Below are 113,992 nucleotides of genomic sequence, written 5' to 3' on the forward strand. Positions count from 1 at the left end.
AGCAGCCGATGTTGCCGTCGAGCGAGATGTAAGCGAGGTCGAATTTCGACGCTTCGACTTCAGCTGGATCTTCTTCGTCCAGATCGCGGTAAGCGACGATTTCTGGTTGACGGAACAGTGCGTTGGCGTCGAAGTTGAACTTGGCGTCCAGGGCGATAACTTTGCCCGAACCGGTCAGGATCAGCGGGTTGATTTCGGCCAGCGACGAGTCGGTTTCCCAGTAGGCTTTGTACAGGCCTTGCAGGTTGGTGACGGCGTCAGGGATCGAGGCTTCTGGTACGCCGATTTTGGCAGCGATGCCGGCAGCTTCAGCGTCGGTCAGGCCAACCGATGGATCGATGGCGATCGAGTGCAGCAGTTCAGGGTGCGATTCAGCGACTTCTTCGATGTCCATGCCGCCTTCCGACGAGGCCATCAGAACAACGCGCTGCGATACGCGGTCGGTGACCAGCGATACGTACAGTTCCTTGTTGATGTCTGCGCCTTCTTCGATCAGCAGGCGACGTACTTTTTGGCCTTCTGGACCGGTCTGGTGCGTGACCAGTTGCATGCCCAGGATTTGCTCGGAGAATTCTTTAACTTGTTCCAGCGATTTTGCGACTTTCACGCCGCCGCCTTTACCACGGCCACCGGCGTGGATTTGTGCTTTTACAACCCAGACCGGGCCGCCCAAGGTTTCAGCAGCTTTTACTGCCTCTTCGACGGACAGGCACGGAATACCGCGTGGTACCGTCACTCCGTATTTCCGGAGGATTTCTTTGCCTTGATACTCATGGATCTTCATGCTGGCTTCCCTTCTGATGCTGATGTGTAAAAATCGATTAAGACTGCGGAATAGTGTGATGCTCGGGTAAAACTATGGCCCGGTCGCTGATCGTACTGGCGGCAAGGCAAATCGGGGGGTGCATGAGGAGGGTGTAACCGGCATCGATACCATGCGGTCCGCCATGGCGTGTACACGCTGAGGCGGCGATCGCGCGCGTGCGGGACGCACGACGAGGAACAGGAATCGACAATGACATAAGATGAATACCGCTCGCGCGGCATGATTAGTTAGCAGCCCTGTACATTTCTCTTATAAAAAATATACGTTGCCGTAGCTTCTACGGACAACCACCGCACCCACGGTGCTGCAAAAACCGTAAAAGTGTAGCACACCCCAGACCGAGTTGATACGTGTCATATGACATCTGGCGATAAACCGTTGGCGCTGGCAGGGGTATTTGCAGGCATTCACAATGGAAATATCGGCAATCACTGGTCGAAATCGGCCGTACCCTTCATGGCGGTGCGAATGGCGCGCTGGGAGAAACCGCGTTGCAGCAGGAAGCGCATTTGCTTGTTGCGTCCTTCGGGGTCGGTGGCGACTTCGCCGAACTTGCGCTCCCAGATCTCGCAGCAGCGCGCGGTCTCGGTGTCGGCCAGGCCGGCCTTGAGATCTTGCAGCGCTTCGCCCTGCACGCCGTGGATTTGCAGCTCGGCCATGATGCGGGCATTGCCGAAACGGGCAGAACGGCGGTGGATCAGCGATTCGGAAAAACGTTCTTGCGACAGCCAGTTGTTTTTTTCGAGCAGGTCGAGCAAGGCGTCGACGTCGTCGGTGTCTTCGGCATAGCGTGCGAGCTTGCGCGACAGTTCGAGACGGCTGTGCTCGCGTTGGGACAGGTAGCGCAGGGCGCGGCCTTTGAGGCTGAGGGGGGGACGGGGCATGATGGAACCTCTGAGAATGCCGGGCGCTGATGGCCCGGCACTCCTTAAAACATACGCAACGTCAACTTACGCCGCGTCGGCTTCGCCTTTGGAAGGCTTGAGCTTGACGACGGTATCAGGCTTTTCAGCGGCCACTGGCGCCAGTGGCGGCAGCGAACGTACGCCCAGCGATTCGCGCACGCGGTTTTCGATTTCCCACGCCAGTTGCGGGCGCTCTTGCAGGAAGATACGGGCGTTGTCCTTGCCCTGGCCGACGCGTTCGCCGTTGTAGCTGTACCACGAACCCGATTTCTCGACGATCTTCGCTTCCACGCCCAGGTCCAGGATTTCGCCTTCGCGCGACGTGCCGGCGCCGTACAGGATGTCGAAGTGCGCTTCCTTGAACGGTGGCGCGATCTTGTTCTTGACGACCTTGACCTTGGTTTCGTTACCGATGACTTCGTCGCCGGACTTGATCGAACCGGTACGGCGGATGTCCAGGCGCACGGAGGCGTAGAACTTCAGCGCGTTACCGCCGGTGGTGGTTTCCGGGCTGCCGAACATGACGCCGATTTTCATGCGGATCTGGTTGATGAAGATGACCAGGGTGTTGGTGCGGTTGATCGAGCCGGTGAGCTTGCGCAGTGCTTGCGACATCAAACGTGCTTGCAAACCTGGCAGCGAATCGCCCATGTCGCCTTCGATCTCGGCGCGTGGGGTCAGCGCGGCGACGGAGTCGATCACGACCATGTCAACGGAACCGGAACGCACCAGGGCGTCGCAAATTTCCAGCGCTTGTTCGCCGGTGTCCGGTTGCGAGATCAGCAGGTCGCTCAGGTTGACGCCCAGCTTTTGGGCGTAGGTGACGTCCAGTGCGTGCTCGGCATCAATGAACGCGCAGGTGCCGCCCAGTTTTTGCATTTCCGCGATGGTTTGCAGGGTGAGCGTGGTTTTGCCCGAGGATTCAGGACCGTAGATTTCCACCACGCGGCCGCGCGGCAGGCCGCCGACGCCCAGCGCCACGTCCAGGCCCAGCGAACCGGTGGAGACCACTTGTACTTCTTCGATAGGCGCACTGGCATCCATGCGCATGACGGAACCTTTGCCGAACTGCTTCTCAATCTGAGCCAGCGCGGCGGCCAGCGCCTTGGCTTTCTCGGATGCGGGTACTACAGCTTTTTTATCGTCCATAATGTGCTTTCAACCAGTTGGTGGTGACAATTTGTCGGTACAGGTAGTACTGTATAAAAAAACAGTGATGAGCGCAAGCGCGATTTGATTGAAATGTCGATTAATTTTGGCGACGCCCGGGCGCCGTGCAAAAATTCGCCAGCAAGCAAAAAATCCAACACAATACCGGCTTGAGTCTTTGCCCCAGTGCACCCGGAGTATCCACATGCGTATATTACTTGCCGAAGATGACGGCGTTCTCGCCGACGGGCTTACCCGCTCGCTGCGCCAGTCCGGCTACGCCATCGATTGCGTGCGCAACGGCCAGGAGGCCGATACCGCCCTCTCCACCCAGGAATTCGACCTGCTGATCCTCGACCTGGGCCTGCCCAAGCTGTCGGGCCTGGAAGTGCTGCGCCGCTTGCGCTCGCGCGGTTCGCTGCTGCCGGTATTGATCCTCACTGCAGCCGACTCGATCGAGCAGCGCGTCAACGGCCTCGACCTGGGCGCCGACGACTACATGGCCAAGCCGTTTGCGCTATCGGAACTCGAAGCGCGGGTGCGCGCCCTCACCCGCCGTGGCGCCGGTGGTGGCGCCACCGTGATCAAGCACGGTCCGCTGTCGTACGACCAGGTGGGCCGCAGCGCCTATATCAACGAGCAGATGCTGGACCTGTCGGCGCGCGAGCTGGGCTTGCTGGAAATCCTGCTGGCCCGCACCGGCCGCCTGGTCTCCAAGGAGCAACTGGTCGATCACCTGTGCGAATGGGGAGAAGAGGTGAGCAACAACGCCATCGAGGTATATGTGCACCGGCTGCGCAAGAAGATCGAGGTGGGCGGCGTGCGCATCGTCACCGTGCGCGGTCTCGGCTATTGCCTGGAAAAATATTCTGAAGCGAAGGCTGCCGCCGTCGAAGCCGGAGACGCGGTCAAGTGAGCCACCAGGCGGCCGACGCGGGAGACGACGCCCCCGAGTACCAGCCGCCTGTCGTCGAGCCCGACGAGAGCATGCAACGCTCGCTGTTCGGCGAGATCCTCGACTGGATGCTGGCGCCGCTGCTGCTGCTGTGGCCGATGAGCATCGCGATTACGTACCTGGTGGCCAAGTCGATCGCCAATCAGCCGTTCGACCATGCGCTGGAAGACAGCGTGACCGTGCTGGCGCAGCAGGTGCGCTCGGTCGATGGCAAGCTGATCCGGGGCTTGTCCGGCGCCGCGCGCGACATCCTGCGCGCCGACGATGTCGATAACATCTATTTCCAGATCCTCGGGCCGCACGGCGACGCCATCGACGGCGACCGCGACCTGCCCCACCCCGGCAGCGATCCCGACGAAGACCAGGCCCGCGCCGGCAGCGTGCGCTTCCGCAACGACACCATGCATGGCACGCCGGTGCGCGTTGCCTACATCCATATCCGCGTGGAACCCAGCGACAGCGCCCCCTCGCCCCATCCGCCGCTGGCGCTGGTGCAAGTGGCCGAAACACTGGAAAAGCGCGCCCAGCTCGCCAACGAGATCATCAAGGGCGTGATCCTGCCGCAGTTCATCATCCTGCCCATCGTGCTGGCCCTGGTGTGGTTTGCGCTGTCGCGCGGGCTCTCTCCGTTGGCGCAGTTGCAGGAACGGATACGCGCACGCGGGTCGGACGACCTCAGCCCCATCGCCTCGAACCTGGTGCCGGAGGAAATTTCGCCGCTGGTCGGTTCGCTCAACGAAATGCTCGAACGGCTCGGCCACACCATCGAGATGCAAAAACGGTTTATTGCCGACGCCGCGCACCAGATGCGCACGCCGCTGGCCGGCATGCGCATGCAGTCCGAGCTGGCGCTGCGCCAGACCGACAGCGGCGAAATCCACCGCTCGCTCGAGCAACTGGCCAAGAGCTCGGAATCGGCCACGCGGCTGGTCAACCAGCTGCTGGCCCTGGCCCGCGCGGAAAACCAGCCGCAGGCCGGCTCCAGCATGGTGCAACTGGAACTGTCGGCGCTGGCGCGCAGCACCGTGCACGACTGGGTGCAGGCCTCGTTCGTGCAGCAGATCGACCTCGGCTACGAAGAGCCGCCAGCACCGGTGCACATCGCCGGCGACCCGACCATGCTGCGCGAGCTGCTGTCCAACCTGATCGACAACGCGCTGCGCTACACGCCGGCCGGCGGCAGCGTTACCGTGCGGGTGCGCGTCGATATCGAAGACCATGCGCTGCTGGAAGTGGAAGACACGGGCCCCGGCATTCCACCGGCCGAGCGCACCCGCGTGTTCGAGCGGTTTTACCGCATACTCGGCAACACTGCCGAAGGCAGCGGCCTGGGCTTGGCCATCGTGCGCGAAATCGCCCAGCAGCACGGCGCCGAGGTGGATGTGTTCAACAATCCGCGCGTACAACTGGCCAAGTTGCCGGGCAGCCTGTTCCGCCTGACCTTCCCGCTGCCAGCCGATCCGCCAGATGCGCCCGATGAGCCGCCCCACTTTGGATAGCCAAGGATAAAGCATGGATAAAACCATTCGCCGCCACCACTGGCAACAGACCCGCCGCATGACCGGCTGGTTACTGCTGCTGTGGCTGATCACCACGTTTTGCGCGGCGTTTTTTGCGCGCGAACTGAACAACCTGTCGATCTTCGGCTGGCCGCTGTCGTTTTACCTGGCCGCGCAAGGCGCGTCGCTGGTGTACCTGGCCATCATCGGCTTCTATGCCTGGCGCATGCGCCGGCTCGACCGCCAGGCCCGCGCCGCTGCAAAGGTTAAACCATGACAGAGCGCAGCTTCGTCAGCAAACTGCGGCGCTACTACCTGCTGTTTACCGCCGGCTTCGGCGGCTTTTTGCTTTCCCTCACGCTGCTGGAACAGGAAGGCATGCCGCGCATCTGGATCGGCTACCTGTTCATGTTTGCCACTATCGTGCTGTACGCGATTTTGGGGGTGCTGAGCCGCACGTCCAACGTGCTTGAATACTACGTGGCGGGGCGCAAGGTGCCGGCCATGTTCAACGGCATGGCCACTGCTGCCGACTGGATTTCGGCAGCGAGCTTCATCAGCCTGGCCGGCGGCCTGTACCTGCACGGCTTCGATGGCCTCGCTTACATCATGGGCTGGACCGGGGGCTACGTGCTGGTCGCCTTGCTGATCGCGCCATACCTGCGCAAGTTTTGCCAGTACACGATTCCCGATTTTCTTGCCATGCGCTTCGGCGGCGTCGGTGGAGCGAATGGCGAAGACAACCCGGCCGGGCGCGTGGTGCGCATCATGGCGGTCATGGCCACCATCATCGTTTCGTTTACGTACGTGGTGGCGCAGATTTACGCGGTGGGACTGATCACGTCGCGCTTTACCGGCGTCGATTTTTCCGTGGGGATTTTCCTGGGGCTGGCGTCGATCCTGGTCTGTTCGTTCCTGGGCGGCATGCGGGCGATTACCTGGACCCAGGTGGCGCAATACATCATCATCCTGGTCGCCTTTTTGTTGCCGGCGATCTGGATGTCGATCAAGCTCAGCGACAATCCGATCCCGCAAGTAGCCTACGGCAAGCTGCTACCCAAGCTCAGCGCGCGCGAGGCGGTGTTGCAGGCCGATCCGAAAGAGGCCGAGGTGCGCGCCATCTTCCAGCAGCGCGCCGACGATTACCAGCAGCGGCTCGACAACTTGCCCGCCTCGTGGGAAGCGGGCCGGCGCGACGCCCAGCGCCGGCTCGACCAGGTGAAAACCCGCAACGCCTCGCTGCTCGACATCCGCAGCGCCGAACGGGCGCTGATCGCCTACCCGAAGAATCCGGAAATCGCCGCCAGCGAATGGGCCGAAGCCCATGCCTACAACCTGGCCCGGGCCCGTCCGATCAACCCGCACGCGGAACCGTACGCGGGCGACGCCGAGACCTCCGCCATCAAGCGCAACAATTTCGTCGCGCTGGTGTTCTGCCTGATGCTGGGCACGGTGGCGCTGCCGCACATCCTGATGCGCGCGTACACCACGCCGTCGGTGCACGAGACGCGGCAGTCGATGGTGTATGCGCTGTTTTTCATCCTGCTCATTTACCTCACCATTCCGGCGATGGCGGTCCTGGTGAAATACGATATTTATACGGCGCTGGTCGGCAGCGACTTCAACCACCTGCCCGGCTGGGTGTCGTACTGGGCCAATGTCGATAAACTGACGCCGCTGTTCAGCATCACCGATGTCAACCGCGACGGCGTGGTGCAACTGGCCGAAATCACCATCGACGCCGACGTGCTGGTGCTCGCCGCGCCCGAAATCGCCGGGTTGCCGTACGTGGTTTCGGGCCTGGTGGCCGCTGGCGGCCTGGCTGCCGCGCTGTCCACTGCCGACGGCCTGCTGCTGGCGATTTCCAATGCGCTGTCGCACGACATCTATTACAAGATCGTCGACCGCCACGCGTCCACCCAGAAGCGCGTGACGATTTCCAAGCTGCTGCTGCTCGGCGTGGCCTTTATTGCCGCCTACGCCGCCTCGCAGCGGCCCGGCGACATCATCTCGCTGGTGGGCGCGGCATTCTCGCTGGCCGGCTCGACCCTGTTCCCGGCGCTGGTGCTCGGCGTGTTCTGGAAGCGCGCCAACCACCAGGGCGCCGTGGCCGGCATGATCGCCGGCTTTGCCGTATGCCTGTACTACATGTTGCACGCCAACCCGGTGCTGGGCGGCAGTGTCACTGGCCAATGGTTCCATATCGCCCCCACGTCGGCCGGGATTTTCGGCGTGCCGGCGGGCCTCCTGGTGATGGTGGTGGTGAGCCTGCTGACGCCGCCACAAGACTCACAGACGAGTGCGCTAGTGGACTATATTCGTGCGCCTGAGAAATAATTTCATGGCTTTTATGATAACTGAATGGTATTGTTGAGAGCTTAACAATTTCTCTCTATCACTATGCGCTCCACCCGAGTTTTCGCACGCTGCGCCCGCTACACAGTACTGGCCGCTGTTGTGGCCAGCGCCCCACTTGCCACGCTGGCGCACGCCGCCGAGCCGGCGCCAGCCACGGTCGCCCAGCGACCGCCGATCACCGACTTCTTTGAAAACCCCGAGTTCAGCGGCGCCCTGCTCTCGCCCACCGGCAAATACCTGGCGGTGCGCATCGGCAGCAAGGACCAGCGCGACCGCCTGGCGGTGGTCACGCTGGCCGACACCAGCGTCAAGGTGGTGGCCACCTTTGGCGATGCCGACATCGGCAGTTTCCAGTGGGTCAATGACGAGCGGCTGGTGTTTACCGCCACCGACCGCACCGTGGGTCAGGGCGATGCGCGCTACGGTCCGGGCCTGTACGCGATCAACCGCGACGCCAGCAAGTTCATCCAGCTGGCCAGCCGCAGCGGCAAGTCGCTGTTTACCGGCGGCAGCATGATACGCAACCGCGACATGTTGCCGGCCAATACCTATCTGCTGGGCCAGAAGGCCGCGCAGGACAGCGAGTTCGTGTACGTGGTGCGGCCCGAGATGTCGGGGGCCAGCCAGGTGCACGAGACGGGCCTGTTGCGTCTTAATACCCTGACCGGGCGGGCGACGCCGGTGACCGGCGCCCCCGATGACAGCAAGCGGTGGCTGCTCGACGACAAGGGTGAGCCGCGCATCGTCACCACGTCCAAAAAAGGCATCAGCACGATCCAGTACCGCGATCCGGCCACCAGCACCTGGCGCGAACTGGCCTCGTACAACACCTATACCGGCGGCAAGGACGGATTCTCGCCACGCGCCTTCGGCCCGGACGGCACGCTGTACGTGGTCACCCACGCCGGCAAGGACACCACGTCGCTGCATAAATACGACCTGGCCACCAACCAGGTGGCGCCGCAGCCGCTGGTACAGATCGACGGCTACGACTTTAGCGGCAGCCTGGTCACCGCCAACGGCAAGCTGCTCGGCGTGCGCTACCTGGCCGATGCCAGCGGCACCACCTGGTTCGATGCCGGCATGCAGGCGATGCAGGAAAAGATCGACGCCATGCTGCCCAACACCGTCAACCTGCTGAGCGTGCCCACCCGGTCCGAAACGCCGTGGGTGCTGGTGATTGCCTATGCCGACCAGTTCCCGTCGCGCACCCTGCTCTACAACAGCGAGACCGGCAGTTTGACCACGGTGGGCGGCAGCCATCCGAAGATCAAGCCCGAACAAATGGCGCGCCAGACCCTGGTGCACTACAAGGCGCGCGATGGCCTGACCATTCCGGCCTGGCTCACCGTGCCCAAGGGCGACGGCAAGAACTTGCCGCTGGTGGTGCTGGTGCACGGCGGCCCGCATGTGCGCGGCAATAGCTGGGGCTGGAACGCGGACAGCCAGTTCCTGGCCTCGCGCGGCTACGCGGTGCTGGAACCCGAGTATCGCGGCAGCACCGGCTTCGGCAACAAGCATTTCCGCGCCGGCTGGAAACAATGGGGCCTGAAAATGCAGGACGATATCGCCGACGGCGCGCGCTGGGCGATTGCCCAGGGCACGGCCGATCCCAGGCGCATCTGCATTGCCGGCGCCAGCTACGGCGGCTATGCCACGCTGATGGGCCTGATCAACGACAAGGACTTGTACCAGTGCGGCATCAACTGGGTGGGCGTGACCGACATCAACATGATGTACGACGGCCACTGGAACTTCACGTCCGACCTCTCCGAAACCTGGAAGCAGTACGGCATGCCGCAACTGGTCGGCGACCAGGTCAAGGATGCCGACCAGTTCAAGGCAACGTCGCCGCTGCTGCGCGCAGCCGAGATCAAGCAACCGCTGCTGCTGGCCTACGGCGGCGCCGACCGCCGCGTGCCGCTGCCCCATGGCACCAAGTTCTACAAGGCCGTCAGGCAGACCAATCCGAACGTGGAATGGGTCGAGTACGAAGAGGAAGGCCACGGCTGGGCGCTGCCAAAGAACCGCATCGACTTCTGGGGCCGGGTGGAAAAATTCCTCGACAAGCAGATCGGCGCGGGGCGCTAGGACGGGTATAGTCAGGTTTCTTGATAATGGAGGAGACACCATGACGTCAGGCAAAATCCTGGTAGCGCAAGGGGGCGGGCCCACCGCCGTGATCAACCAGTCGCTGGCCGGCGTGGTGCTCGAAGCGCGGCGCTTTCGCGACTGCACCCGCGTGTACGGCGCCATGCACGGCGTGCGCGGCATCATCGACGAGAACCTGGTGGACTTGACGCGCGAAACCAGCCAGAACCTGGAAATGGTAGCCGCCACGCCGTCATCGGCGCTAGGTTCCACCCGCGACAAGCCCGATATGGCCTACTGCGCCGAAATCTTCAAGGTGCTGCGCGCCCACGAGATCGAGCAGTTTTACTATATCGGCGGCAACGATTCGTCCGACACCGTGCGCATCGTCAGCGAGCAGGCGCAACAGGCCAACTACGCGCTGCGCTGCATCCACATCCCCAAGACCATCGACAACGACCTGGTCGGCAACGATCACACGCCGGGCTTTCCGTCCGCTGCGCGCTTCGTCGCGCAAGCGTTTGCCGGCGCCAACCTCGACAATGCCGCGCTGCCCGGCGTCTATGTCGGCGTGGTGATGGGCCGCCATGCCGGTTTCCTCACTGCCGCTGCCGCCCTTGGCAAAAAATTCCCGGACGACGGCCCGCACCTGATCTACCTGCCCGAACGGGTGTTTTCTCTCGACCAGTTTTTGCGCGACGTCAAAGATGTGTATGCGCGCTACGGACGCTGCGTGGTGGCAGTATCGGAGGGCATCCACGACGCCTCGGGCGCGGCAATCGCCACCCTGCTGTCGCAGGAAGTCGAGCGCGACGCCCACGGCAATGTGCAACTGTCGGGCACCGGTGCGCTGGCCGATTTGCTGTGCGACGAGATCAAGGCCAAGCTTGGCATCAAGCGCGTGCGCGGCGATACCTTCGGCTACTTGCAGCGCTCGTTCATCGGCTGCGTCTCGGACGTCGATCAGCGCGAGGCGCGCGAAGTGGGAGAAAAAGCGGTGCAGTTCGCCATGTGGGGCGACCGCGACGGCTCGGTCGCCATCAAGCGCACCGGCTTCTACTCGGTCGATTACGAATTGCAGGCCTTGCAGGACGTGGCCGGCAAGACGCGGGTGATGGAGGACGAATTCATTAGCGCCAGCGGCACCGATGTGACCGATGCGTTCCGCATGTATCTGCGCCCGCTGCTGGGGTCGGGCATGCCCGATGCGTTCCGGCTGCGGCCGGCGCCGGTTACGCGCATTCTGAGAGCATAGTGTTGTAGCATGCCTAAAATCACATAATGTTTCCAAATTAAAATAATAATGTTGCATTTTAGAACTGATATGCTATAGTCAGTTCACTAACATTATGGTGAGATGCCAGCGCGAGGCGCGGCTGTCGTCTTGCCCCTGATCGAATGTCCAAGCGCCCTCAGTCTCTCGAAACCACGCTCGTCACCATTGAGTTGCTCCGTCGGATTCCGCGAAAGCGGCGCATCACCGCTGTGCAGTTGCATCAACAGTTGCTGAACGCGGGAGTGGAGCGTGATCTCCGCACCATCCAACGCCAGTTGGATATGCTGACCGAGCATTTTGACATCGAACGCGACGAACGCAGCAAGCCCTATGGCTATCGCTGGAAAGAGCACGCCAGTGGACTGTCGCTGCCTGTGCTCAGCGAGCAGGAATCACTGCTGCTCCTGCTCGCTGAGCAACAACTGCGCAATTTGCTCCCAAGCCGGTTGATGAAGTCTATGGAAGGCTTTTTCCAACAAGCGCGTTCCAATTTTGAGACGACTAGCCCCGAAAAGCCAGCACAGCGTTGGCTCAGGAAGGTGTGCGTTGTCAGTGCCACGCAACCGCTGCTGCCACCAAAAATCGACCCCGACATCTTCGAGAGTGTCAGCAATGCGCTGTATGCCGATGTCTGGCTGGACATCGAATACCGCAATGCCGCCGGCCAGCACAAGTGTGCCAGCGTGATGCCGCTAGGCTTAGCTCAGCAAGGTGTTCGGCTGTATCTGGTGTGTCGCTATGCAGGCTACGACAATGAGCGAACACTGGCACTGCATCGGATTGCCTCAGCCCGCATGACGGACCGGACGTTCGAGCGTCCGTCTGATTTCGACCTCGAGCAATACGATGCAGAAGGGAACATGGGCATGGGTAATGGCCAGCATATCTGCCTGAGCTTTTGTATCGACAGCGATGCCGGACGCCATTTGCGAGAGTCACCGCTGTCGCATGACCAGCAGATTGTCGAACATGATGGCTGCATGGACGTCAGTGCAACGCTGGTCGATACCGAACAATTGCAATGGTGGTTAAACGGTTTTGGCAACAAGATCCGCAATATCCGGCGTGAGCCTGCCTACCCGACATTGCTGCGACACAAGTTGTCGTCGCCATGAAAGACAATGTTTTCATGTCCACTTCCCCCACTGATTTCCACCAGGCGAAAATATGAGTATTCCTGAAGCCACGCGTCATTCAAGCACCGAAACAGTACAGCAGCAAGCGCGGGAAGGCGAACGCCGCGCCGGTGCGATACGCGCTGGCGTGGCGCTGTCGGCACGCGAAACCGTGGAACGTTTCGGTAATGCCAGTGCCGAATTTATCAAGGGCTACCAAGGTGTCGATTACCAGACAGGTCAGACATTTTCCCGAAGTCTGGCCGGCATCGCGCAATATCAGGTCTGCACCGATTCGGAAAAAGCGGCGCTCGACAACATCAAGCAGCAAGCGGGCTTCTCCGCCGAAATTGCTGCCACCAGCCGCGACAATGCCGAGGCCATCATCAAGCGCTCCCCGGTGCGCAGCTCGCGCAGCGATGACCTGTCACAGTACGGCAGGAACCACAATGTCGTTGATCGTGTCCAGCTCATCGACGGCAAGATCATCGAGGGCACCCAGGCCCAGATGAAATTTGTCGGTCATCCCGACCAGTTGCTCAAGGCAATTGCGCGTCCTGACGGCAAGTTTGCCCGCTACCGCGGCGTGTTGCTCGAATTACCGTCAGAGCAGTACACGGAAGCGAAGGCGATTTGCCAGCAACAAGCGGAAGCGTTGCGGGAGCGTGCGGCGGCAGTGGAACAACACGGCAAGGCGGACGTGGCGGCCAAACTCCGCGCTGAAGCGGCCAACTACGATGAACTGGCCGGCAATATCCGCGACAGCGGCCTGACGACGGAACAGGCGATTTTTTACCGCAAACACCCCGAGCTGGCAACCTTGCGCGACATGGCCCGTACCAGCCATCGGGCAGGTGTGGAAGGCGCAAAATTCGGTGCACTGATCGGTGGCTGCATTTCCCTGCTCAAAAATTCCTTCGCGGTCGTGCAGGGCGAAACGACCCTGCGCCAGGCCGGCGTGGAAGTGGGACAGGATGCGTTGAAAGCGGGGGCGTTCGGCTATGGAACAGCCGCTGCCGGCGCCTTCATCAAGGCCGGCATGCAACAGTCGTCCCACCAGGCCCTGCGCGGTCTGGCCAACACCAGCGCCCCCACGATGGTGGTTGCGGTCTGTGTCTCGTTGGGCTGCACCATCAAGCGGTATGTCGAAGGCGACATCGACGAAACGGAACTGTTAATGGAGGTCGGCGAAAAAGGCGCGGGCCTGCTATCGAGTGGCATGATGGCGGCGCTCGGCCAGATCGCCATTCCCATTCCGTTTGTCGGTGCGGCCATCGGCGGCATGGTGGGTTATACGCTCTCATCCCTGTTCTACCAAAGTGCGGTCGATGCAGCGAAAGGGGCCCGTGCTTCCGGTGAGAACCTGGCGCGCGTGCGTGCCATCGAAACCAGTGCACGGGCCCGCATCGCGGAGGAGCAGGCTGCGCTCGACGCGTTCATCGCACGCGAATTCGCCCAATTGCATCACGACACGCGCTCGCTGTTCGCCGCAGTCGAAGCAACAGCTAATGGCAACACCGACGCGCTGGCGGCCGCCATCAATCATTACGCCACGCTGCTGGGCAAGCACCTGCAGTTCGAGACCCTGGCGGGGTTCGACGACTTCATGCTGTCGGACCAGCCGCTGTGCCTGTAATCCATACGATTCTTTTCACACATCCATTTGCTGGAGTTATTCATGCTACTGAAGCAGTTATCGCCGGAAGACAAACGCATCTTTCTGAGCATCGCGGAATTGTTGACCCTGGCCGACAAGCCGGTCTCGCGCAACGACACGGAAACGACCCGGGGCGGTGGCGCCCATCCGTCGTTTTCGACCACGCTGTTCATCCACCGCGAACAGCGCGACCTGGATGCCATCAATGAACTGGTGTGGCAGTGCGACCTGAGCAGCAATGGAAAAATGTTCGCATTGTTCACCGGCGCCCGCAACGCAAACCACATCGAAAACGCAATGCTCAAGCGGCTGGACAAGCTTCCCGTAGGCACGCTGGAAGATGCCGCAGCCCGCGCCACCGCCGCATTCGATGTCCTGCGCGATATCGTCAAGGGCCAGCAGGCCGCGACGCCAGCGGTGCCCAAGGTGATGCTGTTTGAACTGATGCTGCTGGCCCTTGCGCAAGGCACCATTTCAGCGATCACCTGGCAGTTGCTGGACGAAGTCAAATATCACTACCAGCTGGAAAACCATGTCTTCACCGATTTGCTGGAGCGCGCCCAATGCACGCACCGCGAAGCACAGAAGACCCTCGCCATCATTCTCGAATAAGGAGCAACATCATGCCTATCCCAATCATTCTTGGCGGTATCGCCATCGGCTCCGCACTGTACGGCGCTTACAAAGGCGTGAGTGGCGCCATTGACCACAACAAGGCCGGCGACATCAATGACAGCGCCCGGTCGATCGCCAATGCCGCCAGCGAAAAAGTCGAGACGCAACGCAAGGCAACCAACGCGGTGCTGGAAGACTATGGCACCCGCAAGTTGCGCGCTTTCAACGGCATCATCGCCGACTTTATTGCCAGCTTTGGCCGCCTCAAGCATGTCGAGGAAATTCATACCCCTGAACTCGACAAATTAAATCTCGGGGATTTTTCTTCGGTGTCGCTGCAGGAATTGCGCGATGACTACGCCTTGCTGAAAAGCTCGGGCCTGGGGCTGGGCTCCGGCCTCGGTGGCGGCGCCGCGCTGGCGTTTGGCGCCTACAACGGCACCATGCTGCTGGCGACCGCCAGCACCGGCACCGCGATCTCCACGCTGACCGGCGCGGCAGCGACCAATGCCACCCTGGCCTGGCTCGGCGGCGGCTCCCTGGCGGCCGGCGGCGGCGGTATGGCATTGGGCAGCATGGTGCTGGGCGGCATCGTAATGGGACCGGCCCTGGCCATCTTCGGCCACATTGTCGGCAACAAGGGGGAGGAAGCACTGAACAATGCGCGCAGCAACATGGAGCAGGCAAGAACCGTGCGCGACGAAGCCGAGTTGATGTCCAAAAAACTTGCCACCATTGAGCACGTATCGGCGCTGGCAAATGTCACGTTCTCGAAAATCAGCAGCCATCTGCGGCGCGCCGTCAGCGATCTCGACGGCGCCATTGGCAACCATGGCGAGGACTTCCGGCGCTTCCCGGTTGAAGCGCGCGAGGCGGTGATGCGCTCGGTGAAATTTGCCCAGTTGCTGAAAGCAATGATCGACACGCCGATCCTGGACCAGGACGGCAACCTGTTGTTGGCGACCGAGAAACGCGTCAACGAAATCTCCGGCCTGGCCGCCTGAAAGCTGGCGTACCGGTGACCACGTTTTCAACCGGAGAGGAGCGGCCCGCCATGCGGCAGCCGTTCCCCTGTTCGCAATGCGGCCTATGCTGCCAAAAAGTCGATATGGCGGAAGCAACCCGCTTTCTCGATCGCGGCGATGGCACATGCCGGCATTACGACACTACCTCGAAAGGCTGCACGATCTATGCGCAGCGTCCAGATATTTGCCGGGTGGAGCTCCATTACGACACCCACTATGCCAAAGTGTATAGCTGGAGCGAGTTTATCGAACTCAATAGCCAGGTGTGCCAAACGCTTGCCGACATGGAAATAAAACAGGCGGCCGATCCGCACCATCGACAACCGTCGTAAAAAAAGCCGTTCAGCAGCTGAACGGCTTTTTTTCGACACGACCAATACCGTGTTACACCACGATAGTCTGGTGCTCGTCACCCACGCGCGCGCGGATCTTGCCGATGGTGTACACGGTTTCGCCAGCTGCTTCCAGCTGGGCAATCGCTGCTGCCGCGTTCTCTTGCGAGACGATCACGGTCATGCCGATACCGCAGTTGAACACGCGGTGCATTTCAGCGTCGGCCACGCCGCCGTGCTGTTGCAGCCAGGTGAACAGCGGTGGCATGGTCCACGATTTGCCGTCCAGCTCGGCTACCAGGCCAGGCTGCAGCACGCGTGGGATGTTTTCGACCAGGCCGCCACCGGTGATGTGGACCATGCCTTTGACTTCCAGCGACGCCATCAGCGCCAGCAGCGGCTTGACGTAGATGCGGGTAGGCTGCATCAGCACGTCGGCCAGCTTGCGGCCGTGGAAGTCGCCTTCCAGGTCCGGTTTCGCGACTTCGATGATCTTGCGCACCAGCGAGTAACCGTTGGAGTGCACGCCCGACGAGGCCAGGCCCAGGATGATGTCGCCCGGGGCAATCTTGGTGCCGTCGATGATTTGCGATTTTTCCACCGCACCGACCGCGAAACCGGCCAGGTCGTATTCGCCGGCCGGGTACATGCTTGGCATTTCAGCGGTTTCGCCGCCGATCAGCGCGCAACCGGCTTGTTCGCAACCTTGGGCGATGCCCTTGATGACGTCGGTGGCGATGGCCACGTCGAGCTTGCCGCAGGCGAAATAGTCGAGGAAGAACAGCGGCTCGGCGCCCTGCACCAGGATGTCATTGACGCTCATGGCCACCAGGTCGATGCCGACCGTGTCGTGACGGTTCAGCTCAAACGCCAGCTTGAGCTTGGTGCCCACGCCGTCGGTGCCCGAGACCAGGACCGGCTCCTTGAACTTCTTGCTGATCTCGAACATGGCGCCGAAACCACCGAGGCCGCCCAACACGCCTTCGCGCAGGGTGCGCTTGGCAAATGGCTTGATCGCTTCGACTAAGGCGTCACCAGCATCGATATCGACGCCGGCGTCACGGTAGGACAGGGAAACATTTGAAGGTTGGCTCATGGTGTATTTCGCAGCGGAGGCGGTAAAATAGAAGGCGGAGACCGTTTTTATGGCCCGGTCAATCCGCTATTTTATCAAACTGCCCCGTCAAAATCCCTTTTTATGCCATTTGCCGCCATTTTTCTGCTCGTGGAAGCGAAAACAAACAGCGTTTCGGCCAGTTGTGGGGGCGGCACCTTCTATAATGCATAACGTTAACAAGAAAAATGACAAGCACGACGTTATGCAGATGAACACAACAGGACGAACACCATGAAGCAGCTGGTGCTCGATTTGGGCGCGGACCAGCCGCACAGCCTCGACGCCTTCGAGGTTGGCCAAAATGCCGAGGCAATGGCGCTGCTGGCCCAGTTCGCCTCGCGCACGGCGCGCGAGCACTTCGCCTATCTGTGGGGTAACGCGGGCGTGGGCAAGACCCACCTGTTGAAAGCCCTGGCCTCGGCCGGCGGCGAGGCCGAGCAATTGCGTGCGCGCTACATCTCGCCGTTCTCGATCGAAACCGAATTCGTCTATTCCCCCGACGTTGACCTGTACCTGCTCGACGACTGCGAAAAGCTGTCGCCGGTCGCGCAGATCGACGCCTTTGCCCTGTTTAACGAAATCCGCGCCAACAATGCCTTCATGGTGTGCAGCGGCGCGGTGGCCCCGGCGGTGTTGCCGGTGCGCGAAGATTTGCGCACCCGCATGGGTTGGGGCCTGATCTACCAGGTGCATGGCTTGACCGACGATGAAAAGGTCGCCGCCCTGGGTGCGGCCGCCACCGCGCGCGGCTTGACGCTGTCGCCGGGCGTGATACCCTACCTCTTATCTCATTTCCAGCGAGACATGAGTTCCCTTTCGACCATGCTCGATTCGCTGGATCAATATTCACTGGAAACCCAACGCCCGATCACGCTGCCGCTGTTGCGCGAGTGGTTGCAGGCGGAAGCAAAAGAATGAAAAAACTCGCCTTATTTGACCTCGACCACACCCTGCTGCCCATCGACTCCGACCACGAGTGGGGCGAGTTCCTGGTCCGCCTCGGCGCTGTCGATGCCGTCGAGTTCGCCCGCCGCAACGATGCCTTCTACGCCCAGTACCAGGCCGGCACCATCGACCCGGTGGAATATCTCGAATTCGCGCTCGGTACGCTGGCCCGGTTCCCACGCGCCAAACTGGACGAGATGCGTGCGCAATTCATGACCGAGGTGATCGTGCCCAACATCCGCCCCGCCGCGCTGGCGCTGCTCAAGCAGCACCAGGATGCCGGAGATTTGGTCGCCATCGTCACGGCCACCAACCATTTCGTCACCGAGCCGATCGCCCGCGCGCTGGGCGTGGAGCACCTGATCGCCGCCATGCCCGAGTTGGACGCGGACGGCAATGTCACCGGCCGGCTGCTGGGCACGCCCACCCAGGGCAAGGGCAAGATCACCCATACCGAAGCGTGGCTGGACAAGATGGGCAAGACTTTCGCGGATTTCGACACGGTCCACTTCTACAGCGACTCGCACAACGACCTGCCCCTGATGTCGCTGGTGAGCCACCCGGTGGCCACCAATGCCAACGCCACCCTGAAAACGCACGCCACCGCCCAAGGCTGGCAACTGATTGAACTGTTCAATGATTAAGAAACTGATCCGCAAAATCCTGGGCACCAAGACCAAGGTGCGCGACACCAATACCCCCGTGGTGCTGGGTCCGGACGCGCATGGCATCGATCCGAAACTGCTGTCGAACAACGCGGTACGCGTCACCAGCACCTTGCAGGAAGCCGGCTTCGAAGCGTTCGTGGTGGGCGGCGCAGTGCGCGACCTGCTGCTGGGCGTCAAACCCAAGGACTTCGACATCGCCACCAACGCCACGCCGGAGCAGGTACGAAAACTGTTCCGCCGCGCGTTCATCATCGGCAAGCGGTTCCAGATCGTGCACGTGATGTTCGGCCAGGACTTGCTGGAGGTGACCACCTTCCGTGGCACCACGTCGGACAACGCGCCCAAGGACGAACATGGCCGCGTCCTGCGCGACAACACCTTCGGCTCGCAGGCGGAGGACGCGGTGCGGCGCGACTTCACCATCAACGCCATGTACTACAACCCGGCGAACCAGCAGGTACTCGACTACCACGGCGGCATCGAAGACATCCGCGCGAAAACCCTGCGCATCATCGGCCAGCCCGAGGCGCGCTACCGCGAAGACCCGGTGCGCATGCTGCGCGTGGTGCGCTTTGCGGCCAAGCTAAAATTCACGATCGAGCCCACCACTGCCGCGCCAATCGCGCTGATGGCGCCGCTGATCGACAACGTGCCGGCCGCGCGCGTGTTCGACGAGATGCTCAAGCTGCTCATGAGCGGCCATGCACTGGCCTGCCTGCAGCAGCTGCGCAAGGAAGGCTTGCACCACGGCCTGCTGCCGCTGCTCGACGTGGTGCTGGAGCAGCCGATGGGCTTCAAGTTCGTCACGCTGGCGCTGGACTCGACCGACGCCCGCATCGCCGTCGGCAAGACCGTCTCGCCCGGCTTCCTGTTTGCGTCGCTGCTGTGGCACCAGGTGCTGGAAAAATGGACCGCGTACCGCGCAGCCGGCGAGCAGACGATTCCCGCGCTGCACCTGGCCGCCGACGACGTGCTCGATTCGCAAACTGAAAAACTGGCGCTGCAACGCAAGATCGGCACCGACATGCGCGACATCTGGTCGATGCAGCCACGCTTCGAGCGCCGCACCGGCAAGGCCCCGCACAAGCTGCTCGAACACCTGCGCTTCCGCGCCGGCTACGACTTCCTGCTGCTGCGCTGCGCGTCGGGCGAAATCGATGCCGAACTGGGCGAATGGTGGACCGCGTTCTACGAATCCGATGAAGCCGGCCGCGAGGCGTTGATCGCCAGCGCCAGCCGGGCGCCGCGTCCTCCGCGTGCTGCTGGTGCTGGTGCTGGTGGCGCCGGTGCTGCCGGTGTTTCGCGTGCAGGTGCTTCGCGTGCAGGTGGCGCTGGCGGTTTCGGTGCATCCGGTGCCCCGGATGCTACCGGCGCAGCCGGTGACGATGATTACGCCGATGCGCCGGCCCGCACCGGCGAAGCGCCCAAGCGCAAGCGTGCACCACGCCGCAGCCGCGCCCGTGGTCATGCGGCGGCTGCCGAAAGCGGCACGCCCGGTGCCGGCAATGGTGGCAACGGCGGCAATGGCGGTGCCGGCGGCGCGGGTTCCGATCACGACTGAGTGCAGTCATGAGCATCATCGCCAAACCGGATGAAGGCAGCTTCGCCTTCACCATCGCCTACATCGGCATCGGCGCCAACCTTGGCGACGCCCGCGCCAACGTGGCCGACGCCTTCGAGCGCCTGCAAAAGCTCGCGGGCTGCACGCTGATGGCCACCTCCAGCCTGTACCGCACGGCCCCCATCGACTCCAGCGGCGACGACTACATCAACGCGGTGGCGCGCATCGCCACCACGCTCGATGCCGAGGCCCTGCTGCGCGACCTGCACGCTATCGAGCAGGCGCACGGGCGCGAACGTCCCTACCGCAACGCCCCGCGCACGCTGGACCTGGACCTGCTGCTGTATGGCGACACCGTGATCGACACCCCGGCCTTGAGCGTGCCGCATCCACGCATCACCGAGCGCGCCTTCGTGCTGGTACCGCTGCTCGAACTGGCCCCGGCCATCCATATTCCCGGTCACGGCGCGGCGCAGGATTTTCTTGCGGCAGTCGCAGACCAGGGTATCTCCGCCCTCTGACCGCATCAACTTTCGACCTCCGGGCAGACGCCAGCGGTTACCGCTACACTAGCGCCGTCTGCCCCCATTTTTAAAGGATTACCATGTCTGGTTATTTGCAAGGAAACGAACTGGCCGCGAGCCAAAAGCCCGCCGCCAACGTGCCAGCACCTGCACCGGCCAAGTCGGCCGCCACCAAGGCAGTGACCATCCACACGCTGGCCGAGCTGCGTGCACGCGGTGAAAAAATCGCCATGCTCACCTGCTACGACGCCAGCTTCGCCTCGCTGATGGACCGCTGCGGCGTCGAGATCCTGCTCATTGGCGACTCGCTGGGCATGGTCTGCAATGGCCACCCGTCGACGCTGCCGGTCACGGTGGCCGAACTGGCCTATCACACGGCGGCCGTTGCGCGCGGCAGCAAGTCGGCAATGGTCATGGCCGACCTGTCGTTCGGTTCGTACGGCACGCCCGAAACCGCGTACCACAACGCCGTGCTGCTGATGCAGGCCGGCGCCCACATGATCAAGATCGAAGGCGGCGCCTGGCTGGCCGACACCGTGCGCTTCCTGACCGAGCGCGGCGTGCCGATCTGCGCCCACCTGGGCCTGACGCCACAATCGGTGCACCAGCTGGGTGGCTACAAGGTACAAGGCAAAACCGCCGACAGCGCCGAACTGCTCAAGCGCGACGCCATGGCCCTGCAAGCGGCCGGCGCCGCAGTGGTGCTGCTCGAAGCCATCCCCGCCGCGTTGGGCAAGGAAGTGACCGACCTGCTGACCGTACCCACCATCGGCATCGGCGCGGGCCCCGACTGCTCGGGCCAGGTGCTGGTGATGCACGACCTGCTCGGCGTCTTCCCCGGCCGCAAGGCGCGCTTCGTGAAAAACTTCATGGACGGCCAGACCAGCATCGACGGCGCCATCACCGCGTACGTGGGCGCGGTGAAGGACGGCAGCTTCCCGGCGCTCGAGCACTGCTTCTAAAGCAGGGCTGCCAGGCAATCGTCGAATGCCTGTAGCAAGCGCTGCAAATCCTCTTCGCTGGTGGCCGGACACACCAGCAGCATGTTGTGGAATGGCGTGATCAGTACGCCGCGATTGAGCAGAGTCAGGTGGATGGCCTGCTCCAACTCCTCGTCCATCAGTGCCATTGCCGCGCTGCCGTCAGGCGGTGGTACGGGGCCGAACTGGAATTCGGTGCGAGCGCCCACTTGCGTCACGCACCATGGCAAACCGTGCTTCGCGATGCTGGCACGCAGGCCGTCGGCCAGTTGCTGCGCCAAGGCGAACATCTGTGTATAGGCCGCCGCCGTCATCACCTGCTCCAGGTTGGCGCGCATGACGGCCATGGCGAACATGTTGGCCGACAGCGTGGTGCCGATGCCCGAGTGGCCGGCCGGGGCGCTGCGCTTGGCGTGTTCCACCCGGCGCGCCAGTTCCTCAGTCATGCCGTACGCCGCGCAAGGCAGGCCCCCGGCCAGCGGCTTGCCGATCACCACGGCGTCGGGCCGCATGCCGTGTGCTTGCGCATAGCCACCGGGGCCGCTGCTGATGGTGTGGGTTTCGTCGATCACCAGCAGCGTGCCGTGGCGCGCGATGATGTCCGCTGCCGCCTGCCAGTAACCGGGCTGCGGCAGCACCATGCCGACGTTGGTCATCACCGGTTCGGCCAGCACGCAGGCGACATCGCCAGCGCTTAGTGCAGCGTCCAGCGCAGCCAGGTCGTTGAACTCCACGACCACCGTGTGTGCGGTCAGGTCGTGCACCTGGCCCAGCAGGCTGGCGCGCTGCACCAGTACGCCATTCTTCAGGTCCACAAACACATCGTCCACGGTGCCGTGGTAGCAGCCGTTGAATACCAGGATCTTGCTGCGGCCCGTGGCTGCGCGCAGCCAGCGCAGCATGAAGCGGTTGGCGTCCGAAGCGGATAATGCGAACTGCCAGTACGGCAGGCCGAAGCGGCGCGCCAGTTCTGCTGCCACCGGTGCGGCATCGTTTGAAGGCAGCATCGCCGTGTAGCCACGCGCGGCCTGGCGCGCGATGGCGGCAGCCACGGGAGCCGGGGCGTGGCCGAACATGGCGCCGGTGTCGCCGAAGCAGAAGTCGGCATATTGCATGCCGTCGGCGTCGATAAAGTGTGCGCCCGAGGCTTCGGCCACCGTCAACGGGAACGGCGTGGACCAGTCGTTCATCCAGTGCATCGGCACGCCGAACAGCAGGTGCTGCGCCGCTTGTGCAGCCAGGACTTGGGATGCCGGATGGCGGGCGATATAGTCGCCGCGTTCGCGCGCGGCCAGCGCTTGCACGCGGGGCCAGTTCAATCCGTCGCGGGTAGCCATGCGCCCTCCTACACCAGCAGCATCAGGTGCTCGCGCTCCCAGGAGCTGATCACGCGGCTGTAGGTGGCAAATTCAAGCTCCTTCACTTCGCAGAATGCTGCCACGAACAGGTCGCCCAGGATATCGCGCAGCGGCGCGCATTCGCGCAGGCGGTTTATCGCGTCCTCCAGGTTGCGCGGCAGGTGGTCGTGCACCTGCTCGGCGCTGCCGGCCATCGGCGGCGAGGCGGTCAGCCCTTGCGTCATGCCCAGGTAGCCGCAGGCCAGCGTGGCGGCCATGGCCAGGTATGGGTTGACGTCCACGCCCGGCACGCGGTTTTCCACGCGCCGGTTGGCCGGCGTGGAGTTGGGGATGCGCAGCCCGCAGGTGCGGTTGTCGTAACCCCAGTGCACATTGGTCGGCGCCGACATGAAGCGCGACAGGCGCCGGTACGAATTGACGTGCGGCGCAAACAGCAAGGTGGCCGCCGGCGCGAATTGTTCGAGACCGGCGATATAGCTGAAAAACAGGCCGCTGGCGCTGCCGTCAGCATTGCTGAAGATATTGGCGCCGGTGGCTGCAGCGAGCACGCTCTGGTGGATGTGCATGGCGCTGCCCGGCTCCGCTTCCATCGGCTTGGCCATGAAGGTGGCGAAGATGCCGTGCCGTAGCGCCGTCTCGCGCACGGCGCGCTTGAACAGGAACACGCGGTCGGCCAGCTCCAGCGCCTCGCCGTGGGTAAAATTGATTTCCATCTGGCCGGCGCCCGCTTCGTGGATCAGCGTTTCCACGCCCAACTGGTGCTGCTTGCAGAAGGTGGACAGCTCGAGGAAGAACGGATCGAAATCGTTGACGGCGTCGATCGAATACGATTGCCGGCCCGATTCCACCTTGCCGCTGCGCCCCAGCGGCGGCGTAAGCGGCTCGTGCGGATTGCTGCTGCGCGCCACCAGGTAGAACTCCAGCTCCGGCGCCACCACCGGCTGCCAGCCTTGCCCGGCGTACAGCTTGAGCACCTGGCGCAGCACCGCGCGCGGCGACAGGCCCACCGGCGTGCCGTCGAAATTCTGGCAGTCGTGGATGACCAGCGCGACGTTTTCCGCCGCCCACGGCACTTGCCGCAGGGTGGCCGGATCGGGCACGCAGATCATGTCCGGGTCGGTCACGCCCACGTAGGGCCGGTTGTTGGGCTGCTCACCGTTGACGGTATTCAGTAGCACGCTCTTGGGCAGGCGCATTTCGCCCTCGCCCAAGAACAGGTCCTTGGGCAGGATTTTGCCGCGCGCGATACCGGTCATGTCGGCGATCACGCATTCGACTTCGTGGATGTTACGCTCGCGCAGAAAATCCTTCATCGCCTGCGTCATGACCGCTCTCCCGGTGGTTTAGCCGATCTGGATCCAGGTGGTTTTCAGCTCGGTGTACTTGTCGAACGCGTGCAGCGACTTGTCGCGGCCATTGCCCGACTGCTTGTAGCCGCCGAACGGCACGGTGATGTCGTCGTTGTCGTACTGGTTCACGTGCACGGTGCCGGCCCGCAGCGCACGCGAGGTCTGCACCGCTTTCGTCAAATCCGACGTCCATACCGCTGCGTGCAGACCGTACACGGTGCCATTGGCCTGCCTGATTGCGTCGCTCAAGTCGGTAAAGCTCAGTACCGACAGCACCGGTCCGAAAATCTCTTCGCGCGCGATGGTCATGCCGCTCTCCACCTGGTCGAACAGGGTGGGCTCCACAAAAAATCCGCCGGTACCGTCTCGCACGCGAGCGCCACCAGCGAGCAGGCGCGCACCACCGGCCTTGCCGGCTTCGATATAACCCATCACGGTATTGAGCTGGGTGGCATCGACGATGGCGCCCATCACCGTGTTCTCGTCGAGCGGATCGCCCGGTGCGAACGACGGCATCATGGCCAGCGCCTTTTCCAGGAAGCGCTCCCGGATCGACTCTTCCACGAACAGCCGTGACGGCGCGTTGCAGCTCTGGCCCTGGTTGAAATAGATCGAGCCGATGGCAGCAGCCACCGCCGCATCGAGGTCCGGGCAATCGGCGCAGACGATGTTGGCCGACTTGCCGCCCAATTCCATCCAGGCGCGCTTGAGGTTCGATTGCCCTGCCATCTGCATGATCTGCTTGCCCACGGGGGTGGAGCCGGTGAACGCAATGCAATCGACATCCATGTGCAATGCCAGCGCGGATCCTGCCTCGTTGCCGTAGCCGGGCACCACGTTGAACACGCCGGCAGGAATGCCCGCCTGCAGCGCCAGGTCGCCCAGGCGCAGCGCGGTCAATGGCGATTTTTCTGAAGGTTTCAATATCACGCTGTTGCCGGCAGCAAGCGCAGGCGCGATCTTCCACGCGGCCATCAGCATCGGGTAATTCCACGGCACGATGGCGCCGACTACGCCCACCGGCTCGCGCGTGATCAAGGCCAGGCTGCTGTCGGCCGTGGGCGCGATTTCGTCGTAGATCTTGTCGATCGCCTCGCCGTACCAGCGGATGCAGTTGGCGGCGCCGCCGACGTCCACGCTCTGGCTGTACTTGATCGGCTTGCCCATGTCGAGCGTCTCGAGCAGCGCCAGCTCCGCGCCGTGCTGCTGGATCAAATCGGCAAACTTGATCAAGACGCGCTTGCGCTGCGCCGGCGCCTTGCCGGCCCACGCGCGCGCCTCGAACGCGGCGCGGGCGCTGGCCACTGCCGCTTCGATATCCTGGCCATCGCAGCGCGCCACCATGCCCAGCGAGCGGCCGTCGATGGGCGAACGGTTGTCGAACTGCTGGCCGCCCTGCGCCCACACGCGCTGGCCGCCGATCAGGGCGCGGCCGTCCGGTGTGACGGCGGCGGCGCGGTCATGCCACGAGGCTGCGGTCATGTCATTCTCCCTGTAGCCAGCCGCGCTGTTTTACGTCGGCATAGGTGAGATCGAGGCAATGCCGGATCAGGGTAATCATCTCGTCGATCTGCTCGCGCGTCATCACCAGCGGCGGCGCGATGATCATGCGGTCGCCCACGGCGCGCATGATCATGCCGTTGCCGAACATATGGCCGCGACACACCATGCCCACGCCAAGCTCGCTGTCGAACGGCACATTGTCATGCGGCTTGTCGGCCTTGGTGCGCACGAGGTTCAGGCCCGCGACAAAGCCGCAGCTGTCGGCGTAACCGACCAGCGGATGATCGGCCAGTTCGGCAAAGCGCTGCTTGAGGTACGGGCCGGTATCGTCGGCCACGCGTTCGATCAGCTTTTCCTCTTCCAGGATGCGGATGTTTTCCAGCGCAGCCGCGCACGCGACCGGGTGGCCGGAATAGGTGAAGCCGTGATTGAACTCGCCGCCCTGCCCGATCAATACTTCGGCCACGCGGTCGCCCACCAGCACGCCGCCGAGCGGGATATAGCCGGACGTGACGCCCTTCGCGAACGTGATCAGGTCGGGCCGGATGTCGAACAGTTCGGACGAGAACCAGCGCCCCAGCCGCCCGAAGCCGCAGATCACTTCATCGGCGATGAGCAGGATGCCGTACTTGTCGCAGATGCGCTGGATCTCGGGCCAGTACGTGGCCGGCGGGATGATCACGCCGCCCGCACCCTGCACCGGCTCACCGATAAAGGCAGCGACTTTGTCAGCCCCCACTTCGAGGATTTTCTGCTCCAGCCACGATGCCGCCTCGATGCCGAATGCGTCCTCGGTCATGCCGCGCCCCGACTCCAGGTAATTGGGCTGGCCGATGTGGACGATGCCCGGAATCGGCAGGCCGCCCTGGGTGTGCATGTCGGTCATGCCGCCGAGCGAGGCGCCGGCCACCGTGCTCCCGTGATACGAATTGTGCCGGCTGATGATGGTGTGGCGTTCCTTGTAGCCCAATACGTCCCAATAGCGGCGCACCATGCGCAGGTTGGTGTCGTTGGCCTCGGACCCGGAGCCGGTGAAGTACACGTGGTTGAACTGCGCCGGTGAAATCGCCGACAGTTTATTGGCCAGCAGTACCGCCGGCACATTGGTGGTGTTGAAGAAGCTGTTATAGAACGGCAGCGTCTCCATCTGGCGGTACACGGCGTCCGAAATGCTCTTGCGGCCGTACCCGACATTCACGCACCACAGCCCCGACATGCCATCGAGGATCTTGTTGCCTTCCGAGTCCCACAGGTAGATGCCCTCGCCGCGCACCATCACGCGCGCACCTTTTGCGCCAAGCGCCTTGTGGTCGGTGAACGGGTGCATATAGTGCGCCGTGTCGAGCTTCTGGATGGCAGCGGTGTCGTACAGTTCTTTGAGCTGGATGGTCATGTTCTGGTCTCCGTGTATCTGTTACTGGGTCAGACGTGCAGCAGCAGGTGCTCGCGCTCCCATGGGCTGATGACGGTCATGAATTCCTGGTGTTCGAGATCCTTGATGGCGGCATAGACGTCGATGAAGCGCTCACCGAGCACGGTGCGCAGCCGGTCTTCGCGGCGCAGCAGTTGCAGCGCCTCGGGCAGTCCCTGCGGCAGTTCCACGTCAAGGTCGTAGGCGCTGTCGGTGGTCATGGCCGTGGGCTCGATCTGATCGATCATGCCCAGGTAGCCGCAGGCCAGCGTGACGGCCAGCGCCAAATAGGGGTTGGCGTCGGCGCCGATGATGCGGTTTTCCACGCGGCGGTCGTTCACGCCCGATTCCGGCACGCGGAAGCCGACGGTGCGGTTGTCCATGCCCCACTGGATGTTGATCGGTGCGGCCGTGTGGCGCACGATGCGGCGGTACGAATTGACGTACGGCGCCACGATCGCCATCGCCGACGGCATGTAGCGCTGCAGGCCGCCGATGTAGTGTTTGAAAATCGGCGCGGCCGAGCCGTCGTCGGCGCTGAAGATGTTCTTGCCGGTCTTGATATCGACCACGCTCTGGTGCACGTGCATCGCCGATCCGGGTTCGCCGGCCATCGGTTTGGCCATGAAGGTGGCGTACATATCGTGCTTGAGCGCCGCCTCGCGCAAGGTGCGTTTGAAGAAGAATACCTTGTCGGCCAGGCCCAATGGATCGCCGTGCAGGAAGTTGATCTCCATCTGGCCTGCGCCGATTTCGTGGATCAACGTATCGACGTCGAGGTTCATCGTTTCGCAGTAATCGTAGATGTCCTCGAACAGCGGATCGAACTCGTTGACGGCGTCGATGCTGTACACCTGGCGGCTGGTTTCGGCGCGGCCGCTGCGGCCGATCGGTGGACGCAATGGCAGATCGGGATCGGTGTTCTTGGCGGTGAGGTAAAACTCCAGTTCGGGCGCCACCACCGGCTTCCAGCCCCGGTCCGCGTACAGCTTGAGCACGCGGCGCAACACCGAGCGCGGGGCGAAGTCCACCAGGCGGCCGTCGGCAAAATAGCAGTCGTGGATCACCTGCGCGGTAGGGTCGCTGGCCCACGGCACCATGGTAATGGTGGTGGGGTCAGCCTTGAGGATCATGTCGCGGTCGGTGCTGGAAATGGCGCGGTCGTAGGCCGCATCATCGACTGGGTAATTGCCGGTGACGGTCATGCCGAGCACCGCTTCCGGGATGCGCATGCCGCGCTCCTGGGTGAATTTACCGCGCGGGAGTATCTTCCCGCGCGCCACGCCGGTCAGGTCGGGCACCAGGCATTCGATTTCGGTGACGTGCTTTTCGTTGAGCCACACGTCCATGTCGGTGTAGGTGAAGTTTTCGCGTATCGCCATCAAATCTCTCCGGTGATGTTACGTTGTTCTGGTGTTTTTATAGTGGCGGCAGGCGTCACCGAACGCCTGCAGCAGTCTCAGGGAATCAGGGTTGTCCATCAGCTTCCATTCTGGATGCCACTGTACCGCGAGCGTGAATCCGGTGGCGTCCCGCACGCGGTAGGCTTCGACCAGGCCGTCGTCGGCGCGGGCCTCGATCGCCAGCCCAGGCGCCAGCCGATCGAGGCCCTGGCCGTGCAGCGAATTGACCATGATCTGGTCCGCGCCAGCGAGTGTGCGCGCCAGTACGCCGCCCGGTTCCAACAGCACGCGGTGGATCGGCGCGTACTGCTTTTCCATCGTATGCCCCTTGTGTTCGCGGTGATCGCTCATGCCGGCCACGCTGTGCACCGACTGGTGCAGCGTGCCGCCCAGCGCCACGTTCACCTCCTGGAAGCCGCGGCAGATCGCCAGCAGCGGGATGCCGCGCGCGATGGCGGCGCGGATCAGCGGCAAGGTGGTGGCGTCGCGCGCGGCGTCGAGCGGCAGCGCCGGATCGAGCACCGCCTGGCCGTACAGGCCGGCGTGGACATTCGATGGAGAGCCGGTGAGCAGGATGCCGTCGGCCAGATCGAGCAGCGCGTCGAAATCGGTGGCCGCGCCCAGCGCGGGAATGATCAGCGGCGCGCAGCGGGCGCCATCGGCAACGGCAGCCACGTACTTGAACTGCGCGGTATGGGCCGCATGGGCGCCAACCGGATTGACACAGGCGGGGACGAGGACGATGGGGCTGCGCATATTGGTCTGTGAAATATGAAGCAGATTTGATCATAAGCCTATTTTGGTATGATTGCTAATACTGCTACTTGACCCAGGTTAAAACCTGCCGCGCATGATCTTCTTCACCCCATGAAAAACCTGCCGTGGCGCGACTTCATCGCGCTGGTTGCCAGCATCGGCGTGGTCGGGCTGGGACTCGGTGCAACCATCCCGCTGACCGCCCTGCGGCTCGACCAGCGCGGCATCGGCACCGACATCATCGGCATGATCACGGCAGTGAGCGCGCTGGGCATCCTGGCCGTCACGCCGTTCGTCTCGCGCTGGGTGGCACGGTATGGCGCGCGCGCCTGCATGATCGCGGCGATTGTCATCGGCGGCCTGTCCACCGCGCTGATGGAGGCCACTGACAATCTGCTGGTTTGGGGCTTGCTGCGCTTTATCTTCGGCGCCTGCATGGGCGTGCTGTTCACCGTGGGCGAAGCCTGGGTCAACCACCTGGCACCGGGCAATGCGCGCGGGCGCGTGGTGGCCATGTACACCACGGCGTTCACACTGTTTCAGCTGGTCGGCCCCGCACTGGTGGCAGCAGTGGAAGATCAGATCAGCTGGGCGTTTGCCGCTGCCGGTGCGCTATTTTTGCTCGCCCTGCCCGGCATGGCGCTGATACGCGGCGGTGCGCAAAGCGCTGATGATGAAGCACAGGCGCCGTGGCGCCTGGTGCTGCCGCAAATGCCGATGATCGCCATGGGCGCGGCATTCTTCGCGCTGTTCGATACGCTGGCTTTGAGCCTGTTGCCGCTCTACGCGATCCGCCAGGGCATTGCCACCGAACTGGCGCTGCTGTCGGCCACGGTGGTGCTGGTCGGCGACACGCTGCTGCAATTTCCGTTCGGCTGGCTGGCCGACCGGTTCGGACGCCGCCGCGTGCACACCGGCTGCGGCATCGCCGTGTGCGTGCTGTTGCCGGTGCTGCCATTTGCAGCGGGCACGCCGTGGTTGTGGTGGACGGTGCTCCTGATGCTGGGCGCGGCGGCCGGTGCGATCTACATGCTGTCGATCGTGGCCTGCGGCCAGCGTTTTACGGGCGCACGGCTGGTGGCGGCCAGCGCCATCCTCAACGCCAGCTGGGGCATCACCAGCAGCGGCGGGCCGCTATTGACGGGAGTGCTGATGCACTCGGTGGGGATCAACGCGCTGCCGGCAGTGATGTGGTGCGGCGCGGCGGCGTTCGTCGCCTGCGCCTGGTGGGAGTATCGCCGGCTCCCCTGACTTTTTAAGAGCGCCTGCCGAGGCAGTTGCTGTTAATCCTTGCCGGCGGAGGAAATTTGCTTTTGCCGCAGCCGTTCTGCGCGGGCGATGTACAGGCTCGAGGCGATCACGCCGATGGTCACGACCAGGATGGTGAGCGCCGCCACCGCATTGACGCGGGGATCGAGCCCCAGACGTGCGCGCGAGAAGATCACGATCGGCATGGTCGATGAACCGGGACCGGACAGGAAGGCCGACAGCACCACGTCGTCGAGCGACAGCGTGAACGTCAGCAGCCACGCCGAACCCAGCGCCTGCTTGATGTTGGGCAGCGTGACCAGGAAGAACACCTGGTACGGCCGGCAGCCGAGGTCCATCGCCGCTTCTTCCAGCGACTTGCTCATCTCCTGCAAGCGCGATTGCACCACCACGGCCGCGTAGGCCATGCCCAGCAAGGTGTGGCCGATCCAGATCGTGGTCAGGCCGCGCTCGGGAAAGCCAAACGCCTTTTGCACCGACACCAGCATCAGCAGCAGCGACAGGCCGATGATCACCTCGGGCATCACCAGCGGCGCGCTGACCATGCCGGCGAAGATCGTGCGGCCGGTAAAGCGCCGGTAGCGATCGAGCACGAATGCGGCAAAGGTGCCCAGCACCACCGAGGCAAACGCCGTCATCACGGCGATGCGCAAGGACAGTCCCAGGCCGTTGATGATTTCCGTGTCCTGCATCAGCGCCGCGTACCACTGCAGCGAAAAGCCGCTCCACACCATGTCCTGGCGCGAGCTGTTAAACGAAAACACCACCAGCACCACGATGGGCAGATACAGGAACAGGTATCCCATCGACAGCCAGCCACGCCCGAACCAGCGCTGCATGAAACTCGTATTGGTTTTCATCGGCCGTCCTCCTGTTCCGACTTGTACTTGTTGAAGATCGCCATCGGCACGAGGATCAGCATGATCACCACCACCGTCACGGCGGAGGCCAGCGGCCAGTCGTTATTGGTGAAGAATTCGTCCCACAGCTGGCGGCCGATCATCAGCGTGTCCGGGCCGCCCAGCAGCTCGGGTATCACGTACTCGCCCACCGACGGTATGAACACCAGCATCGAGCCGGCGATGATGCCGGATTTCGATAGCGGCACCGTCACGCGCCAGAAGGCCTGGAATGGCGTGGCGCCCAGGTCGGCGGCCGCTTCCAGGAAGCGTACGTCCATCTTGACCAGGTTGGCGTACAGCGGCAGGATCATGAACGGCAGATACGCGTACGTCATGCCGATGATCAGCGAGAACTGGGTGTTCATCAGTTGCAGCGGCTCGGTAATCGCCCCGATCCCGAGCAGGAAGTTATTCAGGATGCCGTTGTTGGCCAGGATGCCCTTCCACGCGTAGATACGCAGCAGGAACGAGGTCCAGAACGGCATCATCACCAGCATCAGCAGCACCGGGCGGATCGACGGTTTTGCGCGCGCCATGAAGTAGGCGAACGGGTAGCCGATGAACAGGCACAGCGCGGTCGTAATCGCCGCGAACTTGAGCGAGCTGAGATAGGTCAGCACGTACAGGTCGTCCTGCAGGATGAACAGGTAGTTCGAGATCTTGACCTTGAGCGTCAGCACGCCGTCGGCCACCGTGACCAGGGTGCCGAACGGATCGCCGACGTCGGCTTCCGCAAAGCTGATGCGCAGCACGATCAGGAACGGCACCAGGAAGGCGAACGTGAGCCACAGCGACGGCACGGCGATGACGAAGCGACGCCCCGTGAAAAAGTTCTTGAAAAAATTCATGGCCGCGCCCTAGCTGGTGAGCACCACGACATCGGCGCCGTCCCACCATGCATACACGCGCTGGTCGCGCTTGAGCGCGGCGGCGTCGTGGCGGGCGGCGTTGGTGCGCGAGACCTTGATGCTCATGCCGGTGTCGAGCTGCACGTGGTACAGCGTCTCGTTGCCGAAGTAGGCCAGCGCGGTAATCGTGCCCTGCACGCAGTTGTAGCCATGCTCGCTGGCGTTGGCGCGCTGCTCGAGGGTCGGTGCCTCGGCCTGCACCGCGATTTTTTCGGGGCGCACGGCCACCGCCACCGGCATGCCCAGCGTGCCGGTGATGCCGTGGGTGATGTAGTGGCGCCCTTCCGGCGAGTCGATGATCACGTGATCGGGTTCGTCCTCGGTCACGCTGCCATTGAACAGGTTGACGCTGCCGATGAAATCCGCGACAAAACGGCAATTGGGCGTTTCGTAGATTTCGTCGGGGGCGCCCACTTGCAGGATGCGGCCCTGGCTCATGACGGCGATGCGGGTGGCCATGCTCATGGCTTCGTCCTGGTCGTGGGTGACCATCACGCAGGTTACGCCCACTTCCTCGATGATGGACACGAGTTCCATCTGGGTGCGCTCGCGCAGCTTTTTATCGAGCGCGCCGAGCGGCTCGTCGAGCAGCAGCAACTGCGGCCGCTTGGCCAGGCTGCGCGCCAGCGCCACGCGCTGCTGCTGGCCGCCCGACAGCTGATGCGGCTTGCGGTTGCCATACTCGGACAGCTGCACCAGCGCCAGCATTTTCTCAACGCGGGCGGCGATTTCGTCTTTCGGCAAACCGTCGCGGCGCAGGCCGAAGGCGATGTTGTCCCATACCGACAGGTGCGGGAACAGCGCGTACGACTGGAACATCATGTTGATGGGCCGCTGGTACGGCGGCACGCCGACGATGTCCTGGCCGGCCAGGATGATCTCGCCGGCGGTGGGCGTTTCGAAACCGGCCAGCATGCGCAGCAGCGTCGATTTGCCGCAGCCGGAGCTGCCGAGCAGCGCGAAGATCTCGCCCTTGTTGATCGCCACGGAGACATCATTGACGGCGCGTACACCATCGAAGTCCTTGACCAGGTTGCGGATCAGGAGAAAAGGTTCAGCAGCTCGCTCTGGGGTCATATTGTGTAAAAATTAATGATATGGAGTGGTGCAAAAAACAACCGTCGTCCGCCGCGCCGTACGCATGCGGTCTTTTTCGAACCCGTGATTATAAATGCAGCGCTTCAAACATGTAGCAACAAGTGTTCCCGCTCCCACGGGCTGATCACGGTCATGAACTCCTGGTGCTCGAGTTCCTTGATCGCCGTGTACACGTCGATGAAGCGTTCGCCCAGGATGTCGCGCAGCCGGTCTTCGCGGCGCAGCCCCTCGAGCGCCTGCGGCAGGCCTTGCGGCAGTTCGTGGTCGTGGTCGTAGGCGCTGCCCGTGATCATCGGCGACGGGTCGATCTGGTCCACCATGCCCAGGTAGCCGCAAGCCAGCGTGACGGCCATGGCCAGGTACGGGTTGGCGTCGGCGCCGATGATGCGGTTTTCCACGCGCCGCTGGCCGGTGCCGGAAATCGGAATGCGGAAGCCCACGGTGCGGTTGTCGATGCCCCACTGAACGTTGATCGGTGCGGCCGTGTGGCGCACCATGCGCCGATACGAGTTGACATACGGCGCCAGAATCGCCATCGCCGCCGGCGTATAGCGCTGCAGGCCGCCGATGTAGTGGCGGAAGTGCTGCGACGACGCGCCGTCGGCATCGGTGAAGATGTTGCGGCCGGTGGCCAGGTCGTTCACGCTCTGGTGCACATGCATCGCCGATCCGGGCTCGCCGGCCATCGGCTTGGCCATGAAGGTGGCGTACATGGAGTGCTTGAGCGCCGCCTCGCGCAAGGTGCGCTTGAAGTAGAACAGGTTGTCGGCCAGGGCCAGCGCATCGCCGTGCTGGAAGTTGATGCCCATCTGGCCGGCGCCCGTCTCGTGAATCAGCGTATCGACATCGAGGTTCATCAGCGCGCAGTAATCGTAGATATCCTCGAACAGCGGGTCGAACTCGTTGACGGCGTCGATGCTGTAGACCTGGCGACTGGTTTCGGCGCGGCCGCTGCGGCCCACCGGCGCACGCAGCGGCAGGTCGGGGTCGATATTTTTCTCGGTGAGGTAAAACTCGAGCTCCGGCCCCACCACGGCCTGCCAACCCCGGTCCGCGTACAGCTTGAGCACGCGGCGCAGCACCGAGCGCGGCGCGTAATCGACCAGGGTGCCGTCGGAAAAATAGCAGTCGTGGATCACCTGCGCGGTGGGGTCCTGCGCCCACGGCACGGTGGTGATGCTGCCGGGGTCCGCGCGCAGGATCATGTCGCGGTCGGTGGCGGAGATGGCGCGGTCGTAGGCGGCGTTGGCGGTGGGGTAGTTGCCGGTGACGGTCATGCCCAGCACTGCTTCCGGGATGCGCATGCCGCGGTCTTGCGTAAATTTCGCGCGCGGCAGGATTTTGCCACGCGCCACACCAGTCAAATCAGGTACCAGGCATTCGATTTCAGTGACGCGGTTCTCGTTGAGCCACGCGTCCATATCGGCATCGGAGAAGTTTTCACGGATTGACATGTTCGCTCTCTGGTGGTGATCAAGCGATCGGTGATCTAATTTACCATAAAAGCAACTACCACTCAGCAAGATGCATCTGCTACTTAAAACTCAAAATGGAGTAGTCCTACCGCAATTCCGCACTTGGAGGCTACCGTTAGCACCCAGACAAGCCAGACTCGAAACCCTTTAATGCCTCAATTTATTGCTCATTTAAGCACTTTATACAAGCACTGAAAAAAAGCACTTGCAAGCACTCAACAACTCCGGCACAATTCGTTAACGGCTGGAGAAACCATGGCAAAAATTATTGATTACCCAAGAACTTCATTACGCTCCGCATTACAGCTCGCAGATGCAGTTGATGGATTTGCTGGTTCATGCAGTGCGGAACTTGCTGCAGAAAAATTAGGAAAAAAAATCAGCGGAGCCTTCGCCGCGCAAATTGGCTCAGCTGTAAAATTCGGCTTGATTGAAAATAAAAAATCCAAGTTATCTGTAACGCCAATGTACCGTAATTATAAGCTGGCTTACACCCCCGCAGAAGAAGCAAGTGTTCTACGTGAAGCGTTCTTGCTTCCCCCTTTGTTCTCATCTATTTATAACAGATTTAAGGGGCAAAAACTTCCCATCGAGCATTTTGAAAAAATGCTCATGAAAGAATTCCATGTGCCCGATGATATTTCATCTAGGGTTGCTAGTTATTTTCTCGATGGAGCTAAACTATCAGGGCTACTTGGAACAGACAATACTTGGCTTGAGGGAAAAGATGACGTTCAGAGTGCAGAGTTTGAAGAGACTAACGTAATCGAAGTGGATGATGATGTGTCACCACCGATCAACAGAAATAATGGACCGACCAGAGACTTCCACTCAAATCAGACAGACTCCTCTGGGAAATCAGCAGCATATCAATTGGAGATTCGAGGCCCAGGGATAAATTTTTCGATAACTATCGGCGAAGAGGATGACTTAGAGATCGTACAGATTATGTTGAAGAAGATTTCTAAAGCACTCAAGCTGGAAGGGATTTAGATTATAGAGGTAGTCGGAACGATTTTGGAAGGCACTAAATTACGTAAAGACTCTACTAAAAACTAGAAAAACGTGTAAGAAGTTGGCGCTTCTTACACGTTTAGGGAAAAGAATGCCAAATGGTCTCTGGCGCTCTCTTGTACTACTTGCTATGGGAATAGCCTTAACAGTTTAGTTCTTAAACTACGGCAAAGCAAGCTCAAGTTCCTGATCGAGACCGCTAACCTGATCACAGGAGAAGATATGCTGCTTTGCCGCTATCCGAAATCCGTACGTGTTAGCGCATACACTCGCATCCGCTTCGGCAGAACCGAGTACGTGCGTCAACACTGTCGCAGTACGCCGAAATAGTGTTCGATTCCTGAAAGGGCCTTCACCGGCTCTTTCTTCTTATGATGAAGTATTCAATTCCCTCCCCTCGTATTGCACTTCCGTAAGGATCTTCTTGATCTCGGGGACGCACGAACCGCAGTTGCCCCCCGCCTTCAGGCACGCCGTCACCTGCGCCACTGTCTCCAGGTTCTGCTCGACAATGGCGTTGCAGATGGTATTGCGGCCCACGCCAAAGCACGAGCACACGGTCGGACCGGTGTCGGCGCCCTTCTCCACCGGCATGCCCACCAACAGGCCCACGCGGTCGATCTCGCTCAGTTGATCCTTGGCGAACAGGCTGGCCAGCCATGCGCGCGACGGCATGTCCTGGCGTGGCGAAAGGAAGATGCACTGCTCGATGCGGTCGTCCACCACGTGCACGGCGCGATAGACGCCGGCGGTCTTGTCTTCGTATTCGAGCCAGTCGGCATCGAGGTCCGCCACGCCCAGCAGCGCGCGCGCCCAGGCGCCGAAGTCGCCGATGTTGTTGCGGCCCGCCAGCTCGTAGCGCGCAAACGCCTTGCCCTGGATGCGGGTCCAGTGTGCCACGCTGTCGAGGTTCACTTCGGTGCGGCTCAGAATAAAACTGTGCCAGTTGACCCGGAACTGGTCGATGCGCACCGGCGTATGCTTGAACTCCGGCTCGCCCGACACCGGATCGACCACCGGGTTGACCAGGGCGCCCACACGCGCGTCCGACGAGGTCTGGCCGTTCCAGTGGATCGGGATGAACACGCTGCCACGGGCGATGCCGCCGCCGTGCTGCACGCGCGCCACCATGGCGCCCCAGGCGGAGCTGATGCGCGCCAGTTCACCCTCGCGCACGCCGTGCAGCAGCGCGTCCTGCGGGTGGATATCGACAAACGATTCCGAGATGTGGTCGGCCAGCGTGTGCGACTTGCCGGTGCGCGTCATGGTGTGCCACTGGTCGCGCACGCGGCCCGTGTTGAGCGTGAGCGGATAGTCTTCGCACACGGCGTTGGCCGGCGCCCGGGTGGCAGTGGCGATGAAGCGCGCCTTGCCGTCGCCGTGGGCGAAGCGGCGGTCGGCAAACAGCCGCGCTTCGCTCTGGATCACGCCGGCGGCATCGCGCCGCGCCGGCCACTGCACCGGTTCCAGTTCCTGGTACGCGTCGCCCGACAGGCCGGCAAGACCGGACATGTCGAACGCGCGCGGGATATCTTCGGCGTGGTTGCGGAAACCGCTCAGGCGCGCATGCTCGTCGAACACGGCAGCGGCATCAGGAAAGTCGAAGCCCGCGTAACCCATGCGCTGCGCGAACAGCGAGATGATCTTCCAGTCGCCCAGCGCCTCGCCCGGCGCCGGCAAAAAGGCGCGCTGGCGCGAGATGCGGCGCTCGGAGTTGGTCACCGTGCCATCCTTCTCGCCCCAGCCAAGCGCCGGCAGCAGCACGTGGGCGTACGCATTGGTGTCGGTGTTCTGCATGATGTCGGACGCCACCACCAGCTCGCACTTGGCCAGGGCGCGGCGGGCCTGGTCGGCGTCGGGCAGACTGACGATCGGATTGGTCGCCATCACCCACACTGCCTTGACCTTGCCGTCTTCGATGGCCTGGAACAAATCGACGGCTTTCAGGCCGCCCTTGTCGGCCATGGCCGGCGAGTCCCAGAACGTCTGCACCACGTCGCGGTGGTCGGCGCGCTCGAGGTCCATGTGCGCGGCCAGCATATTGGCCAGGCCACCGACTTCACGCCCGCCCATGGCGTTGGGCTGGCCCGTAATCGAGAACGGCCCCATGCCCGGCTGGCCGATCCGGCCGCCGATCAGATGGCAGTTGATGATGGCGTTGACCTTGTCGGTACCGGCGGACGACTGGTTGACGCCCATCGAATACGCGGTGATGGTCTTGGCAGTCGCCGCAAACGCTTCGTAGAATTCGAGGAGCAAAGCCGGATCGATGCGGCATACCTTGGCGACAGCTGCCGGATCGGCACAATCGATGTTGGCGGCGGCCAGCGCGGCATCGAAGCCGTTGGTGTGCTCAAGAACGAAATCGGGAGCGACCGCGCCGATGCGCGACAGGTAGCTCAACAAGCCGTTGAACAGCCAGACGTCGGTGCCGGACTTGATCGGCAGGTGCAGGTCCGCCAGCTCGCAGGTGGCGGTGCGGCGCGGGTCGATCACGACCAGCTTCATGTCCGGACGCGCTTCCTTGGCTTTCAAAATGCGCTGGAACAGGATCGGGTGGCACCACGCGGTGTTCGACCCCACCAGCACCACCATGTCGGCCAGTTCCAGGTCGTCGTAGCACAGCGGCACCAGGTCTTCGCCAAACGCGCGCTTGTAGCCGGCCACCGCCGACGACATGCACAGGCGCGAGTTGGTGTCGATGTTGGCGCTGCCCACGTACCCCTTCATCAACTTGTTGGCGACATAGTAGTCTTCGGTCAGCAGTTGGCCCGAAACGTACAGCGCCACCGCATCCGGCCCATGCTCGTCGATGACGGCGCGCCACTTGGCGGCCATCTGGTCCAGCGCCGCGTCCCAAGACACACGGCGCAGGCCATCGGCCTCGCGCACCTGCGGATACAGCAGGCGACCGTCGAGGCTCACTGTCTCGCCCAGGGCTGAGCCCTTGACGCACAGGCGCCCCAGGTTGGCGGGATGGAGCTTGTCGCCGGCAATGGCGACCGTGCCGTCGGCCTGCGGCGTGGCGCTCACGCCGCAGCCCACGCCGCAGTAGGCGCAGGTGGTACGGACGGTGCCCACCGGCGAGATCGGGCGGATGGCAAGATGGTCTTGGGACAGGTTCAAGGTTGGCTCGCTATCTGGAAAAGTTTTGCTACGCGGCCCTGGCGCTGAGCGCCTCGCCGAACAACAGGTTTTGGCGGATGGCGCTGATATCGGTGCGGTTCTGGATCAGGCCGAAATACCACGGACCGTCTTTCACATCGCCATACAGCACGGCGCCGGTCACGCGATTGTCCTTCAATACCAGCCGCTTGTACACGCCACGGCGGGCGTCGCGCAGCACCAGGTCTTCGCTGCCCTCGCCGCCGATGAAGTCGCCGACCGAGTACAGATCGACGCCGGTCACTTTCAGGCGCGTGGGCGACGTTTGCTGCACGTAGCGGCGCACACCGGCGCCGGCCAGGTGGGCGCCGCACACGCGCGCCTGGTCCCAGATCGGCGCCACCAGGCCAAACGTGGCGCTGCGGTGCTGCACGCATTCGCCCACGGCGTAAATGCGCGGATCGTAGGTTTGCAAGGTGTCGTCCACCACGATAGCGCGGTCGCAATGCAGGCCAGCCGCCTTGGCCAGCTCGATATTGGGACGCACGCCGGCGGTCATCACTACCAGGTCGGCCGGGATCTCGGTGCCGTCCTTGAAGCGCACGCCCGTGACACGGTCGGTGCCGGTGATTTCGGCGGTATGAGCGTTCATCAGAAATTGTAAACCCTTGGCTTCCAGCGCCTTTTGCAGCAACAGCGCAGCCGGTTTGTCGAGCTGCTGGTTCATCAGCGCGTCGCCCACGTGCACCACCGTCACCGACATGCCCTGGCGTTGCAGGCCGTTGGCCGCTTCCAGTCCCAGCAAGCCGCCGCCGATCACGACCGCGTGGCGGTGGTTGCGCGCCATGGCCAGCATGGTTTCCACGTCCTGGATGTCGCGGAAGGCCAGCACGCCGCGCAGCTGGTGCCCCGGTACCGGGATGATGAAAGGTTTCGAGCCGGTGGCGATCAGCAGGCGGTCGTAGCGCACCTCCAGGCCCGAGCGCGCGCGCACGATACGCTTCTTGCGGTCGATGTGCAGGACCGGGTCGCCGGCGTGCAGCGTGATGCCATGCTGGACATACCATTCGCGCGTGTTGAGCATGATGTCGTCCATGCTCTTTTCGCCGGCCAGCACCGGCGAAAGCAGGATGCGGTTGTAATTGCCATGCGGCTCGGCGCCGAACACGGTGATGTTGTACAGGTCCGGCGCCAGCTTGTGCAGCTCCTCGACCGTGCGCATGCCGGCCATGCCGTTGCCGATGACGACCAGCGCCTGCCTGGCGGCGGGGGCCTCGGACGTATTCACAGGCCTACCCACACTTTGCCGTCGGCGATGCGTGCCGGGTACGTGCCCACCGAGTGCGCCGGCGATTCCAGGCATTCGCCGGTCTGCAAGTCGAAGTGCTGCTTGTAGATCGGCGACGCGACCACGATGCGTTCGCCCACGCTGCCCACCAGGCCGCGCGACAGCACCGACGCTTCGGAGTTCGGATCGTAGTTTTCGATGGCGAACACACGTGAGTCTCCGTCATCGACGTGGAACACGGCCACTTGCGCGCCGTTCAGCAAGGCGCACACGCCCGTGTTGGGGACGATGTCGTCCAGTTGGCAGACGGCGATCCAGTGGTCGGTTTGAATATCGCGATGCATGGCATTCTCCTCAGGCGGTAACGGCAATCGGAATCACGCGCTTGCGTTCTTCCACGGTGGCTGGGCGGATCTGGCCGCGTTCTTCCATGAACAGCACGTTCTCGTCGCCCTTGTCGCTGTTGACGAAATGGCGGAAGCGCTTGCGCGTCTCCGGGTTTTCCACGGCTTCCTTCCACTCGCACGCGTAAGTGTTCACCACGTGCTGCATGTCCGCTTCCAGGTCGGCGGCGATGCCCAGCTTGTCGTGCACCACGACCTGCTTGAGGTAATCGAGGCCGCCTTCGAGGTTTTCGCGCCAGGTGCTGGTGCGTTGCAGGCGGTCGCCGGTGCGGGTGTAGAACATCAGGAAGCGGTCGATGTACTGCACCAGCGTGGCCTTGTCGAGGTCGGTCGCCAGCAGCTCGGCGTGGCGCGGCTTCATGCCGCCGTTGCCGGCCACGTACAGGTTCCAGCCCTTCTCGGTGGCGATGATGCCCACGTCCTTGCCCTGCGCTTCCGCGCACTCGCGGGTGCAGCCCGAGACGCCGAACTTGATCTTGTGCGGCGTGCGCAAGCCCTTGTAGCGGTTTTCCAGTTCGATGGCCAGGCCAATCGAATCATCGACACCATAGCGGCACCAGGTGGAACCCACGCACGATTTGACGGTGCGCAGCGACTTGCCATACGCGTGGCCCGATTCGAAGCCGGCCGCGATCAGCTCTTCCCAGATCAAAGGCAGCTGGTCCACGCGCGCGCCAAACAGGTCGACGCGGGCGCCGCCCGTGATCTTGGTGTACAGGCCGTACTTCTTGGCCACCATGCCGACCGCGATCAGGCCGTCGGCCGTCACTTCGCCACCCGGCATGCGCGGCACGACCGAATACGTGCCATCCTTCTGGATATTGCCAAGGAAGTAGTCGTTGGTGTCCTGCAGGCTGGCGTGCTCCTTTTTCAGCACGAAGTCGTTCCACACCGACGCCAGGATGCTGGCGGCCAGCGGTTTGCACACGTCGCAACCGAGGCCCTTGCCGTGTTTGGCCAGCAGGTCGCCGAACGATTTGATCTGACCCACCTTGATCAGGTGGAACAGCTCCTGGCGCGAGTACGCGAAGTGTTCGCACACGTGGTTGTTGACCGCCATGCCAAGCTTTTTCATCTCGGCCTTCATTACCTGCGTCACCAGCGGCACGCAGCCGCCGCACGACGTGCCGGCATTGGTGCAGCTTTTGACGTCGCCGATGGTGGTGGCGCCGCCGGCCACCGCCGCGCAGATCGCACCTTTTGACACGTCGTTGCACGAGCAGATTTGCGCGCCTTCGGGCAGCGCATCGACACCGAGGCCCGGCTTGGCCGCACCGTCCGACTGCGGCAGGATCAGGAACTCCGGCGACTCGGGCAGCTCGATCTTGTTGAGCATCATTTGCAGCAGCGTGCCGTATTCGGCCGCGTCGCCCACCATCACGCCGCCCAACAGGTACTTGCCGCAGTCGGAGACGACGATCTTCTTGTAAATCTGTTTGCGCTCGTCGGTGAACTGGTACGAGCGGCTGCCTGCCACGTTGCCATGCGGGTCGCCGATACTGGCCACGTCCACGCCCATCAGCTTTAATTTGGTGCTCATGTCGGCGCCGGCGAACTCGCCCGCTTCGCCCAGCATGTGCCTGGCCGCCACGCGGGCCATCTCGTAGCCCGGCGCCACCAGGCCGAAAATCAGCCCGCCCCACAGCGCGCATTCGCCGATCGCATACACGTCCGGGTCGGACGTCACGCAGTTGTTGTTGATCTCGATGCCGCCGCGTGGCCCCACCGTCAGGCCGCACTCGCGCGCCAGCATGTCGCGCGGGCGGATGCCGGCCGAGAACACGATCATGTCGGCATCGAGGTGGCCGCCATCGGCGAATTCCATCCGGTGGGTGCCATCGACACCGTCAACGATGGCCGTGGTGTTCTTGCCGGTGTGGACGGTCACGCCCAGCTCCTCGATTTTCCGGCGCAGCACGCGCGCGCCGCCTTCATCGACCTGCACCGCCATCAGGCGCGGCGAGAATTCCACCACGTGGGTTTCGAGCTTTAAATCGCGCAGCGCCTTGGCGCATTCCAGGCCCAGCAGACCGCCGCCGATCACCACGCCGGTCTTCGAGCGCGCACCGCATTCGAGCATCGCTTCCAGGTCTTCGATGGTGCGATACACGAAGCAGTCCTTGCGGTCCTTGCCCGGCAGCGGCGGCACGAACGGGAACGAACCAGTGGCGATCACCAGCTTGTCGTACGGCAGCACATCGCCTTCGCCGGTGGTGACGGTTTTATTGGCGCGGTCGATGGCGGTGGCGCGGGTGTTCAGGCGCAGCACCATGTCGTCGCGATCAAAGAAGCCCGGTTTGACCAGCGACAGATCCTCCGCCGTTTTACCGGAAAAGAATTCCGACAGGTGCACGCGGTCGTAGGCGGGACGCACCTCTTCGCACAGCACGGTCACTTGCAGGTTTGGCGCGCCGCCAGTGGCCAGCGACTCGAGGAATTTGTGGCCGACCATGCCGTGGCCGATGACGATGATTTTCATATTTTTTCCTTGACGTTGTAACTACGCTGCCAGCTTGGAGGCGATGACGTTTTCTTCGATGGTGCTGCTGGAGAAGCGCGCCGCCAGTGCGCACAGGGCGGTGGCTGCAACCACGATGCCGAGAATGGAGAGCGTCTGCTGGACGTCGCCCATGCCCTTCATCAGGAAGCCTGCGGCCACCGCGCCGACGTTGCCGCCGGCGCCAATGATGCCGGCCACGCCACCGAGCGCGCGTTTATCGACGAACGGCACCACGGCGTAGGTCGCGCCGCACGCCATGTGGGTGAACAGGCCGAAGAGCAGCATGGCGCCGATGGCCAGGACGGCAGTGCTGGCGTGGGCGAACATCAAGAGGCCCGCACCTTCGCCGAGCATCAGCACGAACAGCAGCGTGACGCGATGATTGAGGTTGCCGCGTGCGGCGAATTTGTCCGATGCCCAGCCGCCCAGGGCGCGGGCGAACAGCGCCAGCAAACCGAAGCTGCCGGCGGCCATGCCGGCCTGGCCCAGCGTCAGGTTGAAGTGATCGACGTAGTAAATGGCGGCGATGTTGTGGATGAAGATTTCGATACCGAAGCAGGCGCCATAGGTGATGAACAGCAGCCACACGCGGTAGTTGGCGGCAGCCAGCTTGAAGCTTTCCCAGCCGCCCTTTTTGCCACCGTCAATGGCAATGCCGGCGGCGCGCAGCTCGCTGAAATTGCCTTGCGGGCAGTCCTGCGTGTAGCGATAGTAAACAAAGGCCATGACGATCATCAGCACGCCCGGTACGATCAGCGCAGCGCGCCAGCCGAATGTTTCGGACACGCCCAGCATGATCATCGCCGTCATCAACAGCGGCATCACGGCTTGCGCCACGCCGCCGCCCGCATTGCCCCAGCCGGCAGCGGCCGCGTTGGCGGTGCCCACCACCTTCGGACCGAACATGACGGAGGTGTGATACTGGGTGATGACAAAGCTGGCGCCAGCCGCGCCGATCCCCAGGCGGAAGAACAGGAAGCTCTCGTAGCTCTGCGCAAAAGCGACGCCGATGACGGGGATGGAGCCGAGCAGCAGCAGGCCGGTGTAGGTCTTGCGCGGACCGAAGTGGTCGCACAGCGGGCCGACGATCAGGCGCACCAGGATCGTGATGGCGACGGCAGCGATATTGATGTTGGCGATCTGCGCGCCGGAGAGGTTGAACTCTCCTTTGATGACGGGCATCAGCGGCGCGCAGGCGAACCACGCGAAGAAGCAGACGAAGAACGCCATCCAGGTTAGGTGGAACGCCCGCATCTGCGGCGTTGAAATCGAGAGGAGCTTGATGCTGTTAGCTTTGCTGGCCATTTTTTATCCCGTTCAGAAAACAAAAAGGCGCCCGCGCAACCGGGCCATAAAAACCGGGTTGGGCGGACGCCGTTGTCCTGCCAGTCCGTCTTTGGACCGGCTATGTATTCGTGTGCTGCAGGGAGATCGCCGTTGACCTCTTGCCTTGGGTATTGCAAGAGGCGTGCCAGATGGGGTTTTAAGGGCGCTACAGAGGGAGAATGCGGCTTTGCGGGGAATTGGTGCGCAGATGACAATACCAGCTAGTGCAAGCTGGCGGTGCATGGCGCACGGTATCAGTGCGCCATGGCGGTGCAGCCAGCCGTCAGGCGCTGGCCTGCAGCGGTGCGGCGGCCGCCAGGTCCTGCCAGTCGTCGGCGCAGCGCACCACGTCGCCCACCACGATGATGCTCGGGCTACCGAGGCCGCTCTCGCGCAGCGCGACGGGCAGCTCGCCCAGGGTGGTGAGCAGCTTGCGCTGGTTGTCGCGCGTGGCCGCCTGCACCACCGCCACCGGCGTGTCCCGCGCTGCGCCACCGGCCAGCAGGCCGGCCACGATGGACTCGACGCGCGCCACGCCCATGTAGATCACCAGCGTCAGCCGGCTTTGCGCCAGGGCCTGCCAGTTCGGCTCCGATGCCGCATCCTTGCCGTGGCCCGTGACGAACGTGGCGCCCTGGCTCCACGACCGGTGCGTGACCGGCACGCCGATGCTGGTCGGCGCGGCCAGGCCGCTGCTGATGCCGGGGATGACGTCCACCGCGATGCCCTGCGCGCGCAGCGTGGCGCGTTCCTCGCCGCCGCGCCCGAACATGTACGGGTCGCCGCCCTTCAGGCGCACCACGTGGTGGCCGGCGCGCGCTTCGGCCACCATCAGCCGCTCGATGAATTCCTGCGGCGTCGATGCGCAGCCGCCGCGTTTCCCTACCTGGACCACCCGGGCACTCGCCGGTGCGTAGTCCAGCACCTGCGGGTTGACCAGGTCGTCGATCAGCAGCACGTCGGCGCGCTCGATGGCGCGCACGGCCTTGATGGTCAACAGTTCCGGGTCGCCGGGTCCGGCGCCCACCAGGGTGACACTGCCTTGGGTAGTCATCTTTATTCCTTCAAGCTGCCGCGGCCAGCGCGGTATTGACCATCTGGTCGATTTCATCGGTGATCCCGGACAGCACGCCCGCCACCACCGCAAATTCGCGCCCGGCCTGGCCGGCGCGCGCTGCCACCACGCGCGCATTGAAAGCCACCATGCGCGCCTGCTTGTTGATCTTCTCGATATCGGTGATCACGCCGCGCAGCTGCTTTTTCATCAGCCGCGCGTGCAATTTCGCCTGTTCCTCGTACACGCTGGTGATCTGGTTGAGGATCGCCAGCGTGGGCGTGGTCAGGCGCACCAGTTCGGCCAGCAGGCCGACGGCCGCGCCCTTGCCGTGCGGGCTGGCGATGGCCGCCAGCGTGCGGTCGGCCTGCTCGGCAAAGGCGACGATCTCGCGGTCGCCGGCCAGCTTGCCGAAATAGGCCTCGCGCAGTTCGGCGCAGAACACGCCGGGCAAGCCGTCGGCGTCCGCCAGCAGCGCCTTGTGGGCGCCCCGGAACAGTGCCAGCGCCTCGCGGGCGATGGCCTCGGCCCCGTCCTGCCCCTGCGACGCCAGCACCGCGTACAGCACGATGCGCTGCGACGTGAAGCGGCGCCGGCCCGACAGATTGATCATGGCGCCGAACACTTCGCCCGACAGCGCCTTGGCCTCGCTTTCCAGGTGACGTGTGTTCATGTCCATCAAGCCGCATCCTTGGCCGGATGCGCCTGTTTGCGGTACAGGAACTCCAGCACGGCCGTGCGGTATTCCATGTAGCGCGCATCCTGCGCCAGCGCCACGCGGTCGCGCGGACGGTCCAGCTGCACCGCGACGATTTCGCCGATGGTGGCGGCCGGGCCGTTGGTCAGCATGACGATGCGGTCCGACAGCAGCACCGCCTCATCGACGTCGTGGGTCACCATCACCACGGTGGACTTGGTGGCGGCGACGATCTTGAGCAGCTCGTCCTGCAGGTGGGCGCGGGTCAGCGCGTCGAGCGCGCCGAACGGTTCGTCCATCAGCAGCACTTTCGGTTCCATCGCCAGCGCCCGGGCGATGCCCACGCGCTGCTTCATGCCGCCCGAAATTTCGTTGGGACGCTTGGTTTCGGCAGCCGTCAAACCGACCAGCGCGAGCGCCGCCATGGTGCGCTCGCGCAGCTGCGCTTTCGATTCTGTCTTGCCGAACACGCGTTCCACGCCCAGGTAGATGTTCTCGTAACAGGTGAGCCACGGCAGCAGCGAGTGGTTCTGGAACACCACCGAGCGCTCGGGCGACGGCCCGGCGATCTCGCGGTTGGCGCACAGCAGCACGCCGTCGGTGGGCTTGGTCAAGCCGGCGATCAGGTTGAGCAGGGTCGATTTGCCGCACCCCGAGTGGCCGATCAGGGTGATGAACTCGCCCTTGGCGACGGTGAGGTCGATCTCGCGCAGCGCGTGGAATACACCCTTCCTGGTGTGGAAGACCATCTCCACGCTCTCGATGTCGATGAATTTCGATTCGTCCATGGCCATGCTCCTTAGTTCGACACTTGTTCGTAGGTGAAGGCACGGGCCAGCGCCATCAGGGCTTGTTCCAGCAGCAGGCCCACAAAGCCGATGGCCACGATGGCGATGATGATGTGCGGGACATTCAAATTGTTCCACTCGTCCCACACCCAGAAGCCGATGCCCACGCCGCCGGTCAGCATTTCGGCCGCGACGATCACCAGCCACGCAGTGCCGATCGACAGGCGCACGCCGGTCAGCACATACGGCAAGGCCGATGGCAGCAGGATCTTGGTCAGGATCTTCCACTCCGACAGGTTCAGTACGCGCGCCACGTTCATATAATCCTGCGGCACGCGCTGCACGCCCACGGCGGTGTTGATGATCATCGGCCAGATCGAGCAGATGAAGATCGACCAGATCGCGGCGGGGTTGGCCGACTGGAACACCAGCAAACCAATCGGCAGCCAGGCCAGCGGCGACACCGGTTTCAGCAAGCTGATAATGGGGCTGAACATGGCACTGACAAACTTCACGCGACCGATCACGAAGCCGAGCGGGATGCCGACCAGCGCGGCCAGACCGAAGCCCACCGCCACCCGCTGCAACGAGGCCAGCAGGTTCCAGCCGATGCCCTGGTCATTCGGGCTGTTGCGGTAAAACGGATCGGAGAACATTTTCACCGCTTCGTGAAACGTCACCAGCGGTGTCGGGAAGGTGGCGTTCTTGATGGTGATCAGCTGCCAGATCAGCACCAGCAAGGCGGCGCCCACCAACGGCGCGACGATTTTCATGGCGGTGGCCGAAAGCTGCTGGCGCACGCGCGCGCTGGAATTGGCGGCCAGCGCGCGGCGCGGGCGGCGCGCCGGCTTTTCAGCTTCGAGGACTTCGGTATTGAGCGGCTTGGCGCTGTCGGGTTGGAGCATGGCGTTCATGGCTTTCCTTCAAAGGACGATGAATCGGACTACTGCAACTTAAGCGCGGATCTTGAACGAGGCAGCAAACGCTTTCGGGTTCGAGCCATCCCACACTGCGCCGTCCACCAGCTTGGACGTGCGCAGCGGGCTTTTCGGCACCGGTGTCTTGGTCATTGCCGCCGCATCCTTGTACAGGTCGATCTGGTTGACCGACTTGGCCACGGCCAGGTAGTCCGGGTCGTCCTTGAGCAGGCCCCAGCGGCGGTGCTGGGTCATGAACCACATGCCGTCCGACAGGTAGGGGAAGTTCACCAGGCCGTCGTTGTAGAACTTCATGTGATTGGCGTCGTCCCAGGTCTTGCCCAGGCCATTCTGGTAACGGCCCATGATGCGCTGGTCGATCGCGTCCTTGCTGGTGTTGACGTACGACTTGTCGGCGATCACTTCGGCCATCTTGTTCTTGTTGGCCAGCGAGGCGTCGATCCATTTGCCGGCATCCAGAATGGCGGCCATCATCGCGCGGCAGGTGTTCGGATATTTTTTGGCAAATTCCAGGGTGGAGCCCAGCACTTTTTCCGGGTGGTCCTTCCAGATGTCCTGGGTGGTCGTCGCGGTGATGCCGATGCCGTCCATGATGGCGCGGTGGTTCCACGGTTCGCCAACGCAGAAGCCGTCCATATTACCAACGCGCATATTGGCCACCATCTGCGGCGGCGGCACCGTGATCACTTTCGCGTCCTTCATCGGGTTGATGCCGTTGGCCGCCATCCAGTAGTACAGCCACATGGCGTGGGTGCCGGTCGGGAAGGTCTGGGCGAACGTGTATTCGCGCCGGTCGGTACGCATCAGCTTGGCCAGGCTGGCGCCATCGACGGCGCCCTTGTCGGCCAGCTTTTTCGACAGCGTGATGGCCTGGCCGTTGTTGTTCAGGCCCATCAGCACCGCCATGTCCTTCTTTTGTCCACCAATGCCCATCTGCACGCCGTACAGCAGGCCGTACAGCACGTGTGCAGCGTCGAGGTCGCCATTGGACAGCTTGTCGCGCACGCCGGCCCACGAGGCCTCCTTGCTCAGCACGAACTTGACGCCGTATTTCTTGTCGAAGCCCAGCACCGACGCCATCACCACCGACGCGCAGTCGGTCAGTGGAATGAAGCCGATCTTGACTTCTTCCTTCTCCGGTTTATCGGAACCTGCCGCCCACACACCACCTGTTGCCAAACCCAACATGCTTCCTCCTGCGACCAGACTTGCGCCATGAATGATTTTCCTGCGCGTGACATTAACGTCGGCCGGGGTCGGTGGCAAGGCGTTGTCGGCGATATTTGGTGTTTCTTTCATGGCGTTCCCTTAGTAGTCAGCAAAACCGTTGGACCAAAAAAAACGCCTACCCCCGCGAACGCATTCGCGTGATGGTAGACGTCGTTGTCTTGTGACCCTCACCGCCGTTGGCGAGGTTCAGCAGCGCAGCGTTGCGCTTGGTTTAAGACTATGCAATGTCTGTGCCAGCGGGCTGTCAGAGGGGAAGGTAAAGGAATTGACGGCAACGCACCGCACCCGCGCACCGTTGGTGAGCACGCGCCTCATTTTGGACGCGAAAAACAAAATAAAGATTATCCGAGCAAGTCTTCGACATCCAGAATACGCTGCGCGACTTCCGAGAGCTTGAGGTTCTTGCTCATGGCCATGCTGCGCAGCTTCTGGTACGCCTGCTCTTCGCTGAAATGTTGGCGCTCCATCAAGAGCCCCTTGGCGCGTTCGATGATCTTGCGCTCGGCCAGCTTGCTCTTGGTGTCGGACAGTTCGTCGAGCAGTTTCTGCTCGCGCTTGAACCGCGCCAGCGCCACGTTGAGCACCGGCTTGATGCGGTCGCTCTGCAGTCCGGCCACGATGTATGCCGACACGCCGGCAGCCACGGCCGCCTCCATGCTGGCGGTGTCTTCGCTTTCGGTAAACATCACGATGGGCCGGCGCTCGTCGCGGGTGGCAATGACGATGTGCTCGAGCACGTCGCGCGCGTCCGATTCTGCATCGACGATGATCATATCGGGCTGCAACTGAGCTATGCGGTCGGGCAAATACATGTCCGGCGGCAGCGAAGCAACGATATCGTAGCCAGCCTCGAGCAGCCCAATGCGCAATATCCGCGCCCGCTCGACCTGGGCGTGCATAGCCTCGTCATCCTCGTTGCCTGCATGGATGATGGCGTTGACGACAACAATGCGCAGGTTACGCGTGGTCATGGGAGGTGGCAGCGGGTTGGTCCTGGGCTGTAAAGCAAGCAAGAACCAAACCAGTCGTTTTGATGTGCATGCGCAGATTCTAAGGCACAACACCAAATTTTTGCCAGTTTATCGGGGTTTCTGTCGATTTAATGCCACCGCGCACCTCATCCGCAACCCTAGCGCTGCATCCCCCACCGCCGCACCGTGATGCGTTCGAGCGGCCGGAACACGGCGTTTTCGATCAGCAGCCCGATCAGGATCACGGCAGCCAGGCCGGCAAATACCTTTTCAGTGTAGAGCTCGTTGCGGTTCTGGAAGATGTACCAGCCCAGGCCGCCCTGCCCCGACGTGGTGCCGAAGACCAGTTCGGCTGCGATCAGGGTGCGCCAGGCAAACGCCCAGCCGATCTTCAGGCCCGACAGTATCGATGGCAGCGCTGCCGGCACCAGGATGTACAGCACCAGGCGCAGCCCGCTCAAGCCGTAATTGCGGCCGGCCATGCGCAAGGTTTCCGGCACACTCTGGAAGCCGGCATAGGCGCCCAGCGCCAGCGGCCACAGTACCGCGTGTACGATGACGAAGATCAGGCTGCCCTTGCCGAGGCCAAACCACAGCAGCGCCAGCGGCAGCAGGGCAATCGCCGGCAGCGGATTGAACATCGACGTCAGCGTTTCGAGCAGGTCGCGGCCCACGCGGGTGGACGCGGCCAGCGCTGTCAATACAAAAGCTGCCAGCACGCCGGCGGCGTAACCCTGGATCAGCACGGCCAGCGAGGTGCGGATACGGTCGAGCAGTTCGCCGCTGGCGATGCCGTCAAAAAAGGCGCTGGCCGTTTGCAGGAAACTCGGCAGCAGCAGGTCGTTGTGCTGCCAGCGCGCGATGGATTCCCACAGCACGGCCAGTGCGGCGAGGATGAGCGCCTTGCGCAACCAGGCGTGGTCGCGCAAACGGCTCACCAGCGGCGCCGGTGGCGTGGCCGAAGTCACAGTAGGGCGCGCAGCAACGGCTGGAGTGACCTCGTATTCCTGGCGGATCGGCGGATCGAGTACAAGGCTCATAATGCGGTCTCCGCAGTCCGTGGCCGTGCTCCTTCAGCCCGCGCCCCAATGGAGGGACCGCGATTGGTGCCCGGGCCGGCGGCTTCTATTGCGTCCGTTGCCCCACCTGTCTCGCCAAACAATAAACCGTGAATACGCTGCGTCGCCGCCTGGAACTCCACGCTGCCCGCGCTGGCCAGCCCGAACTGGTGGCTGTTCAACTCCGCTCTTACCTGCCCCGGGTGCGGCGACAGCAGCAGGATGCGATTACCGACCACCAGCGCCTCCTCGATCGAGTGCGTGACAAACAGCAGCGTAAAACGCAGCTCTTCCCACAGGCGCCCCAGTTCTTCCTGCATATTGCGCCGCGTGAGCGCGTCGAGGGCGGCAAACGGTTCGTCCATCAGCAGGATGTCTGGCTGCATCGCCAGCGCGCGGGCGATGGCCACGCGCTGCTTCATGCCGCCCGACAGCGTGTGCGGATGGGCGTTCTCGAAACCAGCCAGGCCCACCTTGGCGATCCAGTGCCGGGCGCGTTCTTCGGCCTGGTGACGGTTCAGGCGCCTGGTCATCAACAGCGGGAACATCACGTTTTCGCGCACCGTCTTCCACGGCGGCAGCTGGTCGAATTCCTGGAATACTACCATGCGGTCCGGCCCCGGCCCGGTCACCTCGCGGCCGTCGATGCTGATGGCGCCGCCAGCTGGCTTGATGAAGCCGGCCGCCGCCTTCAACAGCGACGACTTGCCGCAGCCCGAAGGCCCCAGCAGCACGAAGCGGTCGCCACGATATACATCGAAGCTGACCTCGTGGGTGGCGCGCACGGCGCCGTATTCGAGGCTCACATTTTCCGCCCGCAGCAGTGGCGTCGGCGGTGGTGCGGGACGAACGATCTGGAACGCCATGTCAGCCACCCTTGGTAATCACGGGGTCTTCGAAGAAGTAGTCGCGCCAGCTGGCCGGCTGCTTCTTGATCGCACCCACGCGGTACAGGAACTGCGCCAGGCCCAGGGTGTTTTGCGGCTCCACGCTGAATTTCACTTCCGGATTTTTAAACACTTTCAGCACCAGCGCGCGGTCGATCTTGCTCTTGGTCACGCGCAAAAAGGCATCGGTCGCGCCTTCCGGATTGGTGCTCGCGTACTGCGCAGCTTCGGCCAGCGCGGCGGTAAAGGCGCGGTAGGTTTTCGGATTCTCGTTGCGGAATTTTTCGGTGGCGTACAACACGGTGGCCGAGCTGGGGCCGCCCAGCACATCGTAGGAATTGAGCACGATGTGGGCATTCGGATTGCCGGCCAGCTCCTGCTCCTGGAACGGCGGGTTGCCGAAGTGGGCGTTGATCTCGGTGCCGCCCGCGATCAACGCGGCGGCGGCATCCGGGTGCGGCAGGGTTTGGGTAAACTTGTCGAGCCGCGCGAATTCCTTCTCGCCCCACTGTTTGGCCGCAGCGTATTGCAGGATGCGCGACTGCACCGACACGGTAACCGCCGGCAGCGCGATGCGGTCCTTCTCGGTAAAGTCGGCGATGGTTTTGACCTTGGGATTGGTGCTCACCAGGTAATACGGAAAACTGCCGAGCGACGCCACGCCTTTCACGTTCTGGCGCCCCGCCGTGCGATCCCAGATGGTCAAGAGCGGCCCCACGCCGGCGCCGGCGATATCCACGGCGCCAGACAACAAGGCATCGTTGACGGCCGCGCCGCCGGACAACTGTTTCCACTCCACCTTGATCTCGAGGCCGTTTTTCTTGCCGTGTTTTTCGATCAGCTTCTGGTCCTCGGCCACGTTGAGCAGCGCATACACCACGCCGAACTGGCGCGCGATGCTGATGGTCCCTTCGGCATGGGCGGCGGCGGCAAAGCCCAGCAGCAGGCTGGCGGCGATGGTACGTTTGAACAGAGTGGTCATGGTGGTCCCGTAGTCAGAAAGGCACATCGCCTTCGATGGTGGTGCGATAAAGTTTGCGGCGCAGGTGGTCGGGCGTGCCGCCGGCCAGGTGCATCAGCGAGCGGTTGTCCCAGAACACCATGTCGTGCGGCGCCCAGCGGTGGCGATACACGTGCTCCGGGCGCACGCTGTGGGCGAACAGTTCGGCCAGCAGCGCGCGGCTCTCGTCATCCGGTATGCCGACGATGCGTGTGGTGAAGTGCTCGCTCACAAACAGCGCCTGGCGCCCCGTCTCCGGGTGCGTGCGCACCACCGGGTGGACCACCGGCTGCACTTCGTCGATCTGCGCTTGCGTGAGCGCCGGGCGCCACGGGTTGCGGCGGCGCAGTTCATCGTATTGCACCAGGTAGCTATGCTCGGCGCGCGCCCCGCGCACGGCGTGGCGCAAGGCGGCCGGCAGCGTATCCCATGCCAGGTGCATATTGGCGAACAGGGTATCGCCACCCTCGGCCGGCAACTCCTGCGCGTGCAGCATCGAGCCCAGGCTCGGCTTGTCCTTGTACGACAGATCGGAATGCCAGAAATGGCCGGCATCACCGAGGCCGATCGGCTGGCCGTTCTCGATGATGTTGGAAATGACCAGCACTTCCGGGTTGGACGGCAGCTGGAAGTTGCGCAGCACATGGATTTGCAGCGGCCCGAAACGGCGGCTGAAATCGACCTGCTGCTGCGGCGTGATGCGCTGGTCGCGGAACACCAGCAAGTGGTGATCGAGGTGCGCCTGGTGGATGCGCTGGAAATCGCGCGCAGGCAGCGGATGATGCAAATCGAGGCCGAGGATCTCCGCACCCAACGGCGCATCGAACACTTCGACCTCGATCGAGGCTTGGAGAACGGCGGACATGGCACAGCTCCGAAATCAGTGTGCCACCAGTCTAGACCGCGTTCCTTATTTGTAAAACGAAGCTTATCGGCTAACGATATACGAAAGCTTTATACGGCAACCGTCTCGTACCGCGCCAGCGACTGCTCCACGCGCGGGGCCAGTTCGGCCAGCGATGCGACGCTCATGCCCAGCTCCTGCAACTTGCCGTCCTGGATGCCGTACACCCAGCCGTGCACCGTCAGTTCCTGGCCACGATCCCAGGCGTCCTGCACGATGGTCGTGCGGCAGACGTTGGAGACTTGCTCGATCACGTTCAGTTCCACCAGGCGCTCCGAGCGGCGTTGTTCGTTGACCACGGTGCCCATGTAGCGTTCATGCTTCTGGTGCACGTCGTGGACGTGGCGCAGCCAGTTATCGACCAGGCCTACGCGGGTGCCGGTCATGGCTGCGTGCACGCCCTTGCAGCCGAAGTGACCGACGACGATCACGTGCTTGACCTTGAGGATGTCGATGGCGAATTGCAGCACCGACAGACAGTTCAGGTCGGAGTGCACGACCACGTTGGCGATATTGCGGTGAACGAACACGTCGCCCGGCGCCAGGCCCAGCAGCTCATTCGCAGGCACCCGGCTGTCCGAGCAACCGATCCACAGGTACTCGGGCGCGGCCTGGTTGGCCAGGCGGTTGAAGAAATCGGGATCGCGCTCAACTTCCGAGGCGGCCCAGCGTCGGTTGTTTTCCAGCAGGCCGCGCAGGGGGGAAGTGCTTTGTTCCAGGTCGTTCATGGTGTCCTCTCGTACATAAAGAGACCGCCGGTCCACCCGGAATGGGCGGCGCGGCGGTCAGATATTACCGGTGCTGCATGACGCGATGTTTACAAGCGGTTACTCGAAGAAATCTTTCACCTTGTCGCGCCAGGTCTTGGTCTGCGGGCTGTGCTTGTTGCCGCCTTCGGTGGTCGATTTTTCAAACTCGCGCAGCAGGTCTTTTTGCTTCTCGGTCAGCTTGACCGGCGTTTCGACCGCCACGTGGCAGAACAGGTCGCCTGCGAAACCGGAACGCACGCCCTTGATGCCCTTGCCTTTCAGGCGGAAGGTCTTGCCCGACTGGGTACCTTCGGGAATCGTAAACGATACTTTACCAGACAAGGTCGGCACTTCGATTTCGCCGCCCAACGCTGCCTTGGTAAACGAGATCGGCATTTCGCAATGCAGGTCGTCGCCTTCGCGCTGGAACACCGCGTGCGGCTTGATGTGGATTTCCACGTACAGGTCGCCCGATGGCCCGCCGTTGGTGCCCGGCTCGCCGTTGCCCGACGAGCGGATGCGCATGCCGTTGTCGATACCGACCGGGATTTTGACTTCCAGGGTCTTGTTGCGCTTGATGCGGCCCTGGCCCGAGCATGCCGGGCATGGTTCCGGGATGATCTTGCCGGTGCCGTGGCACTTGGGGCAAGTCTGCTGGATGCTGAAGAAACCCTGCTGCATGCGTACCTGGCCGTGGCCGGCACAGGTGGTGCAGGTGACCGGCGACGTGCCCGGCTTGGCGCCGCTGCCGTGGCAGGTGTCGCACTTGTCCCAGGACGGTACGCGAATGGTCGTGTCGAAGCCGTGCGCCGCTTGCTCCAGCGTGATCTCGAGGTTGTAGCGCAAGTCGGCGCCACGATAGACCTGCGGGCCGGCGCTGCGGCCGCGGCCTGCCCCGCCACCGAAGATGTCGCCAAAGATATCGCCAAAGGCATCGCCGAAACCGCCGGCGCCACCGAAGCCGCCACCACCATTGTTCGGATCGACGCCGGCGTGACCATAACGGTCATACGCCTCGCGCTTGTCCGGATTGGTCAGCATCTCGTAGGCTTCCTTGACTTCCTTGAACTTCTCTTCCGCCTCGTCGTCGTCGGGATTACGGTCGGGATGGTACTTCATGGCCAGCTTGCGGTAGGCCTTCTTGATTTCGTCTTCCGACGCGTTTTTTGCGACACCGAGTGTCTCGTAGAAATCACGCTTTGCCATATTGGTCGGGACCTTGCTGTATTGATATTCTGTACTGATTTATGCGAAAAAGCCGAGCCGGCAGCGTGGGGAACGCCCGCTCGGCTCGGCGGAATACTGGCGGCGAGGCCGTGAAGGGCCCCGCCACAACGATCAACAACAATTACTTGTTGTCTTTGACTTCCTTGAAGTCAGCGTCCACCACGTCGTCTTGTGGCTTGGCTTGTTCGGCGCCTGGCGCACCTTGCGCGCCAGCTGCACCGGCGTCACCGCCAGCTGCCTGTTGCGCCTGCATGTCGGCGTACATCTTCTCGCCCAGCTTTTGCGAAGCGGTCGTCAGTGCGGCCACCTTGGCGTCGATGTCGGCCTTGTCGCCCGATTTGATCGAACCTTCGAGGTCGGTGATCGATGCTTCGATCGCTTCTTTCTCCGACGCTTCCAGCTTGTCGCCGTATTCGGTCAGCGATTTGCGGGTCGAGTGGACCAGAGCGTCAGCCTGGTTGCGCGATTCGGCCAGTTCTTTCACTTTCTTGTCTTCTTCGGCGTTGAGCTCGGCGTCTTTCACCATTTTCTGGATTTCCGCTTCGGTCAGACCGGAGTTGGCCTTGATCGTGATCTTGTTTTCTTTGCCGGTGGCCTTGTCCTTGGCGCCCACGTGCAGAATGCCGTTGGCGTCGATGTCGAAGGTCACTTCGATCTGTGGCGTACCGCGCGATGCTGGCGGGATGCCTTCCAGATTGAATTCGCCCAGGCCCTTGTTGCCGGCCGCGATTTCACGTTCACCCTGGTAGACCTTGATGGTCACGGCAGGCTGGTTGTCGTCGGCGGTCGAGAACACTTGCGAGAACTTGGTCGGAATCGTGGTGTTCTTGTGAATCATCTTGGTCATCACGCCACCCAGGGTTTCGATACCCAGCGACAGCGGAGTCACGTCCAGCAGCAGCAAGTCCTTGCGCTCGCCCGACAGGACCGAACCTTGAATCGCGGCGCCAACAGCCACGGCTTCGTCCGGGTTCACGTCCTTGCGTGGATCCTTGCCGAAGAACTCTTTGACTTTCTCTTGCACCTTCGGCATACGGGTCATACCGCCGACCAGGATGATGTCGTCGATGTCCGATACCTTGACGCCGGCATCCTTGATGGCGATGCGGCATGGCTCGATGGTGGCGATGATCAGCTCTTCCACCAGCGATTCCAGCTTGGCGCGGGTCATTTTCAGGGTCAGGTGGACCGGCGCGCCGTTCGCCATGGCGATGTACGGCTCGTTGATTTCGGTCTGCTGCGACGACGACAGTTCGATCTTGGCGCGCTCGGCCGAAGCCTTGATGCGCTGCAGGGCGATCGGATCTTTTTTGAGGTCCAGGCCGTTGATCTTCTTGAATTCGTCGATGATGTAATCGATGATGCGCTGGTCGAAGTCTTCGCCGCCCAGGAACGTATCGCCATTAGTGGCCAGCACTTCGAACTGCTTTTCACCGTCAACGTCGGCGATTTCGATGATCGAGACGTCGAACGTGCCGCCGCCCAGGTCATACACGGCGATCTTGCGGTCGCCCTTTTCGTTCTTGTCCAGACCAAATGCCAGTGCGGCAGCGGTTGGCTCGTTGATGATGCGCTTGACGTCCAGGCCAGCGATACGGCCGGCGTCCTTGGTTGCCTGACGCTGCGAGTCGTTGAAGTAAGCTGGTACGGTAATGACCGCTTCGGTCACTTCTTCGCCCAGGTAGTCTTCAGCGGTTTTTTTCATCTTGCGCAGCACTTCAGCCGAGATTTGCTGTGGCGCCAGTTTTTTGTCGCGCACGCCGATCCATGCATCGCCGTTGTCGGCTTTGGTGATCGTGTAAGGCATCAGGCCGATGTCTTTTTGCACTTCTTTTTCGTCGAATTTACGACCGATCAGGCGCTTGACCGCGAACAGGGTGTTCTTCGGGTTGGTCACGGCCTGACGCTTGGCCGGCGAGCCGACGAGAATTTCACCATCTTCTTGATAAGCAATGATCGACGGCGTCGTACGTGCGCCTTCGGCGTTTTCGATTACCTTTGGCTGACCATTTTCCATGACGGAAACGCAGGAATTCGTGGTTCCCAGATCGATACCGATAATTCTACCCATGATTTTCTTCCTCTTTGCTATGTTCTAGATGGTACTAATATGTGGAATTACTTTGTCTTTTCAAGTGCTTACTTTGCTTGCGCAGCGGTCACAATGGCCGGACGCAACAGGCGGTCGGCGATCATATAACCTTTTTGCAAGACAGCAACAACGGTATTGGCTTCCTGGTCCGCCGGCACCACGGCAACGGCCTGGTGCTTGTTCGGGTCCAGTTTCTCGCCTTGCGCCGGCAGAATTTCCAGCAGGCGGTTTTTCTCGAAGGCCGCGTTCAGTTGCTTGAGGGTCATTTCAACACCCTCCTTCAGCGATTCGAGCGTTGGCGCCTCGACTTTCAGGGCCATTTCCAGGCTGTCCTTGACCGGCACCATGGCTTCGGCAAAGCTTTCCACCGCAAACTTATGGGCCTTGGCCACGTCTTCCTGGGCACGACGGCGCATGTTTTCGCAATCGGCCTTGGCGCGCATGAACGCGTCGTGGGTTTCTGCCAGGCGCGCTTCGGTACTGGCCAGTTGCTCTTCCAGGGAAGACTGCTGGTCCGGAGTCGATGGCGCAGCCGTTTCGGCGGCGTTTTCTGGATTAGGCACTGCTTGATTTTCCTGATCTTGCATCTAAAGACTCCTACGATCGTATTTGTTTGACATGACGTTTATCACTGCACTGGCCGTAAATGGAGCGGTATCCCCGTATTTCAAGGGGGTACGGTTCAACAGTGACGATGTAACAAGCTGGGTATTTTAACAGGCTGGCACTCACCACCCGCAAGTGCTGATTATCGAATGCGGGGGTGGCAGAGGCGGTATTGTGGCTTTTTGGCCGATATTGCGGTGTTATTGACGCGCGACGGACAGGCGGCGCGCGCCAGCGGGTGTCAATCGACGGCGCCGCGCGCGAGAGCGGCCGCGCGGCCCACTTCGGCGTCCTTGCGGCGCGCCTCGTGCTCGGACGGACCGGCCTGGGTGGGCCAGCCGATCATATGGTGCTCGGCAATTTCGGCCAGCGCCGCGATCCACTTGCGCGACGCGTTCAGGCACGGGATGTAATGGAACTCGCGGCCGCCGTTCTGCTCGAAGTCGTGGCGCACTTCCATCGAGATTTCTTCCAGCGTTTCCAGGCAATCGCTGGTAAAGCCCGGGCACAGCACATCGATGCGCTTGACGCCATCGCGCGCCAGTTGCGCCACGGTCGGTGCGGTGTACGGTTGCAGCCACTCGGCCTTGCCGAACCGCGACTGGAAGGTCACGATATATTGTTCCGGTTTCAGGCGCAGTGCAGCAGCCAGCAGTCGCGCCGTTTTCAGGCACTCGCAGTGGTACGGGTCACCCAGCATCAGCGTGCGCTTCGGTACGCCGTGGAAGCTGAGCACCAGCTTTTCCGGCCGGCCATGCTGGTCCCAGTGCGCCAGCACCGAGTCGCGCAGCGCGTGGATATAGCCTTCGTCGTCGTGGTAATTGCGCACGAAACGCAGCTCGGGAATATTGCGCACCGAGCCGTAGTGCTTGAACACGGCGTCGTAAATCGAACCGGTCGTCGTGCCCGAATACTGCGGGTAGGCAGGCAGCACCAGGATGCGGTCGTGGCCATCCGCCTTCAATTTGTCGAGCACATCGGGCAACGCCGGCGAGCCGTAGCGCATGGCCATCGCCACGGTCAGGTCCTGGTGACCGCGGTCTTCCAGCGCACCAATCAGCTTGCCGGCCTGGGCGTCGGTATTGACCTTTAACGGCGAGCCCTCGGCAGTCCAGATGGTGGCGTATTTCTTGGCCGACTGGCCCGAGCGGAATGGCAGGATGATCAGGTTGAGGATGAACCACCACACCGCGCGCGGAATTTCCACCACGCGGCGGTCGGACAGGAACTCCCGCAAATAGCGCCGCACCGCCGAACTGGTGGGCGCATCGGGCGTGCCGAGGTTGACCAGCACCACTGCGGTGCGGCCAACGGCGCCGTGTTTATAGGGAGGTTCTTTTTTGAATGTCATGTGGCGGGCCGGCAATGAAATTGGATTAACGCGCCATTATAGATAAGAACGCGCGCAACCACCGGACCCCACGGCAGTTCAGGACGCCAGCAACTCGCGCGCATGCTGGCGCGTGGTGGCGGTAATCTCAAGGCCGCCCAACATGCGCGCCACCTCTTCCACCCGCGCGCCCGAATCGAGCACGTCGATGCGCGATGCGGTCTTGCCATTGGCCAGCGTGCGCTTGGCCACCTGGAAGTGCTGGCCGCCCTGGCTGGCCACCTGCGGCAAGTGGGTCACGCACAGCACTTGCCGCTCCTGGCCCAGCCGGCGCAGCAAACGCCCCACCACCTCGGCCACGGCGCCGCCGATGCCGCTGTCGACCTCGTCGAAAATCAGCGTGGGCGTGGTGGCAGCCTTGGACGTGATCACGGAAATCGCCAGCGAAATACGCGCCAGCTCGCCACCGGAAGCCACCTTGGCCAGCGGCCGCGCCGCCACGCCGGCATGGCCGGCCACCAGGAATTCCACCTGTTCCACGCCGTGCACGCCCGGCTCGCACGGGTTCAGGGCGATATCGAAACGTCCGCCCGTCATGCTCAGTTCCTGCATTGCGCGGGTGACGGCATCGGCCAGCTGGCGGCCGGTGCGGGCGCGCACAGTGCTGAGTTTTTTGGCCACGTCGAGGTAGGCGTTCTTGAGCTTTTGCTCCTGCTTGCGCAAGCCTTCGATGTCGCTGGCGTCGGCCAGTTGCGCCAGGCGCTCGGCCTGCCTGGCGTGCTCGTCCGGTAACTCTTCCTCGGTCACGCGGAACTTGCGCGCGGCCGAGTGGATCGCCTCCATGCGCGACTCCACCGAGCGCAGCCGTTCGGGATCGAGATCGACACGGTCGAGGTAATCGTTGATCGCGTACACCGCCTCTTGCAACTGGATGCGCGCCGGTTCGATCAGATCGACGACGACCTGCATGCCGGAATCGACCGCCGCCAGCTTGCCCAGTTTTTGGTTCAGTGACGACAGTTGCGAAATGATCGGATGCTCTTCCGCCTCGGACAGCACGGTCAATGCCTCCTGCGCGCCTTCGAGCAGGCTGGCCGCGTGCGACAGCCGACTTTGCTCGTTGGTCACCTCGGCCCACTCGCCCGGTTTGACAGCCAGCTTTTCCAGCTCGTTGACCTGCCATTCCAGCCGCTCGCGCTCGTATAACACGTTGGCGGCGTTGGTTTCGAATTCTTCCAGCTGCTTAGCAACCGCACGCCAGGTTTTATAGGCGGCCGCGACGGCACGCGTGTCGGCGCCGGCCTGGCCGTCGAGCAGCGCGCGCTGGGCGTCGGCCTTCATCAGCGACTGGTGGGCGTGCTGGCCGTGGATGTCCACCAGCAGGTCGCCCAGTTCGCGCAGCTGGGCGGCAGTGGCGGCCACACCGTTGATATAGGCCTTGCTGCGGCCGGCGTTGTCGATCACCCGGCGCAGCAGCGCGCCGCCCTCTTCCACCGCGAACTCGTGCGTCTGCAACCACTCGGCGGCCTGGGCCGAGGGCGCAAAATCGGCGGTGATGTCGGCCTTGGCCGCGCCTTCGCGCACCACGCTGGCATCGCCACGGCCGCCCAGGGCCAGGGTCAGCGCATCGATCAGGATCGATTTGCCGGCCCCGGTTTCGCCGGTGAAGACGGTAAAGCCTGCGGAAAATTCCAGTTCGATCGAATCGACGATAACGAAATCACGGATGGACAGGGTGCGGAGCATGGATGCCTGAAAGTAGGGGTTAACTAAGTTTGCCTTCGCCCGACGGATACTCGTTCCAGTGGAGTTTTTCACGCAGGGTATTGTAGTAGCTCCAGTTTTCCGGATGCAGGAAGTTGATCGTGTGCGGCGAGCGCCGGATCACGATCTGGTCTTGCGGCATCAGGCTGGCAAAGGTTTGCATGTCGAAGTTGACGCTGATATCGCGCCCGCGCACGATTTCCACCATGATCTCGCTCGACTCTGGCAACACGATGGGCCGGTTGGACAGCGCGTGCGGCGCAATCGGCACCATCACGATGCCGCCCAGGGCCGGGTGCAGCAGCGGGCCGCCGGCCGACAAGGCATACGCGGTGGAACCGGTGGCGGTGGAAATGATGAGGCCGTCCGAGCGCTGGTTGTACATGAACTGGTTGTCCACGTCCACGCGCAGTTCGACCATGCCGGCGCCGGCGCCGCGCGCCACCACCACGTCGTTGACGGCCAGCCCCAGGTGGATGCTCTTGCCTTCGCGCAGCACGCTGCCCTCCAGCAGGGTGCGGCGTTCGGCCTTGAAACTGCCGGCCAGCATGCGGGTAAGCACCTCGAACATGCCCTCGAGCGGGATGTCGGTGATAAATCCGAGGCGGCCCTGGTTGATGCCGATCAGCGGCACATTGTAGGGCGCCAGCTGGCGGGCGATACCAAGCATGGTGCCGTCGCCGCCCATGACGATGGCCAGGTCCGCCTCGGCGCCGATCTCGGCGGCGGTCATGGACCGGATGCCGGAAAAATGCGGCGCCAGGTCGAGCGCGGTTTGCTCCTCGAACACCACCGTGTAGCCGCCAGCCTGCAAAAAATCGACCACGCTGCCCACCGAGTCGGCGATGCCGTCGGTGTTCTTGCGCACGGCCAGTGCGATGGTGTGAAAGACGGCGTGCTTGGTAGTCATAAAAATCTCGGCAAAAGTTGGCGGCGGCGACACGCAGCAGAGTAACCGATTACGTCGGCTTCTGCCATCACCGGCCAACCCATGGCCCGCACTGGTTTGCTGTACATATGAACAGTATTTTGCGCAGTATAGTGTGCACTTGCCCGGAGTGCAAGCGCGCACCGACGTGGCGGTTGGAAGTTGTCAAGATTCAAGGTGGCGACCAAGGCCATAACAACTCGCTAATATCGATCGCACAATAAAACCCGGAGGGCACGATGTCTACCCAAGAAAAAGTCAATACCGACGAAAAGATTGAAAACGACGGCGGCAAGCGCCTGCCGCACGAGCGTGACGAATCGCCCGAGGGCCAGAAACCCAAGGAACGCACCATCATGAAACAAGCGGCTGCCGATATCGACAGCGGCATGGTCGATACCGACCTGCGCAACAAGCCCGGCGTGCAACAGGTGCAAACCCCGGCCCCGCGCGAGGCTACTGCCAAGCCGCTGCCCGACACCAAACAAGACTAACAATACCAAACAGGACCTGCCACTTCATGAACCACGCCACCGCACGCACCGTCGTCTTCACTCTTACCGCGCTCGCTTCCGCTGTCGCGCTGGCGCAAACCGCTCCAGCAGCCCCGGCAGCACCAGCCGGCAGCGCCGCTTACCCGGTCGGCTTCGGCCCCAACCCGGTGCTGCCCAAGCCCGACAAATCGCTGATCCCCACCGTTAACGTGGCAGCGGTCGATCGCTGGACCGCGCAGGAAACCCCGCGCCCGCCTGCCGGTTTCACCGTCACGGCGTACGCACGCGACCTCGACCACCCGCGCTGGATTTATACCTTGCCCAACGGCGACGTGCTGGTAGCCGAAACCAACGCTCCTCCCAAGCCCGACGACAGCAAGGGCATCAAGGGCAAGATCATGCAGCACCAGATGAAAAAAGCCGGCGCGGTCACGCCGTCCGCCAACCGCATCACCCTGCTGCGCGGCGTCGATGCCAAGGGCGTGGCGCAAAGCCGCACCGTGTTCCTGCAAGGCTTGAATTCGCCGTTCGGCATGGCCCTGGTCGGCAACAACCTGTACATCGCCAACAGCGACGCACTGGTGCGCTTCCCGTACAAGGAAGGCGATACCACCATCACCGCTGCCGGCACCAAGGTCATGGACTTGCCAGCCGGCACCCGCAACCACCACTGGACCAAGAACGTCATTGCCAGCCCCGACGGCAAGTCGCTGTATGTCACGGTCGGCTCCAACAGCAATGTCGGCGAAAACGGCATGGAAGAGGAAGAAGGCCGCGCCGCGATCTGGCAGTTCGACATCGCCAGCGGCAAGGGCCGCCTGTTTGCTACCGGCCTGCGCAATCCCAACGGCATGGGCTTCGAGCCGCAAACCAAGGCGCTGTGGACGGTCGTCAACGAGCGTGACGAACTGGGCAACGACCTGGTGCCTGATTACATGACCTCGGTGCGCGACGGCGGCTTCTACGGCTGGCCGTACAGCTATTTCGGCCAGAACGTCGATGTGCGCATCACGCCTGCCAAGCCGGAGCTGGTGGCCAAGGCCATTGCGCCCGACTACGCGCTCGGTGGCCACACGGCCTCGCTGGGGCTGGTGTTCTACGAGGGCAAGTTGCTGCCGCAGGCTTACCAGGGCGGCGCCTTCATCGGCCAGCACGGCTCGTGGAACCGCAAGCCGCACAGCGGCTACAAGGTGGTGTATGTGCCGTTCGCCAACGGCAAGCCGTCGGGACCGCCGCAGAATTTCCTCGGCGGTTTCCTCGACGCCAAGGGCAAGGCGCAAGGCCGTCCGGTGGGCGTGGCAATCGACAAGCCGGGCGCCGTGCTGGTGGCCGACGACGTGGGCAACATCATCTGGCGCGTGGCTCCCGCAGTTGCCACCGCCAGCAAATAACCATTCAACCCAAGGAGAAATATATGAGCAGTCAACATAGCGGTTCGGCAGTCTGGAGCGGTGGCCTGAAAGACGGCATCGGCAGCATTTCCACCCAGACCGGGGTGCTCAAAGATGCCCCGTACGGTTTCAAGGCCCGTTTCGAAGACGGTCCCGGCACCAACCCGGAAGAACTGATCGGCGCCGCCCACGCCGGCTGCTACACGATGGCATTGTCGGGCGTGCTGGCTGAAGCAGGCCTGACCGCGCAAAAGCTGGAAACCACCGCAGCGGTCACGCTCGACAAGGTCGATGGCGGCTTTGCCATCACCAAGGTACACCTGACCTTGCTGGCAACCATTCCTGGCGCCGACCAGGCCAAGTTCGACGAAGCCGCCAACAAGGCCAAGGTCAATTGCCCGGTCTCGAAGCTGCTCAACGCAGAAATCACCTTGGACGCAAAACTCCAAGCATAAGCGGTTGACAAACCCTCCATAGCGGCGTTGCAGGGCCTCGCCGTACATTCGTACTGTCTTCGTCCCTGCGCCTTGCTCTGAAGGGTTTGTCAACCGCTAAGGCGCGCAGCAGCGTCCGCTCAAATCGCATAAAATCGCCGCTTGTTCATCACGAAAGACCACCATGCGAATTCTGCATACGATGCTGCGAGTCGGCGATCTTCAGCGCTCCATTGATTTCTACACCAAGGTGCTGGGCATGAAACTGCTGCGCACCAGCGACAACCCGGAATACCAGTACACGCTGGCGTTCCTCGGTTACGGCGCCAACCCGGAGCACGCGGAACTGGAACTGACGTACAACTACGGCACCACCAGCTATGACCTTGGCACCGCCTACGGCCATATCGCCATCTCGGCCGACGACATCTACGCCGCCGCCGAATCGGTGCGCGCCAATGGTGGCGCCGTCACCCGCGAGCCGGGTCCGGTCAAGGGCGGCAACACCGTGATCGCGTTTGTTACCGATCCCGATGGCTACAAGATCGAGCTGATCGAACGCCGCTTCGACGGCGCCGGCGCCGGCCTGTAACTTTTAACCCTTAACCGCATGGCCGCCCTGGCATCGGCACCCGTACGGGGTTCGATGCCAAGCATGGCGGTGGCGGCTCGGAGCGCGCAATACCGGGCGCAAAAAAATGGCGGGCTGCACAGCCCGCCATTTTTACGTCCAGCGCTTACTTGATGGCGATCGCCAGGTCGGTCAGCCCCACCGCACCGGCGCCGATCGCCGACGTTGCCGGGGTGGTCGCGCCATTGACCAGCACTGCCGCGCCGGTGGCCAGGTCGATCCGGTACAGTGCGCTCGGGCCGCTGGCCGTGGTGCGCAAGGCTGCCAGCGCCAGGCCGTTGGCGCCGCCGGCGATATCGAAGCCGGCGTCCCCCGCCACCGCCACGTTCAACAGCCCCACATTGACCAGCGTGCCGTCATTCGGCGGATTTTGCAGCGCCAGGCTGGCGCTGGTCGTGTCGATGTCGAACAACTGGGTGGCCGTGGTGCCGGCGTAGCTGTTGGTGTAGGCGGCAGCCGTCACCACCGGCGCCAGGCCGGCGCGGTTGAGGGCGCCGTCGGTGGTGGTAGCGCCCGTATCGACATTGATGCGCAGGCTCTGGCCGGTATTACCGATCACGCGCAGGCGGTCGGCCACCGGGTTGAAGTCCACGGCAAACGCGGTGCCGGTAATGGCCGTGTAGGGCGCGGTGGTGTCCGTTGGGTCTGCTGCCAGCGTAGCCTTGACGGTGGCAGCGCCGGTAACAGGGTCGATGGTGACGATGCGGCCGGTCGAGGACATGCCGTACAGCAGGCCGTCCTTCGGCCGGATGTCGATGCCCAGCAGGCGCTCGCCCGATGCCAGGCCGGAAATGGCGACGTTGGCGTCGAGCGTATTCGGGGTGGCCGTTTTAAAAGTGACCAGGCGGGCGTCGTCGGTCAGGCCGTAAGCGATGGGTGCGGCCGGCGCCTTGAGGGCAACGCCGCGCAACTCTTCGGTCACATTGATCGCGGCCACCAGGGTGGCTTGCGTGGCAGGCGCAACGGGTGCGGCCAGGTTGAGCGTGTAGAAGCCGCGCACGCCGCCCACCGTCATCACGGCGTAACCGGTGTTGGTGCGCGCATCGATATCGAAACCGGCCACGGCGGTGGCGGTCAGGCCAAGCGGCAGCGGGAGGGCCAGGGTGCCGTTGTTGGGCGGGTTCTGCGTGTACAGGGTGCCGTTGGCGGCATCGATCACGAACAAGGTGGTGGTGCCGGTGCCCGCAAAGCTGTTGGTGTAGGCGGCGGCCGTGATGGCGGTGTTGACCGCGCCGCCATTGATGGCGCCGTCGGTGGTGGTGGCGCCGGTATCGACATTGATGCGCAGGCTTTGGCCGGTGTTGCTCACCAGGCGCAGGCGGTCGGCCACGGGGTTGAAATCGACGCCGAACTCGGTACCGGCCAGCGCCGTGAACGGCAAGGTGGTGTCGGTCGCATCAGCTGCCAGGGTGGACTTGAGGGTGGCCGCGCCGGTCGTGCCATTGAGGGTATAGATGCGGCCGGTGCTGCCCACGCCGTACAGCATGCCATCGGCCGGGCGGTAGTCGATGCCCAGCAGGTTTTCGCCCGCTTGCAGGCCGGTCACGGTGGCCGTGGTGCGGATGGTGCCGGGGGTGGCGCGGTCGAACGACAGCAGCTTGTTGCTCGTGGTCAGCACGAACACGTCGCCCGCCACGGCAGCCACCGGCGGCGTGGTGGTCGGTGGCGTGACGGTGCCGATATCGTCATCGCTGCCGCCGCAGGCAGCCAGCGAAAGAGAGACGGCAGAGACGAGCAACAGTTTCGAAAATGGCAGGGTGGGCATGGTCTTGGCTCCTGTAGTGGTGGTTTTGGGCGCCGCCCGCCTTGAACAACGGCGGGCGTACCCCAGCACTACACATGACCAGCCGGTTTGGATGCAGTAAAAATAAAATAATTATTTCGGCTGCATCCGGGACTTTTTAATGTTGCAGAAGAGCATTAATCGGCGTCAGGTCATCCTCGCGCAGGGTGCCGGCAGCGGATCGCAGGCGCAGGCCGTTCATGACGGTGTCGTAGCGCGCCTTGGACAGGTCTTTCTGGGTCGCGTACAGCTGGCGCTGGGCGTTTAGCACGTCGATATTGATCCGCACGCCCACCTGGTAGCCGAGCTTGTTGGAATCGAGCGAGGACTTGCTCGACACTTCCGCCGCTTCCAGCGCTTTGACTTGCGCCAGGCCGCTGTTCATGCCAAGGAATGCCACCCGGGCGTTTTGTGCTGCCAGCCGCTTGGTGGCTTCCAGGTCGTTGCGGGCCTTGTCTTCCAGCGCGATCGCTTCGCGCACCTGGCTGGTGACGGCAAAGCCGCTGAAGATCGGCACGCTCCAGGTGACGCCGATGGCGTTGTTCTTTTGCGTGCCGGACGCGGTAGTGCTGACATGGCTGGTGGACGCCGCCAGGTTCAGGGTCGGCATGTGGCCGGCGCGGTTGCGCGAGATGTCGCGCTTGGAAATTTCCAGCTGCAGTTGCGAAGCGATCACCGAGAAGTTCTGGCCTTCGGCCGACGACACCCACGGATCGATGGCGGCCGGCTCCGGCGCCGAGATGGTCACGCCGGTACGCAGCGGCGCCAGTTCGCCAGTCGGCTTGCCGGTGATGACTTGCAGCGCGGTGCGCTTGTTATCGAGGTCGGTAATCGCGGCAAACTCCTGCGCTACCACCAGGTCGTACGCGGCTTGCGCCTCGTGGGTATCGGTAATGGTCTGGGTGCCTACTTCGAAGTTACGCTTGGCCGAGGCCAGCTGCTCGGTGGTCGCGGTTTTTTGCGCCTGGGTGGCGGTAAGGTTGTCCTGCGCCGTGAGCACGTCGAAATACGCTTGCGCCACGCGGGTGATCAGGTCCTGGCGGGCCTGGGCAAACGTGGCTTCGGAGATGGCCTGGACCAGCTTGCTCTGCTGGTAGGTTTGCCAGGCGGCCCAGTTGAACAGCGGCTGGCTCAGCGTGACGGAATAGCTGTTGACGTGGTTGTCCGTATCGCGCCGGGTGACAAAGCCGATGCCACTACCGTCGGTAATCAGTTGTCCCTCGTTGAACGGGCGGAAATCGCCATTGTTACGGGTGTTGCTCCCCTGCGCCGAGACCGACGGCAGCAGGCCGGCGCGTCCCTGGGTGGTGCGCTCGCGCCCCGCATCCAGTGACGAGCGGGCGCTGGCGTACGTGGCGTCGTTCGCCAGTGCTTGCTGATAGACTTGGATAAGATCGGCGGCCTGTGCGCCAGGTAAAGCCAAGGTCATCCAAGCGCTGGACAGCAGCACGGCGATAAGGGATTTCTGCATTGCTTTCTCCGTTGGAGTCTTTTTAAGTTGATCGAATCAAACACTGCTCCCGCAGCGCCGGTGATGGCCGGCGCTTGCGTTCTCTACCTTTAGTACCTTTAGTACCTTTAATACCTTTAATACTTTTTCATCGCCGGATCAACTTGCAGGGCCCAGGCATGAATGCCGCCCGTCAGGTTGACCATCTTGCCAAAGCCGTGACGCTCCAGGAACGCGGCCACGTTCATGCTGCGCGCACCGTGGTGGCAGATGCAGACGATCTCGGCATCTTCATCGAGGTCGTCGATGCGTCCGGGGATGGTGTTCATCGGGATCAGCACCGAGCCGTCGATACGGCACTCGTCGAATTCCCACGGCTCGCGTACATCGAGCAGCACCGGCTTGGCGCGCGTTTCGTCGGCCAGCCAGGCCGCCAGTTCCGGCGCGGTGATCATCTGCATGCCGGCCCCGCTCAGAACTTGAACGCCGACGGCCTGGAAGCCAGCAGCAAAGGCTTGACCGAGGTCTCGAACAGCGTGCGCGTGTCGTAGCCGGCTTCGCCGGTACGGGTGATCAGTTGCGCCTTCATCGCCGGCGCCTGGCCGATGATGACCGCCAGGCGGCCGCCGACCTTGAGCTGCTTGAGCAGCGCTTCCGGCAGTTCCGGCAGCGAACCCGACACCACGATCACATCGAACGGTGCGCCGTTGGTCCAGCCCTGCGCGCCATCGCCCAGTTCGACCGTGACATTGGCCACGCCGTTGGCGGCCAGGTTCTGCTCGGCCAGGGCTTTGAGTTCCGGCGAGATTTCCACGGTGGTCACGTGGCGGGCGCGGTGCGCCAGCAGCGCAGCCATGTAGCCGGAACCGGTACCGATTTCCAGCACCGACTCATGTTTCTTGACCATGACGTCTTGCAGCAGGCGCGCTTCGATCTTCGGGAACAACATGTTCTCGCCGCCTGGCAGTGGAATTTCGGTATCGGCAAAGGCCAGCGCCTTGTGGGCGACAGGCACGAAATTCTCGCGCTTGACCACGTGCAGCAGGTCCAGCACTTCGGTGTCAAGGACGTCCCAAGGGCGGATTTGCTGTTCGATCATGTTGAAGCGGACTTGTTCAATATTCATCTTAAGACTCGGTCGGGATTAAATAATCCGTCATTTTATCGTTGAACTGACATCGGGGGACATATTAACGATATGACGGTCGGATCGCGGGAAATTGCGACAGGCTGCAATTTGAGGGGGTTGAACCGGCGGAAACGGCAAGCTGGCCGCGCAGGGGCATGACGCTGCGACGCCGGCTCACTGCGCGGGGGCGGCCAGGCCGGCCAGGTTTGTGGTGATAAACAGGTCCATGTAGGCGTGCGGATCGATCGGTGGCATCTCGCAGGCGGGCATGAAGGACTGGGTCCACATCATGAGCATCATTACCGGCGCCACCAGCACCGGCGTCATGACGTCGGGATCGACGGCGCGAAACTCGCCGCGGTCGATCCCGCGCACCAGCACGCTGCGGATCAGGCCGGTACCGCGCGCCACCACTTCTTCGTTGTAAAAATGCGCCAGTTCCGGAAAGTTGTTACCTTCGGCGAACATCAGCTTGGTGATCCCGGCCAGCTGGCTGGAGCAGCACTGGTTCCACCAGCGCATCAGCAGCTCGCGCATCAGCGCGGCGCTGTGGCCTTCGAAACCGGCCGCATCCTGCTCGGCCTCGCCGATGACTTCGACAATGGTGCCGCGCACCACGGCCTTGAACAGCTCTTCCTTGTTGGTGAAATACAGGTACAGCGTGCCCTTGGACACGCCGGCGCGCTTGGCCACGTCTTCCAGCCGGGTGGCAGCGTAGCCACGTTCGACGAACTGGTCGAGGGCGGCCGCCAGCAATTCCTGCGGGCGCGCATCCTTGCGCCGCTCCCAGCGGGGCTTGTTGTCTTGAGGGGCTTGCATGGGGATTGACTCTTGCCTGACTGTTACTTACTTGTAAGTCATTAATATAAGCGCAAGCATCGCAAGCGTCAAGTTGCGGGCACCAGCCGGCGCCGGGTATTGCTAACTTCCTTCCACAACCACACGGCCTGCAACGCTGTAAGCAGGATGAGCCCGTTAGAGGCGGCATGGGATGCTCAACAAAAAGTGACTAGCGCACTATTTGTCAAATTTATTTTTAAAAATTTCATGCCATGTAGTCAATATTCCGGCAGCAGCAAATATAAATCCGATCCAGAGAATAACTGCGCCAACCTCCAAACAGACATACCGAGCAATCACAAATCCAAACGCTGCAATTCCAAAACCAATCGTACTGAAGTTTTTTACAAATGATTTTTTGTTAGCCATAGACCACCATTAGCGGGTTGCTGAAATACTGCCTTATCAATTCTACAGGCAGGTCAAGTCATCACATCCATCAAGTGAAACGTCGTTGCAGGCAGTTTTCTGAGACACTGGAACACCATCAACCAACTTTTAATTCCGTGACTAAAACCGAAAAACAGAAAATGCTGGCCGGCGAGTTCTACACCGCCGTCGATGACGAACTGCAGGCCGACCAGGCTGCCGCCCGCCATTGGATGGAGCGCTACAACCGCAGCATCGCGCTGACGCCGCAACAGCATGCGGACCTGCTGCAAGAAGGCCTGGGCACGGTCGGTAATAATTGCGTGGTGCGTCCGCCCTTCCACCTCGACTACGGCTACAACATCACGCTCGGTGACGGCGTGTTCATGAATTTCAATTGCGTGATCCTCGACGTGGTGCAGGTGGAAATCGGCGACGGCACCCAGATCGGGCCCGGCGTGCAAATCCTCACCGCCGACCATCCGCGCGAGCCGGCGCTGCGCGCCCAGGGGCTCGAATTCGGGCGGCCGATCAAGATCGGCAAGAATGTCTGGATTGGCGCTGGCGCGCTGATCATGCCCGGCGTGACCATCGGCGACGACGCCCTGATCGGCGCCGGCAGCGTGGTCACGCGCGACGTCGCACCGGGCGTGACCGTGGTGGGCAATCCGGCGCGGTCGCGCTGAAGTGTCGCAAAATCATCTGCAATTCAATTCGTTTCATTTGCCCACCAGAAATTAATCAGCTAGACTGGCGGCGTTCGCTGTCACACTGCCGGTCTTTCAGACTCCGCGCATGCAAGTCTACGGCCTTATCCCTGCCGCAGTGACCGAACCCTCCATGTGGCCCATTCCCCTGCCGCATCGCTGCCCACCGCCATCCCGGCGCACAGCGTAGAGACCGATTTTCCGCAACCGGCCACCATGTCCCCTGGTCCGTTGCCGCTGTTGACATTGCAATCCTGCTTCCGTTGACCGTATTTTGGCCTTGCGACACTTCTCGAATGGAACACACCATGTTTTCAAACCTCACTATCCGCACCCGCCTGATCGGGACCATGCTGCTGCTCGGCGCCTTGATGATCTTTATCGGCGTGCGCGGCATCTCGGCGCTGCACACCACCAACGGCGTGCTCAAGGACGTCTACGAAAATTCCATGATGTCGATGAAGGCGATTGCCGATGCCCAGATCCAGATCGACCGCGCGCGCCTGTCGATCGACCGTGTGGCGCTCAAGCCGGACGCGGCCAATGTCGAAGAAACACTCACCCGCGCCCAGGGCTTCCTCGAAGCCAGCGACAAGGCCTGGGCACGCTATGCGGCGCTGCCTTTCGGCGACGGCGAGAAAGTACTTGCCGACCAGACCGGCGCGGCGCGCGCCACGCTGGTCAAGGACGGCATCCTGCAGGCGGTGAAGGCGCTGCGCGAGAAGAACCAGCCTGAAATCGACCGGATGATGCTGACCGAAGTCACGCGCCTGTTCCGCCTGTACACCGACAGCGCGGAAAAGCTGTCGGTGTACCAGCTTGAATCGACCGCCAAACAGTACGCCGACAGCCAGGCCGCTTACAGCCGCAACATGACGTTTGCCATCGTCGCCATCGTGCTGGGCCTGGTCGTGGCGCTGGTGTCGTCGATCATGCTGCTGCGCGCCGTGATGAACCCGCTGGGCGAAGCACTGAAGCATTTCAACGCCATCTCCGACGGCAACCTGGCCAACACTATCGACCTCGGCCGCCAGGATGAAATGGGCGCGCTGATGACTGGCCTGCACCAGATGCAGGACCGCCTGGCCGACACCGTGCGCAGCGTGCGCGACGGCAGCGACGCCATCGCCACTGCCAGCAATGAAATCGCCGCCGGCAATATGGACCTGTCGCGCCGCACCGAGCAGCAGGCCGCCAGCCTGGAAGAAACCGCTTCGTCGCTGGAAGAACTGACCTCGACCGTCAAACAAAACTCGGACAACGCCCGCCAGGCCAACCAGCTGGTCGGCTCGGCATCGGACATCGCCGTCAAGGGTGGCGAGCTGGTCGCGCGCGTGGTCGATACCATGGCCTCGATTACCGAATCGTCGGACAAGATCGCCGACATCATCGGCGTGATCGACGGCATCGCCTTCCAGACCAACATCCTGGCGCTGAACGCAGCCGTGGAAGCGGCCCGCGCCGGCGAGCAGGGTCGTGGCTTCGCCGTGGTCGCCACCGAAGTGCGCAACCTGGCGCACCGCTCGGCTAGCGCCGCCAAGGACATCAAGCAGCTGATTACCGATTCGGTGGAAAAAGTAGGCACCGGCAGCGCGCTGGTGAACGAAGCGGGCACCACCATGACGGAAATCGTCAGCAGCGTGCGCCGCGTCACGCAAATCATGGGCGAGATCAGCTCGGCCGGCCGCGAGCAGGAACTGGGCATCGAGCAGATCAACACCGCCGTGGCCGAGATGGACACGGTCACCCAGCAAAATGCCGCACTGGTGGAAGAAGCCGCCGCCGCCTCGCAAGCGATGCAGGAGCAGGCAGTCAAACTGGCGGAAATGGTGAGCGTATTCCAGATCTCTGGCAGCCCGGTCCGCGCAGCAACAGCACCGCGTCCGGCAGCAGCCAAAGCTGCAACCCCGGCCGCCCGCCCTGCCATCGCCAAACCGGCAGCCAGGCCAGCCGCCAAATCGCCACCGTTAAAACTGGCCGACAAACCCGCCCGCACCAAACCCGCCGCCAGCAGCGACGGCGACTGGGAAGAGTTTTAAAATTACCAGCCCATCTTTTGCCGGATAAACGCCGTCAGCTTGGCGGCGTTGGCCTGGTGGTGTTTCACGCGCGGGTGCTTGTCGAAGCCCGTGTAATCGAAAAACAGCGTGTCGATGCGTTCATCCTGCTCGGCGCGTAGTTGCGCCACTGCGCTGCTCACATAACCCGGCCACTTGCTGCCCGGGCTCACCGCATCCATGCTGCCCAGCGCGCAGACGATGTAAGCGCGCGGATACTCGGCGCGGATCTTTTTCACCAAATCCTTGTAGGCGGCAATGCGCTGCGCGTCGGTCGGCACCGGCTGCAGACGCTTTTCGCGGTCGATCAGCCATTTGTCGTTCTGGAACAGGTTGATCACCACCACGTCCGGCGTCCACTGGCTGAAATCCCAGCGGCTGTCGTTGTTGCCCACCGCGCTCAACTGGTCGTAAAACTGCGGCATGATGAACGGGAACCAGCTGATCATCACGCCGATGCCGCTTTGCGACACCACGTGCATTTCCGCGTCGAGCGCGCGCGCGGTGATGGCGTCGTACGCCATGAAGTTGTTCTTGTCCTTGAGCTCGTGATCGGGGCCGTTGTCGGGCGCCTCGTTACCCATGCCGCTGGTGATCGAGTCGCCAAAAAAGGCGATCCGGCGCGCCTTGCGCGGCGGCGGCGCCAGCAGCTTGCCGCCGTCGGCCAGTTCCAGGCCACGAAACACGGTCGCGCCCTCCTCACCCTCGGTGCGCTTGGTGATCAAAAAGCGGTGCGGGCCGGCCGGCAAGCCGGTGGCGACCGGGTAGGTCTTGCCGCCCTTGGCGGCGCTGATGATCACCGGTTTATCGAGCTTGCCGTCAATAAAAACGTTGAACCAGTTCTTGCCGTGCTGGTCATCGAGCGTGACCGCCAGGCTGCTGCCGGTGAAGTTGCCTTCGATGCTGGTGCCGGGCCACGAGATCACCGGCGCCGCCTTGTCGGCGAAGTCGATGCGGCCCGTGTATTGCAGCCTGGCATCGTCGGCGCCGACGGCCACGGCGGCCCAGGCGCTGCCGGTGGCAAGCAGCGCGGCCAGGCTGGCGGCGCAAAAAAATTGTCGGGTCAGGTTCAACATGGTCAGTCGCGGCGCAAAATAAAACAGGTGGCAGTGGCGTGGGCCAGCAGCTTGCCGTCGGCGGTCTTGAGCGTGCCTTCGGACACGCCAAGGCTGCGCGAGAGGTTGATGATCTTGCCTTCGACGATCAAGGTTTCGCCCTTGGGTACCGGGCGGAACATTTTGACGCTGAGGTCGGTAGTGCCATAGCCCACGCCCGCTTCCAGCATCGAGTGCACGGCGCAGCCGGTGGCCGAGTCGAGGATGGTGGCGGCAAAGCCGCCGTGGATGCCGCCCATCACGTTGATGTGGCGCTCGTCGGCGCGCGCGGTGCCGAGGATGTAGCCGGCCTTGGCTTCGGTAATTTCCATCGGCACAGTGTCCGACATCGGTGGACGGGGAAACTTGCCGTCTATCGCTGCCTGCAGCAATTCCAGGCCGGTCATTTTTTCGGGATGCATCGGTAATTCCTTCGGTAAGGATGAGCGTGGCAGTCACTATAGCGAAGCGCCTTGCGCTCTGCTAGAGGCACGACTCGGATGCCCCCGGCGAAATATGCCGACCGGCATATGCCGCACACCCCGAGCGGCAGATTTTAGGCGTGGACGGCGCATCCATACTGTGTTCTGTCGGCAGCAAATCTAACGTATGCCGGCAACGACCGCAGGAACCCCTGCTCTACCACTCAAAGGATTTCATCATGTTCAAGACCTTCCGCAAAGCCGCTCTCGCAACCACCCTGGCAACGGGCCTGGCCGCAGCACTGCTGGCTGGCGGCGCCCACGCCGCCGGCACCAAGGCTGCCCCGTACGGCACCATGGCGCCAGCCACCGCCGCCGAGCGCCACGTGGTGATCACGGAAAAAACCCGGGCGGTCAACGTGAACAACGGCGAGACCGTGGAGTTCCGCGTCAACGGCCAAAGCTTCACCTGGCACTTCCAGACCCTGCGCGATGAAGCCCGCTTCGACCTGTCCAAGATCGCACCGAGCGGCATGATCAACCATAAGGTGACGGTGCACGTGGCGTCCCACCCGCTGTACCGCGGTTAAAAAAAAGGCGCCGCTCGCAGCGGCGCCTTGTCAGCATCGAGGCGATCAGTGATCGCTGATGGCCTTGCCGTGTTCGCGTGGCACGTAGTGGTACGTGCGCAGCTTGTGCTGGATGTCGATCTCGGGATTTTTCAGCATGCGCAGCATTTCTGCCCCCGCCAGCAACACCGGACCGTAGCCGTGCATGGCATCGACGCTGGTCGGACGGTTGTAGTAGTAGATGTGGTCGCTGGCAAACGTGGTGCCCACGCACGTGCCCTCGACCTGGCCCTTGGCGTTGATGCGCGTGCTCAGGCCCACCCAGCCCGCCTGGGCGATGGAGCCGTAGGTGGTCGGGCTGATCCAGCCTTCGTTGATCGCATGGGCAAACACGTACACGAAGATGGCGGTGGCCGAGGTTTCCAGGTAGGAGTCGTTACGGTCGAGCATCTGGTGCCACAGGCCGGTGCCGGACTGGGTTTCGGCGATGCCGTGCAGGCTGGCGCGCAGTTGCGCCAGCACCTTGTTGTACGACGGATGGTCTTTCGGCAGCACGTCGAGGAGGTCGCTCATGGCCAGCACTGCCCAGCCGTTGGCGCGCGCCCAGTAGAAGCGCGGCGCGTCCGGGTTGTTGGCGTTCCAGCCGTGGGTAAACAGGTTGTTCTGCTTGTTGTACAGGTGCTCGGCCATGGTCAGCACGTTCGAGGCGGCATCGTCGAACCAGGCTTTGTCGCCGGTCAGGTGGCCCATCTCGGCCAGCGCCGGAATGCCCATGTACATGTCATCGGCCCACAACGACGACGCTTGCGGACGCTTGCGCGCGAACGTGCCGTCGGCCAGGCGGTACTGCTGCTTTTGCACGTACTGGCTGCAGGTGTCGATCATGTCCTTGAGGTCGGGACCGACCTTGGCGAAGCGCGCGCGCACCAGCGCCGCGCACATCGAGCCGCTGTCGTCGAGCGACATCGGCTGCAGGAAGCGGGTGAAGCTGTTGGAACGGCCCAGCTTGAACTGATCTTCCTGGGCGCGGAAGTACGGCTTGCTGTCCTTGAAGAACTGGAAGTGGCGGCGCGTCATGTCGGTATAGCGCTTGTCGCCGGTCACTTCGGCAGCCTTGATCAGGCCCGAGTGAATCACGCCCATCTCGTAGACCATCAGGCCGAAATCGTTGGACGACGGCTCGAACACGGCGCCAGCGACAGGTTTTTTCAGGTCGGTGACCGGCTTGCCGGTGGCCTTGTCGATGATGCGGGTGGGAGTGATGCTGTCCACGTAGCCGCGCACGCGGTCGAGTGCGCCGGTGATCTCGGCGGCGGTGGGCTTTTTGTAGGGAACGGGGTACGTGCCTTCGCTCGTATCCTTGAGGTTCTTGTTGTCAGTGTTGCGGAAAGATCCGCCAGGCTGGATGTCGAGCGCGGTGGCGGCATGGACGGCCCCGGTGGCCAGGATGGCGGTCAGCAGCAACGCCAGGCGGCTTGAAACGTGTGTCATCGTTTACCCTTTTTTAATTGTGAATTGAAGTCTCCAACAGGAAGGCTATGGAAGGTAAACGATTTCGTCAAGTTACTTTTTCACTTCATGCATGGCGCATCCTTTGTTACCAGCGCAGAAAAACGTGCGCAGCGCTGGCGCGAAATCAATTTCAGCTACACTTGATGGTCCCCGCTTCCAGTGTCCCTGCACATGCCCGAGAAGAATCTGCCAGAACTGATCACCCTGAAACGTCTGATCGACGCCGGCGGCAAGCATATGCAGGTGGACACCCATTGCACCGTCGCCATGGACGGGCGCGACTTTCCCGTGTATTCGATTGCGCTAGGCAATCCCAGCCTGGATGTGCCGGCGCTCGGATTCTTCGGCGGCATCCACGGCCTCGAGCGCATTGGCACCCAGGTCATCCTGTCGTTCATGGAAAGCATCCTGGCGCGGCTGCGCTGGGACAGCACGCTGCACCAGCAGCTCGAATCGATGCGGCTGGTCTTCATGCCGCTGGTAAATCCCGGCGGCATGTGGCAGGCTACGCGCTGCAATCCGCAGGGTGTCGATCTGATGCGCAACGCGCCGCTGTCGGCCGTGGACCGGGTGCCGTTCATGCTGGGCGGCCAGCGCTACAGCCACCACCTGCCCTGGTATCGCGGCCCGGCCGGCGCGCCGATGGAACCGGAAAGCCTGGCCGTGTGCGACGTGGTCGAGCGCGAGCTGCTCACCCGCCAGTTCAGCATGGCGCTCGATTGCCACTCGGGCTTCGGCCTGCGCGACCGCATCTGGTTCCCCCATGCGCACACGGCCGCGCCAATCGCCCACCTGGCCGACATCGGCGCACTCGAAGAACTGTTCAGCGAGAGCTATCCCAACCACAACTACGTGTTCGAGCCGCAAAGCCGCCAGTACCGCACCCACGGCGACCTGTGGGATTACCTGTACCTGAACGGCACCAGCTACACCGAGCGCACTTTTTTACCGCTCACGCTGGAGATGGGGTCGTGGCTGTGGGTCAAGAAGAACCCGCGCCAGTTATTCGACCGCGTGGCCATGTTCAACCCCACCGCCGCGCACCGGCTGCAACGGGTGCTGCGCCGCCACCTGATCTGGTTCGATTTCCTGATGCGGGCCGTCAACAGCCACGGCCGCTGGGTGCCGGAAGGGATGGCGCGCAAGCAGCAGCGGCGGCGTTCGCTCGCGCACTGGTACGGAGCGTGAGCCGATGAGCACCTGGATCCTGCTGCGCGGCCTGATGCGCGAACAGCGCCACTGGGGCCGCTTCCCCGGCCAACTGGCGCGGGCGCTGCCGGGCGCCACCATCATCACCCCGGATTTGCCCGGCAACGGCGTCCATCACGCTGCCATCAGCCCGACTTCGGTGGCGGCGATGGTGGAAGCGTGTCGCGCCGAGCTGCGCGCACGCGGGGTACGGGCACCCTATTCGCTGCTGGCGTTGTCGCTGGGGGGCATGGTGGCGGTGGAATGGGCCAGCCGCTATCCGAACGAGATCGACCGCGCCGTGCTAATCAACACCAGCATGCGGCCGTTCAGCCGCTTCCACCAGCGCCTGCGCTGGCGCAACTATCCAGCCATCGTGCGCATGCTGCTTGAGGGCGGCGTAGATGCGCAGGAACGGCTGATCCTGCGCCTGACCAGCCGCCATGGCGACAATGCCGAGCGGGAAGGCTTGCTGCGGCGCTGGCTCGGCTACCAGCATGAATTCCCGGTCAGCCGCCGCAACGCGCTGCGCCAGCTGGTGGCGGCAGCGCGCTTCCGCGCCCCGGCCGCACGCCCCGCCCTGCCGCTGCTGGTGCTGTCATCGAGCGGCGACCAGCTGGTCGATCCGCGCTGCTCGCAGCAGCTGGCGCAAGCGTGGCGGGCCGAGCACCGCATCCACCCCAACGCCGGCCACGACCTGCCGCTCGACGATGGCGAATGGGTGGCGCAGCGGGTGGCCGCATGGGTAGCCGCCGGGGACATCGCCGCAGAAGCGCGGTAAAATACCGCCCCTATGACCATCCTGCTCAACCCGGCCACCACGCGTCCGGCCTTCGCCTGCCGCCCGCACTGCGGCGCCTGCTGCACCGCGCCCTCGATTACCAGCCCGATTCCTGGCATGCCCAATGGTAAGCCGGCCGGTGTACGCTGCGTGCAGTTGGGCGATGACCAGCGCTGCCTGATCTTCGGCCGCCCCGAGCGGCCAGCCTTTTGCGGCGGCCTGCAACCATCGCACGAGATGTGCGGCGACAGCCGGGAAATTGCAATGCACTGGCTGGGAGAACTGGAACGCCTCACGACGCCATAGATAATTGACGCCCTAACAAGAATCGGCTACGGTAACAGCACCTTCCTCTCCGGACCGCCACATGACCGCACTGATCCGTATTTTCTCCGTGGCCTTGCTGGTGGCGGCGTCGTTGGCGGCGGTGGCTGCCAGTCCGGCGGCCACGATCCGCTATGTCCACAAGGTCGAAGATGCGCCGGGCGAGACTGTCGTATCGCGCCGCTCGGGGTTCCAGGAGGCCCTGGGGGCGGCGCTGGCGCGCCAGCTCAAGCGGCCGGTGCGCTTCATGCCGCTGCCGCGCAAGCGCATGATGGGCGCGCTCGAAGCGGCCGAGGGCGATATCGTGTGCGGCTATTCGCCGGCCTGGTTCCAGGGCAAGGTCGATTGGACCCGCCCCTTCATTCCCACCTCCGAAGTGTTGATCGCCTCGCGCAGCGTGCCGCCGCCGGTCTCGCTCGAAGACATCCGTGGCAAGACCGTCGGCACCGTGCTGGGCTTTAACTATCCGCAAGTGCAGGGCCGCCTCGGCGACGGTTTCGTGCGCGACGACGCGCCCTCGCTCGAACTGACCTTGCGTAAATGGCAAGGCGGCCGCTTCGATTACTTCCTTGCCACCGGCGTCACGGTCGAGCGCCAGTTTGCCAGCGGCGAGCTCGATGCCGGGTTCAGCCAACTGGTCATCAGCGAGGAAAAGACCGGCTGCGCCATTGCCCGCAAGGGGACCTTGCGCGTGGACCAGGTCAACGCGGCCATCGACGCCATCGAAAAAAGCGGTGAACTGACGCGGTTGCTGCGGCTGCGCTGACGCGTTTTTTGACGTGCGGATGCTGCAACGCGGCGGTTGCGCCCTCCCGGCGTGACGCGCTTGGGACCGCTCGGCATTTCCGCAGCGCACCATTCAACATTACCGCTTAGTCAGATTGCAAATAGTGCACGCCGAACATGGTAAGCTTCGCCCCCGGTGCGTCACCATTTGCAGCCATTCCCTCTCACTTCCAACCCTTTATATACTTAACTTCATGGATATTGTTCTCGTCATTAAAGCCATCATCATGGGCGTGGTTGAAGGTCTTACGGAATTTCTGCCGATCTCTTCCACCGGTCACCTGATCCTGACCGAACACCTGCTGGGGTTTGCAGGCATGGAAGACAAAATGAAAGTGTTTGAAATCGTGATCCAGGCCGGCGCCATGATGGCGGTGATCTGGGAGTTTCGTGCTCGTATCGGCCTGGTATTGTCGGGCATCTTCAGCGATCCGGTGCAGCAGCGCTTTGCCCTCAACGTGCTGATCGCGTTCCTGCCGGCCGCCATCCTGGGCCTGATCTTCGCCTCGTCGATCAAGGCGCACCTGTTTGCACCGATCCCGGTCGCAGCCGCCTTCATCATCGGCGGCTTCATCATCCTGTGGGTGGAAAAGCGCGCCAAGGACAATCCGGCCGTGGAACGCATCACGTCGCTCGACCAGATCACCCCGGTCGATGCCTTGAAAATCGGCATCGCCCAGGCCTTTGCGCTGATCCCAGGCACCAGCCGTTCGGGCGCGACCATCATGGGCAGCATGATCTTCGGCTTCTCGCGCAAGGTCGCCACCGAGTTCTCGTTCTTCCTGGCGATTCCGACCCTGGTCGGTGCGACGGTGTATTCGCTGTACAAGGACCGTGCGCTGCTGTCGATGGATGATGTCTCGTTCTTTACCATCGGCACCGTCTCGGCCTTCATTTCGGCGTTCCTGTGCATCCGCTGGCTGCTGCGCTACATCATGACCCATACGTTCGTGATTTTTGCCTGGTACCGGATTGTGTTCGGCCTGATTGTCCTCATAACCGGTTATTATGGCGTGATCGTCTGGGCCGATTAATCACGGTCACTCAAGACATCACTTTGTTGTAGGAACGAGCAGTAAATGAATCAGGAAAACCAGGAGCGCGCTCTCCATTTGCTGGAAACCGTGTTCGGCTACCCGGCCTTTCGCGGTCACCAGGCCGAGATCGTCGATCATGTCAGCAACGGCGGCGACGCCCTGGTCCTGATGCCCACCGGCGGCGGCAAGTCGCTGTGTTACCAGATTCCCGCCCTGCTGCGCGACGGCGTGGGCGTGGTGGTTTCTCCCCTGATCGCGCTGATGCAGGACCAGGTCGATGCGCTGGAAGAAGTGGGCGTGCGCGCCGCCTTCCTCAATTCCACCCAGACCTACGAAGAAGCCAACCGCATCGAGCGGCTGGTGCGTACTGGCCAGATCGACCTGGTGTACGTGGCGCCCGAGCGCCTGATGACGGAGCGCTGCCTGAATTTATTCCAGGACTCGAAGATCGCGCTGTTTGCCATCGACGAGGCGCACTGCGTGTCGCAATGGGGCCATGATTTCCGTCCCGAATACATCCGCCTGTCGGTGCTGCACGAGCAGTTCCCCGACGTGCCCCGGATTGCCCTCACCGCCACGGCCGACCCGCAAACCCGCGCCGAGATCGTGCATCGGCTGCAACTAGGCGACGCGGCGCAATTCGTCTCGTCGTTCGACCGTCCCAATATCCGCTACCAGATCGTCGAAAAAGCCAATGGCCGCAAGCAGCTGCTGGACTTCATCACCACCGAGCACACCGGCGACTGCGGCATCGTGTATTGCCTGTCGCGCAAAAAGGTGGAAGAGACCGCCGAATTCCTCAACGAAAACGGCATCCGCGCACTGGCCTACCACGCCGGCATGGACCACGCCAAGCGCGCCGCCAACCAGGCCCGCTTCCTGCGCGAAGAAAACATCGTCATGTGCGCCACCATCGCCTTCGGCATGGGCATCGACAAGCCGGACGTGCGTTTCGTCTGCCACCTCGACCTGCCGAAAAGCATCGAGGGCTATTACCAGGAGACCGGCCGGGCCGGCCGCGACGGCGGTCCCGCCAGCGCCTGGATGGCCTATGGCTTGCAGGACGTGGTGCTGCAACGGCGGATGATCGACGAGTCCGAAGCGGACGAAACCTTCAAGCGCGTGCTCGGCACCAAGCTCGACGCCATGCTGGGCCTGTGCGAAACCCTGAGTTGCCGCCGCGTGCGCCTGCTTGATTATTTCGGTGAGCAATCGGGACCGTGCGGCAACTGCGATACGTGCCTGATTCCACCGGTGTCGTTCGACGGCACGGTGCCGGTGCAAAAACTGCTGTCGGCCGTGTACCGCGTCGATCAGCGCTTTGCCGCCGGCCACGTGATCGAAGTGCTGCGCGGTATTGAAACCGACCGCATCAAGACCTGGCACCACGACAGCCTGTCGGTATTCGGCATCGGCGCCGACCGCAGCGAGCACGAGTGGCGCGCCATCCTGCGCCAGATGATCGCGCTGGGCCTGCTCACGGTAGACCACGAACAATACAGTTCGCTGAAGCTGACCGACGCCGCCCGTCCGGTATTAAAAGGCGGCCAGAAAGTGCAGCTGCGCCAGTATCAAAAGCCGGTCAAGCAGAAGACCCCGCGCGCCTCGAAAGGCTACGTGGAAAGCGATTTGTCGGCCGCCGAGGAAAAAATCTTCGACCGCCTGCGCAGCTGGCGCATGGGCACGGCGCGCGAGCACAACGTCGCTGCCTACATCATCTTCAACGACGCCACCCTGCGCGAAATCGCCAAGGCCCGCCCGACGGCACTGGACGACCTGCGTGGCATTTCCGGCGTGGGCGAGAAAAAGCTGGCATCGTACGGCGACCAGATCGTCGAGCTGATCCGCGAGTTCGAGTAACGCTTACCCCGCCACTACGCTGCGATAGCGCCCCGGCGCCGCGCCGGTAGCGTCGCGGAAGCGGTGGCTGAAGTGGCTCAGGTCGGCGTAGCCGCAGGCATCGGCAATCTGCTGCAGCGGCTGGTTAGTTTGCTGCAACAGCCGGCGCGCGCGCTCGATGCGGCGCGCGGCGATCCATGCCGACGGCGTCACGCCGAAAGAGACCTTGAACATGCGCAGCAGGTGGTACTCCGACAGGCAGGCCAGGTGCGCCAGGGTTTGCAAGGTCAGCGGTTGCGCCAGGTGCGCTTCGATATAGTCGGCCAGCAGGCGCCGCACGGCTGGCGCCAGGCCGCCGCGCACGCGGCCCTGGTGGCGCGGCAGCGACTGCGCGTGCAGCAGGTGCGACAGCGTTTCGTGCGTCATTTCATTGGCGCGCAGTTGGGCGTCGGCGCCGGCCCAGTCCATGCCGGCCAGTTGCGCGCATAGCTGGCCGATGCGCGCGTGCTCGAAATAGGTGCGGTCGGCCAGGGTCAGCTCGCGCGGTTCGCGGTCGAGTTCCACCACGGCGCGGCGGGTGAAGTGCGCGGGCAGGAAATACACGTGCAGGAAACGCAGCGGTCCCCGCACGGTCCAGCTCGATTCGTGCCAGTCGGGCAAGGTGCACAGGCGCTGCGGCGCGCCGTACAGGCCGGGCAGTTCGCCGCGCTCGGTGCGGCAGCCGCCACCCATGTAATACGACAGGGTGTGATGGCCCGGCTGGCAATACGATGTTTCGGCGCACGGCGTGTCGCGCCGCCAGATCGCCAGCGCCAGTTCGTCGCCGAGCCAGGTAAAGCGCTCGAGCACGGCGTCGGTCTCGGACATGGTCTTGAACACCGAGTGCGACAGCGGGCCCTCCGGCAAACCGGGCGCAGGCAGCAAAGTGGCGGGGAGATCAAGTGGGCGGCGGTTGGGGAAATCCATGGATAAAGTCTAGCACGGGCCATCGTACCGAAAGCCGGCCCTGCAACGATATGCGCAATTTCAGACAAGCGCCAGCGCCGCCCTGCCGTCATGCTGGCGCCATGAATATCCTCCTCTACCTGCTTACCGTCCTGATCTGGGGTACCACCTGGATCGCCATCACCTTTCAACTGGGCGTGGTACCCGCTCCGGTCTCGATCGCGTACCGCTTCTGGATTGCCGCCGCGCTGCTGCTGGCGGCGTTACTGGTCACGCGCCAGCGCTGGTGGCCGCCGCGCCAGGCCTGGCCCTACCTGTTTGCCCAGGGCATCGCGCTGTTCTGCCTGAATTTCCTGTGCTTTTATTATGCGGCGCTGTATATCACCAGCGGCCAGGAAGCCGTGGTGTTTTCCACCGCGCCGCTGTGGATCGCGCTGGCCGGCCGGCTGTTCCTCGGCCGGCCGATCCGGGGCCAGGTGATGGTCGGCGCGCTGTTCGGCCTGGCCGGCATCGTGCTGCTGTTCGCGCCGCAGATGCAGGGCCACTGGAACGACAGCGGCGTGCTGCTGGGCCTGGCGCTGTCGCTGGCCGGCACCTGGTGCTTCGCCTGCGGCAACCTGCTGTCCTCGCGCATGCAGGCGCTGGGTCTCACGCCCTGGCTCACCAACACCTGGGCCATGCTGATCGGCGCCACCACGCTGGGCGTGGCCGCGCTGGCGCTGGGCATGCCGTTTGCGCTCGATCCGTCGCCGCGCTACCTGTGGGCGCTGTTATACCTGGCCATCCCCGGCTCGGTGATCGGTTTTACCGCCTACCTGCTGCTGGTCGGACGCATCGGCCCCGACCGCGCCGCCTATTCCACGGTATTATTCCCCATCGTCGCGTTGACGATTTCAACCATTTACGAAGGCTACCAATGGACGCCGGTCGCGCTGTGCGGGCTGGCGCTGGTGCTCGCGGGGAATGTGCTGGCGTTTCTGCCACCGACCCTGCGGGCCCGCCTCAAGGCAGCCTTCTGACTACTGGAGACTGCATGACCCGACCCGGCCTGTTCGCCCTGCTGGCTTTCACCTTTGCCGCCGCCCACGCCGCGTCGGCCACCGCGCCGGCCGACACCGTCTACCGCAACGGCTACATCTACACGGTCGATGCCAAAGACAGCGTGCAGCAGGCGCTGGCCGTGCGCGGCGGGCGCATCGTCTACGTGGGCAATGACGCGGGCGCCGCCAAGCTGCAAGGCCAGAACACCACGGTGATCGACCTGGGCGGCAAGATGCTGATGCCGGGCCTGATCGACGGCCATATGCACCCTCAGTCGGGCGGCAGCCGCCTGCTCAATTGCAGTCTCGACTACGAACCGCTGACGGTGCCGCAATTCCAGCAGCGCATCCAGGCCTGCATCGACAGTGATGTCCGGCTGGGCAAGGCCGATCCCAAGCGCTGGCTGGTGGTGGTCAACTGGTTCCAGCAGGGCATGCTGCCCGATGGCGTGACGACCTCCGCCGCCACACTGGACGCCCTCAAGACCGACCGGCCAATATTGGTACGCTCGTCGTTCGGCCACTCGCTGCAACTCAACAGCAAGGGCATCGCGGTGGCCGGCATCACGGCTGCCACGCCGGACCCGGCCGGCGGCAAGATTGCGCGCGATGCCAGCGGCCAGGCCACCGGCCTGCTTGAAGACGCCGCGCAAGACATGGCCATGAACCTGCTGCCGCCACTCACCGTGGCCGAGAACCTGGCGGCATCGACCAAGGCACTGGAAGCAATGCGCCGGCAAGGCATCACGTCTTTCCTCGACGCCTACACCGATCCCGAAACCATGACGGCGTTCACCGACCTGCAACGCCAGGGCAAGCTCACCGCCCGCGCCCACTTCGCCGTGCTGATCGACCTCGACAAGGGAAGCACGCCGCAGCGCGCCGTGGCCGACCTGCTCAAACAGAAAAAACAGTTCGACCAGGGCCCGACCACGGTGGCGCCGTCGCTGCAGGTGCGCCACGCCAAGCTGTTCATGGACGGCGTGATCTCGGCGCCGGCCTTTACCGGCGCCATGCTCGAACCGTACCTGGTAAACAAGGGCACCGAACAGCAGCCCGACTGGCAGCCGGGCAGCAGCAACGGCCCGCCCACGTATTTCTCGCAAGCGGCGCTGCGCTCCACGCTCGATGTGCTGGCGCGCGCCGGCATCGATCCGCACATCCACGTCGATGGCGACCGCGCCGTGCGCGAGACGCTCGATGCGATCGCGTGGCTGCGCGGCACGCCGGCCGGCAAGAAAGCGCGCCCGGCGCTGGCCCACGACGAAATCGTGGCCCCAAGCGACTACGCCCGCTTCGCCAAACTCGATGTGACGCCGGTGCTGTCGTTCCAGTGGGCCAAGCCGGCGCCCGACACCCTCGGCGCGCTGCAACCCTACATGGGACCGCAGCGCTACCCGCTGGTGCAACCGCAGTCGGTGCTGCTGGACGCCGGCGCGCGCATCGCCTACGGCAGCGACTGGCCGGTCGATCCTCTCGACCAGTGGTTCGCCTTGAAAGTGGGCGTGACCCGCACCGCCGCGCCCGACGCGGGCGCTGAGTACGCGGGCCGGCTGGGCGACGTGCCGGGCATGCCGCGCGCGGCGGCCCTGCGCGCGATCACGCTCAACGCGGCATACACCTTGCGCCAGGAAAAGCTGACCGGCTCGCTGGAGCCGGGCAAGCTGGCCGACCTGATCGTCCTCGACCGCAATTTCTTCACCATACCCGCCGAGGACATCGCCAACATCAAGGTGCTGCAAACGGTGGTGGGCGGCAAGGTGGTGTACCAGGCGGATGCCATGCGGTCGGTCACACCGTGATCGGTTAAGATGGCGGCCTGATTGTCCGCCCCTGTTACCTCATGCAACTGCTTATCTCCATCCTGATCATTGCCGTCACCGCGCTGGTGGTGTACCGGATCGTCAAATCGAACCCGGCGCAAAAAGTGGCGCTGCCGCCGCTGCCGGCCGCACCGTACACGCCGGTGCTGCCCGACACGCCGGTGGCCCACTACTGGTCCGACGGCGGCCGCTTCCTGGTGGAGGTGGTCAACGAATCGCGCTACCAGCCCGTATTGAAAGCGCTGGCCGGCGAGCATGGCGATGCTGCCGCGTGCGCGCCGCACACGGCGATGCTGTTCTGCGACGACCGCAATGCGTATGAAGACGCGGCGGTGGCCGTGTTTTTGCAAGGGCAGATGGTGGGATACCTGGAAGCCAAGGCGGCGGTGATCTTCCGCGCCCGCCTCAAGCGCGACGGCTTTGCCGGCCAGTTGACCAGCTGCGACGCGCAGGTGCGCGGCGGCGGCCTGTGGCAGACCGCGCGCCTGTCGTACAACGTGGTGCTCGACCTGGAGCCGCTCGAAAAGCGCTAGGCCGAAGCTGCCATTATTTTTTCGAAAACACCAGGTCCCACACACCGTGGCCCAGCTTGATGCCACGGTTTTCGAACTTGGTCAGCGGGCGGTAGGCCGGCTGCGGTGCGTAGCCGTCGGCGGTGTTTTGCAGGCTCTCTTCCGCGCTAAGCACTTCCAGCATCTGCACCGCGTAGTCTTCCCAGTCGGTGGCGCAGTGGATGTAGCCGCCCGGCGCCAGCTTTTGCACCAGCAGTTTGACAAACGGCGCCTGGATCAGGCGGCGCTTGTTGTGGCGCGCCTTGTGCCACGGGTCGGGGAAAAAGATGTGCACGCCATTCAGCGAGCCATCGGCAATCATGTGGTTGAGCACCTCGACCGCATCGTGCTGGATCGCCTTGAGGTTGGTGAGGTTCTGCTCGCCGATCAGCTTGAGCAGGCTGCCCACGCCCGGGGTGTGCACTTCCACGCCAATAAAATCCTTGTCAGGCATGGCGGCGGCGATGTGGGCCGTGGTGCCGCCCATGCCGAAGCCGATTTCCAGCACCGTCGGCGCCTGGCGGCCGAATGCCTGCGCGTAATCGAGCGGCGCCTTCTCGTACTTGATCAGGAACTGCTGCTGCTCTTCCAGCGCACGCGCCTGGGCGGTGGACAGGCGGCCGGCGCGGGTGACGAAGCTGCGGATGCGGTGTTCGGTCGGATCGTAGAGCATGCCCCGCGCTGGGGGTTCTTTTGGAGTATCGGAAGACATGGTGGCGGTGCAGTGAAAGAATGAGGCGGCATTATATCAGTGCCGGTCCGTGACAAACCCGCCTGCCATGCCATGTGCGGGCCGCTGTTGCGTGCCGGCGCCGCTGAACAATGCCATGAAGTTATCAATTGATTGACACTGGATTCGAGTTCGGGTTTAATCTCTGCATCCATTTGAAATCGTTTTCAAGCCTCCTTCACCCGCATCTTGCCGACCCATAGCCGACCCATGACCGACATCCGCCACGAATTCACTCAATTTCCGCCATCGTTTACCTGGGGCATTGCGACCAGCGCCTTCCAGATCGAGGGCGCCGCCACCGCCGATGGCAAGGGCGCGTCGATCTGGGACACCTTCAGCCACACCCCGGGCAAGATCATCGACGGCACCAATGGCGATGTCGCGTGCGACCACTACAACCGCTACCCCGAAGACGTGGCGATCATGGCCAGCCTGGGCGTGGACGCCTACCGCTTCTCGATCGCCTGGTCCCGCGTGCAGCCGCAGGGCAAGGGCGCCTGGAACGAAGCCGGTTTCGCGTTCTATGACAAGCTCCTGACCGAACTGGAAAGCAAAGGCATCAGCGCCCACGTCACGCTGTTCCACTGGGACCTGCCGCAGGCGCTGCAGGACGAAGGCGGCTGGCTCAACCGCGATACCGCTTACCACTTCGCCGGCTACGCGGCCGAGGTCACGCGCCGCTTCGGCAACCGGGTGAAAACGATTGCAACTCATAACGAGCCATGGTGCACGGCCAACCTCGGCTACGGCAACGCCCAGTTCGCACCGGGCGTGGCCGACATCAAGCAGTCGGTGCAAGTGTCGCACCACCTGCTGCTGTCGCACGGCCTGGCCATGCGCGCCATGCGCGACGTCGCCAGCTCGGCCCAGCTCGGCATCGTGCTGAACCAGTGGCCAGCGCACCCCGCCACCGACAGCGCGGCCGATATCGCCATGGCCGAGTTTGAATACTCGCGCTCGGTGGAATGGTTCATGGATCCGATCTTCAAGGGCCACTACCCGGCACTGGCGCTCAAGGTCCACGGCGACAACGCGCCGGACGTGCAGGACGGCGACATGGACATCATCTGTGGCAAGCTCGACTTCATGGGCCTGAATTACTACTTCCGCTCGTTCTGCAGCGCCGAAGTGCCGCCGCGCCAGCCCGAAAACAAGCTGGGCACCACCGACATGGGCTGGGAGATTTACCCGGACGGCCTGACCGAACTGCTGCTCAAGCTGCACGCCGACTACGATCTGCCGCCGATCTACATCACCGAAAACGGCATGGCCAACGCCGACACCATCGTCGATGGCGAAGTGCCGGACGAGGCCCGCATCGACTTCGTACTGCGCCACCTGAAGGCCATCAATGACGCCCGCCTGCAAGGCGTCGATGTGCAGGGTTACTTCCTGTGGAGCCTGCTCGACAATTTCGAATGGAACTCGGGCTACGCCAAGCGCTTCGGCATCGTCCACGTCGATTACGCTACCCAGAAGCGCACGCTCAAGCACAGCGCCCTGTGGTACCGCGACTATCTGGTGCAGCAGCGCGCCGGCGGCCAGCTGGAACAAGCCGCATAATCAACCGGGCAACGCAACCGTAGTACCCCTCCGGCGTACGCGCCGGAGGACCCGCAGAGCCGGCCGCAGAGCCCGCCTGCAAAGCTATACTCCGCAGAGAACAACGAGGACGACACCATGCACCAAGAATCCACGCAGCCGCCGGCACCATCGGCAGCCAAGCCGCAGCGCCTGCCGCCCGGCGCCGAGCACCCGTCGCTGCTGGCCGCCATGTTCCGCCCCGGCACGCCAATGTTATGGGTGCCGAGCAGCTATTTCGCCATGGCGCTGACCTACATGATGCTCACCAGCGTGACGTCGATCATGTTCAAGAACCTGGGCATGGACAACGGCAAGGCTGCGGAGTACGCCAGCTACCTGATCCTGGCTTACACCATCAAGCCGCTGTTCGCGCCGTTCGTGGAAATGTACCGGACCAAGAAATTCTTCGTGCTGTGCACGCAGGTCATTGTCGGCATCGGCTTTGCCGGGGTGGCGCTGGCCATGTCGCTGCCCAATTACATGGTGGTGATGGTGTTCCTGTTCGGCCTGCTGTCATTGGTGGGCGCGACGCAGGACATCGCGTCCGACGGCGTGTACGTCACCTCGCTCGACTCGCGCGCGCAATCGCTGTTCTGCGGCATCCAGAGCCTGAGCTGGAATGTCGGCCCCATCGTTGCCTCGGGCGGCATGGTGTACCTGAGCGGCTGGCTGCACACCCATTATTTCGGCCACCCGGCCGGCGAGTTCGGTCCGCAGTGGATCGAATCGTGGCGCGTGATCTTCTTCATCGTTGCGGCCATCATCATCGTCTCGGCGATCTGGCACGCGCGCGTGATGCCGGACGGCGCCAAGGCCGAGAACGCCCCCAAGTCGGTTGGCGAAGCCGGTTTCATCCTGTGGGACTCGTTCGTCACGTTCTTCCAGAAGCGCGACGTGTGGCTGATGGTGGGCTTTGCCTTCCTGTTCCGCCTCAGCATCGGCCTGCTGGAAAAAATCGGTCCGTTCTTCATGGTCGATCCGGTCGCCAAGGGCGGCCTGGGCCTGTCCAATGAATTGCTGGGGCTGGTCTATGGCACCTACGGCCTGATCGCCGTGCTGGTGGGTTCGCTGCTGGGCGGTATTTTCGTCTCGCGCCGGGGCCTTCCGTCCACCCTGTTCATCCTGTGCTGCGCAGTGAACATTCCGAACGTGACGTTCCTGCTGATGGCCATGTACCAGCCGGAGAGCCTGTGGGTGATCAGCGCCGGCGTGGCGATCGAGAAATTCTTCTACGGTTTCGGCTCGGTGGGCTTTATGATTTACCTGATGCAGCAACTGGCGCCGGGCAAGTACAGCACCACCCACTACGCGTTCGGCACCGGCCTGATGGGCTTGTGCATGATGGTGACCGGCGTGGTGAGCGGCCACCTGCAACAGGCGCTCGGCTATGTGCATTATTTTTGGCTGGTGATGGCGGCAACCATCCCGTCATTCCTGGTGACGTGGTTCGCGCCGTTCCATCACAAGGACTGAGCGACCGCCCGGAGGTCCTCGGCGCGGACCTGGCGCTCGGGGCTCAGCACGCGCGCGATCACCTGCGGGTTGAGCCCGATGTTTTGCAGCATTTCCACCGCACCGGGGGTGCCGATGTCGCGCTGCACCTGCAAGGCCTGGCGCACGATAAAATCGAAGGAGTGCCAGCCTGCCGTTTCTGATGTCTGCGACGTTTCCGGCCGTCGCTGCCGCCTGTCGAGCTCGGGAATCATGGCGCTCTCCTGTTTGACCAGGCGCCAGCTTAGCGCAAGCGCCGCCGTCGTGCACGCGTGCGTCAGGCGTGCGCGCTTACTTGCATGCCGCATTGGACATCGAAGCGGCCTCGCCAGCCGGTACCTGTACCCCGTTCTTTGCGCCCAGCTTCTGCAACTCGCCCGCGCGCACCATCTGGCCAAACAGCAGGTTGTACTGCTGGCGCGCGGCCGCAAACTTCGGCATGCGCGGAAACGCTAGGTAGCCGTCGATGCGGCCGATGTCGGGGCACAGCACGGTAAGCGTACCGTCCAGGCGCAACTCCTTGACCAGCGCGTCGGTATTGCGCTGGTTGCTGGCAAACAGGTCCACGCGCCCCAGCGCCAGCATGCGCAAGCCGTTATCCACTTGCGATACCTCGCCCAGGTCTAACAGCGGCCGCGCCACGTCGAAACTGTCGCCATAGTGCCAGCCGCGCACTGCCACCACACGCTTGCCCGCCAGGCTGCGGAAGTCGCCGTGCCAAGAGGCGCCGCCCTTGCTGCGCGCATAAAACACCAGGCGGTCGCGGTAAAACGGCTGGTCGAGGAAGTCGAAGCGCTTGAGCCGCTCGGCCGACCGGTAGGGACCGACCAGGATATCGGCCTGGCCGCGCTCCACCATCGCCTGCGCACGCGGCCAGGGATAGAACTGGAAGCGCACCGTGTCGCCGGCACGCGCGGCCAGCGCACGCAGCACGTCCACCGCCAGACCGGTGGGCCGGCCCGCCGCATCCTGCTCGTATACGAGGTGAAAGCTGGCCCCGACCGCCACCCGCTCGATGGCCACGGCGGGCGACCACACGCCAGCGCTGAGCAGTACGGCAAGAAACCAGTTCGTTACCCGCATCCCTTTGTCTTTCCGATAAGAAACCATTGCATGGTAGCACAGCATTTGGGGCCATGCCGAGGGCTGCCGCCGCGCTGATGACCCGCTGATGACCCGCTATTTTTAACTGGCGCACGATTGGATCGGCAGGGTAGGATATGCAAAGCTTGAGTATGATGATTCTATGAGGTCTAAAGCAACTTTTACATAATTTTCGGCAACGTCAAACATCCCGCCGCATCACATTACAGCACAAGGAAATGCGCCATGGCTACCAAGATTTTACGGTCCATCAACGTCGGTAGCGAGCCTGGCCATGATCCATCAGCATCGGACATGGAAGATATCCGCCGGCAGATCGAAGAGCGTCTCAGCCAGGCGCTACCCGACCAGGGCCGGTCCGATCCGCTCACGGCCGCCATGCGCGCCGCCACGCTCGGCACCGGCAAGCGTATGCGTCCGCTGCTGCTGATGCTTGTCGCGCGCGACCTCGGCTGCACCTCGCCAGCACTGCTTGACGCCGCCTGCGCGGTGGAACTGGTGCACGCCGCCTCGCTGATCCTCGACGACCTGCCGTGCATGGACGATGCCAAGCTGCGCCGTGGCCTGCCCACCGTGCACCGCCAGTTCGGCGAACATGTCGCCATTCTGGCGTCGGTCGCCCTGCTCAGCCGGGCATTCCAGCTGTTGTCGCAGGCGCCCGACATTCCGGCCCACGTCCGCACCCGGCTGGTCGGCGCGCTGGCCGACACGGTCGGCGCCCAGGGCCTGGTGCGCGGCCAGTTCCTCGACCTGCACGGCAACCCGCAGCGCTCGCTCGACGACATCGCCCGCACCAACGAACTGAAAACCGGCGTGCTGCTGGGCCTGTCGGTGGAAATGGCCGCCATCATTGCCGAGGCCGACGAGCGCGTGCTGCACGCGTTGCGTGCGTTTGCGCTGTCGGCAGGCCAGGCGTTCCAGATCAAGGACGACCTGCTGGACGACACCGACGCCGCCATCACCGGCAAGGATGCCGGCCAGGATGCCGGCAAGGCCACTTTCAACGCCACGCTGGGGCGCGAACGCACGGCCGGCCGCCTGGCCGACCACCTGCGCGAGGCGGACACCTACCTGAGCGACGCCATCGGCGGCAAGCAGGGCACGCGCGGCCTGGTAGGCACGCTGTTCCGCAACGCCGGCCCACTGGCCGCTGCGCGCGCGTCGTGACCGACGGGCAGGTCGCAGCGACCGGCCTGCGGCAGGCTAACGGAGGAGCGCCTGAACTTCCACCCGCGTCCGGCACGGGCGCGCCGGCGTTTCCGCGCCACGCTGGCGTGGTAGCGCCGGCCGTGCCATCAGTGGCAGGTGCAGAGGCGTCCGCATCGGCGCGCCCGCCAGGCGTGGCGGCGTCAATCTGCCCGCGCCATTTCGGCGTGGTGGCGCCGGCGTTTCCCAGTCACTTCAGCGCGCTGGCCGCGCTGGCTGACGAACTGGTGCGTCGCGGCCACCGCGTGACGTTCCTGCACCGGCCGGATGCGGCCGCCTACCTTGGCGCCAGCATTGCCGGCGTATTGAACGGTGGTGCCGGCCACGCCGCAGGCAATGGCGCTGTCAACCTGGGGGGCAATCGCGCAAACACCCAAAGCGCCGCAGTCCCCCTTGTTCCCGGCATCGCTTTTTACGCGCTGGGCGCCCGGCGCTTTCCGCCCGGCTCGCTGGCAGCAGCGCTGCGCCGTGCCGCCAATCCCGGCAGCCCGCTGGGCCTGCGCAAGGTCATCCTCGACATGGCCGACGCCACCGACATGCTGTGCGAAGAGTTACCAAACGCCATCGAAGCGCTGCGCATCGATGCCTTGCTCGGCGACCAGATGGAAGCGGCAGCGGGCCTGGTGGCCGAGGCGCTGCAACTGCCGTTCGTCTCGGTCGCATGCGCCCTGCCCGTCAATCGCGAAGCAGCCGTGCCGCTACCGGTGATGCCGTTCGGTTACGACGCCAGCGCGCGCGGCCTGCAAATGGTGGCGGGCAGTACCAGTGTGTACGACTGGATCATGACACCGCACCGGCGCGCCATCGAACGCCAGGCGCGCAACCTGGGGATCTCCCCGCGCGACGCCATGCACGAGTGCCTGTCGCCGCTGGCGCAGATCAGCCAGACGATCGCCGGCTTCGATTTCCCGCGTCGGCACCTGCCCGACCATTTTCACCACGTCGGCCCACTACGTGGCGGTGCCGGAGTCCAGGCGGACATCACGCCACTGCCCGCTTTCGATCCGGACCGGCCGCTGGTGTTCGCCTCGCTCGGCACCTTGCAGGGCCAGCGCTTCGGCGCCTTCGAGCGCATCGCCAGGGCCTGCCGCGCGCTGAATGTACAGCTGCTGGCGGCCCACTGCGGCGGCCTCAATGCCCACCAATCAAAAGCAATCGAACAGGCCGGCACACCGGGCGCCACCACCGTGTGCGCCTACGCGCCACAGCAGGCAGCCCTGGCCCGGGCCGACGCCGTGGTCACCCACGCCGGCCTCAATACCGTGATGGATGCGATCGCCACCGGCACGCCAATGCTGGCACTGCCGATCGCCTTCGACCAACCGGGCGTGGCCGCGCGCGCGTGCCATGCAGGCATCGGCCGGCGGGCATCGGCGCGCATCACCGGCGCAGGCGCACTGGCGGCGCACCTGCGCGCCCTGCTCGACGATCCGTCGTACCAGCGCCGCCTGGCGCCGTTATCGAGCGAACTGGCCCGTGCTGGCGGCGCTGCGCGCGCGGCAGATATCGTTGAACAGGCCCTGGCCGACGTTTCTGCCGGAGCAGCAACATGAGACCTGCCGGCACCAGCGCCACGCTGAACGCGAAGCCGTATGACCTGATCCTGGCCGGCGGCGGCCTGGCCAATGGCCTGATCGCCTGGCGCCTGCGCACCGCGCGCCCTGACTTGCGCATCCTGCTGCTGGAACAGGATGCGCAGATCGGCGGCAACCACACCTGGTCGTTCCACGACAGCGACCTCGATGACGCCCAGTGCGCCTGGATCGCGCCACTGGTCTCGGCCCGCTGGCCGCGCTACGAGGTGATCTTCCCGGAGCTGAATCGCACGCTGGCCGGCGGCTACGCCAGCATCGCGTCCGACGATTTCGCCCGCGTGCTCGCACCGATACTGGGCGACACGCTGCGCACCAACACCACCATTGCCTCGCTCACTCCCACCTCGGTCACGCTGGTCGATGGCACCGTGCTGCACGCCGGCGCCGTGATCGACGGTCGCGGCCCGGTCCATAGCGACCGGCTGGCGCTGGGCTTCCAGACTTTCCTCGGCCAGGAAGTACGCGTGGCCGTACCGCACGGCTTGACGGCGCCGATCCTGATGGACGCCAGCGTGGCCCAGCAAGGCGGCTACCGCTTCGTGTACGTGCTGCCGTTCGGGCCGGACCGGTTACTGATCGAAGACACCCATTACGTCGATGCGCCCGAGCGCGATCCCGAACGGCTGCGCGCCAACATCGCCGCCTATGCCGCCGCGCGCGGCTGGACCATCGTCGACGTGCTGCGCGAGGAACGCGGCGCGCTGCCGATTACCCTGGCGTCCGACCACGACGGCTACTGGGACGACCTGCACGGCCAGCCGAGCAGCGGCCTGCGCGCAGGCCTGTTCCATCCCACCACCGGCTACTCGCTGCCGCACGCGGTGCGGCTGGCTGAACGCATCGCCCAGCAACCAGACCTGCGCGCGCCGGCGCTGTTTGCCGCCATCCGCGCGCACGCTACCGGCGAATGGCGCCGCCAGCGCTTTTTCCGCCTGCTCAACCGCATGCTGTTTTTGGCCGGCGAAGCCGACCACCGCTGGCGCGTGATGCAGCGCTTTTATACGCTCTCCGCGCCCCTGATCGCCCGCTTCTATGCCGGCCGCCCGACGCTGGGCGACCAGCTGCGCGTGGTCTCCGGCAAGCCGCCGGTGCCCGTGGGCCAGGCCGTGGCAGCCGCACTTAAAACCCAACCTCAACAGATCAGGACTTCCGCATGAACCAAGCAAAACAGGCCGTGGTGATCGGCGCCGGCTTCGGCGGCCTCGCGCTCGCCATCCGCCTGCAGGCCTCCGGCATCCAGACCACGCTGCTCGAACAACGCGACAAACCGGGCGGCCGCGCCTACGTGTACCACGACCAGGGTTTCACGTTTGACGCCGGCCCTACCGTGATCACCGATCCGTCCGCCCTCGAAGAACTGTTTACGGCCGCTGGCAAGCGCCTGTCCGACTACGTCGAAATGCTGCCGGTGACGCCGTTCTACCGCCTGTGCTGGGAAGACGGCAGCCACTTCGATTACGCCAACGACCAGGAAGCGCTCGACCGCCAGATCCACGCGCGCAACCCGGACGACGTGGCTGGCTACCAGCGCTTTCTCGCCTACTCGAAAGCCGTGTTCGACGAGGGTTATCTGAAACTGGGCGCGGTGCCGTTCCTGTCGATCCGCGACATGGTGGCCGCCGGCCCGCAACTGGCCAAGCTCGAAGCGTGGAAGAGCGTGTACGGCATGGTGTCGCGCTTCATCAAGGACGAGCAGCTGCGCATGGCGTTCTCGTTCCACTCGCTGCTGGTCGGCGGCAATCCGTTTGCCACCTCGTCGATCTACACGCTGATCCATGCGCTCGAGCGCAAGTGGGGCGTGTGGTTCCCGCGCGGCGGCACCGGCGCCCTGATCAACGGCATGGTCAAGCTGTTCGAGGACATCGGCGGCAAGATCGAACTCAATGCTAAGGTGGCGGCGATCGACACGGCCGGCAACCGCGTGACCGGCGTGCGGCTGGAAGACGGCCGTGCCTTTGCCGCGCAGGCGGTGGCGTCGAACGCCGACGTGGTGCACACGTACGGCAAGCTGCTGGGCCAGCACCCGCGCGGCCCGGCGCAAGCGAAAAACCTGGCCGGCAAGCGCCATTCCAATTCGCTGTTCGTGCTGTACTTCGGCCTGAACCACCACCACAGCCAGCTGCAGCACCATACCGTGTGCTTCGGCCCGCGCTACCAGCCGCTGATCACGGAAATCTTCAACGGCAAAACGCTGGCCGAGGATTTTTCCCTGTACCTGCACGCGCCGTGCGTGACCGATCCGTCGCTGGCGCCCCCCGGTTGCGGCAGCCATTACGTGCTGGCGCCCGTGCCGCACCTGGGCAATGCCGACATCGACTGGGACGTGGAAGGCCCGCGCTACCGCGACCGCATCCTGGCCTACCTGGAAGAGCGCTACATGCCGGGCCTGCGTAGCCAGCTGGTTACCAGCCGCTTCTTCACGCCGTTCGATTTCCGCGACCAGTTGAACGCCCACGTCGGTTCGGCGTTCTCGCTGGAGCCGATCCTCACCCAAAGCGCGTGGTTCCGTCCGCACAACCGCGATGCCGACCTGGCCAACCTGTACCTGGTGGGCGCCGGCACCCATCCGGGCGCCGGTGTGCCCGGCGTGGTCGGTTCGGCCAAGGCCACCGCCGGCCTGATGATCGCGGAACTGGCGGGGACGGCGCGATGAATGAAGCGTTGATGGACCACGCCACCGAGACCATCAAGGTGGGCTCGAAAAGCTTTGCGGCCGCCGCCACGCTGTTCCCGGCCGACGTGCGGCGCAGCGTGCTGATGCTGTACGCGTGGTGCCGCCATTGCGACGACGTGGTCGATGGCCAGGAACTGGGCTTCGCGCCCGCTGCCGCAGCACCCGCGCACGACGCGTATGCCGAACTGGCCACGCTGGAAGAACAAACGCGGCGTGCCTATGCGGGCGAGCCGATGACCGAGCCGGCGTTTGCCGCCTTTCAGGAAGTGGCGCTGGGCCACGCGATTGCGCCGCAATACGCGTACGACCACCTGGCCGGTTTTGCCATGGACGTGCACGACGCGCAGTACGAAACCATCGACGACACGCTGCGCTACTGCTACCACGTGGCCGGCGTGGTGGGCCTGATGATGTCCACCATCATGGGCGCCAAGGATGCGGATGTGCTGGACCGCGCCTGCGACCTTGGCCTGGCCTTCCAGCTCACCAATATCGCGCGCGACATCGTCGCCGACGCGGACATCGGCCGCTGCTACCTGCCAGCCGCCTGGTTGCGCGAGGCCGGCATCCCGCCGTCCGAACTGGCGCTGCCCGAACACCGGGCGGCGCTGGCCACCGTGGCGGCACGGCTGGTCGATTATGCGGAACCGTATTACGACTCGGCCAATGAAGGCATCGTCGCGTTACCCCTGCGCTCGGCGTGGGCGATTGCCACCGCGCGCAATGTCTATCGGCAGATCGGGATCGAGGTCAAGGCGCGTGGCGCGCACGCGTGGGACGAGCGGGTCGGTACGTCGAAAGCGGCCAAGCTGTGGTTGCTGGCCAAGGGGGGCGTGAGTGCGCTTACTTCGAGGTTGCGGAAGATGCAGCCGCGTCCTGCGGGCCTGTGGCAGCGCCCTCCGCCGGAACGGCGTCGCGCTGAAGACGGCCTTCGAGCGCCCCGCCATGCAGCGCCTGCAACTGGCGCTTGAGCTCGGCCACGGGCGGCGCATACAGGAAGCCGAACGACACCGCGCCGTGCTTGCCCGGCACCGCGTGGTGCATGCGGTGAGCCTGGTACAGGCGCTTGAGGTAGCCGCTGCGCGGCGTGTACGAAAACGGCCAGCGCCGATGCACCAGGCCGTCGTGGGCGATGAAGTACAAGGCGCCATAGGCCGTCATGCCGGCGCCGATCCATTGCAGCGGCGCATGGCCTTCGGTGCCGAAATAAATCAGGGCAATCGCCACGCCGGCAAACACCACGGCAAACAGGTCGTTTTTCTCGAACCAGCCGGTGCGCGGCTCGTGGTGCGACTTATGCCAGCCCCAGCCGAAGCCGTGCATGATGTACTTGTGCGCGACGATGGAAAACAGTTCCATGAACACCACGGTCAGCAATACGATAGCTGTATTCAATAACATCGCCACTCCAACACACTCAACACACTTATTACACAAGGAAAACCATATGCGTACAGCCTACCACAAGCCCTCCTTCTCTCGCGCCATGCTGTGGCTGGCCTGCGCCCTGTGTGCGGGGTCGGCCTCGGCCGCCAGCGTCGAAGTCAAAGTGAGCGGTGTGGCCGGCGGCAAGGGCAAGATCAATGCCGCCGTCTGCGACAAGGAACACTTCCTCAAGGATTGCACTTACTCCGGCTCGGCACCGGCGCAAGCGGGCCAGACCACCGTCACCATCGACAACGTGCCAAAAGGTACGTGGGCGGTGCTGGTGTACCAGGACGAAAACCAGAACAACAAGCTCGACCGCAATTTCATCGGCGTGCCGAAGGAAAATTATGCGTTCAGCCGCGATGCGCGCGGCAAGTTCGGTCCGCCGGACTTTACCGACGCAGCCATCGAGATCGGTGACGACAAGGTGGTGGTGCCGGTCACGCTGAAATAAAAAAAAGCCCCCACGGCAAGCGCAAGGGCTGAAGACCACAGACAACACTGGATCACATGACATGCACAAGCCATGAAATCGTTTTCATACTACCGAGTATCGGTTAAGGCTGTCAACGTCAGTTTGGTGACAATGTTGTTTGGTGGTCAGCTTTTTGCCGTTGCGCCCAGGCGGGCGCTGGCAGCGATGACCAGCATCGCGCAGCCGAGACCCGCAAACGCCAGGTTCAGGCTCGATGCGTGGGCCACGAAACCGATCACTGCCGGTCCGGCCAGGATGCCGGCGTAGCCGAGCGTGGTAATGGCGCCAATCGCCAGTCCGGCCGGCATGGCCTGCTGATTGCCGGCGGCGGTAAACAGGATAGGCACCACGTTCGAGGCGCCCAGGCCCACCAGCAAAAAGCCCAGCAGCGCCAGCGGCACCGAACTGGCCATCACGGCCGTGAAGAAGCCGAGCGCACCGCACAGGCCGCCCAACAGCAGCACCCGCTTGCCGCCGAGCCGTGCCACCACGCGGTCGCCGGTCAGGCGGCCGATGGTCATGGCCACTGCGAACGCGGCGTAACCGAGGCCGGCGCGTGCCGCATCCATGCCCTGCTCGGCGGTGAGCAGCAACGCGCTCCAGTCAAGGATGGCGCCTTCGGCCAGGAAGCACAGGAAGCACAGCACGCCGATAAAAATCACGGCGCCGTGCGGCACCACGAACACCGGCGCCTCGCGGTCGGCCGCTTCCGGCTCGCGCAGGAAATGCGGCGCGCCAAACAGCAGCGACAGCGCCACCAGCGCGGCCACGATCACCGTGGCCAGCACCGGGCTCAAGCCCAGCCACAGCATGGCCGCCATCAGGCCGGCGCCGACGAAACCACCGACGCTGAACAGACCGTGGAAGCCCGACATCAACCGTCCGCCGCTCTCGCGCTCGACGATCACGGCCTGCACATTCATGGCCACGTCCAGCGCACCGAGCGAGGCGCCAAAGCCGAACAGCGCACAACCGAGCGCCAGCGGCGTGGGTGCGAATGCCAGCGCGGGCAGGATCAGGCACACGCACAAGCCTGCCACCAGCATCACGATGCGGCAGCCGTAGCGCGACGTCATCAGGCCGATAGCCGGCATCGCCATCAGCGACCCCGCGCCCAGGCACAGCAGCAGCAAGCCGAGGTCCGCCTCACCAAGTCCCAGCCGCGCCTTGGCAAACGGCACCAGCGGCGCCCACGCCGCCATGGCAAGGCCGGAGGCGAGAAAGGCGAGGCGGGTGGACAGGCGTTGCTGGGGACCGACGTGCATGGGGATTCCGGGAGGTGAGCGAAGTGAACCGTGAAGTATACGGCAACATCGCTTGGGGCGTGCAACGTGGCAAGAAACCTGCTATAACTGTGGTGTCGAAAGAGCGCAGACCAGATGGTAGCCCGGTCACCGCCCCGCCCCGGGGTGGCAGCTTTTCCCTACAGGGTATCCGCGACACCTGATCCGGCTTTTGCCGGTAGTCCAGGTGTGCCTGCGGCATCCGTCCTTTCGTAGGCACGCCTTTCTTAAACTTTGAGAAAGACAGCGACATGAATCTGACCAATAACACCATTCTCATCACCGGCGGCGCTGCCGGCATTGGCTTTGCACTGGCCCGCGCCCTGGCGTTGCGCGGCAACCGCGTGATCATCTGCGGCCGCAACCAGGCGGCGCTGGACTCGGCCCAGGCGCAGGTACCGGAACTGGTCACGCGCGTATGCGACCTCAACGACAGCGCCAGCCGGGACGCGCTGGTCGGGTGGCTCCGCGCCGCCCACCCCGACCTCAATGTGCTGATCAACAACGCCGGCGTGCAATACCGGCGCCAGCTGGTCGAGCCGGATGCGCTCGATGACCTGGAGCTGGAAGTGGCCACCAACTTCACCACGCCGGTGCTCCTGATCGGCGCCCTGCTGCCAACGCTGCAACGCCACCCGTCGGTGATCATCAATGTCAGTTCGGGCCTGGCGTTTGCGCCGATGGCCGACGTGCCCGTGTATTGCGCGACCAAGGCTGCGCTGCACTCGTACACGCTGAGCCTGCGCCACCAGTTGCGTCACACCAGCGTGCGGGTGGTGGAAATGGCCCCGCCCATCGTCGATACCGGACTGGGCGGCGGTGCGCGCAGCAGCGGCACGACCAGCGCGCCGATGATGTCGGCAGGCGACTTCGCCGCCGACGCACTGGCGCAACTGGCCACCGGCCAGGACGAGGTGCTGGTGGGCCTGTCGGCCGGTTCGCGCAAGATGGGCGAGGCGCTGTTTGCGCGCATGAACGGCGCCTGAGGTAAATGGGCGCACGATGGTGACAGGAACTGGCACCAGCGTGCGCTACATTGAAGCCTTACCAGCCCAACAGTGAGCATGACCATGATGAAACGACTCGAGTACCAGCAATACGGCGGCCCGCAAGTGATGCGCGTGGCCCCTTTCACCCTGGATGTTCCGGGCAAGGGCCAGGTGGCAGTGCGCGTCACCTCTGCCGCCATCAACCCGATCGACTGGAAAATGCGCCAGGGCGACATGAAAATCGTCACCGGCAAGCGCTTCCCGCGCGCCATGGGCATGGACCTGGCCGGCACGGTGCTGGCGGTGGGGCCGGGCGTGACCCGCTTCCAGGTTGGCGATGAAGTGTTCGGCCAGTCGCGCTTCAAGGAATGCGGCGCGCTGGGCACGGCCGTCATCGCCAACGAAAACGCGCTGGCGCGCAAGCCCGCCGGTCTCGACTTCGACCAGGCCGCCTGCCTCGGTTCACCCGGCATCACGGCCTGGAATGCGCTGTTCGACAAGGCCGGCCTGACCGCCGGCCAGCAGGTGTTCATCAACGGCTGCATGGGCGCGGTGGGTGAAGCGGCGGTGCAACTGGCGCGCAGCGCCGGCGTGCGCGTCGCGGGCACGTGCAGCGAGGCCGACATGGAACGGGCGCGCGCGCTCGGTGTCGAGCAGGTGTACGATTACCGCCGCACCGATTTGACCGGCATTGCCACCCGCTACGACGCCGTGTTCGACACCGCCGCCAATCTGACCGGTGCGGTCGGCTTCGGCCTGCTCAAGCCGGGCGGCGTGCTGCTGGACCTGCATCCCACGCCGGGCAAGTTCCTGCGCGCCGTGTTCAACCGCCAATTGAAACTGGTGCTGTGCACGCCGCGCGCCGAATTGCTCGACCAGCTGGCGCGCAAGGCCGGCGACGGCGCGCTGCGCCTGACAATCGGCAAGGTCGCACCGCTCGATGACGCCATCGCCATGATCACGGCACTGGAACAGGGACAACGGCTGGGCGGCAAGGCCGTCATCAGGATGGATGGACCATGACGCGCAGCCACCGCTTGCAGGACCTGATGCAGGTGATGCGCCGTCATCGCGGCACGGTGGCGGGCGCGGTGCTGGCGCGCGAGACCGGCGTGTCGCTGCGCACGCTGCGGCGCGACATCGCCACCCTGCAAACCATGGGCGCCGATATCGCCGGCGAAGCGGGCGTGGGCTACCTGCTAAAACCCGGCTATACCCTGCCGCCGCTCACCTTTACCGAAGAAGAACTGCAGGCGCTGGTGGCCGGTGCGCAATGGGTAAGCCGCCACACCGACGAGGGCCTGGCGCGCGCGGTGCACAACGCGTTGGCCAAGATCGACGCAGTGCTCACGCCCGAGCTGCGCCGCACCCTCGACGACAACGCACTCTACATCAGCCGCCACCAGGACCATGCCAGCGTGGACCTGGGCCGCCTGCGGCGCGCAGTGCGCGAACAGCGCAAGGTACTCATCAGTTCGCTAGACGATGCCGCGCCGCGCACCGCCACCGTGCTCTGGCCGGTGATGCTGGGCTTTGTGGAATCGCGCTGGTCGGTGGCGGCGTGGTGCGAAACCAGCGGCGCATTCCGCGTGCTGCGCGTGGACCGCATCGCCACGCTCGAGTTTCTCGACGACTGCTACCCTGGTCACCGGCGCCAGCTGGTCAAGCAATGGCGTACGGACGTCAACAACCCGTGCACCCGGCGCGATTGCGGTTGATGTTGTGTTGTCAAACTAACTTCGCCCAAAGTTGGTGCGCGAACATACGATGGGTCATCCTTGCCCCATGATCGGTCCTGCCTGATAACACAATCATAAGGAGCAATCATGCAAGCACAACCAGCAGGACCAGGGACCACGGTGGTCAGCCGTGAATCCAGTGACAATTTATCTTCGGGTGTCTCGTGGGGGGCCATCCTGGCCGGCGCCGCAGCGGCCGCAGCCCTGTCGTTCATCCTGCTGATACTCGGCATGGGCCTCGGCCTGTCGTCGGTATCGCCGTACGAATACAACAACGGCGGCGCGCTTGGCACCGCCGCCATCGTCTGGATCGCCTTCACCCAGCTTGCCGCTGCCGGCATCGGCGGCTACATGGCCGGTCGCCTGCGCGCCAAGTGGGCCGGCGTGCAAAGCGATGAAGTGCACTTCCGCGACACCGCCCACGGCCTGCTGGCCTGGGCCGTGGCCACGCTGGTGACCGTTGCCGTACTCGCTGGCGGCATGCGCGCTGTCATCGGCGGCGCCATCGACACCGCCGGCGCCGCCGCACCAGCCGTGACGGCCGGTGTTGCAGCTGCCGGCGCCAACAACGACGGCGGTACCAATTATTTCTCCGACATGGTGCTGCGCTCGCCAAACGGCACGCCAGCGACCGACGCCGAACGCGCCGAGATCAACCGCATTCTGCTGGCCGACCTGGCCAACGGCAAGATCAACGCCGACGACCGCAACTACCTGGCGCAAACCATCGCCAAGCGCACCGGTCTGACCCAGGCCGAAGCCGAACAGCGCGTGGACCTGATCTACGCCCAGGCCAAGCAGGCTGCCGCCGACGTCAAGGCCAAAGCCAAGGCTGCTGCCGAAGAAGCGCGCAAAGCCGCCGCCCACTCGGCCCTGTGGATGTTCGTCGCCCTGCTGCTGGGCGCCTTCGTTGCCAGCCTGCTGGCCACGGTCGGCGGCCGCCACCGTGACCATGCCCGCGTGTACGTACGCACCACAATCTAATCGAAGGAGAACACCATGCGCTCGATATTGTTACTGCTGATCGGCATTCCACTGCCCATCGTGATTCTGATTGCGTTGTTCGTGCATTGATTTTTTGCTGACGACGTAGCAGGGCTTCAAGCTGCGCCCTCGTGGTTCTTTGGACTGCGGGGGCGTTGTGCCGTTAACAGAACGCTGGATGATGCTCAGCAAGCCATGCCCGGACATGAGAAAGGAGCCTCTCGGCTTGGGTAATGCATTCAGCCACCGCTGTAGGGCTGATGGGATCGCCGTCATAGTCGGCGATGTTGCGTTGCTTGCGCAGACCGTCAAGCACCACCATGGTCTTGGGGGCAAGGCCCACAGTTAAAGGCAAAGCCTGAATGGCGGTTTGGTGATGTCCAGGTTTGCTTTTCGACGTGCGGTACCCGTGAGCGAGCAAGCTCGCCATTGCACACTGCATCACGCATTTGTAGGCCGCATCGAAGCGATTTTCATCGCTGATGGCAGTGATGGCTGCATCATTCAAATTGCGCTCTGCTGCAGCGAGCAGGCGCTGGACGTCGTCACGCTTTGTTTGGAACGCTACCAGACTTTGGATCTTCAACAAGTTTTCTAAAGTCATCCTCGTCACCCACCAAAAAGAGCTTGGGCTTCTCTACAACTTCTCGCGCCCAGCCATTGTCAGACGCCAGCTTGGAGCGGAAGTCGTCCACGCGATAGACGACAGGATTAATTTCGCGGTGGAGTTCACCCTGCACAGGATGCAGCGCCTCGATCACGTCCGCAAAACCGACGCTCCCTAAGACCAGTATATCGACGTCCGAATAGACTGTCTCTTGCCCGCGCGCTACCGAACCAAAGACCAGTGCGCATTCGATGTCATCAGCCAGTGGCAGAAGCGCATTGGTCAGCACGGTAGCTAGCCCGGAAGTCTTTCTCAGCATACCGGCCAATTCCTCGAATACTGGACAGTCGCGATTGGCACGATAGTGAATCTGATTGCCGATATGCTCACGCAACAAGATACCTGCATCAGCCAGCTTGACCAGTTCCCGGTTGGCACTACCTGGCAAGGCACCAATGCGACGGGCCAGCTCCCTGGAATGCCAGGCGGAATCGGGATGCAACAGCAGCGCCGACAAGACGCGGGTACGGAAGGGGCCGAGGAGGAAATTTGCAAGCATGCGAAAATGTATCACAATGGGAGACGAGTGTCTCTCATTTGGAATCATCTGGCAGACTGACAAATGCAGCTTGTATGGACACATGATCGTTGGAGCGGGTGAAGGGAATCGAACCCTCGTATGAAGCTTGGGAAGCTGCCGTTCTACCATTGAACTACACCCGCGTGCCCCGCATTTTACGCGCTGGCGGTAAACAACACCAGTATCACCGCTAAACATGGGCGCCAGGCGAACCGATCGCTTGAACACCCTGCCCCCACCCGCTACATTGGGCGCAATTCACCTCAAGCGGATCCCCTATGCGCTTCACCACCCAGCTGGCCGCCGGCCTGTTCGCCCTCTCGGCAATATTCACGACCTGCACCACCGCCGCCCCGCTGCGCACCGCACCGGTCGATCCGGCCGCCACACCGACAACCCGCGCCATCTACACGTACTTGCGCAACACCTGGGGCAAGGCCGTCATCGCCGGCCAATCCGACCTGAGCTGGGACGACAGCATCGACATGGCCGAGCGCGTGCATGCGGATACGGGCAAATACCCGGCCCTGATGGGCTACGACTTCATGGACTATGGCAAGACCGGTCCCGGCCAGTCGGGCCAGCACCAGGTCGAGGAGGCGATCGCCTTTGCCGCCAGGGGCGGCCTGGTGAGTTTTCACTGGCACTGGCGCGATCCGGCGCTGCTCGGGACGGCGCAGGTGAACCAGGCGAATTTCTATGCCGGCGGCGACGATCCGGCCAAGCGCACCAGCTTCACCATTCCCATGGCCGATGGCAAGCTCGATCGGCGCAGCCCGGCATTCGGGCAGCTCAACGACGGTATCGACCTGGTGGCCGCACAGCTCAAGCGCTTGCAGGATGCCGGCGTCACCGTGCTGTGGCGCCCTCTGCACGAGGCGGCCGGCAGTCATGGCGAGGGCTGGTTCTGGTGGGGCCGCGTGCGGTCCGATGGCCAGTCCGCCGCCACGGCCCATATCGCGCTATGGCGTCATATGTACGACCGGCTGGTGCGCGTGCACGGCTTGCACAACCTGATCTGGGTGTGGAACGGCCAACACGCAGCGTGGTATCCCGGTGACGACGTGGTCGATATCGTCGGCTACGACGTCTATGACTCCACCGACAACCGCACCTACCGTTCGCAAATCGAGACCTACCGCAAGACCGCCGCCATGACGGGTGAACCCAAGCCGGTGGCGCTGACCGAAACCAGCTATATACCCGATCCCGATGCGATGGCGAAGGATGGTGCCTGGTGGCTGTGGTTCATGGTCTGGAATGATGGCGGCGGGCCGGCAGGCATGACCAGTGCCAACAACTTCTGGACCGGCGAGCAGTACAACACCGGTGTCCACAAACGCAAGGTGTACCAGCATCCGAACGTGATCACGCTCGACCGGCTGCCGCCTTTTCATAACCCCTGATCAACAACATACGGTTTTTCTGTTCACCGGTGTAACATTAATGCACAATGGCAATGATTCTATCAATTCGTAACTGAACATTGCCATGAAACAATTTGTTGCGCTCAGTGTTGCGCTGGCTCTCGTCGCGCTCCTGGCCGTAGCGCAGTCCCCATCGTCGCAGGTACCGCCGCAAACACCTGTTACGGTCGACCCGATCCCCACCCTGGTCGGCCAGCTGGACCTGGAAAAATACAAGGCCACCATCAAGAGCCTGACCCTGTTCGGCGATCGTCGCCAGGGCACCCAGCGCAACCGCGACGCGCTCGACTGGATCGAAGCGCAACTGAAATCGTACGGCTGCACCAACATCGAGCGCATGCAATACCAGTACACCGAACTGGCCCACGATGCGCCGCGCCCCCCGCGCCCGCTTGGCATCGTCAGTGGCGGCGCCGGCGGTCCACCGGGCCAGGGTGGCAGTACGCTGTTCGGCAACCGCATCAAGACCGGCGTCAACACCGATCCGATGCAGCAGCCCGATGAACAGCTGCGGGCGCTGAACGCCGAGCAAACGCCGGTAGGCACCTCGCCGCGCGAGAACATTTATTGCACCAAAATCGGCACCAGGCGCCCTGAGGAAATGTACATCGTCAGCGCCCACATGGATGGTATCGGCTTTGGCGAGGCCGCCAACGACAATGCCTCGGGCACGGCGCTGGTGATGGAACTGGCGCGCATCTTCAGCGCGCCCGGCGTGGAAACCGACCGTTCGATCCGCTTCATCCTGTGGAATAACGAAGAGACCGGCCTGAACGGAGCCGCCGCCTACGTGGAACAGCGCAAGTGGAAGCAAGGCGTCGAGTCGCCGATGGGCTCAGGCAGATTCCCGGAGCCAAAATGGCTGGGCATGATCCAGCACGACATGATGTTGTTCGATCATGGCATGCCGTTCCAGAAGATCGACGGCTACGGCAAGCCGGTGGTCGATGAGCACGGCCACCCGGTATTCGTGGTGCCGCCCGAGCAGCGCGCGGAAGCCGATGTCAACATCGAATACCAGTCGCAGTCGAAGCAGGCCGACGCCTCGGCCAAGCTGGCCTGGCACTTCCGCAGCGCCAACGACAAATACGCCACGCACTATCCGGCCGCCGTGGGCTTCCACATGACCAATACCGATTCGACACCGTTCATGGACCTGGTGCCATCGATTTCTCTGCGCGAGAATGAGCGCGGGCAGCAGATCGGCGCCGGCTGGAATCCGCACTGGCACCAGCCGACCGACCTGTATAAAAACTTCTCGGACAAGGACTTCATGCTGGGACTGAACGCCGCCCAGACCACGCTGTCGGGCGTGGCGCAACTGGCCGGTGTGCGCATCAGGCAGTAAGGTCGCGCGCGGGCGTCACGCTGCCCGCCGCCGCCAGCGTGGGCGCCACCGCCTCCAGCACGATGTCGCGCAGGCGTTGCGTCACCGGCGCCGGCTGCGCTTCCGCTTGCAACAGCGTGATGCCGATGGTCGGCAACGGCGGCAAGGCGGACGGCGGCAACAAGCGCACGGTGGCAGGCACACCCACCGCCGTGCGCACCGTCACACCAAGGCCGGCGGCCACCGCCGCCCACACCCCGGACAAGCTGGTACTGGTGAACGCGATGCGCCAGGCGATGCCGGCCCGGTCCAGCGCGTCGATGGCGGCCGCCCGCATCAGGCACGGCGCATCAAGCACTACCAATGGCAATGGCGCCGGGCCCGGCTGCGTTTGCGTTTGTGGCTGCGTCTGTGGCTGCGTTTGCGGCAGCAGCAACGGCTCGCTGGCGGCTGCCAGCCAGCGCAGCGGCAACCGCCCCAGCACTGCCGCGTGCGGCCATGTCACCCCACCGTTATCCCAGGCCAGCGCCAGGTCGAGCTGGCCGGCCGTGATCTGTTCCAGCAGCTGGACGTTGCGCGCAACCCGGGCGTCGATGCACACCTGGGGATGGGCGCGGGCGAAGCGCCCCAGCACGTCGGTGAGCAAGTGTTCGCCGAAGTCCTGCTGCATGCCGAGCCGCACGCTGCCCGCCAGGGTGGCGCCGCGCAGCGCCGTCACCGCCTCGTCGTTGAGCGCCAGCAGGCGGCGCGCGTAGGCCAGCAGGGTTTCGCCGGCCGGCGTGAGCGCCATGCCGCGCCCGGCCTTGCGCAGCACCGGCGTTTCGAGCTGCTGCTCGATCTTCTTCAGTTGCGCGCTGACAGCCGAGGTCGAACGCCCGAGGCGATCTGCCGCACGGGCAAAACTGCCCAGTTCCACGCCTGCCACAAAGGTGCGCAGCACATCGAGTTCCAGTGTAATTTTGCGCATGACCATCCTGATTTATCGAATCGTCGGTTTCAAACTTCCCGATTTTCGGTATCAAGTTAGTGCGCTATCGTGGGCCTGTCAACCAACGGAGAATCCATCATGCCCCTCGCCCGTATTTCGCTTTTAAAAGGTCAATCCCCCGCCTACCTGCGCGCCGTCGGCGACAGCCTGCACGCCGCGCTGGTGGAAGCATTCAACGTGCCGCCCACCGACCGCTTCCAGCTATTCCACCAGCACGAGGCGCACGAAATGAGTTGCGATCCCCATTACGAGGTGGCCGATGGTGCGCAGCGCTCAGCCGACTGGCTGGTGTTTGCGATTACCATCGGCAAGCCCCGCACGGCAGCCGTCAAGCAGGCGTTCTACCGCAAGCTGGTGGAAAAGCTGGCGCAGTCGCCGGGCGTGCGGCCGCAGGATGTGATGGTCACCATCCTGCCCGCCCAGCCCGAGGACTGGTCGTTTGCCGATGGCGCGCCGGCCAGTTCGCTGGGACCGGTGGCCGGCTCGTAGCCCGCGCACGCTTGAACTGTTCAAGCGTGCCACACTGATGCAAAATGGCAAAGCTTCCACCATCGACCAGAGGACTTTCCATGAAATCAGTTGTTTCGCTCAGTGTTGCGCTGGCATTTGCCGCACCGCTGGCACTGGCCCAGGCCCCCACTTCCAAGGCTCCGGTTAAAACTGCTGCGCCCGTCGACCCGATCGCCACCCTGGTCGGCCAGCTGGAACTGGAAAAATACAAGGCCACCATCAAGAGCCTGACCCTGTTCGGCGACCGCCGCCAGGGCACCCAGCGCAACCGCGACGCACTCGACTGGATCGAGGCGCAACTGAAATCCTACGGCTGCACCAACACCGAACGGCTGCAATATCAGTACACGGAACTAGCCAAGGATGCGCCGCGTCCCAAGCGCGCGCCGGGCATTGCCAGCGGCGGCGCCGGCGGCCCGCCCGGCCAGGGCGGCAGCACGCTGTTCGGCAACCGCATCAAGACCGGCGTGAATAACGATCCGATGCTGCAGCCCGACGAAAAGCTGCGGGCGCTGAACGCCGAGCAAACGCCGGTGGGCACCTCGCTGCGCGAGAACGTCTATTGCACCAAGGTGGGCAGCAAGCACCCCGAGGAAATGTATATCGTCAGCGCCCACATGGACGGTATCGGCTTCGGTGAGGCCGCCAACGACGACGGCTCGGGCACGGCGCTGGTGATGGAACTGGCGCGCATCTTCAGCTCGCCGGGTGTAGAAACCGACCGTTCGATCCGCTTCATCCTGTGGAACAACGAGGAGACCGGCCTGAACGGCGCCGCCGCTTACGTGGAGCAGCGCAAGGGTTTGCAAGGGAAAGAGTCGCCGAAAGGCTCGGGCAAGTACCCGGAACCGAAATGGCTGGGCATGATCCAGCACGACATGATGTTGTTCGACCATGGCATGCCGTTCCAGAAGATCGACGGCTATGGCAAGCCGGTGGTCGATGAACACGGCGAGCCGGTGTTCGTGGCGCCGCCGGAGCAGCGCCTGGAAGCCGATGTCAACATCGAATACCAGTCGCAGTCGAAGCAGGCCGAAGGCTCGGCCAAGCTGGCCTGGCACTTCCGCAGCGCCAACGACAAGTACGCCACGCACTACCCGGCAGCGGTCGGCTTCCACATGACCAACACCGATTCGACGCCGTTCATGGACCTGGTGCCATCGATTTCGCTGCGCGAGAACGAACGCGGACAACAGATCGGCGCCGGCTGGGATCCGCACTGGCACCAGCCGACCGACCTGTATAAAAACTTCTCGGACAAGGACTTCATGCTGGGACTGAACGCCGCCCAGACCACGCTGTCGGGCGTGGCGCAACTGGCCGGCGTGCGGATCAAGCAGTAAGGTTATTCCGGCTTTTCCACCACGTAGCCCCTGGCCTGCAAGGCCGCCATATAGCCTTTCGGGTCGAGCAGGTCGTTCAGCGACAGCGTGGCGAAGGTCGAGGTATTGGCCGCCAGCGATTTTTCGGCAGCGGCCAGCCAGCGTTCCTGCATGCGCGCTTCGATCGAGCGCATGCCGGGGCGGTTCTGCATCACCGCGCTGTTGAGGACGGCCGCATTGCAGGCGCCGCGACGGTCGGCATAGCTGAGCTTTTCGATGGCGGCCAGGTCGCCCCTGGCCCAGGCATTGGCGCGCACGCGCATGGCGTCGACGTCTTCCTCTAGCCGCGCCAGCGTGTTGGCGAAACAGGTGGCGTCTTCCAGCGGCGTCTTCTTGAACTCGCGCAGCATGGTGACCGGATCGTCCACCTCTAGCTGCACCTGTGTTCTGGTTTGCTTGATGCCGCTTTGCTTGATCAACTTGCCCAGTGACCTGCTCAGTTCCCCTTCGTACAGGCCGGCCTGATTGATCGCCTTGTCGTACAGCGTTGCCGCGGCAAAGATCGGCCGTTCGCGCTCGACACCATCGTCGTCGCCCAGGTACTTCGCCTTGAGCACCAGCCAGCGTGCATAGACCGGCTCCGGCACCAGGTCCTTCAACCGGGCGCCGTCGGGGCTTTTCTTGAAACCGATGGCGAACGGCAGCATTGCCGCCTGCTTGAGCCAGCCCACTTCCGCGTGCGCGCCCGGCGGTTGCAGGTATTCCTGCGACTGCGCCAGGATCGATTCCACCTGCTGCGAGCGCCATTCCATGTTCTTGGGCAGCGGCCCATAGGTGCCGAACACCCACAGCACGTGGTCGCCCTTGCTCACTTTCCACAGGCCGGGGCCGGGGCGCTGGCCCGTGACCAGGATGGTGTCGAGCAATGGCGCCTGGTCGGCGGTGGTGTCGGCGGCAACCTCGGGCGCGACATTGGCCGCCGGCGCCGGCGGTGCTTCGGTCTGCGCCCGGGCCGGTAGCCCCGCCAGCGACAGGGAAACCATAAGGATCAGGCGGGACCACAATGACAAGCGCAACATATTGTCCTTTCAGGAACGATGATGTTGCTGATTGTATATTTCAATATAGCAACCAGGCGATAGCGGACGTAAAGTATCGCCCGCCGCTACCGCGCGTAGCGTTTTCCGGCTCAGGCGCTGGCGATCGCTGGCAGGTTGTCGAGCCGGGCGTGCGCCTGCGCCAGTTGTTCGGGGTCGAGCCGGGCGGCGGCGCTGGCCAGGTAGCGGGTGGCGGCCGCGTGGCCGCTGCGGTGGGCCAGCGCCAGCCAGGTCCAGGCCTGGGCGGCGTCGGCGCGGGCGCCCTGGCCTGCCAGGTACATCAGCCCCAGGTTGAACTGCGCGCGCACATGGCCTTGCGCGGCGGCCAGCGCATACCAGTGCAGCGCCTGTGCGTAATCCTGCGCCACGCCCTGGCCGTTGTCGTAGCGCAGGCCGAGCGCGAACTGCGCCAGCGTGTGGCCCTGGCGCGCCGCGCGGGCGTACCAGTGGCCGGCCTGTTGCGGGTCTGGTTGCGGGCCCGATTGCGGGCTGACATCGCGGTCGTACAGCAGGCCAAGGTGGTACTGGGCTGCCGCGTAATCCTGCTCGGCAGCGCGGCGGTACCAGGCCTGCGCCTGGCGCAGGTCGTGCGGCGCGCCGCGTGCCGTCTCGTAACGCAGGCCCAGGTCGAACTGGGCGCGCAGGTGGCCCTGCTCGGCGGCCTTGCGGTACCAGTCGGTCGCCGCTTGCGCATCGGCCGGCACGCCGTGGCCGGCGTCGTGCAACTGGCCCAGGTGGTACTGCGCGCCGGGGAAGTTCTGCG

105 protein-coding genes, 1 tRNA gene and 1 pseudogene (2 of these 107 only partly in view) are annotated in these 113,992 nt (G+C 63.5%); 50 read left to right on the forward strand and 57 right to left on the reverse strand.

What is annotated here, in order from left to right; genetic code table 11:
- From sucC to recA, 3 genes are all read right to left on the reverse strand, one after another.
- On the reverse strand, positions 1–784 hold the 5' portion of the coding sequence (gene sucC, locus F8197_RS26140; protein ID WP_152884801.1) for an ADP-forming succinate--CoA ligase subunit beta. It extends 386 nt beyond the left edge of the window; the window shows 784 of its 1,170 coding nt (coding positions 1–784); it begins with the start codon at positions 782–784; the stop codon falls past the left edge of the window.
- A 470-nt stretch (positions 785–1,254) separates the two neighbouring features.
- Positions 1,255–1,710 carry a recombination regulator RecX gene (recX, locus tag F8197_RS26145; RefSeq protein ID WP_152884803.1) on the reverse strand — a complete coding sequence of 152 codons (456 nt, stop codon included), beginning with the start codon at positions 1,708–1,710 and terminating at the stop codon, positions 1,255–1,257.
- A 66-nt stretch (positions 1,711–1,776) separates the two neighbouring features.
- The gene (gene recA, locus F8197_RS26150) at positions 1,777–2,880 is read right to left on the reverse strand and encodes a recombinase RecA (protein WP_019923784.1); all 1,104 of its coding nucleotides are present in this window, start codon (positions 2,878–2,880) and stop codon (positions 1,777–1,779) included.
- Positions 2,881–3,085: 205 nt separating this feature from the next.
- Between recA and F8197_RS26155 the strand changes: the two genes are divergently transcribed.
- The 11 genes from F8197_RS26155 to F8197_RS26205 all read left to right on the forward strand — a co-directional run bounded on the left by F8197_RS26155 (position 3,086) and on the right by F8197_RS26205 (position 15,803).
- Positions 3,086–3,796, forward strand: coding sequence for a response regulator transcription factor (locus F8197_RS26155; RefSeq protein WP_152884805.1), 711 nt, complete (start codon positions 3,086–3,088; stop codon positions 3,794–3,796).
- Positions 3,793–5,334, forward strand: a complete 1,542-nt coding sequence (locus tag F8197_RS26160) for a sensor histidine kinase N-terminal domain-containing protein (protein WP_373996988.1) — start codon at positions 3,793–3,795, stop codon at positions 5,332–5,334. Before F8197_RS26155 ends, F8197_RS26160 begins: the two co-directional genes overlap by 4 nt.
- Positions 5,335–5,347: 13 nt before the next feature.
- Positions 5,348–5,611 (forward strand): DUF4212 domain-containing protein, encoded by a 264-nt coding sequence (locus F8197_RS26165; RefSeq protein ID WP_152884807.1) that lies wholly within the window; start codon positions 5,348–5,350, stop codon positions 5,609–5,611.
- On the forward strand, positions 5,608–7,671 hold the full coding sequence (locus tag F8197_RS26170) for a sodium:solute symporter family protein (protein ID WP_152884809.1): 2,064 nt from the start codon (positions 5,608–5,610) through the stop codon (positions 7,669–7,671). The genes F8197_RS26165 and F8197_RS26170 overlap by 4 nt, the downstream gene beginning before the upstream one ends.
- A 63-nt stretch (positions 7,672–7,734) precedes the next feature.
- Positions 7,735–9,783: an alpha/beta fold hydrolase gene (locus F8197_RS26175; RefSeq protein WP_152884811.1), complete on the forward strand. Its 2,049-nt coding sequence runs from the start codon at positions 7,735–7,737 to the stop codon at positions 9,781–9,783.
- A 40-nt stretch (positions 9,784–9,823) separates the two neighbouring features.
- On the forward strand, positions 9,824–11,038 hold the full coding sequence (locus tag F8197_RS26180; RefSeq protein WP_152884813.1) for a 6-phosphofructokinase: 1,215 nt from the start codon (positions 9,824–9,826) through the stop codon (positions 11,036–11,038).
- A gap of 143 nt (positions 11,039–11,181) precedes the next feature.
- A complete protein-coding gene (locus F8197_RS26185; protein WP_152884815.1) occupies positions 11,182–12,174 on the forward strand; it encodes a YafY family protein in 993 nt (330 codons plus the stop codon).
- 148 nt (positions 12,175–12,322) lie between these two features.
- Complete coding sequence (locus F8197_RS26190; RefSeq protein WP_227012429.1) at positions 12,323–13,810, forward strand: hypothetical protein; 1,488 nt, start codon at positions 12,323–12,325, stop codon at positions 13,808–13,810.
- Positions 13,811–13,852: 42 nt separating this feature from the next.
- Positions 13,853–14,443 carry a hypothetical protein gene (locus tag F8197_RS26195; protein WP_152884819.1) on the forward strand — a complete coding sequence of 197 codons (591 nt, stop codon included), beginning with the start codon at positions 13,853–13,855 and terminating at the stop codon, positions 14,441–14,443.
- 11 nt (positions 14,444–14,454) lie between these two features.
- Positions 14,455–15,450 carry a hypothetical protein gene (locus tag F8197_RS26200; protein WP_152884821.1) on the forward strand — a complete coding sequence of 332 codons (996 nt, stop codon included), beginning with the start codon at positions 14,455–14,457 and terminating at the stop codon, positions 15,448–15,450.
- A gap of 50 nt (positions 15,451–15,500) precedes the next feature.
- On the forward strand, positions 15,501–15,803 hold the full coding sequence (locus F8197_RS26205) for a YkgJ family cysteine cluster protein (RefSeq protein ID WP_152884823.1): 303 nt from the start codon (positions 15,501–15,503) through the stop codon (positions 15,801–15,803).
- Between the two features lie 52 nt (positions 15,804–15,855).
- Here F8197_RS26205 and purM read toward each other — a convergent pair whose 3' ends face one another.
- On the reverse strand, positions 15,856–16,899 hold the full coding sequence (purM, locus tag F8197_RS26210; RefSeq protein WP_152884824.1) for a phosphoribosylformylglycinamidine cyclo-ligase: 1,044 nt from the start codon (positions 16,897–16,899) through the stop codon (positions 15,856–15,858).
- A gap of 252 nt (positions 16,900–17,151) precedes the next feature.
- Here purM and hda point away from each other — a divergent pair, with 252 nt between their 5' ends.
- The 5 genes from hda (at position 17,152) to panB (ending at position 21,580) form a co-directional block, all read left to right on the forward strand.
- Complete coding sequence (hda, locus tag F8197_RS26215) at positions 17,152–17,838, forward strand: DnaA regulatory inactivator Hda (protein ID WP_019923773.1); 687 nt, start codon at positions 17,152–17,154, stop codon at positions 17,836–17,838.
- Positions 17,835–18,509, forward strand: coding sequence for an HAD family phosphatase (locus F8197_RS26220; RefSeq protein WP_056138040.1), 675 nt, complete (start codon positions 17,835–17,837; stop codon positions 18,507–18,509). The genes hda and F8197_RS26220 overlap by 4 nt, the downstream gene beginning before the upstream one ends.
- On the forward strand, positions 18,502–20,094 hold the full coding sequence (gene pcnB / locus F8197_RS26225; protein ID WP_152884826.1) for a polynucleotide adenylyltransferase PcnB: 1,593 nt from the start codon (positions 18,502–18,504) through the stop codon (positions 20,092–20,094). The genes F8197_RS26220 and pcnB overlap by 8 nt, the downstream gene beginning before the upstream one ends.
- 8 nt (positions 20,095–20,102) lie before the next feature.
- Positions 20,103–20,615: a 2-amino-4-hydroxy-6-hydroxymethyldihydropteridine diphosphokinase gene (folK, locus tag F8197_RS26230; RefSeq protein ID WP_152884827.1), complete on the forward strand. Its 513-nt coding sequence runs from the start codon at positions 20,103–20,105 to the stop codon at positions 20,613–20,615.
- An 83-nt stretch (positions 20,616–20,698) separates the two neighbouring features.
- Entirely contained in the window at positions 20,699–21,580 is an 882-nt protein-coding gene (gene panB / locus F8197_RS26235; protein ID WP_193333575.1) for a 3-methyl-2-oxobutanoate hydroxymethyltransferase, read from the forward strand.
- Here the strand turns inward: panB and F8197_RS26240 are convergent.
- From F8197_RS26240 to F8197_RS26265, 6 genes are read right to left on the reverse strand one after another with little or no spacing between them, the layout of a single operon-like run.
- The gene (locus F8197_RS26240; protein WP_152884829.1) at positions 21,577–22,935 is read right to left on the reverse strand and encodes an aspartate aminotransferase family protein; all 1,359 of its coding nucleotides are present in this window, start codon (positions 22,933–22,935) and stop codon (positions 21,577–21,579) included. The genes panB and F8197_RS26240 overlap by 4 nt on opposite strands.
- A gap of 8 nt (positions 22,936–22,943) precedes the next feature.
- Positions 22,944–24,281: a glutamine synthetase family protein gene (locus F8197_RS26245; RefSeq protein ID WP_152884831.1), complete on the reverse strand. Its 1,338-nt coding sequence runs from the start codon at positions 24,279–24,281 to the stop codon at positions 22,944–22,946.
- 18 nt (positions 24,282–24,299) lie between these two features.
- A complete protein-coding gene (locus F8197_RS26250) occupies positions 24,300–25,787 on the reverse strand; it encodes an aldehyde dehydrogenase (RefSeq protein ID WP_152884834.1) in 1,488 nt (495 codons plus the stop codon).
- 1 nt (position 25,788) lies between these two features.
- Positions 25,789–27,201, reverse strand: a complete 1,413-nt coding sequence (locus F8197_RS26255; RefSeq protein WP_152884836.1) for an aspartate aminotransferase family protein — start codon at positions 27,199–27,201, stop codon at positions 25,789–25,791.
- Between the two features lie 29 nt (positions 27,202–27,230).
- Positions 27,231–28,601: a glutamine synthetase family protein gene (locus tag F8197_RS26260; protein ID WP_056138053.1), complete on the reverse strand. Its 1,371-nt coding sequence runs from the start codon at positions 28,599–28,601 to the stop codon at positions 27,231–27,233.
- Positions 28,602–28,619: 18 nt separating this feature from the next.
- Positions 28,620–29,378, reverse strand: a complete 759-nt coding sequence (locus tag F8197_RS26265) for a gamma-glutamyl-gamma-aminobutyrate hydrolase family protein (RefSeq protein WP_152884838.1) — start codon at positions 29,376–29,378, stop codon at positions 28,620–28,622.
- 111 nt (positions 29,379–29,489) lie between these two features.
- On the opposite strand from F8197_RS26265, the gene F8197_RS26270 reads away from it, so the two are divergent.
- Entirely contained in the window at positions 29,490–30,629 is a 1,140-nt protein-coding gene (locus F8197_RS26270) for an MFS transporter (RefSeq protein ID WP_152884839.1), read from the forward strand.
- Between the two features lie 32 nt (positions 30,630–30,661).
- Here F8197_RS26270 and F8197_RS26275 read toward each other — a convergent pair whose 3' ends face one another.
- The 4 genes from F8197_RS26275 to F8197_RS26290 form a co-directional block, all read right to left on the reverse strand.
- The gene (locus F8197_RS26275; protein ID WP_152884841.1) at positions 30,662–31,507 is read right to left on the reverse strand and encodes an ABC transporter permease; all 846 of its coding nucleotides are present in this window, start codon (positions 31,505–31,507) and stop codon (positions 30,662–30,664) included.
- Positions 31,504–32,397: an ABC transporter permease subunit gene (locus F8197_RS26280; RefSeq protein ID WP_152884842.1), complete on the reverse strand. Its 894-nt coding sequence runs from the start codon at positions 32,395–32,397 to the stop codon at positions 31,504–31,506. Before F8197_RS26280 ends, F8197_RS26275 begins: the two co-directional genes overlap by 4 nt.
- A gap of 9 nt (positions 32,398–32,406) precedes the next feature.
- Positions 32,407–33,534, reverse strand: a complete 1,128-nt coding sequence (locus F8197_RS26285) for an ABC transporter ATP-binding protein (RefSeq protein ID WP_152884844.1) — start codon at positions 33,532–33,534, stop codon at positions 32,407–32,409.
- Positions 33,535–33,638: 104 nt separating this feature from the next.
- A complete protein-coding gene (locus F8197_RS26290) occupies positions 33,639–35,009 on the reverse strand; it encodes a glutamine synthetase family protein (protein ID WP_056138063.1) in 1,371 nt (456 codons plus the stop codon).
- A 276-nt stretch (positions 35,010–35,285) separates the two neighbouring features.
- Between F8197_RS26290 and F8197_RS26295 the strand changes: the two genes are divergently transcribed.
- Positions 35,286–36,023, forward strand: coding sequence for a hypothetical protein (locus F8197_RS26295; RefSeq protein ID WP_152884846.1), 738 nt, complete (start codon positions 35,286–35,288; stop codon positions 36,021–36,023).
- Positions 36,024–36,413: 390 nt separating this feature from the next.
- Here the strand turns inward: F8197_RS26295 and F8197_RS26300 are convergent, their stop codons facing one another.
- From F8197_RS26300 to F8197_RS26405, 22 genes are all read right to left on the reverse strand, one after another.
- A complete protein-coding gene (locus F8197_RS26300) occupies positions 36,414–39,170 on the reverse strand; it encodes a nitrate reductase (RefSeq protein ID WP_152884847.1) in 2,757 nt (918 codons plus the stop codon).
- Between the two features lie 28 nt (positions 39,171–39,198).
- A complete protein-coding gene (locus F8197_RS26305; RefSeq protein WP_373996989.1) occupies positions 39,199–40,437 on the reverse strand; it encodes an NAD(P)/FAD-dependent oxidoreductase in 1,239 nt (412 codons plus the stop codon).
- Positions 40,434–40,781 carry a nitrite reductase small subunit NirD gene (gene nirD / locus F8197_RS26310; protein WP_152884851.1) on the reverse strand — a complete coding sequence of 116 codons (348 nt, stop codon included), beginning with the start codon at positions 40,779–40,781 and terminating at the stop codon, positions 40,434–40,436. Before nirD ends, F8197_RS26305 begins: the two co-directional genes overlap by 4 nt.
- Before the next feature lie 10 nt (positions 40,782–40,791).
- Positions 40,792–43,320, reverse strand: a complete 2,529-nt coding sequence (nirB, locus tag F8197_RS26315) for a nitrite reductase large subunit NirB (protein WP_152884853.1) — start codon at positions 43,318–43,320, stop codon at positions 40,792–40,794.
- 21 nt (positions 43,321–43,341) lie between these two features.
- A complete protein-coding gene (locus F8197_RS26320; RefSeq protein ID WP_152884855.1) occupies positions 43,342–44,646 on the reverse strand; it encodes an MFS transporter in 1,305 nt (434 codons plus the stop codon).
- Positions 44,647–44,950: 304 nt separating this feature from the next.
- Positions 44,951–45,721 carry a uroporphyrinogen-III C-methyltransferase gene (gene cobA / locus F8197_RS26325; protein WP_152884857.1) on the reverse strand — a complete coding sequence of 257 codons (771 nt, stop codon included), beginning with the start codon at positions 45,719–45,721 and terminating at the stop codon, positions 44,951–44,953.
- Positions 45,722–45,731: 10 nt separating this feature from the next.
- Positions 45,732–46,400 (reverse strand): methyl-accepting chemotaxis protein, encoded by a 669-nt coding sequence (locus F8197_RS26330; RefSeq protein ID WP_152884859.1) that lies wholly within the window; start codon positions 46,398–46,400, stop codon positions 45,732–45,734.
- Positions 46,400–47,206 (reverse strand): ABC transporter ATP-binding protein, encoded by an 807-nt coding sequence (locus tag F8197_RS26335; RefSeq protein ID WP_152884861.1) that lies wholly within the window; start codon positions 47,204–47,206, stop codon positions 46,400–46,402. The genes F8197_RS26330 and F8197_RS26335 overlap by 1 nt, the downstream gene beginning before the upstream one ends.
- Before the next feature lie 11 nt (positions 47,207–47,217).
- Positions 47,218–48,120: a nitrate ABC transporter permease gene (gene ntrB, locus F8197_RS26340; protein ID WP_056138074.1), complete on the reverse strand. Its 903-nt coding sequence runs from the start codon at positions 48,118–48,120 to the stop codon at positions 47,218–47,220.
- A gap of 39 nt (positions 48,121–48,159) precedes the next feature.
- The gene (locus F8197_RS26345; protein WP_152884862.1) at positions 48,160–49,443 is read right to left on the reverse strand and encodes a CmpA/NrtA family ABC transporter substrate-binding protein; all 1,284 of its coding nucleotides are present in this window, start codon (positions 49,441–49,443) and stop codon (positions 48,160–48,162) included.
- A gap of 272 nt (positions 49,444–49,715) precedes the next feature.
- On the reverse strand, positions 49,716–50,345 hold the full coding sequence (locus tag F8197_RS26350; RefSeq protein ID WP_152884864.1) for an ANTAR domain-containing response regulator: 630 nt from the start codon (positions 50,343–50,345) through the stop codon (positions 49,716–49,718).
- A 158-nt stretch (positions 50,346–50,503) separates the two neighbouring features.
- Positions 50,504–51,385 carry an ABC transporter permease gene (locus tag F8197_RS26355; protein WP_152884866.1) on the reverse strand — a complete coding sequence of 294 codons (882 nt, stop codon included), beginning with the start codon at positions 51,383–51,385 and terminating at the stop codon, positions 50,504–50,506.
- Positions 51,382–52,269 carry an ABC transporter ATP-binding protein gene (locus tag F8197_RS26360; protein ID WP_227012430.1) on the reverse strand — a complete coding sequence of 296 codons (888 nt, stop codon included), beginning with the start codon at positions 52,267–52,269 and terminating at the stop codon, positions 51,382–51,384. The genes F8197_RS26355 and F8197_RS26360 overlap by 4 nt, the downstream gene beginning before the upstream one ends.
- A gap of 1 nt (position 52,270) precedes the next feature.
- Positions 52,271–53,272 carry an ABC transporter substrate-binding protein gene (locus F8197_RS26365; protein WP_152884868.1) on the reverse strand — a complete coding sequence of 334 codons (1,002 nt, stop codon included), beginning with the start codon at positions 53,270–53,272 and terminating at the stop codon, positions 52,271–52,273.
- Positions 53,273–53,285: 13 nt separating this feature from the next.
- Positions 53,286–54,155, reverse strand: coding sequence for a TauD/TfdA family dioxygenase (locus F8197_RS26370; RefSeq protein ID WP_152884870.1), 870 nt, complete (start codon positions 54,153–54,155; stop codon positions 53,286–53,288).
- Positions 54,156–54,244: 89 nt separating this feature from the next.
- Positions 54,245–54,922, reverse strand: a complete 678-nt coding sequence (gene can / locus F8197_RS26375; RefSeq protein WP_152884871.1) for a carbonate dehydratase — start codon at positions 54,920–54,922, stop codon at positions 54,245–54,247.
- A 99-nt stretch (positions 54,923–55,021) separates the two neighbouring features.
- Positions 55,022–56,149: a molecular chaperone DnaJ gene (gene dnaJ / locus F8197_RS26380; protein ID WP_152884873.1), complete on the reverse strand. Its 1,128-nt coding sequence runs from the start codon at positions 56,147–56,149 to the stop codon at positions 55,022–55,024.
- A 142-nt stretch (positions 56,150–56,291) separates the two neighbouring features.
- Complete coding sequence (dnaK, locus tag F8197_RS26385) at positions 56,292–58,241, reverse strand: molecular chaperone DnaK (RefSeq protein ID WP_026637619.1); 1,950 nt, start codon at positions 58,239–58,241, stop codon at positions 56,292–56,294.
- A gap of 68 nt (positions 58,242–58,309) precedes the next feature.
- Positions 58,310–58,849, reverse strand: a complete 540-nt coding sequence (gene grpE / locus F8197_RS26390) for a nucleotide exchange factor GrpE (RefSeq protein WP_019923739.1) — start codon at positions 58,847–58,849, stop codon at positions 58,310–58,312.
- Positions 58,850–59,109: 260 nt separating this feature from the next.
- Positions 59,110–60,219: a ferrochelatase gene (gene hemH, locus F8197_RS26395; RefSeq protein WP_152884875.1), complete on the reverse strand. Its 1,110-nt coding sequence runs from the start codon at positions 60,217–60,219 to the stop codon at positions 59,110–59,112.
- Between the two features lie 78 nt (positions 60,220–60,297).
- Positions 60,298–61,944 (reverse strand): DNA repair protein RecN, encoded by a 1,647-nt coding sequence (recN, locus tag F8197_RS26400; protein ID WP_019923737.1) that lies wholly within the window; start codon positions 61,942–61,944, stop codon positions 60,298–60,300.
- A 19-nt stretch (positions 61,945–61,963) separates the two neighbouring features.
- Entirely contained in the window at positions 61,964–62,872 is a 909-nt protein-coding gene (locus tag F8197_RS26405) for an NAD kinase (protein WP_152884877.1), read from the reverse strand.
- A 257-nt stretch (positions 62,873–63,129) separates the two neighbouring features.
- On the opposite strand from F8197_RS26405, the gene F8197_RS26410 reads away from it, so the two are divergent.
- The 4 genes from F8197_RS26410 (at position 63,130) to gloA (ending at position 65,801) form a co-directional block, all read left to right on the forward strand.
- A complete protein-coding gene (locus F8197_RS26410) occupies positions 63,130–63,384 on the forward strand; it encodes a hypothetical protein (RefSeq protein ID WP_152884879.1) in 255 nt (84 codons plus the stop codon).
- Between the two features lie 26 nt (positions 63,385–63,410).
- Positions 63,411–64,775, forward strand: a complete 1,365-nt coding sequence (locus F8197_RS26415) for a sorbosone dehydrogenase family protein (protein ID WP_152884881.1) — start codon at positions 63,411–63,413, stop codon at positions 64,773–64,775.
- 23 nt (positions 64,776–64,798) lie between these two features.
- Positions 64,799–65,230, forward strand: a complete 432-nt coding sequence (locus tag F8197_RS26420) for an OsmC family protein (RefSeq protein ID WP_152884883.1) — start codon at positions 64,799–64,801, stop codon at positions 65,228–65,230.
- Between the two features lie 163 nt (positions 65,231–65,393).
- Complete coding sequence (gene gloA, locus F8197_RS26425; protein WP_152884885.1) at positions 65,394–65,801, forward strand: lactoylglutathione lyase; 408 nt, start codon at positions 65,394–65,396, stop codon at positions 65,799–65,801.
- 145 nt (positions 65,802–65,946) lie between these two features.
- Here the strand turns inward: gloA and F8197_RS26430 are convergent, their stop codons facing one another.
- The 6 genes from F8197_RS26430 to F8197_RS26455 all read right to left on the reverse strand — a co-directional run bounded on the left by F8197_RS26430 (position 65,947) and on the right by F8197_RS26455 (position 71,411).
- Positions 65,947–67,605: a DUF4394 domain-containing protein gene (locus tag F8197_RS26430; RefSeq protein ID WP_152884887.1), complete on the reverse strand. Its 1,659-nt coding sequence runs from the start codon at positions 67,603–67,605 to the stop codon at positions 65,947–65,949.
- A 136-nt stretch (positions 67,606–67,741) separates the two neighbouring features.
- Positions 67,742–69,094: a TolC family outer membrane protein gene (locus tag F8197_RS26435; RefSeq protein WP_152884889.1), complete on the reverse strand. Its 1,353-nt coding sequence runs from the start codon at positions 69,092–69,094 to the stop codon at positions 67,742–67,744.
- A 116-nt stretch (positions 69,095–69,210) separates the two neighbouring features.
- Entirely contained in the window at positions 69,211–69,534 is a 324-nt protein-coding gene (locus tag F8197_RS26440; protein WP_056138094.1) for a rhodanese-like domain-containing protein, read from the reverse strand.
- A gap of 11 nt (positions 69,535–69,545) precedes the next feature.
- Positions 69,546–70,199, reverse strand: a complete 654-nt coding sequence (locus F8197_RS26445; protein WP_056138096.1) for a protein-L-isoaspartate O-methyltransferase — start codon at positions 70,197–70,199, stop codon at positions 69,546–69,548.
- Positions 70,200–70,376: 177 nt separating this feature from the next.
- The gene (locus F8197_RS26450; RefSeq protein WP_019923726.1) at positions 70,377–71,021 is read right to left on the reverse strand and encodes a TetR/AcrR family transcriptional regulator; all 645 of its coding nucleotides are present in this window, start codon (positions 71,019–71,021) and stop codon (positions 70,377–70,379) included.
- A gap of 198 nt (positions 71,022–71,219) precedes the next feature.
- Positions 71,220–71,411: a hypothetical protein gene (locus tag F8197_RS26455; protein ID WP_152884891.1), complete on the reverse strand. Its 192-nt coding sequence runs from the start codon at positions 71,409–71,411 to the stop codon at positions 71,220–71,222.
- A 137-nt stretch (positions 71,412–71,548) separates the two neighbouring features.
- On the opposite strand from F8197_RS26455, the gene F8197_RS26460 reads away from it, so the two are divergent.
- Both F8197_RS26460 and F8197_RS26465 read left to right on the forward strand, forming a co-directional pair.
- The gene (locus F8197_RS26460; RefSeq protein WP_373996990.1) at positions 71,549–72,097 is read left to right on the forward strand and encodes a sugar O-acetyltransferase; all 549 of its coding nucleotides are present in this window, start codon (positions 71,549–71,551) and stop codon (positions 72,095–72,097) included.
- 329 nt (positions 72,098–72,426) lie between these two features.
- Complete coding sequence (locus tag F8197_RS26465) at positions 72,427–74,157, forward strand: methyl-accepting chemotaxis protein (RefSeq protein WP_227012431.1); 1,731 nt, start codon at positions 72,427–72,429, stop codon at positions 74,155–74,157.
- 2 nt (positions 74,158–74,159) lie between these two features.
- Here F8197_RS26465 and F8197_RS26470 read toward each other — a convergent pair whose 3' ends face one another.
- Together F8197_RS26470 and F8197_RS26475 are read right to left on the reverse strand one after the other, a co-directional pair.
- Positions 74,160–75,251 carry an SGNH/GDSL hydrolase family protein gene (locus tag F8197_RS26470; protein WP_152884895.1) on the reverse strand — a complete coding sequence of 364 codons (1,092 nt, stop codon included), beginning with the start codon at positions 75,249–75,251 and terminating at the stop codon, positions 74,160–74,162.
- 2 nt (positions 75,252–75,253) lie between these two features.
- Positions 75,254–75,691: a PaaI family thioesterase gene (locus F8197_RS26475; RefSeq protein WP_152884897.1), complete on the reverse strand. Its 438-nt coding sequence runs from the start codon at positions 75,689–75,691 to the stop codon at positions 75,254–75,256.
- 239 nt (positions 75,692–75,930) lie between these two features.
- Here F8197_RS26475 and F8197_RS26480 point away from each other — a divergent pair, with 239 nt between their 5' ends.
- Complete coding sequence (locus F8197_RS26480; protein WP_019923721.1) at positions 75,931–76,281, forward strand: CzcE family metal-binding protein; 351 nt, start codon at positions 75,931–75,933, stop codon at positions 76,279–76,281.
- A gap of 45 nt (positions 76,282–76,326) precedes the next feature.
- Here the strand turns inward: F8197_RS26480 and F8197_RS26485 are convergent, their stop codons facing one another.
- Positions 76,327–77,751, reverse strand: a complete 1,425-nt coding sequence (locus tag F8197_RS26485; protein WP_227012432.1) for a glycoside hydrolase family 105 protein — start codon at positions 77,749–77,751, stop codon at positions 76,327–76,329.
- Between the two features lie 192 nt (positions 77,752–77,943).
- On the opposite strand from F8197_RS26485, the gene F8197_RS26490 reads away from it, so the two are divergent.
- From F8197_RS26490 to recQ, 6 genes are all read left to right on the forward strand, one after another.
- Entirely contained in the window at positions 77,944–78,960 is a 1,017-nt protein-coding gene (locus tag F8197_RS26490) for a M14 family zinc carboxypeptidase (protein ID WP_152884899.1), read from the forward strand.
- 4 nt (positions 78,961–78,964) lie between these two features.
- A complete protein-coding gene (locus F8197_RS26495) occupies positions 78,965–79,741 on the forward strand; it encodes an alpha/beta fold hydrolase (protein WP_152884900.1) in 777 nt (258 codons plus the stop codon).
- A gap of 12 nt (positions 79,742–79,753) precedes the next feature.
- Positions 79,754–80,047: a YkgJ family cysteine cluster protein gene (locus tag F8197_RS26500; protein ID WP_152884902.1), complete on the forward strand. Its 294-nt coding sequence runs from the start codon at positions 79,754–79,756 to the stop codon at positions 80,045–80,047.
- 61 nt (positions 80,048–80,108) lie between these two features.
- Complete coding sequence (locus F8197_RS26505) at positions 80,109–80,831, forward strand: ABC transporter substrate-binding protein (protein ID WP_152884904.1); 723 nt, start codon at positions 80,109–80,111, stop codon at positions 80,829–80,831.
- Between the two features lie 214 nt (positions 80,832–81,045).
- Positions 81,046–81,885, forward strand: coding sequence for an undecaprenyl-diphosphate phosphatase (locus F8197_RS26510; RefSeq protein WP_019923713.1), 840 nt, complete (start codon positions 81,046–81,048; stop codon positions 81,883–81,885).
- 45 nt (positions 81,886–81,930) lie between these two features.
- Entirely contained in the window at positions 81,931–83,748 is a 1,818-nt protein-coding gene (recQ, locus tag F8197_RS26515) for a DNA helicase RecQ (protein ID WP_056138114.1), read from the forward strand.
- Between the two features lie 3 nt (positions 83,749–83,751).
- On the opposite strand, the gene F8197_RS26520 is transcribed toward recQ, so the two are convergent.
- Positions 83,752–84,693: a helix-turn-helix domain-containing protein gene (locus F8197_RS26520; RefSeq protein WP_373996991.1), complete on the reverse strand. Its 942-nt coding sequence runs from the start codon at positions 84,691–84,693 to the stop codon at positions 83,752–83,754.
- Between the two features lie 101 nt (positions 84,694–84,794).
- Between F8197_RS26520 and F8197_RS26525 the strand changes: the two genes are divergently transcribed.
- The 3 genes from F8197_RS26525 to F8197_RS26535 are packed head-to-tail and all read left to right on the forward strand — an operon-like array spanning position 84,795 to position 88,068.
- Positions 84,795–85,691, forward strand: coding sequence for a DMT family transporter (locus F8197_RS26525; RefSeq protein WP_056138432.1), 897 nt, complete (start codon positions 84,795–84,797; stop codon positions 85,689–85,691).
- A 14-nt stretch (positions 85,692–85,705) separates the two neighbouring features.
- Positions 85,706–87,514, forward strand: a complete 1,809-nt coding sequence (locus F8197_RS26530; RefSeq protein WP_152884906.1) for an amidohydrolase — start codon at positions 85,706–85,708, stop codon at positions 87,512–87,514.
- A gap of 41 nt (positions 87,515–87,555) precedes the next feature.
- Positions 87,556–88,068, forward strand: coding sequence for a hypothetical protein (locus tag F8197_RS26535; RefSeq protein WP_152884908.1), 513 nt, complete (start codon positions 87,556–87,558; stop codon positions 88,066–88,068).
- 13 nt (positions 88,069–88,081) lie between these two features.
- On the opposite strand, the gene trmB is transcribed toward F8197_RS26535, so the two are convergent.
- A complete protein-coding gene (trmB, locus tag F8197_RS26540) occupies positions 88,082–88,759 on the reverse strand; it encodes a tRNA (guanosine(46)-N7)-methyltransferase TrmB (RefSeq protein WP_152884910.1) in 678 nt (225 codons plus the stop codon).
- A gap of 267 nt (positions 88,760–89,026) precedes the next feature.
- On the opposite strand from trmB, the gene F8197_RS26545 reads away from it, so the two are divergent.
- Both F8197_RS26545 and F8197_RS26550 read left to right on the forward strand, forming a co-directional pair.
- Positions 89,027–90,382 carry a GH1 family beta-glucosidase gene (locus F8197_RS26545; RefSeq protein ID WP_056138122.1) on the forward strand — a complete coding sequence of 452 codons (1,356 nt, stop codon included), beginning with the start codon at positions 89,027–89,029 and terminating at the stop codon, positions 90,380–90,382.
- Positions 90,383–90,499: 117 nt separating this feature from the next.
- Positions 90,500–91,876, forward strand: coding sequence for an MFS transporter (locus F8197_RS26550; RefSeq protein WP_227012433.1), 1,377 nt, complete (start codon positions 90,500–90,502; stop codon positions 91,874–91,876).
- Here the strand turns inward: F8197_RS26550 and F8197_RS26555 are convergent.
- Together F8197_RS26555 and F8197_RS26560 are read right to left on the reverse strand one after the other, a co-directional pair.
- Positions 91,864–92,109: a hypothetical protein gene (locus tag F8197_RS26555; protein WP_152884912.1), complete on the reverse strand. Its 246-nt coding sequence runs from the start codon at positions 92,107–92,109 to the stop codon at positions 91,864–91,866. The genes F8197_RS26550 and F8197_RS26555 overlap by 13 nt on opposite strands.
- A 76-nt stretch (positions 92,110–92,185) precedes the next feature.
- A complete protein-coding gene (locus F8197_RS26560; protein WP_193333577.1) occupies positions 92,186–92,977 on the reverse strand; it encodes an ABC transporter substrate-binding protein in 792 nt (263 codons plus the stop codon).
- A 246-nt stretch (positions 92,978–93,223) separates the two neighbouring features.
- Here F8197_RS26560 and F8197_RS26565 point away from each other — a divergent pair, with 246 nt between their 5' ends.
- Genes F8197_RS26565 through crtB form a run of 5 tightly spaced genes read left to right on the forward strand, consistent with a single transcriptional unit; the run spans position 93,224 to position 99,444 of the window.
- Positions 93,224–94,165: a polyprenyl synthetase family protein gene (locus F8197_RS26565; protein WP_056138127.1), complete on the forward strand. Its 942-nt coding sequence runs from the start codon at positions 93,224–93,226 to the stop codon at positions 94,163–94,165.
- Positions 94,162–95,757: a glycosyltransferase gene (locus F8197_RS26570; RefSeq protein WP_373996992.1), complete on the forward strand. Its 1,596-nt coding sequence runs from the start codon at positions 94,162–94,164 to the stop codon at positions 95,755–95,757. Before F8197_RS26565 ends, F8197_RS26570 begins: the two co-directional genes overlap by 4 nt.
- Positions 95,754–96,956 carry a lycopene beta-cyclase CrtY gene (crtY, locus tag F8197_RS26575; RefSeq protein ID WP_152884915.1) on the forward strand — a complete coding sequence of 401 codons (1,203 nt, stop codon included), beginning with the start codon at positions 95,754–95,756 and terminating at the stop codon, positions 96,954–96,956. The genes F8197_RS26570 and crtY overlap by 4 nt, the downstream gene beginning before the upstream one ends.
- On the forward strand, positions 96,953–98,452 hold the full coding sequence (locus F8197_RS26580; protein ID WP_056138132.1) for a phytoene desaturase: 1,500 nt from the start codon (positions 96,953–96,955) through the stop codon (positions 98,450–98,452). Before crtY ends, F8197_RS26580 begins: the two co-directional genes overlap by 4 nt.
- Positions 98,449–99,444, forward strand: coding sequence for a 15-cis-phytoene synthase CrtB (gene crtB / locus F8197_RS26585; protein ID WP_193333578.1), 996 nt, complete (start codon positions 98,449–98,451; stop codon positions 99,442–99,444). Before F8197_RS26580 ends, crtB begins: the two co-directional genes overlap by 4 nt.
- A gap of 40 nt (positions 99,445–99,484) precedes the next feature.
- Here crtB and F8197_RS26590 read toward each other — a convergent pair.
- A pseudogene (locus F8197_RS26590) lies at positions 99,485–99,874 on the reverse strand (sterol desaturase family protein); the annotation flags it as partial.
- Positions 99,875–99,920: 46 nt separating this feature from the next.
- Between F8197_RS26590 and F8197_RS26595 the strand changes: the two are divergent.
- Positions 99,921–100,355 (forward strand): DUF2141 domain-containing protein, encoded by a 435-nt coding sequence (locus tag F8197_RS26595; protein ID WP_152884920.1) that lies wholly within the window; start codon positions 99,921–99,923, stop codon positions 100,353–100,355.
- Between the two features lie 146 nt (positions 100,356–100,501).
- Here the strand turns inward: F8197_RS26595 and F8197_RS26600 are convergent, their stop codons facing one another.
- Positions 100,502–101,641 carry an MFS transporter gene (locus F8197_RS26600; RefSeq protein WP_152884922.1) on the reverse strand — a complete coding sequence of 380 codons (1,140 nt, stop codon included), beginning with the start codon at positions 101,639–101,641 and terminating at the stop codon, positions 100,502–100,504.
- 269 nt (positions 101,642–101,910) lie between these two features.
- On the opposite strand from F8197_RS26600, the gene F8197_RS26605 reads away from it, so the two are divergent.
- From F8197_RS26605 to F8197_RS26620, 4 genes are all read left to right on the forward strand, one after another.
- Complete coding sequence (locus tag F8197_RS26605) at positions 101,911–102,645, forward strand: SDR family oxidoreductase (RefSeq protein ID WP_152884924.1); 735 nt, start codon at positions 101,911–101,913, stop codon at positions 102,643–102,645.
- A gap of 84 nt (positions 102,646–102,729) precedes the next feature.
- Positions 102,730–103,671 carry an NADP-dependent oxidoreductase gene (locus F8197_RS26610; RefSeq protein WP_227012434.1) on the forward strand — a complete coding sequence of 314 codons (942 nt, stop codon included), beginning with the start codon at positions 102,730–102,732 and terminating at the stop codon, positions 103,669–103,671.
- Positions 103,668–104,366 carry a YafY family protein gene (locus tag F8197_RS26615; RefSeq protein WP_056138142.1) on the forward strand — a complete coding sequence of 233 codons (699 nt, stop codon included), beginning with the start codon at positions 103,668–103,670 and terminating at the stop codon, positions 104,364–104,366. Before F8197_RS26610 ends, F8197_RS26615 begins: the two co-directional genes overlap by 4 nt.
- Before the next feature lie 108 nt (positions 104,367–104,474).
- Positions 104,475–105,371, forward strand: a complete 897-nt coding sequence (locus F8197_RS26620) for a hypothetical protein (RefSeq protein ID WP_152884927.1) — start codon at positions 104,475–104,477, stop codon at positions 105,369–105,371.
- 163 nt (positions 105,372–105,534) lie between these two features.
- Here the strand turns inward: F8197_RS26620 and F8197_RS26625 are convergent, their stop codons facing one another.
- From F8197_RS26625 to F8197_RS26635, 3 genes are all read right to left on the reverse strand, one after another.
- Positions 105,535–105,975, reverse strand: a complete 441-nt coding sequence (locus F8197_RS26625; protein ID WP_152884929.1) for a DNA-binding protein — start codon at positions 105,973–105,975, stop codon at positions 105,535–105,537.
- Positions 105,917–106,537 carry a nucleotidyltransferase domain-containing protein gene (locus tag F8197_RS26630; RefSeq protein ID WP_193333579.1) on the reverse strand — a complete coding sequence of 207 codons (621 nt, stop codon included), beginning with the start codon at positions 106,535–106,537 and terminating at the stop codon, positions 105,917–105,919. The genes F8197_RS26625 and F8197_RS26630 overlap by 59 nt, the downstream gene beginning before the upstream one ends.
- Positions 106,538–106,627: 90 nt before the next feature.
- Positions 106,628–106,701, reverse strand: a tRNA-Gly gene (locus tag F8197_RS26635).
- A 135-nt stretch (positions 106,702–106,836) separates the two neighbouring features.
- Here F8197_RS26635 and F8197_RS26640 point away from each other — a divergent pair.
- Entirely contained in the window at positions 106,837–107,964 is a 1,128-nt protein-coding gene (locus F8197_RS26640; RefSeq protein ID WP_152884933.1) for a glycosyl hydrolase, read from the forward strand.
- Between the two features lie 85 nt (positions 107,965–108,049).
- Entirely contained in the window at positions 108,050–109,333 is a 1,284-nt protein-coding gene (locus tag F8197_RS26645; RefSeq protein ID WP_152884935.1) for a M20/M25/M40 family metallo-hydrolase, read from the forward strand.
- Here the strand turns inward: F8197_RS26645 and F8197_RS26650 are convergent.
- The gene (locus F8197_RS26650) at positions 109,323–110,279 is read right to left on the reverse strand and encodes a LysR substrate-binding domain-containing protein (RefSeq protein WP_152884937.1); all 957 of its coding nucleotides are present in this window, start codon (positions 110,277–110,279) and stop codon (positions 109,323–109,325) included. The two genes, F8197_RS26645 and F8197_RS26650, sit on opposite strands and share 11 nt — an antisense overlap.
- Before the next feature lie 99 nt (positions 110,280–110,378).
- Between F8197_RS26650 and F8197_RS26655 the strand changes: the two genes are divergently transcribed.
- Together F8197_RS26655 and F8197_RS26660 are read left to right on the forward strand one after the other, a co-directional pair.
- Entirely contained in the window at positions 110,379–110,789 is a 411-nt protein-coding gene (locus F8197_RS26655) for a tautomerase family protein (protein ID WP_152884939.1), read from the forward strand.
- A gap of 80 nt (positions 110,790–110,869) precedes the next feature.
- Complete coding sequence (locus F8197_RS26660) at positions 110,870–112,153, forward strand: M28 family peptidase (RefSeq protein ID WP_152884940.1); 1,284 nt, start codon at positions 110,870–110,872, stop codon at positions 112,151–112,153.
- Positions 112,154–112,155: 2 nt separating this feature from the next.
- Here F8197_RS26660 and F8197_RS26665 read toward each other — a convergent pair whose 3' ends face one another.
- Positions 112,156–113,175, reverse strand: coding sequence for a TraB/GumN family protein (locus F8197_RS26665; RefSeq protein ID WP_193333580.1), 1,020 nt, complete (start codon positions 113,173–113,175; stop codon positions 112,156–112,158).
- Between the two features lie 146 nt (positions 113,176–113,321).
- Positions 113,322–113,992, reverse strand: the final stretch of a protein-coding gene (locus F8197_RS26670) for a tetratricopeptide repeat protein (protein ID WP_152884944.1). Its footprint extends 958 nt past the window's final position; 671 of the gene's 1,629 nt are visible here — the last part of the coding sequence; the start codon falls outside the window, past its right edge — the gene reads right to left on this strand; its stop codon occupies positions 113,322–113,324.

Source organism: Duganella sp. FT27W (assembly GCF_009295655.1).
Taxonomy (GTDB): domain Bacteria; phylum Pseudomonadota; class Gammaproteobacteria; order Burkholderiales; family Burkholderiaceae_D; genus Rugamonas; species Rugamonas zoogloeoides.

Bases quoted from the DNA above. Each gene is read 5' to 3' on its own strand.
- F8197_RS26615 (WP_056138142.1), top strand. From the start codon at position 103,668: ATGACGCGCAGCCACCGCTTGCAGGACCTGATGCAGGTGATGCGCCGT.
- can (WP_152884871.1), bottom strand. From the start codon at position 54,922: ATGAACGACCTGGAACAAAGCACTTCCCCCCTGCGCGGCCTGCTGGAA.
- recA (WP_019923784.1), bottom strand. From the start codon at position 2,880: ATGGACGATAAAAAAGCTGTAGTACCCGCATCCGAGAAAGCCAAGGCG.
- F8197_RS26490 (WP_152884899.1), top strand. From the start codon at position 77,944: ATGCCCGAGAAGAATCTGCCAGAACTGATCACCCTGAAACGTCTGATC.
- F8197_RS26455 (WP_152884891.1), bottom strand. From the start codon at position 71,411: ATGGCTAACAAAAAATCATTTGTAAAAAACTTCAGTACGATTGGTTTT.
- F8197_RS26525 (WP_056138432.1), top strand. From the start codon at position 84,795: ATGAATATCCTCCTCTACCTGCTTACCGTCCTGATCTGGGGTACCACC.
- recQ (WP_056138114.1), top strand. From the start codon at position 81,931: ATGAATCAGGAAAACCAGGAGCGCGCTCTCCATTTGCTGGAAACCGTG.
- F8197_RS26630 (WP_193333579.1), bottom strand. From the start codon at position 106,537: ATGCTTGCAAATTTCCTCCTCGGCCCCTTCCGTACCCGCGTCTTGTCG.
- cobA (WP_152884857.1), bottom strand. From the start codon at position 45,721: ATGACTACCCAAGGCAGTGTCACCCTGGTGGGCGCCGGACCCGGCGAC.
- F8197_RS26320 (WP_152884855.1), bottom strand. From the start codon at position 44,646: ATGGCCAGCAAAGCTAACAGCATCAAGCTCCTCTCGATTTCAACGCCG.
- F8197_RS26545 (WP_056138122.1), top strand. From the start codon at position 89,027: ATGACCGACATCCGCCACGAATTCACTCAATTTCCGCCATCGTTTACC.
- F8197_RS26450 (WP_019923726.1), bottom strand. From the start codon at position 71,021: ATGCAAGCCCCTCAAGACAACAAGCCCCGCTGGGAGCGGCGCAAGGAT.
- grpE (WP_019923739.1), bottom strand. From the start codon at position 58,849: ATGCAAGATCAGGAAAATCAAGCAGTGCCTAATCCAGAAAACGCCGCC.
- nirB (WP_152884853.1), bottom strand. From the start codon at position 43,320: ATGAAAATCATCGTCATCGGCCACGGCATGGTCGGCCACAAATTCCTC.
- F8197_RS26220 (WP_056138040.1), top strand. From the start codon at position 17,835: ATGAAAAAACTCGCCTTATTTGACCTCGACCACACCCTGCTGCCCATC.
- trmB (WP_152884910.1), bottom strand. From the start codon at position 88,759: ATGCTCTACGATCCGACCGAACACCGCATCCGCAGCTTCGTCACCCGC.
- F8197_RS26650 (WP_152884937.1), bottom strand. From the start codon at position 110,279: ATGCGCAAAATTACACTGGAACTCGATGTGCTGCGCACCTTTGTGGCA.
- F8197_RS26355 (WP_152884866.1), bottom strand. From the start codon at position 51,385: ATGAGCCTTGTACTCGATCCGCCGATCCGCCAGGAATACGAGGTCACT.
- F8197_RS26265 (WP_152884838.1), bottom strand. From the start codon at position 29,378: ATGCGCAGCCCCATCGTCCTCGTCCCCGCCTGTGTCAATCCGGTTGGC.
- F8197_RS26655 (WP_152884939.1), top strand. From the start codon at position 110,379: ATGCCCCTCGCCCGTATTTCGCTTTTAAAAGGTCAATCCCCCGCCTAC.
- F8197_RS26350 (WP_152884864.1), bottom strand. From the start codon at position 50,345: ATGACCACGCGTAACCTGCGCATTGTTGTCGTCAACGCCATCATCCAT.
- F8197_RS26610 (WP_227012434.1), top strand. From the start codon at position 102,730: ATGATGAAACGACTCGAGTACCAGCAATACGGCGGCCCGCAAGTGATG.
- crtB (WP_193333578.1), top strand. From the start codon at position 98,449: ATGAATGAAGCGTTGATGGACCACGCCACCGAGACCATCAAGGTGGGC.
- F8197_RS26335 (WP_152884861.1), bottom strand. From the start codon at position 47,206: ATGGACGAATCGAAATTCATCGACATCGAGAGCGTGGAGATGGTCTTC.
- F8197_RS26165 (WP_152884807.1), top strand. From the start codon at position 5,348: ATGGATAAAACCATTCGCCGCCACCACTGGCAACAGACCCGCCGCATG.
- dnaK (WP_026637619.1), bottom strand. From the start codon at position 58,241: ATGGGTAGAATTATCGGTATCGATCTGGGAACCACGAATTCCTGCGTT.
- F8197_RS26195 (WP_152884819.1), top strand. From the start codon at position 13,853: ATGCTACTGAAGCAGTTATCGCCGGAAGACAAACGCATCTTTCTGAGC.
- F8197_RS26260 (WP_056138053.1), bottom strand. From the start codon at position 28,601: ATGGCGATACGCGAAAACTTCACCTACACCGACATGGACGTGTGGCTC.
- F8197_RS26170 (WP_152884809.1), top strand. From the start codon at position 5,608: ATGACAGAGCGCAGCTTCGTCAGCAAACTGCGGCGCTACTACCTGCTG.
- panB (WP_193333575.1), top strand. From the start codon at position 20,699: ATGTCTGGTTATTTGCAAGGAAACGAACTGGCCGCGAGCCAAAAGCCC.
- F8197_RS26275 (WP_152884841.1), bottom strand. From the start codon at position 31,507: ATGAAAACCAATACGAGTTTCATGCAGCGCTGGTTCGGGCGTGGCTGG.
- F8197_RS26595 (WP_152884920.1), top strand. From the start codon at position 99,921: ATGCGTACAGCCTACCACAAGCCCTCCTTCTCTCGCGCCATGCTGTGG.
- F8197_RS26200 (WP_152884821.1), top strand. From the start codon at position 14,455: ATGCCTATCCCAATCATTCTTGGCGGTATCGCCATCGGCTCCGCACTG.
- gloA (WP_152884885.1), top strand. From the start codon at position 65,394: ATGCGAATTCTGCATACGATGCTGCGAGTCGGCGATCTTCAGCGCTCC.
- dnaJ (WP_152884873.1), bottom strand. From the start codon at position 56,149: ATGGCAAAGCGTGATTTCTACGAGACACTCGGTGTCGCAAAAAACGCG.
- F8197_RS26565 (WP_056138127.1), top strand. From the start codon at position 93,224: ATGGCTACCAAGATTTTACGGTCCATCAACGTCGGTAGCGAGCCTGGC.
- F8197_RS26365 (WP_152884868.1), bottom strand. From the start codon at position 53,272: ATGACCACTCTGTTCAAACGTACCATCGCCGCCAGCCTGCTGCTGGGC.
- F8197_RS26535 (WP_152884908.1), top strand. From the start codon at position 87,556: ATGCAACTGCTTATCTCCATCCTGATCATTGCCGTCACCGCGCTGGTG.
- F8197_RS26240 (WP_152884829.1), bottom strand. From the start codon at position 22,935: ATGGCTACCCGCGACGGATTGAACTGGCCCCGCGTGCAAGCGCTGGCC.
- crtY (WP_152884915.1), top strand. From the start codon at position 95,754: ATGAGACCTGCCGGCACCAGCGCCACGCTGAACGCGAAGCCGTATGAC.
- F8197_RS26465 (WP_227012431.1), top strand. From the start codon at position 72,427: ATGTTTTCAAACCTCACTATCCGCACCCGCCTGATCGGGACCATGCTG.
- folK (WP_152884827.1), top strand. From the start codon at position 20,103: ATGAGCATCATCGCCAAACCGGATGAAGGCAGCTTCGCCTTCACCATC.
- F8197_RS26370 (WP_152884870.1), bottom strand. From the start codon at position 54,155: ATGTCCGCCGTTCTCCAAGCCTCGATCGAGGTCGAAGTGTTCGATGCG.
- F8197_RS26445 (WP_056138096.1), bottom strand. From the start codon at position 70,199: ATGAATATTGAACAAGTCCGCTTCAACATGATCGAACAGCAAATCCGC.
- F8197_RS26270 (WP_152884839.1), top strand. From the start codon at position 29,490: ATGAAAAACCTGCCGTGGCGCGACTTCATCGCGCTGGTTGCCAGCATC.
- F8197_RS26555 (WP_152884912.1), bottom strand. From the start codon at position 92,109: ATGATTCCCGAGCTCGACAGGCGGCAGCGACGGCCGGAAACGTCGCAG.
- F8197_RS26255 (WP_152884836.1), bottom strand. From the start codon at position 27,201: ATGACCATCCAGCTCAAAGAACTGTACGACACCGCTGCCATCCAGAAG.
- F8197_RS26360 (WP_227012430.1), bottom strand. From the start codon at position 52,269: ATGGCGTTCCAGATCGTTCGTCCCGCACCACCGCCGACGCCACTGCTG.
- ntrB (WP_056138074.1), bottom strand. From the start codon at position 48,120: ATGAACGCCATGCTCCAACCCGACAGCGCCAAGCCGCTCAATACCGAA.
- F8197_RS26180 (WP_152884813.1), top strand. From the start codon at position 9,824: ATGACGTCAGGCAAAATCCTGGTAGCGCAAGGGGGCGGGCCCACCGCC.
- F8197_RS26430 (WP_152884887.1), bottom strand. From the start codon at position 67,605: ATGCCCACCCTGCCATTTTCGAAACTGTTGCTCGTCTCTGCCGTCTCT.
- F8197_RS26625 (WP_152884929.1), bottom strand. From the start codon at position 105,975: ATGACTTTAGAAAACTTGTTGAAGATCCAAAGTCTGGTAGCGTTCCAA.
- F8197_RS26435 (WP_152884889.1), bottom strand. From the start codon at position 69,094: ATGCAGAAATCCCTTATCGCCGTGCTGCTGTCCAGCGCTTGGATGACC.
- F8197_RS26520 (WP_373996991.1), bottom strand. From the start codon at position 84,693: ATGGATTTCCCCAACCGCCGCCCACTTGATCTCCCCGCCACTTTGCTG.
- F8197_RS26155 (WP_152884805.1), top strand. From the start codon at position 3,086: ATGCGTATATTACTTGCCGAAGATGACGGCGTTCTCGCCGACGGGCTT.
- F8197_RS26415 (WP_152884881.1), top strand. From the start codon at position 63,411: ATGAACCACGCCACCGCACGCACCGTCGTCTTCACTCTTACCGCGCTC.
- hemH (WP_152884875.1), bottom strand. From the start codon at position 60,219: ATGACATTCAAAAAAGAACCTCCCTATAAACACGGCGCCGTTGGCCGC.
- F8197_RS26600 (WP_152884922.1), bottom strand. From the start codon at position 101,641: ATGCACGTCGGTCCCCAGCAACGCCTGTCCACCCGCCTCGCCTTTCTC.
- F8197_RS26185 (WP_152884815.1), top strand. From the start codon at position 11,182: ATGTCCAAGCGCCCTCAGTCTCTCGAAACCACGCTCGTCACCATTGAG.
- F8197_RS26605 (WP_152884924.1), top strand. From the start codon at position 101,911: ATGAATCTGACCAATAACACCATTCTCATCACCGGCGGCGCTGCCGGC.
- F8197_RS26440 (WP_056138094.1), bottom strand. From the start codon at position 69,534: ATGCAGATGATCACCGCGCCGGAACTGGCGGCCTGGCTGGCCGACGAA.
- recN (WP_019923737.1), bottom strand. From the start codon at position 61,944: ATGCTCCGCACCCTGTCCATCCGTGATTTCGTTATCGTCGATTCGATC.
- F8197_RS26250 (WP_152884834.1), bottom strand. From the start codon at position 25,787: ATGACCGCAGCCTCGTGGCATGACCGCGCCGCCGCCGTCACACCGGAC.
- F8197_RS26280 (WP_152884842.1), bottom strand. From the start codon at position 32,397: ATGAATTTTTTCAAGAACTTTTTCACGGGGCGTCGCTTCGTCATCGCC.
- F8197_RS26560 (WP_193333577.1), bottom strand. From the start codon at position 92,977: ATGCGGGTAACGAACTGGTTTCTTGCCGTACTGCTCAGCGCTGGCGTG.
- F8197_RS26475 (WP_152884897.1), bottom strand. From the start codon at position 75,691: ATGCATCCCGAAAAAATGACCGGCCTGGAATTGCTGCAGGCAGCGATA.
- F8197_RS26480 (WP_019923721.1), top strand. From the start codon at position 75,931: ATGTTCAAGACCTTCCGCAAAGCCGCTCTCGCAACCACCCTGGCAACG.
- F8197_RS26550 (WP_227012433.1), top strand. From the start codon at position 90,500: ATGCACCAAGAATCCACGCAGCCGCCGGCACCATCGGCAGCCAAGCCG.
- F8197_RS26645 (WP_152884935.1), top strand. From the start codon at position 108,050: ATGAAACAATTTGTTGCGCTCAGTGTTGCGCTGGCTCTCGTCGCGCTC.
- F8197_RS26485 (WP_227012432.1), bottom strand. From the start codon at position 77,751: ATGACACACGTTTCAAGCCGCCTGGCGTTGCTGCTGACCGCCATCCTG.
- pcnB (WP_152884826.1), top strand. From the start codon at position 18,502: ATGATTAAGAAACTGATCCGCAAAATCCTGGGCACCAAGACCAAGGTG.
- purM (WP_152884824.1), bottom strand. From the start codon at position 16,899: ATGAGCCAACCTTCAAATGTTTCCCTGTCCTACCGTGACGCCGGCGTC.
- F8197_RS26330 (WP_152884859.1), bottom strand. From the start codon at position 46,400: ATGGACATGAACACACGTCACCTGGAAAGCGAGGCCAAGGCGCTGTCG.
- recX (WP_152884803.1), bottom strand. From the start codon at position 1,710: ATGCCCCGTCCCCCCCTCAGCCTCAAAGGCCGCGCCCTGCGCTACCTG.
- F8197_RS26580 (WP_056138132.1), top strand. From the start codon at position 96,953: ATGAACCAAGCAAAACAGGCCGTGGTGATCGGCGCCGGCTTCGGCGGC.
- F8197_RS26505 (WP_152884904.1), top strand. From the start codon at position 80,109: ATGACCGCACTGATCCGTATTTTCTCCGTGGCCTTGCTGGTGGCGGCG.
- F8197_RS26405 (WP_152884877.1), bottom strand. From the start codon at position 62,872: ATGACTACCAAGCACGCCGTCTTTCACACCATCGCACTGGCCGTGCGC.
- F8197_RS26290 (WP_056138063.1), bottom strand. From the start codon at position 35,009: ATGTCAATCCGTGAAAACTTCTCCGATGCCGATATGGACGCGTGGCTC.
- F8197_RS26665 (WP_193333580.1), bottom strand. From the start codon at position 113,175: ATGGTTTCCCTGTCGCTGGCGGGGCTACCGGCCCGGGCGCAGACCGAA.
- F8197_RS26345 (WP_152884862.1), bottom strand. From the start codon at position 49,443: ATGAAAGAAACACCAAATATCGCCGACAACGCCTTGCCACCGACCCCG.
- F8197_RS26245 (WP_152884831.1), bottom strand. From the start codon at position 24,281: ATGACGCAGGCGATGAAGGATTTTCTGCGCGAGCGTAACATCCACGAA.
- F8197_RS26175 (WP_152884811.1), top strand. From the start codon at position 7,735: ATGCGCTCCACCCGAGTTTTCGCACGCTGCGCCCGCTACACAGTACTG.
- F8197_RS26295 (WP_152884846.1), top strand. From the start codon at position 35,286: ATGGCAAAAATTATTGATTACCCAAGAACTTCATTACGCTCCGCATTA.
- F8197_RS26660 (WP_152884940.1), top strand. From the start codon at position 110,870: ATGAAATCAGTTGTTTCGCTCAGTGTTGCGCTGGCATTTGCCGCACCG.
- nirD (WP_152884851.1), bottom strand. From the start codon at position 40,781: ATGCATCGCGATATTCAAACCGACCACTGGATCGCCGTCTGCCAACTG.
- F8197_RS26470 (WP_152884895.1), bottom strand. From the start codon at position 75,251: ATGTTGAACCTGACCCGACAATTTTTTTGCGCCGCCAGCCTGGCCGCG.
- hda (WP_019923773.1), top strand. From the start codon at position 17,152: ATGAAGCAGCTGGTGCTCGATTTGGGCGCGGACCAGCCGCACAGCCTC.
- F8197_RS26495 (WP_152884900.1), top strand. From the start codon at position 78,965: ATGAGCACCTGGATCCTGCTGCGCGGCCTGATGCGCGAACAGCGCCAC.
- F8197_RS26510 (WP_019923713.1), top strand. From the start codon at position 81,046: ATGGATATTGTTCTCGTCATTAAAGCCATCATCATGGGCGTGGTTGAA.
- F8197_RS26410 (WP_152884879.1), top strand. From the start codon at position 63,130: ATGTCTACCCAAGAAAAAGTCAATACCGACGAAAAGATTGAAAACGAC.
- F8197_RS26500 (WP_152884902.1), top strand. From the start codon at position 79,754: ATGACCATCCTGCTCAACCCGGCCACCACGCGTCCGGCCTTCGCCTGC.
- F8197_RS26640 (WP_152884933.1), top strand. From the start codon at position 106,837: ATGCGCTTCACCACCCAGCTGGCCGCCGGCCTGTTCGCCCTCTCGGCA.
- F8197_RS26620 (WP_152884927.1), top strand. From the start codon at position 104,475: ATGCAAGCACAACCAGCAGGACCAGGGACCACGGTGGTCAGCCGTGAA.
- F8197_RS26285 (WP_152884844.1), bottom strand. From the start codon at position 33,534: ATGACCCCAGAGCGAGCTGCTGAACCTTTTCTCCTGATCCGCAACCTG.
- F8197_RS26420 (WP_152884883.1), top strand. From the start codon at position 64,799: ATGAGCAGTCAACATAGCGGTTCGGCAGTCTGGAGCGGTGGCCTGAAA.
- F8197_RS26205 (WP_152884823.1), top strand. From the start codon at position 15,501: ATGCGGCAGCCGTTCCCCTGTTCGCAATGCGGCCTATGCTGCCAAAAA.
- F8197_RS26530 (WP_152884906.1), top strand. From the start codon at position 85,706: ATGACCCGACCCGGCCTGTTCGCCCTGCTGGCTTTCACCTTTGCCGCC.